Below are 115,343 nucleotides of genomic sequence, written 5' to 3'. Positions count from 1 at the left end.
TCAGCAATAAAATTACTTTTCAAGCCAATTAAACGATTACTTGGTAAAGCTGTAAAACTTTGGGAATTGGCTACAGAAAGATTGGAGACATCAGCAACTTGTACATCTACTCTATAAGTCATGGGATACGGTAAATCTTTAGCAACATTTACCATTTGGCTACTTTTACCATTAGCATCTAACTGAGAATTACTTTGCAATACATCACTAGATATAGTGGGGGCTTCTTCCGGCCAAAACCATTGGCGACCAAAAGTAAATTCTTCCCAACCTTTAGGGATAAAATTAGCTTGTTGACGAGTGATAAAATATTTCGCCTCTCCACCTTCTACAGGCGCACCGAATAAATAGTTACTTGAAGCGTTAATATCAACATCATCGCCAATGTAAGCAAATTCCTTATCTAATTTGACTTCCACTTTAAAATTAGGGGGTTTGAACTCAGCCACCCGAAATTCTCCAGAAATTTCCAGATTATTCTTACCTTTAGCTTGAATTGTGTAGTAGCCTAAGCTTTGAGTTTTATTGATGGGCATTTCTAAGGAAAACGTCCCAAACTCATTTGTAGTTTGTGTCCCTAAACTGGTCTTTTGTCCATCAGGATTTACCAACGTTATTTGGTAGTCAGCATTTTTATCTTGTTGGATTGCACCATTTTGTAAGTAATCAGCAAAACCAGTAAACCAAGCTTTTTCTCCTGGTTGATACAACTGTCTGTCTGAAAAAATTACTCCCCTTGATTCTGGTTTATTCCCTTGCCAACCTGCATCAATACCATATCCATAAACACCGCTATATTCTTCCGTCCTAGTAAATGCCCAATCTTCATTTTCGCGGGCAATTACTAATAATTCTGGTGATTTAATAGAATTTTGGCTACCAGCAGTACATTGCTGTAATTCTGCACGATTAATTCTAAAGTTTCCATTCTCATCAGTTTTACCTGTCGCACAAGGTACAGGTTCAGGACGGGATTTTGCTTGTAATTTTGATTGGTAAATTTCTATAACAGCCGCTTTTACTGGCGCACCATCGGTTAAATGATTCACCCGAATTAATCCCGATTCAGGAAACCATTGACTAAATACGCCCAAATTAGTCAATTCCACCAAACCATAAGTCGTAGGTTCTCGCCACAACTCATTACCATTTTCCTGATATTTATTAGTGCGGGCTTGGACTCCATAAGCTAACATTCCCGTCTTAGCGTTGATTTTTTCTCGCAGAGGAACAGTTATATCAATTGATTGATTTTTCTTACCTGATACCTGGAAGCTTTGCCATTCAGCAGGTTTTGGTAATAAATCATTACCATAGTTAAAATAAACTAAATCTGTTGCTTTAACTACTCGATAAGCAGCCTGATATTTAGATTCTGGTAAATTTACAGTACTAATATTTAACCTTAAATCTTTACCTGCGGGAAAAATATTTAAGTCTGAGGGAACCCAGATATCCCCGGCTAAATCTCCAGTATCATATTTAAGTGAGACAGGTTCACCTAAAGTTTGTCCAAACTTATCTTTGAGATTTTCGCCGATAGTAATTGTATAAGTCTTGGCAGGTTCTAAAGCATAAGGATTAATCCCAATAATTCTATCCTCATCATTAACTTGCAACAGCCTAGAAATATCTTTTGGTGCTGGGTTAATTTGAATATTAGCTTTAGCTGAATCGGCTACTAAGATATTATTAAATTCTAGCTGCGGACTACCTTTAATAAATCTTCCATAGGTTCCCCCAGCATCCGGCTGCCCATAAAAATTAATTTGCTGAAAAGCCAAAGGTGAATAAGTAGATAACTTGCTAGCAAATTCTTTTTCTGTAGCTAGATTGCCATAAGCAGGACGTATTCCCGGCGAAAATACTAAACGGTAACTGGTGGCTTTTTCCAGATTTTTTTGCGGTCTAATATTATAAGTCCAATTACGTGCTGAAGGGTCAAATTTCTTGAGAGGTTCTTCATTATTTAGGGGTTTTTCTTCCTTATTTAAAGTTACTTGGAAGCGCAAACCCTCCTTTTTACCTTCTGGGATTAGCTGTAAATGTTCTTGTACAGAAGCTAAATCTAGTTCTACGTTGGATGTAAATTGTAACTTTGGTTGTAAATCAATGGGTTCAGCCTCAGCTTTTTCCATTGGATTCACACCAGGTAAATTCGTTAAATCGATAGATGGAGTATTAAAAGTCCAGGATATATCTTTGTTTAAACGATGATTTTTTAAATCTGCTAAACCTGCTTTAAGAGTAACTTGTAATCTCGTAGCTATTGGCAATGCTTTATCCGCTTGAAAACCTACCATACGTGGTGTCAAAAAGCGAAATTCTCCCGGTAATGGTGGCCAAAGGGCAAATTTTTGTAATAACTGCTGTTGTTCTGGACTATCCAAATTTTCAACTGGTATTAAAGCCTCTTTAAAACGAATTCGGATTTGGTTTAGAGGTTGGGCTTGTCCGATGGGACTAATTTGTTCAATCCAGTCCGGTAATTTTGGCGGTGTGAGTTGGGAAACTGCTGGTAATGGTTCCCTACCTGAGTTGATACCAAAAAAATTACATCCACCTATTCCTAACACCAACGTTAGAACAAGAAAACACCGTATACAGACTCTAATAATCATATTTTGATAAATTTAATATTAAAAATTACAGCAACTAGTCTCATCCCATCTCTCTTAAACTCCGCGCCCCTCCGCGCCAACCTCCGCACTCCTCTGTCTTGAAAAGTTTCCTACGCCGGAAAACCCGGCTTCGAGGAACTTTTCGCTGCGTTTAAAAATCAAAATTTATCTACATAGATAACTAATCAAAACCAGTAATTCCAAAAAACAACTACAATTCTTAACTATGAATTATTTTGCAATTGATTATTAAGGAATTGACATATTCACTGTTGTAGATATCATCGCCACGGCAAAATTAAAGTAAATTTTCTTGGACAGGGTACTCCCTGATGCAATTCATATCTCTATCGCTTACCAGAATGCGGCATACTACTAAGGTGATCATAGCTGTGCTGCTAATATGCTTATTAATCCGATTATTACCTTACTTTGCGCCAGTTCGTGCTGTAGATATTGCCCAAAATCAACTAGCAATGCAATTTAGCGATCGCAATGGGCTACCATTAGGAACAATACTCACCCGTGACCAAGAGCATACATCAGTAGCACCCCTAAATCAGATTTCCCCTCAGTTTATCCAAGCTATTTTAGCCGCCGAAGATGGTAGCTTTTATCATCATGGGGCTTTGGATTTACAAGCAATTGTCCGCGCCATCAAAGAAGCCATCCACGCCAAAAAAATTGTTTCCGGCGCTTCCACAATTACTATGCAGTTAGCGCGGATGTTAGAACCAGTCCCCCGCAACTTGTCAGGGAAAATGCAGGAGATTTGGCTAGCTTGGCGGTTAGCAGCTGGGATGAGTAAGGATGAAATCCTCTCTGCATACATCAATCGCCTGCCAATGGGAGGGAATATATATGGTGTAGAAGCAGCAGCCCGTACCTATTTTTCCATACCAGCCAGTGAGTTAAATCTTGCCCAGGCTAGTTTGTTAGCCGCCATTCCCAATAACCCCACCTACTTTAACCCTTACGAACATTGGGAACGACTGAAGCAACGACAAAAATACGTCCTCAATCGGATGGTACAGGAAGGGTATGTGAGCAAAGACATAGCATATCGCACATCCTCAGAAAAAGTTGTGTTTCAGTCCAACAAGCGAGGAATTATCGCCGCACCACATTTTTTATTTTGGTTAGCCAATCAAATTCCCCCCAGTCCTGCTGACACAAATCAATCAGTTATCCACACAACTATCAATCGTCCTCTACAGCAATTCGTCGAAGCACAAGTACAGCAGGTAATTTCTACTCTCGCCGCCAATAACGTTCATGACGCAGCCGCACTAGTAATAGACAACCACACCGGGGAAGTTTTAGCTTATGTCGGTTCACCGGATTACTTTAATCAAGCCCAACTGGGACGCAACGACGGAGTGCAGTCCCTACGCCAACCAGGTTCTACCCTGAAACCCTTTGTCTATGAATTAGCCTTAGAAAAGCGGTTAATTCGCCCAAATACTATTTTGGCAGATGTCCCTACCCATTACGCCATCCCCGGCGCACAACTCTACAGCCCAACGGATTATACGGAAAACTTCCTTGGGCCAGTGCGGGTACGCATCGCCTTAGCCAATTCCCTCAATGTACCAGCTGTACGCGTCTTGGAAAAAGTGGGTGTATCAACTTTCCTAGAACGGCTGCATCAACTGGGATTTGTCCACCTGAAGCAAACCCCAGAATACTATGGTTTAGGTTTAACCCTTGGTAGTGGTGAAGTCAGCCTCTGGGAACTAGCCCAAGCCTACCTAACGATAGCAAGACAAGGACAACCCACCCCCCTCATCACCACCCTTCCCCAAAACCCAACTCCTCAAACTCAACCCCCCAACCCCACCATCTGGCAATTAATCACCAACATCCTCAGCGACAACCATGCTCGTGCCACAGCCTTCGGTGTAGATTCAGTATTAAACTTACCCTTCCCTGTGGCTGTGAAAACCGGCACTTCTTCCAACTTCCGTGACACTTGGACAGTCGGCTTTACCACCGATTACACCGTCGCTACCTGGGTAGGTAACTTCAACGGTGAACCCATGCGCCAAGTTTCCGGCGTAACAGGTGCAGCCCCCTTGTGGAATCGGATTATGTTACATCTGCACGAACATCAAGAACCAGCCAGTTTCCCTACTCCAGCAGGTTTATTGCAACTACCAATCTGTGCAGTTTCCGGGTTACGTCCCACAGCAGATTGTACTTCCGTGGTGCAAGAATATTTTTATCCCGAAGATAAAATTAGCTACGAAAGGGACACTCAGTTTACTTTACCACCAGAATATAACGAGTGGTTAGCCAAGCAACAGCGATCGCAGTTTACCACCAGCAGCCTAAGAATTTTATCTCCTCATGACGGCGATTTATTCTTACTGTATCCAGGTGAAGAAGCACAACAAAAATTAGAATTTAAGTTAGTAGGAAATAAGTCTACACCTATAGAGTGGTGGCTCAATGGTGAAAAGTTGAATACCCAATCAGCTAATTCCTTATTTTGGTCGTTGCGTCCTGGTAACTGGACTTTGGAGGCGAGAAGCGGTGAAATGAGCGATAAGGTAAAATTTCAGGTGAAACGGGCAAGTATTAAGCCGACACGTAGGGGTTTTTCAATTGGTAATTCTTAGGGGTTTCCCGATAAAAAAATATCCAAAATGTAATACCAATTTGAAAAAATAACCCACTTGTAGAGACGCGATTCATCGCGTCTTCACCCAACGATGTGTTGTAATCATTAATGGAATTGGTATAGGAGGTATGTCAGTATAAATAATTTCTGAATATAGTCTGGTTTCATCGCAATTACCGCACCCTACCAAACTACCCCAATCGAGATAGCCTAAAACCTAAAAAATTTCCCCTGACGATACCAGTTACGTAATTGTGCTGGTGCTACACCAAGTAAATAAGCGATAATCACGACTTGATTAATCAGCGTCGTTTTAAAAACTCCTCTCTGTAACCATCTCCGAGCAGAAGTTGCCACAGATACAGGTATAAGCGTAATTTTACCAACACTTTTTAAACGTCGTATGAGTTCAAAGTCTTCCATTATAGGTAACTCAGGAAAACCACCAACTTCCTCAAATATAGACTTTGTAAGAAAAATTGCCTGATCACCGTAGGGCATTTGCAAAAAACGCGATCGCCAGTATACCCCTTTTTCTACCCAGCGCAAGCCCGCCAAGTCTGCATCTATCCGCAAAGCAAACGCACCAGCAACCACCCCAGGCTGTTGTAATGCTGCGCGAATCATTTCATCAAAACCAACAGGTAAACGCGTATCTGCATGGAGAAACAACAAAATTTCCCCAGCAGCCAGCGCCGCACCAGTGTTCATTTGTATTGCCCGGCCAGGGGATGAGGAGATAACTTTTACACCAAAAGATTGAGCGATCGCCACTGTATCATCTTGTGAGCCACCATCGACAACAATGACTTCTATATTCACACTAGGTTGAGTAGTGGCAATAGTTTGTTGAATATTATCCGCTTCATTCAATGTTGGGATAATAATAGAAACTTTAATATTTTTCAAATTTCACCCCATGATTACCTTTACTAAATTCTCTATTCAGAACTATTCATGTCACATTAATAACTCAAATAAATAATATTAAATCTTTTATACCTGATATCAGGTGATGAATTATTTTAACCCAGATTAGCAATAGTCATAAGTCGATTTTTGTATATATTTAGTTATAAAAAACAGCCTTAAAAAGATAAGATGTTACATTAACTAATTCTCCCCTAGAAATGTCATACCAACTTTATATGAGGTTGCACATAATATAAAAATATAAAATCCATTGATTTATCCGCGTACCCTGCGGGAAGACTTCGTCAATATCTGCGTGCATCTGCGTTCAATTATCCTCGACATATCATTCTATGCAGCTTCATATTAATTTGGTATAAGCTATTTTAGCTAAGCAATTTTTTCATCTCTACTATGGCAACTATTAACGACAACTACCTCAAACTGAAAGCAGGCTACTTATTTCCCGAAATTGCGCGACGGGTAAACGCCTTTGCCGAAGCCAATCCTGATGCTAAGGTCATCCGCTTAGGTATTGGTGATGTCACCGAACCATTGCCAGAAGCTTGCCGAGCTGCCATGATTCAAGCAGTGGAAGAAATGGGCGATCGCTCCTCTTTTAAAGGTTACGGCCCAGAACAAGGTTATGCTTGGTTACGGGAGAAAATTGCCGCCCAAGATTTTCAAGCGCGGGGTGCAGATGTAGACGCTTCCGAAATCTTCATTTCCGACGGCTCTAAGTGCGACACAGGCAACATTCTCGATATTTTCGGTGATAATAACATCATTGCTGTTACCGACCCAGTTTATCCCGTATATGTAGACACCAATGTCATGGCAGGACATACTGGCGTGGCTAACGATAAAGGCGAATTTGAGGGTTTAGTTTATTTACCTGTCACCGCAGAAAATAACTTCACCGCAGAAATTCCTTCCCAGAAAGTAGACTTAATTTATCTCTGCTTTCCCAATAACCCCACAGGCGCAACCGCTACCAAAGAACATCTCCAAGCATGGGTAGACTATGCCAAAGCTCATAACTCGATTATTTTCTTTGATGCTGCCTACGAATCCTATATTACAGACCCATCCCTACCCCATTCTATCTACGAAATTGAAGGAGCTAGAGAAGTAGCGATCGAATTTCGTTCTTTCTCCAAAAATGCAGGCTTTACAGGTACTCGTTGCGCCTTAACCGTCGTACCCAAAACCTTGAAAGCCAAAGCCGCCGATGGTTCCGACGTGGAACTGTGGAAACTGTGGAACCGTCGCCAGTCCACCAAATTCAATGGTGTATCTTACATTGTGCAACGGGGAGCCGAAGCTGTCTACTCAGAAGCCGGACAAGCGCAAGTGAAAGCACTGGTTAGCTTCTACTTAGATAATGCCAAAATTATCCGCGAAAAACTGACAGCCGCCGGCTTATCAGTATACGGTGGTGTAAATGCACCTTACGTTTGGGTAAAAACTCCTAATGGTCTTTCCAGTTGGGATTTCTTCGATAAGCTATTGCAAACCGTCAACGTAGTCGGAACCCCCGGTTCTGGTTTTGGTGCAGCAGGTGAAGGCTACTTCCGCATTTCCGCATTTAACAGTAGGGAGAATGTGGAGGAGGCAATGCAGCGAATCACTGAGAAGTTTAAACTCTAAGAAATAGAGCTGGGTAATTCCCAGCCAGCTATTGAAATTTTAAAATTAAGGATTGCCACATTCTTTTTTTAAATTAGTACTATCTTTATCTAGTTAAAGTCATGAAAATGCCCTAAGGTTGACTTTTGGCAAGAGACGCACAGGTTAATGACATTTGCACACCTGTAGGAGATTTAGCGGCAAAAAGCTCAATTTTGCCTTGGGCGTTACGTCGCCAAGAGGTAGCTTGGACAAGTGTTGCGGGAGTTTCTGGTGCTTGTGCTTGTTGTTTGGTGTGGAATGCAGAGATATCACGGATATCAGACCAAGTGCGATCGCTCTTAATTTCCTGTGTGGGATTTTGTGGTATTCCACCCCGTCCTGTAGCGACAAAACTACTACCAGTATTAGCATTACAACCACTAGCAATTTGTTTTGACGGATCTATAGTATTTTTTGGCAATTCTACTAAAGCAGTGTTGGGATCAACACCAAAGTGATAGATATTGACTGTTCCGTTTAAACCAAATTGCGAACTAGCAGTGATGTCACTTTCTGTAGTGAGTTCGTTACGGTATTTCAACCCAAAAATACTTTGAGAAGTAATGTTAATGTTCCCTCCGTTACCTTGAACGGCATTGGCGACAATATCACTGTTTTCTAAAGCGAGAATCACAGCAGAGTTAATGGTCATATTCCCCCCATTACCAATGCCGTCTGCATTAGTCATAATTGAACTACCATGACGCAATAGCAGGTCATTGGAATTAATCAAAACATTACCGCCTTCACCTTGAACTGTAGCGGCTGTAATGCTACCACCATTATCTAGTCGGATGGAATCTGCATTAATTTCCAGTTGTCCAGCATCTCCGATGCCTTGATGATCAACCCCTACAATTGCTTGATTTGTGACTTGTAAACGTTGGGCGTTGAGGGTAAGCTTACCTATATTACCTGTAATCACATCCGGTAATCCAAATAATTGTCGAATTGGTGGTGCAAGTAATTCTGCCCTCACGCCAATGCGGCTAGGAAGACCAGAAATACTACCCACTCCACTAACCTCAACTGTCTCTGAAGCATTAATCACTAAATCACCAGCATTTCCTTGATTGACGGTAGAGACAACTATACCTCCACCATCTCGTACTCTCAATTGGGCAGTATTAATAGTTAATAAACCTGAATTTCCTTCGTCGAATGTTCCTACTACGATGACACTGTCAGCCAAGTTTTTTGCGTTTTCTCCTGCCACTTCGATAAAATCAGAAGCATTAATGGAAATGTTACCTCCTGCACCATCTGACCAAGGTGAATTACCAATAACAGCACCATCTAAAACTTGCAATTTGTTGGTAGCTACTTGAATATCGCCACTTTTTCCAGAACCTCTGGTGATAGTATTCAATGAACTGGCAAATCCGCTAACTGGTGATATTCCCGTTATTTGAATTAAATCCTGAGTTTCTACAAAAATATTACTTCCTGTACCTTCAGCAAAGTTAATGCCATGAAGAGATCCGCCATCTTGAAGGAATACTTGGGAAGCCGAAGCAATGATATTACCTCCACTACCATCACTGAAATTATCAGCACGCAATAAACTTTGAGGAAATCCTATAGTGCCAGTTCCTCGTAGTGTTAAAGATCCACTCGCATCAATGTTAATATTCCCTGAATTGCCATTTCCTTCATTAACCAATAGGGCAGCAGAAGCATCATTTAAACTAATATTTTGACCTACGAATTGAATAGAACCCGCAGGAGTACCGCTAGCATCTGCTAGTGATTGACGGGACAACTGAATATCGCCAAATTGCTGAATATTGCTATAGTCAAAATTCCAACTCTGAGAGGCAGTGTTTAAATTAACTATTCCGTTACTAGCACTACCAAGTTCAATATGTCCTGATGGTGCATTTAAAACTCCTCCATCTAAGGTGATTTTTCCCCCGATTAATGCCAAATTACCATTATTAACATTTAATCCCACAGGATTGTTGCTGCGATTTGGAGAAGAAACCAAAGGGTGAATCGGAAATGCCAACTGATGCCCTGTGTTCTGGACGGTAATTTGACCAGGGTTACTTCCCATTTGCAAACCCACAGGTACACTCATTGTTAATAACGCTTTAGCGGCAGGATTTACAGCACTAAATTCTGTCCCATCCTCAAACTTAATACTATTAGCCGTAGTTGCGACAAATGAACCACCAATATTTAAGCTGGCATTTTTTCCAAAAATAATGCCCGCAGGGTTGAGTAAGAATAAATTGGCTTTACCATTGGCATTGATAGAACCATCAATCTTGGAAATATTACCACCAGTCACCCGGCTAAAAATATTTTCTATACTAAGATCATTGCCGAAAAATGCAGAATCGCCCGTGGGAATAGAGAATTGGCTAAAGCTATGAAATAAATTATTATCGACACGAGTGCCGTTGGTGATGGTGTAAGCATTACTTCCGTTCATGGAAGTAGTGGGAGTAACAGAAGTATTGAAGGTATTATCTTGAATTACTTGGGCGTGAACACTATTGTTGTCAACAGCAGATAAGCAGATTACACTCAGCACACCAAGTCCAACAAAAGTTAATTTCATTAATCCATTTCTTGTTTTTATTACGTATCTATATTTCCCAATTCAGTAAATTTCGTAACAGTCATTAATTTTGAGGTGCAGCAGCACAGGTTAAGGCTGGTGACATCTGCGAAGAAGATTTAGCGGCAACCAGCTCGATTTTGCCTTGGGCGTTACGATGCCAGGAAGTAGCTTGGACAAGTTTTTCCGGGGATTGTGGTATTTGGGCTTGTGCTAGTTCTTTGGTGTGGAATGCAGAGATATCACGAATATCAGACCAAGTGCGATCGCTCCTCATTTGTTGTGTAGGATTTTGTGGTATTCCACCCCGTCCCGTAGCCACAAAACTACTACTATTAGTATTAGAACAACCCGTGGCAACTTGCTGTGATGGGTCTGAGAGATTGGTTGGTAAATCTATTAAACCAGAATTGGGATCAACACCAACATTATTAATTTGGACTGTACCACTAACACTGAATTGGGAACTAGCGGTAATGTCATTACTCAGAATTTCTCTAGGATTGAGAAGATTACGGTACTCCAAACCAATAATTCCCTGAGTTGTGATTTGAATATTGCCACCCTTTCCTTGTACGGCATTGGCAATGATGTCACTATTTTCTAGACCAACAACATTCGGAGAGTTAATACTTATATTGCCACCATTGCCATTACTACCTGCTTCGGCATTGATAAAGCTACCATGACGCATCAATAATACATCCCGTAGTTGAAGATTGATGTTGCCTCCCTCTCCAGCTTTTGTGGATGCTAGAATACTTGCATGATTGTCAAGTTTAAGGGTGTTGGCATTAATTTGCAGCGTACCAGCCGTACCCAAACCAGAATTTTCCACAAAAACTGTCGCCCTATCAGTAACATTCAAAACTGGAGTGTTTATGGTGGTGTTACCTGAATTAGCACGAGAAGTTCGGGCAAATGCACCAAAAGGACGAACAGCAGTGCCGATATAGCTGGGATTGTCTGCATCCTTAACCCCACTTACATCAATCGATTCCGAAGCATTAATAGTGAGTACACCAGCATTACCTAAAATTATGCTAGAAGCAGACACTCTGCCGCCAGCTTGCACGGATAATTTACGAGTATCGAGTGCCAAATTTCCCGCGTTACCTGAGCCAAAGGTGGCAGTCGAAATTAAGCTAAAATAAAAACCAGTCGGAGAGCCTGTGTTATCTACTTCTATCGTATCTGCTTTTACTGTTACATCACCCCCATTACCTCCAGCATAGGGTCTGGCTGCTATATTTCCCCCAGCTAAAACAGATAGCTTTTGAGTAGAGACAGAAATATTGCCGCCTTTCCCACCTGCATAGGAAGCAGCTAATATTTGACTAACTGCTCGAAAAGCTGAAGGATCACCATAAGCAAAACCATTAACCCGCGTTTCATCGGTATTGACGATAATATTGCCACCTGGTGCGTTGCTGAAAGTCCGATTATAAATATACCCACCCTGATCAATGTTCAATCGTGGAGTGTTAATGATAATATTCCCAGCCTTACCAGAGGATGTGCTTTCATTCACTAAACTGCTGGAACTTTGAAAATCAGGAGATTTACCAATAAGTTCTAAAGACTCTGAAGCATCAACAGCAATATCACCAGCTGTCTTTTGGCTGCGATTTTGTACTAATATCAACGAACCATCGCGGATACTGACTTGTTTTCCCTGAATATGGATGGCTCCTCCACTTTCCCCATTGAAATCCCGTGTTGATGCTAAAGCTCGTTGAGTGATTTGAAGATTGCCAAAACTCGGAACTTGGGAATACTGGAAGGTAAATCCTTGCGGAGTAGAATTGAGAATGACGTTGCCACTGGTGATACCACCTAATTCTATTAGTCCTCCCGGTGCAGAAAGCAGTCCACCATCCAAGGCAATATTGCTGCCTAATAACCCTAGTGTTTTTCCTGGTTGTAGTTGTAATCCTCTGGTATTGAGATTTAGTCCAGAAACTTGTATTGAGTCACTTAATTGGGCATTATGTCCTGTACCCTGAACTGTAATCCCTCCTGAATTACTACCAAATTGCAGTCCAGTGGGTACATTCATGGTTAACAAGGGTGATGTATCAGTGTCTGTGCTACTAAATCTCTTCCCATCAGCAAATGTGATAGTCTCAGCCGTTGTCCCGACAAATGATCCACCAATACTCAAGCTGGCATTAGAACCAAAAATTATCCCGGCTGGGTTGAGTAAGAATAAGTTGGCGTTACCATTAGCACTGATGGAACCATCAATATTGGAAATATTACCGCCAGTCACACGACTAAAAATATTTTGAATATCTATAGCATTGTCAAATGATGCAGAATCACCTTTAAGAATAGAGAATTGGCTGAAGCTATGAAATAAATTATTGCCGACGCGAGTACCATCAGTGATGATGTAAGGATTACTACCACTCACAGAAGTTTTGAGGGTGTTATCGGGAATTACTTGTGCGTAAACGCGATTGTTATCAACAGCAGATAGGCAGAATATACCGAGAAAGCCAAACCCAACCAAGGTTAATTTCATGGAACGATACTATTATGTTATATTCCGTATTTATTGTTCCCTTGGTGGTGTCTTTTGTAACGGTTGTGTTGGTGCAATTAATTCTGGGGTATAGCCATGCAGGTTAATGCTGTTTGTCCCTGAGTTAGGGATTGATTCGCAATTAATTCAATTTTGCCTTGGTTGTTACGATGCCAGGAATTTGCTTGGACGGGGATTCGTGGCTGTGTGGGTGTTTGTACTTGTATCTGCGGTCTGTTCTGGAATGCAGATATATCGCGGGTATCAGACCAAGTGCGATCGCTCCTCACTTCTTGGCTGGGATTTTGGGGTATTCCACCCTTGCCTGTAGCGACAAAACTACTGCCTTGATTATTAGAACAGCCTGTAGCTATTTTCTGGGATGGATCGGTAACATTCTCTGGTAATTCGACTAAACCAGAATTGGGGTCAACTCCAAAATTATTAATATCTACTGTGCCACTAATGCCAAATTCGGAACTAGCTGTAAGATCACTTTCCGGGGTGAGTTGGTCACGGTATTGTAAGCCAAATAAACCCTGAGTTTGAATATCAATATTACCACCAGCTCCTTTCATGGCATTGGCAGTAATATCGCTGTTTTCTAAACCAATAATAATCGGTGCATTAATGCTGATATTACCACCTGTGGCTGTACCTGTAGCATTGGTACTAATTTTACTGCCATAACGCATCAGCAGAACATCCGTATTGAGAGTAATATTACCGCGATCACCTGCGGAAACTTCTGAAAGCAGATTACCTGCTTGTTCCAGTTTGATTTGGTTGGCATTCACCAGCAAATTACCTGCATTACCGCCACCTGTGTTACTGACGGAAATTTGCCCCTGATCAAGAACATTGAGTTGATCTGCCACTAGATTAACTGAACCAGCATCAGAGGTTGTAGTAGAAGCCGCCGTAATGGTACTTGGGAGAATGCGACCATCACTTAAGGGTTGAGAAATACCCTCTACAGTAATATTGTTGACTTGCAAGTTGACATTACCCGCCGCACCCATGCCATCGGTGGAGGAGGTAATTTGTCCACCATTGAAGACACGCAAACTCTGTGCTATCAAGCTAATATTGCCCCCCTTGCCAGTGGAATTCTCCCCTATCGCTACGGTAATACCGCCAGGAGCTTGAGTATAAACATCCAGCACAGGATCGCTGACTTCTATATCGGAGGCTCGAATCCTGATATTCCCAGCTTTACCTCTACCTGCGATCGCCGCATTCTGATTCCCTGCAATCTGACTGGAGATAGTCCCACCGTTAGCAAGAGTAAGTTTTCCGGCATTAATCGTAATATTACCCCCTTGACCATCCACCAAGTTGAGAATTGAACTAACGATCCCACTGTTAAAATCGCTGACAGTTGTCCCGCGAATCTCCAGACTCTCAGTTGCCTTAACGGAGATATTTCCAGCCTTACCCGTTGTCGGTGTGGGCGAGAAGGAATTGCCCAGCAAATCGGTGCTAATGCGCCCCCCATCCAGCAGGCGTATGCGTTCAGCCTCTACCGTAATCGTACCACTGTCATTCTGTTGTCCCCCGGCAACTAGGGTGGTAATTGCCCCTGAGACATAAGCACCTGTAAACTGATTGGGAAATGGTGCATAACCAGTGATTTCTACATCTGTGGCACGAACCGTAATGTTGCCCGTTCTGGCATTGTTGATCGGCATAAAGGTAAAAAAGTTAACACCATAGTTGAGGGAGTTAATCCATGCGCTATTAGCAAGGCGTAATCGTGGAGTATCAACGGTAATATCTCCGGCAGTTGCGCCACTGCCAGCCACACTGGTTAACAAGCCCGGAGGAATATAATTAGTAGGATTAGAGATACCTAGTAAATCCACAAATTCTGTGGTTTTGACAGTAATACCCTGTCCTTGCCCATTCGCCCCAGTGGACGATTCTATTTGTGAACCATCTTGTAAGGTTAACCCACGCCCCCGGATGTTGATTGCACCCCCAATCGCCCCACTCGTATTGATATAGGAGGACTGTTGCAGGGTAATGTTGCCCCAGGTTGGTGATGGGGATAGACTCGCTAATTGCCAGTTCCCAGAGGTGGGTATATTCACCGTGCCATTTTTCATCGCCCACAATTCCACACGACCATCGGGTGCAAAGATGCTGGCACTATTGATATCGACTTGTCCCCCAATCAGTGCCAGGGTTCGATTTGGTGCCATCGATAATGTCGGTATCCGAAAGAAGAAGTCGTTGGCGGGTGTACCTTGGACTGTAATTGCCCCCGAATTACTTCCCATTTGCAAACCCACTGGTACACTCATCGTCAATAATGGTGTACCCGTGTGATTTGCTGCACTAAATTCAATTCCATCAGCAAATTTAATGCTATTTGCAGTCGTTGCTACAAAGGAACCACCAATATTTAATCTGGCATTTTGCCCAAATATAATCCCAGCCGGGTTGAGTAAGAATAAGTTGGCGTTACCATTAGCACTGATGGAACCATCAATATTGGAAATATTACCGCCAGTCACACGACTAAAAATATTTTCTACACTAAGATCATTGCCGAATGATGCAGAATCACCTTTAAGAATAGAGAATTGGCTGAAGCTATGAAATAAATTATTGCCGACGCGAGTACCATCATTGATGATGTAAGGATGACTACCACTCACAGAAGTTTTGAGGGTGTTATCGGGAATTACTTGTGCGTAAACGCGATTGTTATCAACAGCAGATAGGCAGAATATACCGAGAAAGCCAAACCCAACCAAGGTTAATTTCATGGAACGATACTATTATGTTATATTCCGTATTTATTGTTCCCTTGGTGGTGTCTTTTGTAACGGTTGTGTTGGTGCAATTAATTCTGGGGTATAGCCATGCAGGTTAATGCTGTTTGTCCCTGAGTTAGGGATTGATTCGCAATTAATTCAATTTTGCCTTGGTTGTTACGATGCCAGGAATTTGCTTGGACGGGGATTCGTGGCTGTGTGGGTGTTTGTGCTTGCATCTGCGGTCTGTTCTGGAATGCAGATATATCGCGGGTATCAGACCAAGTGCGATCGCTCCTCATTTCTTGGCTAGGATTTTGGGGTATTCCACCCCGCCCTGTGGCGACAAAACTACCACTACTATTGGCAGAACAACCACTAGCTATTTGCTGGGATGGATCGATAATATTTGCTGGTAGTGCAACTAAACCAGAATTGGGATCAACACCAACGTTATTAATTTTTACTGTGCCATTAATGTTAAATTCAGAACTGGCTGTGATATCGTTGGTCTGCTCAACTCTTGGGGTGAGAGTATTGCGGAATGCTAGACCAATAATACCTTGAGTCCTGATATCAATATTACCACCTCTTCCTTTTACTGCATTAGCAATAATGTCACTGTTTTCTAGCCCAGCGATAACAGGAGCATTAATGCTAATATTGCCACCATTACCCGTATTCCCGGATGTCGCACTAATCAGGCTATTGTGACGTAGTAACAGCAGATCACTGACTTGTGAGGTAATATTACCGCCCTCACCCGACAACGTTTGAGCTTGAATGCTACCTTGACGATCTAAAAATATCGTATTGGCAGTAATGTTTATATGGCCCCCATCGCCTGCACCCTGATTAGTCACACTAACTGCGCCGCCATTGCTTAACGTCAAGGTAGGGGTGATTACATTCACAGTTCCACCATTCGCCGACAAAATATTAGGCAACCTGAATAACTGTTTGATTAATGCTGGCGGGATCAGGACGGCTGAGTTGATACTGCTATTATTAGCCTGACTGCGCCCGTCAATCAGAATCGATTCAGTCGCGTTAATGTTTAAATTTCCAGCTTTACCAATCAAAAAGGATGTGGTTGCAACTACTCCCCCATCGAGTAGTTGTAATCGTTTCGTATCTAACGTCAAGGTTTGGGCATCACCTGTGCCATAGGTGATTGCACTAATATTGCTATAGAGTCCTGCCGGATTGTCTCCCGTGACAGTAGTATTCTGACTGCGAATGGTGACTTGCCCTGTAGAACCAGTCCCAAATGCTACTGAGGAGATGGCTGCTCCCTGAGAAACTAGTAGACTATTAGTGTTAATGGAGAGATTGCCTGCTGACTTGGGAGTTCGGGAAGAGATGGTCAGGGACGTTACTCCTGTAGGATTGATGGGAGAAAAACCAGATAACTCAACTGTCTGTGCATCAATCTGAATCCCACCACTGGCAGCAAATCCAAAAGCATTGTTGTTGACTCCTGCTCCTTGTGAGAGGGTTAAGTGGGGGGTGATGATATAAATGGGTGAACCTGTGCCAGTATTCAAACCTTCAGAGCGGATGCCACTGCGAATTTGAGCATTGGCTGTTGTACCTATAATATCGATGCCGTCCGAGGCTTGTAAAATAATTTCACCTCCGGCGACATTTCCCAGATTTTTGGAAAATATAATTGAACCATCACTGATTTGAATGTGCCTTCCCTGTAATTGTACTGAACCAGCATTTAATGCCCCTGCACTTAATAATGCTCCTACAGTCAGCAAGGATTTTTGGGTAAGTTGGATATCTGCAAAGCCTTGCCCGCCCTCATAACTTAACTGATAACCCTGAGAAATGGGGTTCAAACTGACCATTCCCACTCCGCTTAAACTTCCCAATTCGACACGTCCTTCTGGCGCGTTCAAGGTTGCCCCAGTGAGATTTAAGTCGCCCCCTACCAGTGCCAAGGTCTTTCCTGGCTTTACCCTTAGTTCTGAGGTACTGGGACTTTGAGTGATGGGGGCAACGGTACTGACAGATGTTAGGGCATAACCTGTACCTTGAACTGTGATGGGGTTTGGATTACTTCCCATTTGCAAGCCAATTGGAACACTCATCGTCAGTAATGGTGTCACACTGGAATTATTGGCACTAAACTCTGTCCCATCAGCAAACTTAATACTATTTGCCGTTGTTCCTACAAACGACCCGCCAATATTCAAGGAGGCATTTGGAGCAAACACAATCCCTGCCGGATTCATTAAAAACAAACTTACTGGATTATTACTCTTAACAGTTTCAATCAGTCCATCAATATTAGAAACATTACCACCCGTAACTCGGCTAAATATATTTGTAATATTTGGTGTATTAGTTAAGTCAAAAGTTGCTGAAGAGTCTTTGGGTACAGAGAAATTACTAAAGCTGTGAAATAAATTATTTCCTCTGGCAGTACCGTTAATAATCTGAAAATTATTACCGCTTGGGTTGACAGTAGTGTTTGTGGTATCATCAGAAGTGACTTGAGCAGTGGCTGGTAAAGACATTCCAGCAGTTAAGAACACGCAAGCTAGACCCAAGCACACAGAAGTTAATTTCATCACCCCTTCTCCATTTCAACTTTATGCTTAGGTTTCCCACAATATTGTTTTGACTAAACAGTGCAATTAGCTTTGAGCCACCGCCGCACAGGTTAATGCTGGTTGCACCTGAGTAGGAGATTTATCTGCAACTAATTCGATTTTTCCTTGAGCATTATGTCGCCAACCAGTGGCTTGGACAAGAACCGGAGATTTGGGGATTTGTACTGTCACTGCGTCAGTATTGCGGTATGCAGAGATATCACGGATATCTGACCAAGTGCGATCGCTCCTCACCTCCTGTGAGGGATTCTGTGGTATTCCACCACGTCCTGTGGCGATAAAACTACTACTACTCGTATCAGCACAGCCTGTAGCAATTTGTTGGGATGGATCAGTCACATTTTCTGGTAATTCTAATAAACCAGAATTGGGATCTACACCGATAGTATGAACCTGTACTGTACCGTTTACCCCAAATTGGGAACTGGCCGTGATGTCATTTTCTGGGGTGAGTTGGTCACGATATTCTAAGCCGAAAATACCTTGAGTAGTAATTTCAATATTTCCACCCTTGCCATTGACGGCATTGGCAATAATATCACTGTTTTCTAACCCAACAATGATGGGTGAATTAATGTTGATATTGCCGCTATTGCCTGTACCACCTGCTTCGGCATTGATCAGGCTGCCGCGACGCAGGAGCAAGTGATCGCGCAGTTCGAGTTTGATATTACCACCTTCGCCGACTTTTGTGGATGTGGAAAGACTACCGCCATTTTCAAGATGTAAGATATTGGCATTAATTGCTAAAGTCCCAGCATCACCTAAAATCTGATTTTGGGCAAACACTTTGGCTTGATTGCTAATGGTTAATTTGGGAGTGTTGATAGTGACACTACCGGCATCGGCGGTAGAGTTGCTATTATTCAAAAGACCAGTAGTTGTGAACACGGTGTATGCACGAGCGATCGCTCCAATATAGCTGGGATTTTCTGGATCTTTCAGCCCATTGACATCGATTGACTCCGAGGCGTTGATTGTCAGATTACCAGCGTTGCCAAAACTCACAGTCGAAACTGAAACTAAACCCCCATCTTGAATAGACAATTTGCGGGTATCAAGTTGAAGATTGCCGGCATTCCCTGCACCAAAAGTATTCGCTGATAGCAAACTAATCAATAAAGAGCCTGGGAGGGTATTCAAACTTGATACCTCAACAGTATCAGCACTGATTTTGGCATTGCCACCATTGCCACTAGACAAGCTTCTAGTACCAACATTACCACCACCGAAAATTGTCAGGCGATCGGTAGAGAGTAATAAATCTCCACCTTGACCCCTACCATAAGTTGCAGTCATCAGTATGCCAAATATGGGAGCAATAAAAGGATTCCCCGGTTGAATACCACCCACTGATACTTCACTAGCTTTGACTACAACATCACCACTGGGTGCTGAACTATAAGTACGATTCAGAACGATCGCACCCCTATCAATGTGGAGTTTTGGGGTAGTAATGACAATATTCCCGGCTGAACCTGCTTGTAGAGTCTCATTGACGATGCCACTGGAAGTTCTAAAGTCTGGGGACATCCCCATCACTTGCAGCGATTCTGTGGCATTGATGGTAATATCACCCGCAGCCTGGCTACCTAAATTTTGTACTACTAGTAAAGCACCATTTTCAAGGTTGATCTGTTTTCCCTGGACTTGAATTGCTCCTGGAGTAGTTCCACGCACAGAGGCTACAGCACGTTGGCTCATATAAATATCACCAAAGCTATAGTTTTCGTCAGGATAATTCAGGGTTAAGGCTTGAGGAGTTAAATTGACGTCGATATCCCCTTGAGTCATGCTTCCTAACTCAATGCGTCCTCCTGGTGCAGCCAGAAAGCTACCATTGAGGTCAAGATTTCCACCCACCAAAGCTAGTGTTTTTCCAGATCGCACCTGTAACCCGTTGGTACTGGTTAATCCCGAAATAGGAGATGTGCCATTTAATATCTGATTGTTCCCTGTTCCCTCAACAGAAATTGTTCCCGAATTACCACCAAACTGTAACCCAATTGGTACACGCATAGTCAACAGAGGAGTTGCATTGGTGTTGATTCCACTAAATTCTGTCCCATCAGCAAATTTAATACTATCGGCTGTCGTTGCGACAAAAGACCCACCAATATTTAACCTGGCATTAGAGCCAAAAATAATTCCATTGGGATTGAGTAAAAATAAATTGGCACTACCATTGGCTTGAATTGAACCATTAATATAGGAAACACTGCCACCAGTCACACGACTAAAAATATTTTGGACATCTGAAGCATTGTCGAAGAAGGCAGAACCATTGTTAGGAATTGAGAATTGCTGGAAACTGTGAAACAGATTATTTCCGACACGGTTGCCATTAGTGATCGTGAAATGTTCTGAACCTGGAGAGACATTTGTCCCAAGAGAACTATCGGGAATAACTTGGGCGTTAACACAACTGCTGCCAACAAAGCTTATGACAATTCCGCCGATGACACCAAAGACCGTAAAAGTTACTTTCATCAACCTATTTCCATTTTCTACCCTGTAAGTAGTATTCCCAAATTATGATTTGGCTATAATCCTTTTGGGTCTATAACTAACCCTTGAAAATGTCTGCACAGGTTAAGGCTGTTTGTACCTGAGACGGGGATTGATTGGCAACTAATTCAATTTTGCCTTGAGCATTACGATGCCAGGAAGTAGCTTGGATGGGAACTTGTTGCTGTGTGGGTGTTTGTGCTTGTATTTGTGGTGTGTTTTGGAATGCAGATATACTGCGGATATCAGACCAAGTGCGATCGCTCCTTAGTTGTTGTGTAGGATTTTGTGGTACACCACCCCGTCCTGTAGCGACGAAACTACTACCACTGTTATCTGCACATCCACTAGCAATTTTTTGGGATGAATCGGTAAAATTTGTTGGTAATGCCACTAAACCCGAATTCGGATCTACACCGACGTTATCGACTTGCACTGTACCATTCACCCCAAACTCTGAACTGGCTGTAATATCATTTTCTGGCGTTAGTTGCGAACGGTACTCTAAACCAATAATTCCCTGAGTAGTGATGTTAATATTGCCACCTTTACCGCGAACAGCATTAGCTGTGATGTCGCTGTTTTCTAAGCCGACAATGGTGGGTGAATTAATGTTGATATTGCCGCCATTACCCGTACTGCCTGCTGTGGTTGTAATTTTACTGCGATCGCGCATTAACAGCAAACTTCCCACTTTTAAGTCTATATCTCCACCATTACCAGATTCGGTCTGTGCTTGAATCAACGCCTGATTTTTTAATTGGATAATATCTGCAATAACGTTAAGGTTGCCGGCATTACCAGTACCTTCACTCGTTACAGTCACAGTAGCACCATCCGTCAGTATCAGATTTGGTGTCGTAATACTAAGACTACCAGCGTTTGCCGTCAGCATATCTGGAAAGCCGAATGATCGACGCAACTGTGCATTAAGACGCGTTGCGGAAGAATTAATTGCACTGTTGTTATTATCGTTACGTCCACTAATTGTGATTGCTTCACTTGCATTGATACTTACATTTCCCCCGTTACCAGCAAACAGTGTAGATGAACCAATTCTTCCCCCATCGAAAATTTGTAATTTGCCAGTATCCAGTATCAAATCTTTGTTATCTCCGAACGCGAATGTAGCTAAAGTAATCGCACTGTCAAATCCTGAAGGGCTGTTGCCAATAACTGTAGTGTTTTGATTGCGAATTGAAACTTTACCACTACTTCCACTGCCAAAGGTAACCGAAGAAAGGGAAGCTCCACCGGATATTAGTAAATTATCACTATTAGCGAATACATCACCAGCACTACCAGAAGCAAAACTCAAAGTACCAATGTTAGTAACTCCATTCGGGTTTACTTGCGAAAAACCTGATATTTCAATTGTTGTCGCATCAATTTCAATATTGCCACTAGGAGCAGTTCCCAAAGTTATATTATTTAAACCACCTCCTTCTTGGAGAGTAAGTTTTCGAGTAAAAATACCAATATTTCCACCTGCTCCAATTCCATAAGTTTCGCTACGAACTCCACTCGACACATTTCCATCACTACTTCTGCCAATTAAATCAATTGCTGTTGATGCTTGAAGGCTAATTTCTCCACCAGGAAGATAGCCATAATTTTGTGCAAGTATCAATGAACCGTCTGTTAAACGGATATTTCTTGCTTGTAGACGAACAGAGCCTGAATTTACACCACTTACATTTATGAGTGACTTTTTGGCTAATTGAATATCACCAAAAATTTGTCCATCCTCATAACCCAAAGTATAACCTTGTGCATTTGGGATTAAATTAACTTGCCCAGTGCCGTTTGTACTACCCAGTTCTACCCGTCCTTCTGGAGCAGTCAATATAAACCCATCTATTTGTAAATTACCACCTACCAATGCTAGGGTTTTCCCTGGGTTCACCTGTAGTTCTGTCGAGTTGGGTGTTGGGACTATAACAGAACCGCTATTTGCATATCCTCTTCCTTGAGTTTTGATAGAAGCAGAATTACTGCCCATTTGCAAGCCTACTGGTGCGCTCATTGTCAGCAAAGGTTGATCCGCACCTTGCACAGCACTAAATTCTGTCCCATCGGCAAACTTGATACTATTAGCAGTTGTGGTTATAAAGGAACCACCAATATTTAAGCTGGCATTTTGCCCAAAAATAACCCCTGCGGGGTTGAGTAAGAATAAGTTGGCACTACCTTTGGCACTGATGTCACCATCAATGTTGGAAATATTACCACCAGTCACCCGACTAAAAATATTTTGGATATCAGTAGTATTGTCAAATGAAGCAGAACCGCCACTGAGTACAGAGAATTGGCTGAAACTATGAAATAAATTATTCCCAACACGAGTGCCATTGTTGATGGTGTAACTATTACTTCCACTCATGGAAGTAGTCGAAGTAACAGAAGTATTGAGGGTATTATCGGGAGTTACTTGTGCGTGAACACTATAGTTGTAAACAGCAGATAACCAGATTACACTTAGCACACCAAACCCGACAAAAGTTAATTTCATGAATCCAGTTTTTGTTTCTTCTTCTCCAAGTTTATTTTTCCCATTTTGGTAAGTTTTGTAACATTAATTAATTTCCAACTACAGCAGCACAGGTTAGGGCTGGTGGCATCTGCGGAGGTGATTTAGCCACCACTAATTCAATTTTACCTTGAGGGTTACGTTGCCAGGACGTTGCTTGGACAAGTGTTTCTGGAGGTTGCGGGATTTGAGCTTGGACTGTCTGTGTTTTCTGGTATGCAGAGATGTCGCGGGTGTCTGACCAGGAGCGATCGCTCCTGATTTCTTGTGTCGGGTTTTGCGGTATTCCACCCCTTCCTATGGCGATAAAACTACTGCCTTGATTATTAGAACAACCTGTAGTTATTTTCTGGGATGGATCGGTAACATTTGCTGGTAATTCGACTAAACCTGAGTTTGGGTCAACTCCCACAGTGTTGACTTGGACTGTGCCACTTAATCCAAATTGGGAACTGGCTGTAATGTCACTTTCCGGGGTGATTTGGTCACGGAATTTTATTCCAAACATACCTTGAGTGGTAATTTGAATATTGCCTCCCTGACCTGTAATGGCATTAGCAATAATGTCGCTATTTTCTAGTGCCGTGATAATGGGTGCATTGATGTTGATGTTACCTCCATTTCCTGAGCCACCAGCTGTGGAGGTAATTAGGCTATTTTGCCGCAATAGCAATAGGTCTGTTGCAGATAATTGAATATTCCCACCATTCCCAAATTTTGTCTGTGCTTGAATAAAACTTTGATTTTTTAATTGGATGGTATTAGTAGCGATGCTCATATTACCACCATTGCCGCTACCTTGATTTGTGACACCGACAGTTCCACCGTTGGTTAATATTAGCTTAGGTGTGGTGATGCTGACAGAGCCGGGATTTGCTGTTAGTATGTCCGGCAGACCAAATCTTTGTCGTAAAAAAGGATCGGGTCGCAAAGTGGAGGCGTTAATACTACTGTTAATGGTTCGACCTTGACCACTAATAGTGATAGATTCGCTGGCGTTGATGCTTAAGTCTCCGCCACTACCTACAAAAAATGCTGTGGTGGCGACTGCTCCCCCATCCAGAATTTGTAAGTTCTTCGTATCTAGGGTCAGGGTTTGAGCGTTTCCAGTTGCAAATGTCGTTGAGCTAATGTTGCTGTACAGTTCAGAGGGACTTTCTCCGATGACGGTGGTATTAGTATTGCGAATTGTGACTTTACCACTTGAACCGTTGCCAAAGGTAGCCGAAGACAGCGAAGCACCATCTGATATGAGTAGACTGTCGCCGTTGAAGAAAAGATCACCTGCGTTCCCATTGCCCAGTGTGGAGGTATTAATTGTGGTAACTTCCGCAGAATTTGTAGCTGAAAAGCCAGAGATGTAAGTTGCCGTTGCTTCAATGTTAATATTGCCACTAGATGCAGATCCTATAGTTGAGTTAGTCAAACCTGCTCCGCGATTAACGGTAAGATTAGAAGTAATAATACTGATGTTGCTGCTACTTCCTATACCTAAGGCTTCACTGCGTACCCCACTCCGGATTTCACCATCAGATGTTCTGCCTATTAATTTAATAGATTCTGTAGCCTGGAGGCGAATTTCACCACCAGGGCGAGCGCCGAAATTTTGTGACAGGATTAAAGAACCGTCGGTGAATCGCAGTTGCCTACCTCGAATCTGCACGGAACCAGCATTTACACCGCTTATATCTAATAGCGATCGCTCGGCTAGTTGAATATTGCCAAAGTGTTGTATATGACTATATCCCAAGGTGTAGCCCTGGGCGCTGGGTATGAGGTTGACTAATCCCGGACTACTCACACTACCTAATTCTAGTCTTCCCGTCTCTGCGATTAAGGTTGCCCCATTGAGGTTGATGTCACCGCCGACTAGGGCTATGGTTTTTCCCGATGGTACTTGTAGTTTTGTGGGATGAGGAGTCCGAATTAGGGGAGCGAGAGTCAGTCCACTGGTATTTGTTAAAGTGTGTCCTGTACCTTGAAGGTTAATTGGTGCAGGATTGTTTCCTAGTTGTAGACCAACGGGAACATTGATGCTCAACAATAGAGTAGGTTGAGGATTGATGCTACTAAACTCAATACCATCGGCAAATTCGATACTGTTGGCAGTTGTACTGATGAATGATCCGCCAATATTTAACTGAGCATTTGCTCCGAAAATGATTCCCTTGGGGTTGAGCAAAAATAGATTAGCGCTACCATTAGCTTGTATTAAACCGTCAATTAGGGAAACACTGGCTCCTGTGACACGACTAAAAATATTTTGAACATCTGAGGCGTTATTAAAGAAAGCAGTGCCTTTGTTGGGAACTGAGAATTGACTGAAACTATGAAATAAGTTATCTCCTACTCGATTACCGTCGGTGATGGTGAAGAAATCGCCGCTTTGAGAGACTCTGGTATTCACACTACCATCGGGAATTACCTGCCCACTGACAGGATCACAGCACGGTAGCATAGTCGTTAACAGCACTATTCCCAAGCCAATAGAGGTCGCTTTCATCACCAAGCCTTTCATTGATACCTGCTATTGAGGATGCCCAAAATAGTGTGCTATTAAATCATTGGTTGTATCAGCGCCGCCATTAAAATGGCGTATAGTGTATTGAAAAGTACAGCCCATTTTCTTGGAGCGATCGCTTTTCACCATCTACGGATGTTAAAGGAATACCCCAGTCTAGCCTAGCTGAGAAACTATCCCCTTGTTTCCATAGCAGCCCTAACCCGGTACCCACAAAGGTACTTGGTGATGGGTTATTGCCTTGGGTATTCCAGCCTGTACCTACGTCCATAAAAGGTGTTAGTTGTAGCACGCCTCCCCATTTGGCAGCACGGACAATCGGTAATCTCAATTCCCCAGACAACAATAAACCATTATCTGTAAGTAATGTATCTTGGCGATAACCTCGGACACTCAACTGACCACCAAGACCAAATTGTTCCAAGGGTACTAAGGAAGTTGAGGCTAGTTGGATATCGCCTCTAGCTAAAAATAGGGTGTCTGGGGCTAACTGCTTTACCCACTGCGCCTGTCCCCGCCAAGCAAAAAAGCGACTATCGGGTTCATCCTGATTTACATTAGCATCGAACCAATTTACGCCCAAGCTAAATTGCGATCGCGCTGCAAAAACTTGCTCATTGCTGCGTTGGGTATACTCCTGAGTAAAGCGCAAGGCAGAAATCTTCGTTCTTCCTTCTGCATCTGCACCAGGTGATAAAGGAAACCCACCAATATTATCCAGCCCTAACTCGGTTTGGCTTTCTTGGCGCGAGAAAGATAGCCCCACTGCTAATTCCTGGGTAGGCTTTTGGATTAGTGGTTGTCGATAACCGAATTCATAAGAGGTCGTGTTTGATTGAATATCTAGGACACTGAATGGGTCTTCAATTACACGGTTCCACCCCTGATTAATACCGAAGGATACAGTACCATTATGGGCATTAATTGGTAACTGGTAATTTAAATTAATGCTATTACTGCCGTCTGTATTGCTATATCCTACGCTGAGAGTGTCGCCTAAACCGAGCAAATTTGCCTCTTGCAGATTTACCCCCCGGCGAAAACTACCCACACTAGGCGATCGCCCATTATCTAATGTTGCTGTCAGCGAGAAGGTATCGGCTTCTTGTACCTCAACTTGCAAGATGTTAGTTCCAGGCGCTACACCCATTTGTAACTCGGCTGACAAATTTTGAATACGGGGATCGAGACGCAGAAGTTGTAGCTTTTCTATTAAGCGCGGTACGTTGAGGGGTTTACTAGCACCTAGTTGGATGCGATCGCGAATGTATTGACTACGCAGTCGCCGATTACCAACAATCTTAATTTCCTGCAAACTGCCTTCTACTATCTGAATAGTAATAACTCCAGCTTCTACTGTTTGCGGTGTAATTAAAGCCCCTGTCGTTACATAGCCGTTATCAGTGTAGAGTTTGGTGATAGCATCTCTAACTTGCAACAGTTCTGCAAATGATACTTCTCGTCCTACAAAAGGATCTGTAATAGAGGCAAATTTTTCTGGTGGGAAAACTTTACTACCAACAACTTCAATCCGATCAACTCGAAATTTGGCATTAGTATCATTTTGTACTGGATCTTGCTGCTCTGGTAGCTCCGTCGGAGTAGGCAATTGCTCTTGATCTGATGGTTTTTGTAATACTTCCGACGGTAAAGTCCTAGTAGGAATATCTTCTAAACGATCCTTTGGTAATGAGCTAGGGTCAGGAGTTTGGGCGATCGCCTGATTATAGTCCCACAATACTGCTGCTATCACAAAAGCATATTTTATAAGTTTGAGTTTAATTAGGGAATTTTCTGTATATTGAACTAATAATTTTGAATTTACAGTCATGTATTTAAATCCCCGATACTTCGGTTTAACGGGTATGTTTAATTACATATGATGTCTATATTTTTTACAGTGAACATCAGCATAAATACCGTTTTTCCTATTTAGCCAATGGCAAAAGTGTGATTAGGGAAAACTAGAAAATAAATTATCGGAAATTGATAGTTCGGTGAGGTGCGTCAGTATGAATAATTTCTGAGTATATTTAAGTTTTATTGCGCCGACACACCCTATATTTTGGATATTTTTTTATCTGGAATTCCCTTACTTTCACCCCTCACCAATGCCCACTTCTCCTGATACAATCATGAAAAACTGAGTTTTATGGGTTAAAGCTGTGTTAGCAGCCTTGCTTTATGGTCAAGAAGATTTACGCTTAGAACAAGTTGCTGATCCATCTCCAGAGGTTGGGGAAGTGGTAATTAAAGTGGGAGCAGCAACAACTTGTGGCACAGATTTAAAAGTCTGGCGGCGTGGTGGTCATGCCAAGATGTTGAAACCGCCTACTTTATTTGGTCATGAAGCAGCCGGGGAAATTGTGGCAGTGGGTGCGGGTGTGACGGGTTGGCAAATAGGCGATCGCGTAGTTGCCAATAATTCTGCGCCTTGCATGAAATGTTTCTTTTGTCAACGTCAAGAATATTCCCTATGTCCCAACTTGACTTGGAATAATGGCACATTTGCCGAATACTTAAAAATCCCCGCACCCATAGTACAGCATAATTTATTGCAGGTTCCTGATGAGTTGCCGTTACCATTAGCCGCCATGACTGAACCCTTGGCTTGCGTCCTGCATGGGGTAGCTCGTTCTCAGATTAAACCTCAAGATAAAGTTGTTGTCTTGGGAGATGGGGCAATTGGGTTAATGTTTGTGGCTACTTTAGCTGATACCGTTGAGGTATTGTTGTGGGGTGGTAACGACCAACGGCTAGAAATTGGTCAAAAATTAGGTGCAGCTAAGACCTTTAATTATCATCAAAATCCAGATATTCCTGGTATGGTGAAAGACCTTACCCAAGGCTGGGGTGCGGATGTAGTCATTGAAGCGACTGGTGTACCCAAGGTTTGGGAAACTGCGATCGCCTGCGCTCGTCCTGGTGCGATCGTCAACTTATTTGGTGGTTGTCCACGAGATACAACAATTACAGTGAATACAGAACAACTGCACTACAGTGAACTGACTCTCAAAGGCGTTTTTCACAACACCCCTGAATATGTCCGCGCAGCACTGGCTCTCATAGCTAGCCGTAAAATCCCTTTTGAATTATTAATTAGTGAACAGCGTCCTTTAAAAGATTTAGAGCAAGTATTTGATGATATGAAAGCGCGGAAGGTAATTAAGGTAGCGATGGTTTCTAGTTAGAAAATATAACTACGGACTCAGTGCCAATAATTCATTAGTATTTAATTGGATGAGGAAATATCTAATGATTGTTGAGCATCAGGATATTGCTGCTCAAAGCCGCTAACTTCTGACAATGTATAAAGTGGTCTTTGTTTAACCTCTTCATAAATTCGCCCGATATATTCACCTAAAATACCAATACTCACCAGTTGTACTGCTCCCAAAAAGAAGATAGCGATGAGAATAATGGTGATTCCAGTTAGGGGAGAATGGGGTGTAAAAATCCGCCAGTATAAAACTAACAGACACATTAATAATGAGGCTATTGCTGCAAATAGTCCTAAATAAGTTGAAAGCCTTAATGGCACCTTAGAAAAGGCAACTATGCCATTAATTGCTAATGCGAAAGATTTACGAAATGTATATTTAACATCGCCAGCAAAACGCGGATCTCGTTCAAATCTGACTGCTGTTTGGTTAAAACCTACCCAGGAACGCAAGCCGCGAATGTAACGATTTCGCTCTGGCATAGCATTGAGTACATCAACAACTTGCCTATCTAATAAACAAAAGTCTCCGGTATCTGTAGGAATATCAACATCCGCCAGTTGTTTGAGAATCCGATAAAAAGCGTAGGCGGTGAAGCGTTTAAACCAGCCTTCTTGACGGCGTTTGATTCTTTGGGCGTAAATTATATGATATCCTTGCCGCCATAATTCCACCATTTCCGCGATCAATTCTGGTGGATCTTGTAAATCGGCATCGAGAATCACAACTACTTGTCCACGGGCAAAATTTAAACCTGCGGTGACGGCGATTTGATGACCAAAATTTCTGGCGAGACTTAAGTAAACAACACGCGGATCTTTTTGATGTAATTCTCGCATCATTCTCAGAGAGCGATCGCGGCTGCCATCATTAACTAAACACAACTCGACTGAACCATCCATCTGATCCATTACTTGGGAAATGCGGCGATACATTTCTGTGATGGTTTCTTCTTCGTTGTAAATCGGGACGATAAAAGAATATTTAGGCGGCATAGTTGAGATGTGTTATGGTTTTTTACGAGTGGGAAAAGAGCGACGACGACGATACCAAGTGGAACCACCAACTAGCATTCCAATCAATGCCAAAGCACCAACTAATGGTAGAACCTCACCAGTACGGATGGCTTTTAAGCCGGAACTCCCCAAGAGGACAAACGGTAAGATTCCGGGTACTGTTCCCAAGGCTGTACCAATTAGGTAATCCTTGAAGCTGATTGATGTCAAACCGGCAGCAAAATTGACTAATCCATAGGGCAGAATTGGCATCAACCGGATAGCAAACATATAAAAAACGGCTCCCTGTCTAACTTCGGCATCGATAGCTTGCCAACGTCCAGCTAGTCGTTGAGCCACAATTTCCCGTCCTACTGTCCGCGCAAAAATAAAGGCAGCGATCGCCGCAATAATTGCCCCTACACTTGTCCAGAATGTCCCCATCCAAGGGCCGAAAATCGCTCCACCAGTTAAATTCAATGCTGTTGATGGCAAAATTAAAATAGTGGCAACCACATATACAGCTACATAAGTAACAGGGGCCCAAATTCCCGCAGATTTTAACCAACCTTGAATTAACTCTGGATTAATTCCCCCCAGTAGATATCCTGTAACTCCTGTGGCGATGAGACACACGGCCATCAATAAGGCAAAACTGGTTTTAGCATTTAGCATTAATTGAGACTCCTAGTTGTTCAACCTGACATCTGATGAGCGCAGTCCCGTTCATCGATATACTTTTGACTAAGGCAGGCGATCGCCTCCACTCAGAATTTGTAGATGTAAGATCACCACCTTTGCAAAAGGTGGGTAAACTAATTGGGCTGAGTAGTATTGCTGTAGCCAGATATATTAGGACATCAAGCTAAGATAAAACCCTGACAATAAAAAGCTTTCAAGTCTGTCAACAGTCAACAATCAACAGTCAACAGCTATATTGCTGAGATATTAACTCATAGATAGTTCAGACATCTGCTTTTGTCGATTAGGTAGGTGATTGAAATAATCTTCCTGCAAAACGGGAAAACTATGGTTATTCCCTCACGGGTAAATTTCTATATGAGTCCCGAATAGGAAAATGCTCAAAAAATTTCGGCTGAACTTTTTGATTTTGCCCTTTTCTCTAGTCTCCTGGTTATGTGTAGGAATATTGACTAGCCCCCAGGCTGACGCGTTACCAGGACAAAGTACGGAAGAAGTAGGTACTTGGATTCAAGCCCATCCCACTCTCCGTCCCAGGGCTGGAGAAAAATTATTTGTCCAGAAAAGTGATACAGCAGCCCAGCGATTCACTTTTCAAGCATCCGTATTACCTCCTGGTAAAGTAGGATTTACCAAAGACCGGAGTCTGATTCGTAGTGAACGCATTGCCATGTACGATGCTATTAACGGCATGAGCTTGCAGCGTTTACAAGAATCCTTGCGGGTGATTTATGGGTTGGATATTTATCAAGACTTTAAACGCGCCCAAGTACTGTATGAATATCCCAACGAAAGCGCCATTAACTCAGCGCGATTGGCGAAAACCCCCATCAGGGAAGCTTTGAAGGGAGAATTACGGATGGGCGATCGCTATGCTTATTGGCTAGAAGTTGCCCAACCTAGAAACGGCAAGGCTTTTACCGGGCAAATGACTGTTTTACTCAAGAATGACTTGGACAAGTTAGAAGCAGAACTGCGAAATCGTTAGTTGGGATATGGCGATTATCTTTATATCCCCGACTTTCTAGAAGAGTCGGGGATATCTCTATTGAAAATTTCCAGGGGGTGGGTTTTGCCAAACACCAGAGAAAATACTTTCGGTAGCTAAAGCAATTCGTAACAAATCTTCCTTAAGTAGTGGTGGCCAATCTACACCAGCTCTACGTCCTGCCACAAATAGCTGTTGAGCCTTAACAGTTAACTGATAAAGTGCAAAAACTAATTCCCTGTCCAGACTAGGGGAATCTTTCAGCGCCTCAAATACTACTTTCAATGCTAATAAAATTGAGGTAATTTGACCAGGCACTGGCGGTTTTCCATGTCTCATTCGCATCAACAAGGCATCAGGGTTTTCCTCACTTGCTATTGTCTGTCCTACTAGGAGTTTGTGAGCTATCTCGTAATTCATCTATCCAGCCTAGTGTAGATGTTTACACAATTAGATACTTAATGTTATGCGAAATTTATCACTATCTAAAGTGTAAGTCTAGGATAAATATATCCTTATCCGTTAGGAGTTATCGGTCAATAGTCAACAGTTCAATATTTTTGACTATGACTAATTTGCCTAACTACAGTCAAGGCCGAATAGCTTACACCTGCTGTTCCTTCTCCTGGGTGGGTAGAGTCACCAACTAACCAGAGATGGTCAATGGGGGTACGATTCGCAAAACCAAAGGGGCCAAATGTGGGGATTCTTTGACCAATACCGCCGACTATACCGCGATCGCGTCCGGTGTAATGGGCAAAGGTGCGCGGTGTGGCAGCTTCTTGATAAATAATTGTCTCTGGTTTGAGATAAAAGTACTGGGCTAATTTGGCGATCGCATCTTCGGTAAATTTCTGTTTCAAACCTGGGTAATCGTCCGTACTCCACCACTGTTCGGGGTCTACGAAAGATGAGGCAATAATTGTAGCTTGTCCTTCTGGCGCGCGACCATCACCAGCATGACTGACAGACACAAACAAAGAATTATTTTCCCCAATGGGGCCATTAGCATCATATAAAAATTGCAAGTGTGGGGGACACTCGGTTGGGATAGCGCTAGCATCTACACCTAAATACACGACAAATGCCCCTGATGCTTGGGGGAGTTTATTGACACGCTGTTTATAGCCTGATGGAGCCTTGTCACCTAAGAGTTGCACTAAGTTCTGCACAGTCACGTTAGCAACTACGTGGTCTGCTGCTTCTGTCCAAACTTCCCCTGTTTTTTGGTTTTTAATAACAACAGCAGAGGCTTTACCGTTTTCTACCTTGATTTGTTCAACGGTATGACGCATCAATAATTTACCGCCGTCTCTTTCTAAAGCTTCGACTAGGCGATCGCTCAATACCTGCATACTACCTTCTAGGTGAAACAATCCCTGTGGTAGTTGGGACACACTCAACGCCGTTGCTGCATAAAGTAAAGCTGTCTCTTCAGCGTTGACTTGAGAATATAGCTTGAGTTGCAAATCTAAAAACGTTCTTAGTCGGTGGTCTTTTCCCAACCCACACAACCTTAAAGCATCACCCACGGTAAATAATGTAAAGGGTACAGTAACGAAGGTACTAGGTCTTATTGCTTGGGTTAACTGCCACAAATCCCACAAATTACGGGGCGGTAAAACTGGGTCGCGTCCTTGAAATTCCCAACTGGCATTAAATAAAGTAGCCATGAGTTGCCAAAATGGTTCACTCCCAGGAAATTGTTTTTGGCGTTCTTCTTGCCACTTTTGGGGGTCGCGCCAGACATTGATGGGTGTATTTTCCCCAGGTAAATAAACTGCACAAGCGGGGTCGCAAGGCGTTGCATCTGGTAAATCTATTTCCAGTTCGGAAAAGATGCGGTGATGGATTCCCCCCGGTTCTAAGCCTGCAACCTGAGTTGCACCCACATCAAAGGTGAATCCTTGGCGTTTAAATGTAGAAGCACAACCCCCAGGAACGAGGGCTTGGTCTAAGATGAGAACGCTGTAGCCACGATGGGCTAATAATGCAGCAGCCGTCAGTCCGCCAATTCCCGCACCAATCACAACTACACGGGGTTGATCTTGCTTAACAATATTAGACATTTACTTTACAAAAATTAATATTTCTACTCATAATTTTACCGCTCTCTGGGTGTCAATGGTCAGTTGTTAGTTGTGCGTTGTTTTTCTATGAGACGAAGAAAATGCCCATGCCCTAATCTCGTGGCGGATAATATGAAGTAACAGATTAGTTAACTCCCCACTACCCATGACCTCAACCCTGCGGAAACTGCCCCGACTTAATGCCCCAAAGCTACATACACTACCCAATGGTTTGACCATCATCGTGGAGCAAATGCCAGTTGAAGCCGTGAATCTCAGCTTGTGGATTGATGTTGGCTCATCTGTAGAATCTGATGCCATTAACGGTATGGCTCATTTCTTAGAACACATGATTTTTAAAGGAACTGAGCGCCTTGCCAGTGGCGAATTTGAACGTCACATAGAAGAGCGAGGTGCTGTTACCAACGCCGCTACCAGTCAAGACTACACTCATTACTACATCAACACGGCTCCTCAAGATTTTGCCAAATTAGCACCATTACAAATAGATGTAGTCTTAAATGCCAGTATCCCTGACGAAGCCTTTGAACGTGAGCGCTTTGTGGTTTTGGAAGAAATCAAACGTTCCGAAGACAATCCCCGCCGCCGTACATTCCGCCGGGCAATGGAAACAGCATTTGCACAGTTACCCTACCGTCGTCCAGTATTGGGGCCAGAGTCGGTAATTTCCCAACTCACACCCCAACAGATGCGAGACTTTCACGCTAGTTGGTATCAACCCCAGTCAATTACGGCTGTAGCTGTAGGTAATTTACCGGAAGAACAGTTAATTGAAACTATTGTCGAAGGATTTAACCAACTCAAGAAAACTCCCCCATCCCCAATCCCTCATCTCCAGCCCCTAGTCCCTACTCCTGAACCTGCATTTACAGAAATTGTGCGTCGGGAATTTGTAGATGAAAGTCTTCAGCAAGCAAGATTGATCATGGTTTGGCGAGTTCCTGGGTTGAACCAACTAGAACAGACTTATGGCTTAGATGTTTTGGCGGGTATTTTGGCACATGGAAGAACATCCAGACTAGTCCAAGACTTGCGGGAAGAAAGAGGACTCGTGACTTCGATTTCTGTCAGCAATATGAGTAATCGCTTGCAAGGGACGTTTTATATTTCCGCTAAATGTGCAGTAGAAGATTTACCAGCCGTAGAGGAAGCGATCGCCCAACATATCCGTAAACTACAAACAGAGTTAGTTACAGAAAAAGAAATCGCCCGTGTCCGTAAGCGTGTAGCCAACAGATTTATTTTTGGTAACGAAACACCAAGCGATCGCGCTGGATTATATGGATTCTATCAATCACTGGTAGGAGATTTAGAACCAGCCTTTAACTACCCAGCCCACATTCAAACCCAAGAAGCACCAGATTTACTCTTGGCTGCTAACCAATATCTTTGCCCAGAAGCTTATGGTGTAGTCGTCATGAAACCAGCGTAGTTAGGGGTGTAGGGGTTTAAGGGTGTAGGGGTGTAAGGGTTTAAGGGAAACAACTAATAGTTTAATTAAATCAAGATACCTCATAAATACTATTATTCTCCTAACCCCCATACCCCTATACTCACCACCCACACACCCCCTACACCCCTACACCCCTATACCCCCATACCCCTAATTCACAATGTGGACAGAAATAGATACGCAAATTAGCCGGGTAACTGGCGAAAAGTTTCAGAGTCAGCAGAGGCGATCGGTTAGTGGTGGATGTATTAACCAAGGCTATGCTGTATCTGATGGTACATTGATGTATTTTGTCAAACTCAACCAAGCATCTCAAGTTGCCATGTTTGAGGCGGAAGCGCTGGGTTTAGAGCAAATGTTGGCGACAAATAGCATCCGTGTCCCAAAACCAATTTGTTGGGGAATTGCGGGTAACTCTGGCTATATTGTTTTGGAATGGCTAGAAATGGGAAGCGGTAACACCAATTCCTGGGAAGAAATGGGGCGCAATTTGGCGAAAATGCACAAAGCCACTAGCCAGAAAGGGTATGGCTGGGATATGAATAACACCATTGGTTCCACACACCAAATCAACACTTGGACGGAAGATTGGACGGAATTTTATGGCAAACATCGTCTTGGTTATCAATTTCAGTTAGCTAGGCGACGGGGTGGGAATTTTCCCAAACAAGATGAGTTACTAGGTGCGCTTCCAGAACTATTGGCAGATCATGAAGTGCAACCGGCTTTAGTTCACGGTGATTTATGGGGTGGGAATGCTGGGTGTACGGTGTCTGGGGAACCAGTGATATTTGATCCAGCCACTTATTTTGGGGATAGAGAAGTTGATATCGCCATGACAGAACTTTTTGGCGGTTTCCCCGCAGCTTTTTACAAAGGTTACAACCAAGAGTTTCCCTTGGATGCTGGTTATGAACGACGGAAAACACTCTATAACCTGTATCACATCCTCAATCACTTCAATTTATTCGGCGGTGGTTATGCTTCCCAAGCCAACCGAATGATTGAACAAATTTTGCGTTGAATGGGCGATCGCATCAATTACGATATAGTTGGTTTTGTTGGTGATAGGTAATAGCTAATAGGTACTTGGTTTTTACTGTTGCCAATCACCCATTACCAAGCCTCTGGAATTGTAATAGCTAAATGCTAGACCGACCTCCTACGCAACTATCAAAACCTCGCAGGCGCTTACCTAATCAGCGTTGGCAAATTCACCTACAAAAAACTGAATTAGCCCAAAAACTAGCAGATGCGGCAAATCTTTCGCCTATTGTTTGTCAATTGCTGATTAATCGGGGTATTGAAACACCAGCACAAGCAAAAGCATTTTTAGAACCTGAATCCTTAAATTTACCTTCGCCATTAGCAGAATTTCCAGACTTGGCGATGAGTGTGGAATTATTACAACAGGCGATCGCTTCCCAAAGTAAAATAGCCATCTGCGGTGATTATGATGCAGATGGAATGACTAGCACCGCTTTACTTTTGCGTAGTCTCCGCAGTTTAGGCGCTCAAGTAGATTATGCTATTCCCAGCCGGATGCACGAAGGTTATGGTATCAATAAGCGGATTGTAGAAGAATTTCATAGTGAAGGTGTCAAGTTAATCCTCACTGTTGATAATGGGATTTCTGCATTTGAACCAATCGCTAGAGCCAAAGAACTGGGTTTAAATGTAATTATCACCGACCATCACGACATTCCCCAAAAACTACCCCCAGCCGATGCAATCCTCAACCCCAAACTTATCGCGGAATCTTCACCATATCGCGGTGTGGCTGGTGTTGGTGTTGCCTATATTTTGGCAGTATCCTTGGCACAAAAGCTAGACAAAACCAAAGGCTTAATTCAGCCGATGTTAGCATTATTCACCTTGGGAACGATCGCCGATTTAGCTCCCTTAAGTGGTGTCAACCGTCGCTGGGTAAAGCGCGGGTTAAAGCTATTACCTAAATCCCAATTACCAGGAATTAAAGCATTAATTCAAGTTGCGGGAGTACAAGCCACAGGTGGGGGTGTAGGGGTGCAGGGGTATAAGGGTGTAGGGAAAGACAAACTAATAATCCAATCCCCAATCCCCAGTCCCCAATCCCCAATCCCCAGTCCCCAGTCCCCAATCCCCAATCCCCAATCCCCAGTCCCCAATCCCCAGTCCCTCAAACCAGAGGATATCGGTTTTCGTTTGGGGCCGCGTATCAATGCGGTGGGTAGGATTGGCGACCCTTTGACGGTAATTGAATTACTGACAACAGATGATGAGGGTCTCGCGTTGGAACGGGCGATGCAGTGCGAACAGGCTAATACTAGCCGTCAGCAAATGTGCGAAGAAATTGAACAACAAGCGATCGCCCACGTAGAAGATTTGTATGCAACGTCTCTACCGCAAGACCGGGTATTAGTTGTCATCCAACCCAATTGGCATCATGGTGTAATTGGTATTGTCGCCTCCCGCTTAGTAGAACGTTACGGTGTTCCCGTCTTTATTGGTACTTATGAAAATGAAGAACTAATTCGCGGTTCAGCTAGGAGTATCCCGGAATTTAACGTATTTGAGGCTTTAGAATATTGTCACGACTTGCTGGGTAAATATGGTGGTCACAAAGCCGCCGGCGGGTTTTCTTTCCCCGCTACTAATTTACCGAAGTTGCGATCGCGTCTGCGTGAATTTGCCAATCAATGTTTGCAACTCCAACACCTCAAGCCTCTACTACAAATTGATGTTGAGGCTAACTTTAATCAAATCCATCAAGAACTGTATCAACAGTTAAATAATCTCCACCCTTGCGGTATCGATAACCCTGATCCGGTTTTCTGGACAGCCAATGTTCAAGTTGTAGAACAGCAAATAGTCGGCAAAGGCCATATCAAAGTCACACTCAGCCAAGCTATAAACGGTCAACAATATCAATTTAAGGCGATCGCTTGGCGTTGGCGTGATTATTACCCTTTACCACCAAGGTTAGACATAGCTTACAAATTGCGCGAAAATAACTTCAATGGCAATACTAGCCTGGAGTTGGAATTATTAGGTGTAAGACTGGCGCAAAAACAACTTGAAGCGCAGTCCCACCAGTTACAACTTTTTTATCAAGCTTCTCCCAAACCTTTAAGAACCGCCTTCAAGTACAATCAACGTCAATACACTTGTGGGGTTTATCAAAATAATTCTCTTCCTGAATTGAGAATTAAAAACTCAGATGGCAAAGTTCTAGTGATGCAGCCAGGAAATACAATTGGATTACTAGGAACTAGTCGTGAAGATGCCCTAGAAATTGACTTAACTTTGCCCCAATATGATTCTATTGTTCAAGCTGCTATCCAAGCCTTGTCAATGCTGAGTGCTGAGTGCTGAGTGCTGAGTAATAAATTAATTTCACCATCACCCAGCGCTCATTACTCTTATAGATTGCCGTTGCGGAATGCCAGCACAAAAATCACAGCAGGCCCAGCAATGATGATTAGTGCAACAGAGGTTAGCTGGAAAATAACTTCCCAATTGATGTTGGCTAAAGCGTCAAACATTTGTCTCTATTCCTCCCAATTGTCTTAGAATTACTCAGTTGCAGTTACAAAACCCGTATTAAATCATATCCGGCGATCGCCTGTAATATTTAATTTACTTAACAAAAGTATAGGAAAAAACACAAAATGGCAAACTGGCAATGCGTCAAACAATGTGGAGCCTGTTGTAATCTTGACCCAGCAGAACGCCCAGAAATAGAAGACTATCTCACACCAGATGAACTAGAACTTTACTTCAGTATGGTAGGCGAAGGCGGATGGTGCGTTAACTTTGACCATACCACAAGAGAATGTCGCATCTATTCAACGCGTCCCCGGTTCTGCCGTGTAGAGCCAGATATATTTCAAGATATGTATGGTATTGAGTCAGAAGAACTAAATGATTTTGCTATAGAGTGCTGTCGCCAACAAATTGAAGGGGTGTACGGTGACAGAAGTTTAGAAATGCTGCGTTTTGATAAAGCTGTGGGGATTTAAAGTTATATGAAGCTAGTTTTAATCTGAGACATCATTTTAAAGCTGCTTCCCACCAGATGCGGAGAGGATGAGTTTTAGCGGGTAGGTAGCGACCTTGCAGCCGAATTTTGTTGAGTACATTACGCAGTTCAGAGGAATCAAGCCTGGCTATTTCTGCCCAATGCTTGATGATTTCTGGGGTGGATAAAATCTGAATATTTGCAGCTTCCTTTTGTATGAATGCGATCGCCCATTATCGATGAACTGCGATCACACAATTAGCCGATTCACCATCATCACCAATAATAGCCGCATAAGTTAACCGAATCACTCATTTGAAAAACTTTTATATTTCTCCTATTTCTCGCAGGTAAACAGGTCTGGGTATAACTTGCTTAACCAGTGCTGCGTCAGCAGTCCAAAACTCAGCAGATGTCATCTCGGCACAAGCCAGAAATGCTGCATCATAAAGAGTTAATAACCCGTATTGCTCGGCAATTTCCCAACTTCTGAGGCGAATTGCTTCTTCTTCAATGTAATCAATCGGCAGTTCGCAGAAATCTTCAAAAAAGCCTAGTGCTTCCTCTGCGGTGATAACGCCCATGCGCGTTTTTTTCCGTAGCACAGACCCAACTTCTGCCCAAGCAAAAGCAGGTGCTACTAAACGTATATTTAAGCTCAGTGCTTCTGTTACTAGGGTTACAGCTTGAGATTGATAAACTTCTGGGACAAGGTAAGGAATCCAAACGCTAGTATCTAGGCACAAAACTCTAGTCACGTCTTCCCTCACCTTCTCTGAGACTGCGAATCATCTCTGTAGAACTTGGTTGTGTACCAGTTTTAGCTTTGATGGTTGCGCTACGGGCAAGAATCCGTTGATGTGCAGCCCATCCTCTTCTACGCCTGACTTCAAATTCCAATGCTTCAACAACTAAATCATTCAAAGATTCGTTGCTTCCTTTCAGTTTTCTGGCTTTGGTCAGTAGTTCAACAGGAAAACGGATGGTTAAAGCTTCACGTTTCATACAATTTATTGCAACCAAATAATGATACCACTTATTGTAACTATTCCATCTCACGAAAAAGCTGTATTTTTTTCGGTACGGTTGCAATTTATTACAACGATCTGAGAAAATGAGAAGAATATGAAAAACATCTAGTAATAAATCTACTGCCTGTGAAACTCGACTCTGCACCTGTCACCCTTGCTGGCGTAAATCCGACTATCAGCCAGCCAGAAATACAAGAAAGCACTCAGTCCCATCTGGCTACTGCAATTATTGAGCCAGTTGAGGATAGTCCTAAAAAACAGGAACCAGCTTTGGCTGTATTTGCTACAACCTTTGTGACTATTTTTCTGGCAGAAATTGGCGACAAAACCCAGTTATCAACTCTATTGATGAGTGCAGAGTCTCATTCACCTTGGGTAGTATTTCTCGGTTCGGGAGCAGCATTAATTACCACAAGTTTGTTAGGTGTACTTTTGGGTAGTTGGGTTTCTAAACGCTTCAGCCCCAAAACCTTGGATAAATCAGCCGGAATTATGCTGCTATTTATCTCCCTCACTTTGTTTTGGGATATCTTTCACGGATAATTATCAATACCTCTAAATATTATGGATTGGCATCTTTTAGGACTAAGTTTTATTACAGTTTTGTTGTCAGAATTAGGTGACAAAAGCCAGTTAGCAGCGATCGCTCTTTCTGGTCGTGGTCAGTCTGTCAAGGCTGTATTTTTCGGTACTGCTGGCGCACTCCTATTAACTAGTTTATTGGGAGCGTTAGCAGGTGGCGCAGTGTCAGAATTATTACCTACGCGAATACTAAAAGCGATCGCGGCTGTAGGATTCGCCATTCTTGCTGCTCGGCTGTTGTTTTTTAATAATGAAGAAATATCAGATTCTGAACAGACATCATAGTTTTTACAATCAAGGATTTTGGTAACTGGTAATTGGTAATTGGACTATGGAGTCTGTTTGCGACGTTAAATTGGTAATTGTAAAACTAATACATCTTCCCCTGATGCAATGAATGTTTCACCTAGTGGTAAAACAGCTATAGCGTTAGTTTGAGATAGATTCATCAAATTACCAGAACTATGGCTGCCGCCAGCTTTGTGAAACTCGTATAATCCATCAATTAGATGCAGACTTCCCCAAATATAACTTTCCCGCTTACCATCTGAGCGTAACTCATCATGCGATCGCACTTTTACAAAAACTGGTTCCCAACCTTGAGCTAATCCTGCTAATTTTTGAATTACTGGTTGCACAAATCGCCAAAATGTTACCAAAACAGCCGCCGGGTTCCCTGGTAAACCGAAGTAAATGGGGGCTTGGGGTGTGGGGAAGGTAGCGACGGTGAGGGGTTTGCCTGGGCGCATTTCTACAGAATGGATGTGAATTTTAGCGCCTAAGGAAGCTAGAATTTTCTCAACGTAGTCATAATCACCTACGGAAACGCCGCCGGAGGAAATGACGATATCGGCGTTAGCTATGGCTTTGGTGATGGTTTCTTTAAGGGCTATTGGGTTGTCTTTGACAATGCCTAATAATATGGGTTCTGCGCCACTTTGCTCGACTAAAGCTGCTAGGGCATACTGATTAGAATCGACAATTTGTCCTGGTTGTAAAGGCTGGTCAGGGGTGACTAATTCATCCCCAGTGGAAAAAATTGCTACACGAGGACGGCGGTAAACTTTTACCTGTGGGCATTGAGAAGCGGCTAATATGGCAATTTCGGCTGCATTTAATTTAATATTGGCTGGTAATAATTGTGTCCCGGCTTGATAATAAGCTGCTTTCAGTCTGACAAATTCCCCTGGTTTTGGTGTTGTGAGGATAAGCACGCGGTTATTCTCTGGGCGTGTCTTCTCTTGCATGACTACAGTATCCCCACCACTGGGCATAACTGCGCCAGTAAAGATTCGGGCGGCTTGTCCTGGTTGTAGGGTAAATTTGGGCTGATAGCCTGCGGGAATTTCTGCAACAATTTCTAAGCTAACTGGCTGTTCGGCGTGGGAGTTTTGTACATCTGCATAACGTACCGCGTAGCCATCCATCGCTGAATTGTCCCAATGTGGGAAATCTAGGGGGCTATTTATAGGTGTTGCCAAAATGCGCCCATTTGCTGCCCATAAATCGACAATTTCTGTGTCTTGTTGACTATCTAGGGTTGGTACTAGATTAAAAATAATATCTGCTGCATCCCTGACTGATGGCATGGGGGTTTGGGGGTGTAAGGGGATAGGGGTGTAGGGGTTTGAGGGTGTAGGGGTGTGGGGGTTTTTCTTAACTTATACCAATTTAATTAATGATTGCAACATATCATGGGGTGGAGACGCGATAAATCGCGTCTCTACAAATGGTTCATTAATTTTGAATTTTGAATTGATTTATGCTACTTGAAAACTAAAATTGAGACTTGCCCAGTAAATATTAAGTAGGGTGTGTTACGGCTATGAAAGGATTTGGGACTCAGAGACAAGAAAATTTAGCCGTAACGCACCATCCGGCGGTGCGTTAGGCGCGAGGATAGTTATTTTGTGACCAATCATCAGGGAAATGAGCGCCTAACACACCCTACAACAATCTTATTTTTGCTTTATAAATAACCTCTTACGCTACTTGAAAACTAAAGTTGAGACTTGCCCAGTTATTTATATCTAATACATAAGAATCTGTAGCTGTGGTGGTTGTTTCTGTTTTGACTGCACTGCTGTTATGTAAATCTTTTAGTAGCGCTTGTCCCACTTCTAAAGGATTGATTAATGTAGCTATCGGTTGTTGGTCGGCTGTGGAATATTTGGCATTATCTAAGATTTCTAGGGTGGCGTTAAAGGGTGCTGTGCTAAAAATCAGTTGGTGTTCGCATTCGTAAGCGGGGCCGGAAGTTACCCAGCCTGATGTAGGTGTTGTTTGTGGTAGAGTTACGGTTTCGTGTGGGGCAATAACTACTTGTTGGAGTTGGGGTTGATTTTCTGAATTGTTGGGTTCTTGGGGGGTTTGCCAAGGATAAAATGCGATCGCACTACGATTGTTCTTTAATCCCAATAGCATAAAATATATGGGGCGATCGCCTAAGTTTTGGATGCGGTATTGTATCCGGCTACCAATAGGGATGATGGGAATTGGTAGTGGGGGGTTGGGAGTGGGGAGTGATTTTTTTGTAACTGTTTCAGTAGAGATTGTCCTTGTGGTTTCTCTTTGCAGTATTGCCTGTGGCGATATGCTATTAACAACCTCTAAATTTACCTTGACGGGTAATCGGGAAGATCCTTGATTTTCTGTCAGTCGCCATAATTTAGCTGCCAGAAGAGTGGATAATTTTGATGATAATCGCTGGGCTGCTACTTTCACAGCTTCCCCAACTCCCCCATCTGTATTGGGAATTAGTTCACCATCCAAAGTAAACAGACCGTAGCGGCTGGGGGTTTGTGGCAGTTTCCCAAACAAATAATCGGCTGGTTGTTCTCCTGCAACTACAGTGGAAATATGACCAACACTAGCAAAGGCGCTGGTAGCATCTACTCGCTCAATTCTTTCTAGTTTAGTATCTAAGGCTAATATCAAATTAAGATTGCGGGGCAATACGCGTACAGTTTCTTGAATAAGTTGCCCTACTTGTAGGGGAAGCGTTTCTGCAAGTTTAGAGACTTGGGCTTTAGCCGTTAATCCCATAAGCGATCGCAATATTAACTGTTCTCCGGTTGCTAGAGTAAATTTAGAATTAGCACCGTAATTTTCTAAAACTTGTGCAGGTAATCCACCTAGCCATACTTGCACTGTCTTTCCATCTTCTTCTATGGACGAAATCACTCCCTCTGCACCAGCATGGCTATCTAATAGTAAATTTTCAACAGTTACCACTCCCAGTTGATTTTTCTTCTTAGTTAATAACTTTGGTTGCTGTTTACTTCCCAATTGGTGGATAGAACTTGCCGCATGGGAGAGACTGACTCTAATTGTTGTTGCTGGTGTTGACTGCCAAAGTTGTCGCGTTAGAGCATAAGTGAATAAACCTGCATTAAACCCAGACATTAATATTTCCCTAGCCGACTGCTGGGGGTCTGATGTAGCGGATAGGATAACAGCCGGGCTAAATTCAGGGGTTGGGGTTTTGATTTGTTGGCGAAAATCGATTTCTGCTGCTGTTAACCGCGTTCCAGGTGACTCTTGACGGGCGCGGATTTTTAAACCTGCTGGCTGGGTAACACTGGGAACAGTATAGCTAGTATCCAGCACTGCCATGACATGATCTGTAGGGAGCGATCGCAACAATAATAATAATGTATCTTCTAATAAATAATTAGCTATCTGAGAATCCTGTGCTTCTTGATTTTCATCAGTTGTCACTAAAGCATTTTGTAGCGTATCCGATTCTACTGGTAACTGAGTACCGTAGCCGCTAAAGTGAAAAACCACCACATCCCCCGGTTTAGCTTGCTTGACCAGGTGATCTAAAAAAGCTGCTTCAATAAATTCTCTACTTGCTTGTTCCTCAGTTAACGTCAAAATATCAGTAGCTTGAAAGCCAAACCGATGCACTAAAAGTTCTTTTTGTAGTTCCACATCAGTCAGACAACCACTAAGTGAAGAACTTTTCCGATATTGATTGATACCAATTAATAATGCTAACTTTCGCGGTGTAGGTTGTGCTAAGGCTTGATAATAGTGATTATTCATCGTTAACCACTCAGTTTCAGCCACACCCAACACCGCCAGTATTGAGCCAATCCGTTGTACAAAAGTCCGACGTTTCATAAAAACCATCAGTCCTCAGCTCGTCAGCTAACAGCTTATAGGGCTGAGGACTGGAGTGTAAACATAATTTGCCTAACGCGGTGTGCAACTTTCTCTCAAACCTAACCCCCAACCCCTTGCCTCGCAGGGAAGGGAAGTAAGATTCAAAGCCTCTCTCCGCTTCGGGGAGGTTTGGAGAGGGGTTTCAAAAATAAATCGCACATCGCGTTACCTAGAATCATTTTGGGGCAGGGGCAGGGCGAGAAATCCCCAATTCCCAGTCCCCAATCTCTACGCCAACACCTGAACTCGCATAGCCCGCGCCAATTCGGCTGCTACTTCAGGACGAGAAAATTCTGGTGGTGGTAATTCACCGCGACGCAGCATTTCTCTAACTTTAGTTCCCGATAGGTGAACTCGTTCTTCTGGTCTGCTGGGGCTGGTTTTGGTGGTCGCCATTTGTTTGGTGCGGGTGCAGTAGAAGGCGTGTTCAAACTTCATGGGTACAATGCCTAACTCACCAGGCTCAAACTCATCGAAGATATATTGAGCATCATAGGTTCCGTAGTAGTCACCGACTCCCGCGTGATCTCGCCCAACAATAAAGTGGGTGCAGCCGTAGTTTTTGCGGACTAAAGCATGGAAAATTGCTTCGCGGGGGCCAGCGTAACGCATGGCGGCGGGATTAATTGCCAATATCACCCTATCTTCGGGGTAGTAGTGTTCTAGCAAAATTTCATAACAGCGCATCCGCACATCAGCTGCAATATCATCTTCTTTGGTTGCGCCTACGAGGGGATGTAAAAATAAACCGTCCACGGTTTCTAAGGCACACTTTTGAATATATTCATGGGCGCGGTGAATGGGATTACGGGTTTGAAAGCCAACTATGGTTTTCCAACCCTTGTCTCTAAACATTTGCCGTGAAGCAATTGGGTCAATTTGATAATCAGGGAATAGAGGATGAGAACTGCGTTCCAGTAACCAAATGTCACCTGCCAGATTCACAGCGCCTTGGTTATAAAGCACTTGCACCCCTGGGTGTTTGGCATCATCTGTGCGGTAGACGTTGATGGCTTCACGAGTTTTATCGTAGCGATATTTTTGCGTGAGTTGCAAAACCCCAATGTAGTCACCTGTGGGATTATCCAGACGAACTAAGCCACCTTCCTGTAAAGAGGAAGCTACTTCTTCGCTGACCGATAGTGTAATTGGTATCGACCATACAAGACCGTTAGCCAAGCGCATTTCCGAAACCACGCGATCGTAGTCTTCTTGGTTCATAAAACCAGTTAGTGGGCTAAAACCACCAATCGCAATCATTTCTAAATCGGAAACTGCCCGTTCGTCAAGTTGTACGCGGGGCAGAAACTCAGCTTTGGAAATAAACTCTTCTCTTTGTGCTGGTGTGGCTACGCGATTAACCAACTGTCCACCGTGCGCGGCAATAGCCTCTGGATGCTGACTCAACTTCAATCCCCTCTTAGCGATAACTACAATTGTTGCAAACTATGTACTAACTTATCAAAATGCTGGTACAGAGAAAAAAAAGTTTGTCTCCTTGGGAAACGAATGCGTGTTTTTCAACTTGAATTGTAGTTTAAGTTTCGTTCCTGAAAGCAATCCACACAAAATCAGGTTTTTAACTCTAACTGAACCGTATTGTGCTGTGATTAGGAATTTTCTTATGTATTTTTCAGGAGTCTTCCTGTTTTATTCATGGAAGAAAGTTTGTTACACCTAGAAATCTACTGTGTATTATTTTGTTAAAACAGTAAGTTGTACATAATTCATCTACTAGAAATAATTATTAAATCAGCATTATTCTACCTTAATTTTTTCGTGACTTATATTTACTCATTCCTGAGATTCATTCTGGATAACCGAGAATAAAAGTTTGCATTAATTACAAATGAACTAACTATTGCTTTTCAACTATTGTGTTAATCAAGCAACGAGTTGAGGAAACAAAACAGGTAATCAACTCAGAGCTTCCAGTCAATTTAAATTATTAACTACGAGGTTGTCAGTTATGTCTCACGAATTGTTTATTAACTTATCCGATGAACAGCAAGCAGTTGTTAAAGGTGGAGAGGATACTGATTTTCAAATCGACTTCACCTTTTATGAAGCCAAGCAAAACGTGTTGAATGGTACTACAAGTTCTGGCCCTAACGGTAGCACTGCTGCTTCTAATGGTAGCTCCACTAAGGTTAAGACTGCTGGTCTAGCTTTCTTAGCTTTGGGTGCAGATGACGTTCTAGATTTGCACTAATCCAGCAATTAAGTTGATTCACAACATCAACTAATACGTGAGTTTGATCTAATTTGTACATCCAAGAAGGAATTAGCAGTTGTTATGTGCTTAATTCCTTCTGGAACTCACGTTACTAGCAAGCAAACTAAGTCCATTAAAACTACGAGGTTGTCAGTTATGTCTCACGAATTGTTTATTAACTTATCCGACGAACAGCAAGCATTTGTAGCTGGCGGTGTTGATTTTCAACTTGATGCTACCTTTTATAAAGCGCAGCAAAATATATTAAACGGTAATACAAGTTCTGGTCCTGGTGGAAGCACTGCTGCTTCTAATGGTAGCTCCACCGATGTGAAGACTGCGGGTATAGCCTTCCTGGGTTTGGGTGCAGACGAGGTTTTAAGCATTGCTTAATCCAGTGATTACGTTGATTCACAACATCAACTAATCAACTAATACGTGAGTTGGATGAAATTTGTATAGCCAAGAAGGAATTAGCAGTTGTTATGTGCTTAATTCCTTCTGGAACTCACGTTACGAATAAGCAAACTAATTCCATTAAAACTACGAGGTTGTCAGTTATGTCTCACGAATTGTTTATTAACTTATCCGACGAACAGCAAGCATTTGTAGCTGGTGGTGTTGATTTTCAACTTGATGCTACCTTTTATAAAGCACAGCAAAATATATTAAATGGTAATACAAGTTCTGGCCCTGGCGGAAGCACTGCTGCTTCTAATGGTAGCTCTACCGAGGTTGAGACTGCTGGTATAGCCTTCCTAGCTTTAGGTGCAGACGAAGTTTTAAGCATTGCTTAATCCAGTGATTACGTTGAGCTACTACATCAACTAATCAATTAACAAGTGAGTTTGATGGCATCTGCATAGTCATGAAGGAATTAGTTGATCTTATTTTTCTAATTCCTTCTACCACTCACTTTACGAATAACTAAGTCCATCAAAAATACAAGGTTATCAGCGATGTCTTGTCAATTATTTATCAATTTATCTGATAAACAACAAGCAGTTGTTACTGGTGGTACTGATTTTCAACTCGATGCTACTTTCTACGAGACTTATCGCAATTCACTAAATGGTGCTACAACTTCCGGCCCTAACGGTAGCACTGCTTTCTCTAACGGTAGCTCCATGAGAATTAAGACTGCTGGACTGGCTTTATTAGCTCTAGATGCTGACAAAATTTGGTCATGGCCAGAAAAATAATCCAGTTATAAGTTGAAACATAAGCTGTAGGGTCGCAAATTTGCGCGACTCTATGACAAACAAACAGCAAATTTATGAGCAGGTAAATACAACTATGTCTCAAAATATCAACTTCAAAAAATCTCAGTATCTTCAAGATTTATCCGAACAAGAACAAGAAAGTGTATGTGGTGGTTATTTATTTCCCAACTCTAACATTTTTATGCAAATAACCAATCTTTTAACTACTGCCAAAAGTCAAATGAGTGCTACAGAGGGTGATCAAACAATTACATCATACCAAGAAACTATATATCACTACACACAAATAACTCTAGTTATCGCATCTTATAAAGATGATGCTGAAAGCTCATTTGGTAATTATTTTGAGGTGATGTAAATTCTATCGGTTTATCTCAATTTCTCTACAAGGTATTTATAGCAGTACAAGCAAAGGGCATTCTAAAAAGTTATGTGCTTGTAGTTGCTTTTGCACAAATTTGCATTTCTTGCTACTGCATATATACAAATATTGAATACATATAAAACAATCAATACTTGAAGAAATTGACAAACTAATCTCAATCCATTCAATAGAAATGCTTAGTTTGTCAATCTGATAGATTTGTTCACTCCGTAATTACTGGAACATCATCTGATGTTCCAGTTTTTCTAATACAACACTCCCTCAGGACAAAATCAGGCAGATTGGTAATATTGAAGCTAGTGAAACTTAGATTGAAATGAAGACATCAAAAGCTTAACAGTTACCTTTGATTCAGGTAAAAAAGACTATTCCTCTCGCACCTGGGTAAGGGTTTCTAATTCGTAAGTTAACAAAGTTTCTGCTTTAGCTTGTCTGATTGCGTTTTTATTTTCATGTTCCAAAACAATTCGTCCATGAAGGCGAGATAGTAAAGCCTTCCATTGAACATCACCCAAACTTTCCACCAAAGCGATTTCTAATCTCTCGGTCACATCTAAACCCTCTTGTGTCAGTAGATTATTGGTTATAGACGATAACAAAGGTTCAACATAATCAACAGCAACATTAATAATGTTGATCATCAACATAGTTTTTCCGCTATCAGGATGAGTCGATACAGTTTTAATCACCTGTTTCAATTCTGAACGGATCAACTCTTCTGGTTGTGACCAATCAGGGAAAATAATTAGGTTTATATCTCCTAAAGGTAGGCGATGACTTACACTATCTGCAATATAGTTACTAAAAAGTTCTTGGAATAGAGTTCCTATTTTAGCTGAGTAAGAACGACTATCTAGAAAACTAGCTTTACTCTGCATTGCAGTTTTGATTTGGGAACTCTTTTGTTGACGTAACTCAGTATTATTTCCCAAAGTAACGGCTAGTTGAATATAATCTGCTTCATTATCTGTAATTAAATCAAATATTTCTAGCTGTCTTAAAAGTGATGCTGCTTTGCGAGAGCGAGAAGGTTCGGCTTCCATTATTACCGTTGGTAAAGCAACTTCTAACGGATCTATTAGTGAAGTCATACCAGAATAAGGATAGGAGTCTAAATAGATATCACTCAGTTTCAAACGTTCTTTAACATCAGCACGGTTGGGTGCTGGTTCAAGAATTAGTAACCTATCTTCACTAAGACCGTATTTAGCAAAAGTATTGACTATGCGCTTACGGAATGCAATGCAAGGATAGGAAGATGACCAGTTAGGATTAAACGGATAAAGTAGCAGTACAGAATTAGGTACGCTAGCAATTATTTTTGCCCAAGTTACTTCTTGCTCTGGAATTATTTTGTAGTAATTAGCTCCAGAAGCATAAACTATTGTACTTCTGTCAATACCAAAACTTTCCCTAGTAATATTTTCTGTAGCAACTATTTGTTCTTCTGTTGCAAAATCAAAACATTGGGGAGGGCAATCTAATGTAATTAATTTTTCTCTATAATGCTGTTGGGCATTCTCTTGAGTTTCAGAAAGCTGGCTCGAAATATAATAATCTATATGACGCATACCTGTTGTTACAGGCGAATTAGCATCAACTATTTGTATCCGAGCTAGTCTATGCAGAGAAAGCAAAGTAATTTGATTGGTAACTGCGGTAATATTTGTTGCAATGAATAAGATATCAAGGTCTAACTCTCTGATAGTTTGCACTTGGCAAACTAAATCTTCTGGAAGTTTAATAATAGCGTCTGCATGACCAACGCAATGTCTTTCTAAACGATGGTTGTTCGTATGTTCAGTAATAAGTATTACTTCAAACAAATCTCTACTTAAATATTTATATAGTGATAAAGTAGCAAACGTTTCTGTGTGTGGGAGAAAATGGCTAGCAATAATACCCAGTCTAATTTTTGTTCTTTCTGGAGATCTCGCTGAAAAACTATATTCGGTAGAATGACCATTTTGTTGTAAGTATAACTCTATGACATCTGCACGTTTGGTATAGATATCTCTTAAGTTTTCCTTATTAAAATACAAAGGAGTAAAATTTGCTATATTTGCAAAATACGCAGCAATAGATTGCCAAGATTTAGACAAAATATTATTAAGAATGTTTGTGTGGAGATAATTAATCCAATGCTCTATATATTGATAGTATTTATCTATCTCGCCTATCTCCTGAAAATAAAGAGGAGATTTCAAAGTAAATTGAAGAAAATCAGAAAGTAGCCAGCAGGGAATTTGATTTAGCTCATATGATAGGGGTAACTGGTGAGGACAACAGTAGAGCATTGCTGCTAAAAGATATTGAATAGTATTGAATTCATCAAATTCTTTAGCAAGTTTTTCTAAGATTCTGTTAACAAAAATCTGTTCATTCTCCGTTAATGGTTCATGTTTAACTCCATTATTTAATATTGATTTATGAACCTCAGTATATTTTGATAAATATAAATTTTCAAGCTGACTGTTTTGTGTATTTAGTAATGATTCTGATATTTGTCTTCTCAATAGGCATAATTCATCCGTGTCAGATTGAGAAAATATATCTTTCTTATATTTTTCCCTAGAGTTAGATGGAAGGTTATTTAGTTGAAATCTTTCAACAAATTCATCAACTTTAAATTGTCCTATTAATAAATCTGTTTTAGTTGATTCATCAATAATTCGTTGCAAATTTGCTACTGCCCTTTTACTTTCGTTTTCCAGAATAATTCTTGCGTTGATATGAGGCACTAATGCTTTCAATTGAATATCAGCCAAATCACCTAATAAAGAAATTTTTAATCTCTCATTAATATCCAAATCTTCTTCCATTAGCAGATTTCTAACCACACTAGATATCAAGATGGCAGCATCCTCAATATTAATATCAGTTGTGTCGATAATTAGTGTGAGCTTTTGAGTAGTAGGGTATGTTGCCAGTGTTTTTACTATTTTTTCTAAATCTGCTCTGATTAACTCCTCTGACTGTGACCAATCTGGGAAAGCAATTAAATTAATCTCATTGAGGTTGAAATGTAGAATAGACGCATCAATGAGAGCGGAACTTACTGTCTTGGCCATTGTTGACCAAGAAAACTTTTTGGCTTGTGCTAAACCCGCAGCAATCAAGGTTTTACGAATATGGGGTTTTTGCACTTCGCAAAGTGCATCTGCTAGTCCTTCTACGTCATCATGATTTACATATATTGCTGCGTTGCCAGCTACTTCTGGAATTGAGGAATTAGGACAAGTGATTACAGGACACGCACAAGCCATTGCCTCTATTAAAGGCATTCCAAAACCTTCATATATAGAAGGATAAACCAGAGCAACAGCCCCAGAGTAAGCAATGGCTAACTCTTCATCGTCGAGTTGCAGTGTATGAACAATACTACCCAATGTATAAGTTCTAAGCTTAGATGTTAATATATTGGCATTAGCTGTCAAAATAATATCAAATCCATAACTGTTAGCAAGTTGTGAAAATGATTGGAGGAATAAAGGAAGATTCTTATAGGGGGCGCTAACACCAACTAATAAAAAATAAGGTTTAGTAATACCATATTTAGTTTTAAAAATGTTAATTTCCTCAGATTCAGCAGGTAGAAAGTTAGTATTAACACCACAATGGGCAACAGTAACAGCTTCTACTGTTATATGTTTAAAATAGTTTGTCAGGTCATGTGCCGTATTATGGGAAATTGCTATATATGCAGATGCTTGTTGAATAGCTCGATGCTTTTCTTTCCACATGGGATTCCTTAAATCCCATCCTAGTACTTCTGGAATCATGTCATAAGCCATGAAGACAGAAGGTGTTGTGATAGGAGTTGTATAGTAAGAAGAGATAAATAAATCAGCATCTTCTTCATCACATATTTGCTGTAGCATCTCCCGATCAGCATCAGTATTGTTGTAATCATAAAGTGCTACGTTTAAATACTTAATGCCAGAAATTTTAGGAGTGCTTCCACCACGATCTAGTACGATAATATGTTCAGAAAATCCATTTCTTGCCCACTCTTCCAATAGAGATTTCCAGACACGGGCAATCCCAGTTCGATAGAGTTGAAAAAATACACCGTCAATGATAATGATCGGCGATGGTTTGCTAATTTTATCAATTTGTTTTTGTACTTCTTCAGGCTGCAAGAATTGCCAACTGTTATTGTCTTTTTGGGCAATTGGGACAACTCCGCATCTATATGCAATATTAACTTGAGTGTCATCTTTTACCCAAGGAAAATATTCCCTTAATAAAATTGGAAATTTATGATTATTTTGTAAACAGATCCATTGGTCAACAGCATTTTTATAACCATAATATTTTTCTTTAAAGCTTAACTGTTCCTGTGTTACATAAGCAAAATGCTGAAAGACTAAGCCATGTGCTTCTGTTTCTTGATGTAAAAAAGGATTTGTAGATGCAACATTGTTATATTGACCATCAGCTAAAGGTTCTACCAAAATAGGAGGCTCATGTGATGCCCAAATATATCCTGGTTTAAATCGCCAAGTTCTTAACCACTCTTGTTGAGGATTCTGTGCATAACAGTTACGAGTGCTAATAATAAGTTTCTCACCTACAAAGTACCAACACCAATAGAAAGCAGATGTTTTACTAGGGTTACTAATGAACATTTCTCTAGCAGTGCAAATCTGTGCTAAAGTCCATATTTCATCTACATCCACCTGCCAAAGTAAACATTCTTCTCTAATATTTGGGAGTGGTGCATTTACCATTTCTTGCTTCCCGTCCCAAAAAACACCTTCTGGCTTGCGGTAAATTGTGATGTTATCTGGATAAATTTTTGCCAATTTATCTATATATTCTGTAGTATCATCACAACTACGCCCATTTTTATGGATTTCATCACTGACATATCCACCCAGTTGTACACTCCAACTGGTGTCATGTTTTAAGTCGGCTACACCCTCAACAATATGCCAATGCCATTTAAAAGGTAGCTGTTTAAAAATATCAATGTGATAACGGATGAATGGTTCTCCGTTGATGACAATAGTGAAAAAGTGGATAGGTAATGCAGGAAAAGCAATATAGTTTTCATAAAAAGAACTTGAATTTATTACTTTTTCCCCAAAATCTCCGTCTAAAGTGATACGATGACATTCATAACCATTGCTTGTCAAAATATCAAACGTGGACTTAGCATTACGGTTTAACCCTTCCAGCATTTTCTGTGATATCTCAAACTGGATAAACCCAATTTTTTTTAGTTTTAATAGTTCAACAGTACCTTGCAATACATCACTTTCCGCACCTTCGACATCAATTTTTAAATAATCAATTTTGTCAATATTATTATATTTGCAAAATGAATCTATAGTTATAGCTTCTACCAGTTCAGTGTTCACAATAGGAACATATTTTTCGGAACATTGTGGATCTAACATTTGTGGTACACCAATGCTATTCCAAGCCGAAAATTCATCTGGAAATTCATTAAACTCTATTTGAGTATTATGTGAGAAAATTGCTTTTTGAAAGGGAGAAACATTACTAAAATTTAAGTTTAATAATCTTGCTTGAAGTTTATTAAATGTATTCGGTGTAGGTTCAAATGAATATACTCGCCCAGAAGAACCTACCAACTTACTAAACAATACTGAATAATCACCAATATTAGCTCCTACATCAAAAGCTATCATTCCTGGTTTAACAAGTCTGCTAACTAGTTTTTGTTCAGCCATTTCATGAACAAAAAAATATGTTTCTATATTTTCAATTCTCCTAAAAATTGAGTAACCATTCCTAACTAAGTTATTATTAATAACTAATTCATAATTTTTATCTGTCAATAGTTTTTGATGATTCTTATAATTTTTAAATGTTGTGACATCATCTAATAAAATATACTTTGCACCATAGACTTCTTCTAATTCAGCAGTACCCGTGAATTCTGAACCATCAATTAATACTACATCGAAATAATCAATATTGTTTTCTTGCTTAATCTTTCTAATTCCATTTTTAGAGTATCCAGACTCTTTGACATATTCAATATCTTGATGAAGCCAATTAAGAACACGTTCTAATGGGTACAACTTGAGATTATTATCAGTGTTATGATAAAAATCTATAATTTCCTGTTCATCAGGAAAACTTTCGACAGAAACAGATGATATATTATAAACCTTCACAAAATCTTCATTTTTATACCTATTTTTTAGCCTATTAAACCTAGCTTTTGACACCTCCATACAAAACAAGATTGGTTTGTTAGGATTCTGCCGCATTCCTGTGACAAACGCCTCAGTACTTCCTTCTCCTGAAGATGAACCAATTTCTAAAACTGTTTTAATGTTTTCATTCCTAGCAATATTCTGAATATCTCTATAAAATTCATCATTTTTGATTTCGGGAGGAATTAAATTATTCAGGTCGGAATTAGTAGTTTTATTAGTCATGATTTTTAGTACTGTATGATTATTTAAACTTGTTGACTTAGCTTATTATTATTATTGTTTATACTCTAAAATCACCTCGTAATTTCGTCTGACAATATGCAGTTTTACTAGCTTCTCTAGTGGTGTTTGATTATTAGTTTCATGCTGTAAAACTAATTCATAATCCTTGGCTTGTTCTTGCAACTAGTTCTTGTAACTAAGATTCAGCAGATACAGTTTTAGTTATTAGTGGAGAATTTTGGAGACTCTATTGAATAACTGGAACAACAGCAAAATTGATGAACTAATGAAACTAATAAATGAAACTATCGTTAAGATTCTTTTTTCTGGCATCTGTTTTTGACGACTAATTATATAGTTTTACCTGAAAATTTTTATGCTTAAAAATTAAGCTGACTGTGAAAATACGTTAAGTCTTTACTTACATCCTGCCAGAAAATCGATGTACTACTATTGACAAAAGTCAGGTAAATAAAGATAACTATTTACTTAAATCAATAGTTTTGAGGAAGTAGCAGACTTAATAAATTAGTCTGGTTTAAATGCTCTTGAAGATGCAGTAAAGATAAGACAACTAAGCCTGTAATTACTTTACTTTTCATACTCTACCAAAGGCAAGATTGTTTTTGTGGCCAGTTTGGCTGATTTTTAATTTTCTTCAATATCAATACTCCAGAAAAAATTAGGTAGCATATCATCACCCTACTTCAGATAATGTATTACTAATCGAATAGAATATCTCAGCATTTTTCCGACTTTGAGTAACACAAATTTTTGTAGTGAAGAGACGAAAAATATACATTTTAGTACGGAAAAATAAGATTTTTAAGCCTCTCTCTGTGTCGGGAGAGTTACCCTGCGGGAAGTAAGCTATGGAGAGAGGCTATTCCGAATCTATTGAACTCAAGTTAAGTTTATGGTTCTTCCAGATACCTCAGCCACATCTGTTCGTAAGCGTTCTCCATATCGTGGGTAAATTGCTTACCATTCCATAGAGGTGATGTTTTCCTTGACTGTTTTAGCTTCCAAACAATTTGCTGTCTTAAAACCTCGTCCTTACCCAAACGCACACCCCAATCTACATACTCTTCATCAGTCCAAGCTATCCCTTCTGTGATTCCAGCATTCATCATCATGGTGTAGCTGTTGCGCGCAGCAAATTGCTCACCTACTCGTGTCACTATAGGAATACACATCCACAAAGTTTCTAGGGTCGTTGTGGCTCCATTGTAAGGATAGGTATCTAACACTACATCAACAATTTCTAAATTAGCTCGGTGAATTGGTTCTGTAGAATCGATGGGAAGAAATCTCAGTTTTGAAAATTCTACGCCTTCTTCTTCTGCCAATTGCTCAAAGAATTTTTTAATACCTTCTTCTTCAGATACTCCTTTAATCAAAAAGTAGCTATTTGGAACTTCTTTGATGATTTTTAATTGCAGTCTTGTTGTGTGGGGATGTCGCTTAAAACCTCGCTGACCAGAAAAATAGACTACTGCATCACTAGGAATATCTAACTGCTCACGACGTATTGTAGGTACACTCACCTCAAAACCATCCACGGCTATATAAGTTTGAGGTAAACGCCAAATTTTTTCTTGGTAGTATTCTTGTGCATATTCTGGTAAAACATAGGGGTCAGCAATAAAATAATCTACTGCTGGACTTCCTGAAGCATCCCAACCTAACCAAGTGACTTGAATGGGTGCAGGTTTCCGTCCTACCACTTCACAGATAGCATCTATAGTAATACTATCTAAATCAACTAAAATATCAATCTCATCTTGATATATTTGTTCTGCTATTTCAAAAGCATTATTTGACTTATAAAATTTATCTACGTGCTTGACGTACCATTCATGTAATGGATCAAATTTGGTATTAGTATTAATAAAATAGGCAGTTGTATTGAATTTATCTTGATTTCGATATTCAAACAACCAGCGTGCCAGCCAACCAACAGAATGTATTCTCAGACAAGAAGATAGATATCCTATATTTATTTTCTTGTTAGATTTTTTGTACTTTCTTCGCTGTAAATTACCCTGCCTATATTTCTCTATTTGCTCTTGAGCATAATTATTTATGTTTATTTGACAAAGTTGTAATAATTGATTTTGAATCCTTCTGTTTTCTCTAGCATTATCTTCAAGATATGGCATAAAAAAACTAGAATAACTTATTGTTGTTACTATTCTTGAATCAAGGTTTGTGGGATTTTCTTTTATAAGATCTTCTATTAATGATTTTTGTCTCTGATGTATGGAGTATGATTCTTCCCAATTCCCGCCAGAGCTGATTAATCCACCAAGAATTAAGCGGCTAGCAAAAACTTTACTGACTAATTTCTGAACTAAAGAATAAAATAATTTACCAGCTTCTACACCCTTTTTATATTGACCAGCGTGTTGATAAAAATGAGACAAAGATGCTAAAATTTCTAGGTTATTAGGACTTAATTTTAAACAGAGTTCACATAAATTTGCTGCTACCATAGGTAATCGTTGAGAGTAAGAAATTTCCATCACAGATGACAGGACAATAATCAGCAAAACTGAGGGATTATTTTGGCAATGTGGTAAGCAGACTTCTACTAAATCCAATGTTGATGGGTGTGCAGGTGCATAATCTAAAATACTCTTGAGAGTCTTCACTAACAATTCTAAGTTGACTTCTACCTTTGGTTCAGACTTCAGGATTTCAATTACACCCAAATTATGTAAATTTTCGCCTTGATAGGTTTCTAGCTTAATTTCAATCTGTACCAAATTTAATAAGTTGTGAATGTCGTGGGGGTAAAGTTCTCTCAGAATTAAGCGAATTTTTTTAGCTACGGAATATTCTTCTAAAGCTTCTCGACGTTCGGCTTCTGTTTGTAGAGTTTTGAACAATTCCGCTTTAAAAGCCTCAAATTGCTCTGATGTTTCTTCTTTAACTGCTAGGAGCCAAGTTTCTCTAGCTTCTGCATCTTGCCCTAGTAATAGTAACATCAAACCCAAGTAGCAATAATGTACTTTAATCTCAGGTTCTGCGGCAATAGCTTCTTCATAGATATTAGCAGCCTGAATGTAATTTCCTGACAGGAAGAATTTCTCAGCACGCTGATGCCATTGAGTTGTAACAGTTAAATCGAGCATAAAATTTATTAAAAACTGTGAGAATAAGAATATAGCTGTTCACAATTGATTGAAATACACTATGGGAAGATATAAAAAGCAATTTTTACGTATATTCAGCATGAAATATTACACTGACGACTTCTTTGAGTATTGATGAATGTAGACGTAATTAAAAAAAGCTCTCAAGGATAAATAGGAAGATTTTTGAGTATCAAATTACTCTATTTTAAAAACACAAAACTAAATATTTATACTTATAGTATTTATGATTACAGGAACCCGATTTGATTTCTGAAAAATTCTCACTATCTGTAGGGTGGGCAATGCCCACCGGCTCATGATTTTGGTGGGCATTGCCCACCCTACGTATATTTCAAAAATCAAGTATGAGTCCTAGAGAATATCTAAGTACCTCTAAGGTGGGCATTGTCCACCACATAAAATGCTTGGCTTAATAGATAAACTTTATATTTAATTCAATTATATGAAATTTAGTATAATTAACGCGTGGCTTATGTCTGTATTTTTAGGAACCTTAATCTATATAATCAGGTAATTTTATTAGATAAAACTGGCAAATATGTTTACACAAATCATGAATGAATTAGCTATTTATTACCAGCTATTGTATTAATCAAGCGAGGATTTGAAAAGCCAATTGGAGGCAATCAATCTTCGACATTAATTAAATTACGGAGATTTTAATCATGTCTAACCAATTTTTTACAGAAGTATCCCTTGAGCAACAAGAAATTGTAGTTGGTGCAAGCAGAGGAGTTCAGGCTTATCCCATCAAAACATGTCATCCATATCAACCTTCTCCAGTTAAAGGTGGAGAAAGAAAAAAGGGATATCCTGAAGCTCCCAAAGATTTAGCAAAAGGTAAAAAACCTAGTGAATCTGAAGAGTCTGTTATATTCAATTTCTACTTTCATGACCTAAATGTTGAGAAAGTATATTTTGATTTTTAGAACGGAGTGAACTGAATCAAATTTCATGGGTTCTGGAATGTAGCCTAATGTCTAGATTTTACATAACTGATTGTTACGCCAAAAATCAAGTCAGGTAAAATCACTTCTGGAATGCTCCATTGAGCCACACATACGATTCAGTGAATTGAAAGTTAAAAGTATAGGGACTGGAACATCTTTGGATGTTTCAGTTTTTTTATTTAAGTATAACGACTTGAAAAAAACAACTATGTTAAATATAGGACTTACGCAAGTTTGATAATCAAACTAACTGTAGGGTGCGTCAGCCCCAATAATTTCGTACACATTACAGTATTTTTCACATCTGACGCACACTACTGGCGTGTCAGTTGCGTAAGTCCTGAAATAATGTAAGAACAATAGAATTGAGTTCGTAGTAAGGACTTTAGTCCTTTTTCGAGAACTAAAGTTCTCACTACAAATTTTTAATTATCTACCCCGTTCTACTTAATCTCTGGCGTAAACTAAAAAAATGAAAACATATATAGAAATCGGATTGGATTATTGAAAAAATCCAAGTATCAGTAGGGTGGGCAATGCTTAGCGTGTAAAGGTTTTGGTGGGCATTGCCCATCCTACGTGTTATTCAAAAATCAAATGCTAGCACTATACCGATTCTTTATCATTCGTGAGAAACAAGACCCCTGACTTCTCAAAGAAGTTGGGGATTTAAGTCTTTCGCTTCTTATAAATCAGTCCGGATGACTGTAGATAAATTGGATATTTAATTCACTCATGTTTAGAGAAATTAATGCTTTATTTGTGTCTGTATTTTTCGGAAATATCTCTGGCTTAATTATGATATTAATTACAGCAAAATTAGTAATAAAGTTTGCAGAAAGTGAAAGTGACTCAGCTATTAACTCCGAGCTATTGTTTAAAGCAAGCAACGAGTTGAACAACTTGAAAGAGACAATCAACTACTAGCTTGAAGTAATTCAAAACAATTGTTTTTACGGAGTGACAATTATGCAAGTTATCAACAATAATTTGTTTGCCCAAGTTTCATCTGAAACATCTGCTACTGTTAGTGGTGGAAGTTATGGAGAGTACGGTTATTATCCAAAGGGAGCAACCCTTTCTTATAACTATGATAATTACCTTCTTGCTCTTGGCGTTTTTTACCAGAACGCACCAGATGTAGCAAAAACATTAAACGTGTTTAGCGGCACATCACTCATTGGTACTACAATTACTCACACTAACGGAATAACTCCTGAAGAATCACTAATAGCTTCAAAGCTGGGTTTTAGCTCCGGCGGCTGGTGGTAATAGCATTAAGGGATTTGCCTGAAAATTATCAGAGATATTGCTGAGATTTTAGGCTTTTCTAATAATGATTTAGAGGTAACTAACTCAACATTAAAATTCTTAAATACTGGAGCATTGTTATGTTCCAGTATTTATCCTAAAAACAATAGACCTCTTGCATAAATTGAAATTATTCCCAAAGCATGAAAAAAGACAGTCCACTTTTTACAGAAATCTCTTTAGAAGAAGCTGCTGTTGTGAGTGGAGGCTATATTCCAGTTACTTTTGATCTTAATATTTATTACTACATTTTGGGGGCAGCCTATGTATATGGGGTTTCTGGTGTTACTAATGAAGAAGTTCAATTTGCTTGGGAATCAGCATTCATATTTGATTACCGTTATGCACTTTTCCGGCGAACTAGAAGAGTGGATTCTTCAAGTTATTCCTAAAAGATTATTTGAAAAGTTTGAAAGTATAATAAGAACCCCTCTCCAAACCTCTCCCCGAAACGGAGAGAGGCTTTTAAAACCCATAAAATTCCTTACAAGAGAACGGGGAATTGGGGGGTTAGCTTCTTAAGATTGTGATGTTAGTAATAATACTTTCTCAACAACCTCTAAGATAGGCAGTTATATATTTAACTTGCATAACTAGGGCGGGCAATATGAGTCAGAAAATCTGAGTATGCAAATTAGACGTGTTTTAGGTTATTACAGAATTTAAATATAGGATTCATACTTGCTTCTTGAAATAAATGTAGGGTAAGTAATTCCCACTCTGCTACAGATAATATCAAATGTTTATGGCTTACTACTTTAGTTGAAAGAAAGCTGTCTTATGAAATACGCTCACGTTCAACAACATAGTCAAGAAGATTGTGGTGCGGCTTGTCTAGCATCGATAGCCAAACATTATGGACGCACTTTTACTCTCAACCGCATCCGTGAAGCTGTAGGGACAGGACAATTTGGTACAACTTTATTGGGTTTAAAACGAGGTGCAGAAACACTAGGTTTTAATGCACGTTCTGTTAAAACTTCACCGGAACTTTTAAACCAAATTAATGAAGCGCGTTTACCAGCAATTATTCACTGGAAGGGGAATCACTGGGTTGTTTTCTATGGTAAAAAAGGCAAAAAATGTGTAATTTCTGATCCAGCCGTCGGCATTCGTTATCTATCTGAAAAAGATTTAGTCGAAGGCTGGACAGATTGGTTGATGCTGTTAGTAGAACCAAATCCAGAACTATTTTGGAAACTGGAAGATGACAAAGTTAGTGGCTTTTGGCGTTTCTTTAAGCGTGTTTGGCATTTTCGCAGTCTTATCGCCCAAGTTATTCCCCTTAATTTACTATTAGGAATTTTATCTTTAGCCTCTCCGTTTCTCTTACAAATTCTGACTGATGATATTTTAATTCGGGGTGATACAAGACTACTGACTACTATGGCGATAGGTGTATTCGTCATGAATTTGATTTCTGGTAGTCTGGCTTGGGTTCAATCTAATTTGATCGCTCATTTTGCCCAACGATTACAATTAGGATTAGTCTTAGAATTTTGTCGGCAAATTCTCCAATTGCCACTATCATACTATGAAGCTCGACGCAGTGGTGAAATTATTAGTCGCCTTCGAGATATTAACCAAATTAACCAGTTAGTAGCTCAAGTAGTTATCAGTCTACCTAGTCGATTTTTTATTGCTGTTATTTCTTTCTGTATCATGGTCTTTTACAGCTGGAAGCTAACTGTGGTAGCCATGATTGTGTCTGTGTTTATGACTATATCTACGATTGTATTTTTGCCAACTTTACAGCAGAAAACTCGTGAGCTTTTAATTAAAGATGCGGAAGCACAAGGTGTTTTAGTAGAAACTTTTAAAGGCGCTCTCACAGTCAAAACTACCACAGCTAGTCCACATTTTTTAGATGAACTACAAAGTCGCTTTGGTCATCTTGCTAATGTAACTTTACGTACAATTCAAATCGGCATCATTAATGGTACATTTTCAGGTTTGGTTTCTGGTATTGGTTCGATAGCATTACTCTGGGTTGGTGGTAATTTAGTAATTGATCCGGCAGAAAATTTGAGTATTGGGAAGCTACTAGCTTTTAACTCAATGAACGGAAATTTTCTAGGATTAATCGGTACTGTGATAGGTTTTGTTGACGAATTTACTACTGCAAAAACTGCTGTGCAACGCCTCACAGAAATCATAGATACCACACCTGAAAATGAAGGTGATGGGAAAAAGCCTTTTACTACAATCTCTGGTGATGCTGACATTATTTGCACAAATGTCAATTTTCACTATACCGGAAGAGTTGACTTACTAGAAGACTTTACCTTGACAATCCCTGGTGGTAAAGTCACTGCTATTATCGGCAAATCAGGGTGCGGTAAAAGTACTGTCGCTAAATTAATTACTAGTTTATATACTCTGCAATCTGGCAATATTCGGATTGGACTATATAACCTACAAGATATTGCACTTGATTGTCTACGTCAGCAAGTAGTTTTAGTTCCTCAAGATGCTCATTTTTGGAGTCGTTCCATTATCGAAAACTTTCGCTTAGGAACGCCATTTGTCACATTTGAGCAAATTGTTAGAGCTTGTCAAGTTGCTGGGGCTGATGAATTTATTAGTAGATTTCCTGATAAATATCAAACGATTTTAGGAGAATTTGGCGCAAATATTTCTGGTGGACAACGCCAACGCTTAGCGATAGCTAGAGCCATTGTTACAGATCCACCAATACTTATTTTAGATGAATCTACTGGCGGACTTGATCCAGTAAGTGAAGCCCAAGTTTTAGACGAATTATTACACCATCGTCAAGGCAAAACCACAATTTTGATTAGTCACCGTCCAAAAGTAATTAATCGGGCTAATTGGATTGTTTTACTAGATCAAGGACGATTAAAACTTCAAGGTTCCATAGAAGATTTACGGACTAAAGCAGGAGAGCATTTAGATTTCTTAATTCCTTGAATTTTAAGAAAACTGGGGACTAGGAGACACGAGAAAGAGTGCAATTTGAGTAACTTAGTTTTCCCTGTCCCCTATTAATTTTTTCCTATTTAAATACTGATAATTATTTGGTGAAGTATGCTGTATATTCAAAATAAGAAACTTATCCCGCCCCTGCAAGATGATGATGCTTTACCACCAGTTGGTATTTGGACATCTTTGCTGGGGTTATTTCTTGTAGTGTCTGTTAGTTCAGCGATCGCCTTATCCTCGTGGATTAAATATAATGTTGTCATCAAAGCTGCGGCTACTGTTCGTCCTATAGGCGAAACTCGCTTGGTACAGCCGGAAATTGAGGGGACGATTCAGAATCTCTTCGTAACAGAAAATCAAGTTGTCAAACGGGGTGATGCGATCGCTACTCTCAATACTGAGCAGTTACAAATCAAACAAAGTCAACTACAAGGTAATATCCAACAAATTAAATTACAACTTGTGCAAGTTGATGCTCAAATCAGTACTTTCAATAGTCAGATACTCGCGGAAACCAAGGTAATCGAGCGTACAGTGGCTTCTGCTCAAGCAGATTTGGCTCGTAATCAACGAGAATATCAAGAACGTCAAATCACTACACAAAGTGAATATATCGCCTCTGAAGCTAGTTTGCAAAAAGCGATCGCAGATTTACGTAAATCTCAAGCTGATTTGGATTTTGCTAACGCAGATCGCGATCGCTATCAGCAATTAGCTGATATTGGTGCGATTGGTAGGCGAGAATATGAACAGAAAAAACTTGTGGTAGAACAAGCTAAATCAGCCTTGGAAGCGGGAAAACGCTCTGTGGAAATCGCCCAAGCCAAAATGCAATCAGCAAAGGCTGGGGTTAATCCTAGCATGGCAACGGTGGCGATCGCACAAGAACGTATTGCTCAAGAAATCGCTAGGGGTGAGGCTACTATCGCTACGTTACAGAAAGAACAGCAAGCTTTAGTTCAGCGACGTTTAGAAATGCTGTCCCAACTCAACCAATCCCAAAAAGAATTACAACAAGTAGAAAAGCAATTGCAAAGTAGCGTCATTCGCGCTACCAGTGACGGGATTATCCTGAAGTTAAATCTGCGGAACCCTGGTCAAGTGGTACGTACTAGTGAGGCGATCGCGGAAATTGCACCACAAAATGCGCCACTAGTAATTAAAGCAATGATTCCCACCGCAGACATTAAAAAAGTGGAAGTGGGGAAGAAAGTTCAATTGCGTGTTAACGCTTGTCCATACCCCGATTATGGTGTTCTCCATGCTGTGGTGAGTGCTGTTTCTCCAGATGCGATCGCACCTCAAAATAACAATCCAGGGGGAGCATTATCGGCTGCTGCAACTCCTTATTTTGAAGCTACTATCCAACCAGAAAAAATCTCATTTGGGAATGGCGATCGTCAGTGTCATATCCAGTCAGGTATGCAGGCAGAGGCTCATATTATTTCTCAGGAGGAGACAGCACTACGATTTATCCTCAGAAAAGCAAGACTTATCACTGATTTGTAAGTTAATCCAGATATAAGTTCCTCATTTTAGTAACTATACGTCCTTGAGTTCAGGGGCTAGAGACTAGGGGTTATACCCAACTTAAAACTAAGATCCCCGACTTCTCAAAGAAGTCGGGGATCTTAAGCTGTCGATATCTATATAATTCAGACATTTTACCTTTTCTCAGAGGAATACTATCAATTTTTGGATAGAAACTTGGAAATTTTAGACAGATTACTTGTCATAAATCTATCGTGAATTCGTTAATAGTATTAACCTATGATAACAAAATAGTTAATAGATAGATTTTGTGTCTCTGAAAACAAGCACACAAATTATAATCATCACCATCTGAGTTATGACCATAATCCCGTTCTTGACATCCTATTACAGAGTTCAAAAAGCCCTACAATGGTGGTCTTATAGACAATCATCTAGATTCATTATTGAGGCTGAAAATATCCGGGATAGTCTATTACAGGAAACTTTTACTATGCGACGTAACTTAGATTTATTATCTATGAATCCTTGGGAATTATCAAGTGAGAAAATAAAACAATATTTAGATAAAGTTGATCATCTGCATCATTCCTTAGTAGACATAAGCGATCGCTTGTTTCCTGAATCACTACAAGATAGCTTTCCTCTGGCAATTGAGGGATTATTAAAGTCTTGGCTAGTCGCCAATCCCCACCTATATTTTCATATAGATATGCCAGTTTATTGGCGACATGAGCCAGCCGAATCTGGTTTAATTATTTTAAATTCTCTAGAAGAGTTATTAACAATTACAATCTCCGATATATTGAAGCCTAATTCCATTTATATAAGTCTAAAACAAAAGCAGGAATTAGGACAATTATCTGTCAAAATAAATTATTCTGAAGTAGGTGCTATTCTTTTTCACTCTAGTTTATCCACCTTAGATTATCTATGTCAAAGCTGTCAATTTTTGACCTCAGTCAAATGCTTTTATCATACCCAAAGTTATAGAGTTTATTGGTACTTCTATTGGTAGATATTACCATGAATTTAACGACATTAATCCATTTAAATTGATTTCGCATCAGATAGATGTGCCTATTGTTTATCACATAAAATATTTTTCCAGCAGACATTAGAAACAATCACTAGTCAATTATTTATTCAGCACAGGATGAATTATGCAACAGACCACATCTGAAAAAGCATTAAGGAAGTTTCTAGTAATTGATGATCATGAATCAGTTTTAAGTGGGACAGTAGAAGTATTAAAAAGACATTATCCTGAAGGCGATTTTGTCTTAGCGATTAATGCGGAAAGTGCCTTTAATCAACTAACAATTTGTCCACCAGACCTGATAGTCATGGATCTTTCTATCCCTGAAAAATTAGGAATTAAAGCCCGCCCAGATACAGGTGTGCGACTGCTGAGAACACTGATGAAAAATTATCCTAATCTCAACATCATTGTACAGAGCGCTCATATTAGAACACTAGTGAGAATCCGACCAGATATTGATACTCATAAAGGAGGTTTCACCGTTGCTGATAAAAGTCTATCTACGCAAGAAATGTTGACTAGAGTAGATTGGGCATTACAAGGATTAACTCATACAAAAGATATTAAGGGAATCCACACCGGACTAGAAATAAAACCAGAGTGGTTGAGAGTTTTAACCTTGGCTTTTGAGGAAGGATTACAAGATAAAGCTATTGCCGAACAAATGTGTATTTCAGAGCGCATGGTACGGCATTATTGGAGTAAATTACAAGATGCTTTGGGTGTTTATCCTGATGAAGGAAAAAATATCCGCATTCAAACCGAAAAGCGGGCTAGAGAAGAAGGGTTGATTGATTAAAGATGAACATTACATGACTATGAGTAATTAATAGTGGTTAGTTTATCTATCCCTAATTAATTGAACCTGACCAATTACTCATACCTAAAGACTAGGAGAATAGCATGATGCAACCTGGACTTTGGAGCGGAATTAAAGCAGAAATTGCCATTTGGCGTGTAGGTATATTACCAGGATTAGCAGTCATTGGACTAGTCACTTTTACAAGACTTTTTGGTTCCCTAGAGTCCTTAGAATTGATGGCTTTGGATAGTTTTCTCAGTTGGCGCTCAGAAGAACCTATAGATGCACGAATTTTGTTAGTAGAAATTAATCAAGGTGATAATTATTCTCTAACATCAACTATATCAGATAGTGGTTTTGTAGGGCTGCTGGAGAAGTTACAAGTTTATCAGCCTAAAGTTATCGGTCTAAATATTGATCGGAATTCACTCATCAATTCTCAAGAGGATAACCTGGTCAAGCTTTTTCAAAAGTACAGAAATTTAATTGCTACTGAAAACATTTTACCCGTCCAGATTCATTCGCATCTAGATTTGCCTCCTGAACAGATTGCTTTTGCAGACCAAATTCTAGATAGTGACGGTAAGGCGAGACGTAGTCTATTGGCAATTAATACATCTAATGGCTACAAATTATCTTTGGCTATGCGATTAGCAAGAATTTATTTAGCCCAGGAAAATATTAGTTTAGAAAGTAGTCAGTTGGGAAAAAAGAAACTACCCCGCTTTTTACCAAACTCTGGAGGATATATCCGTGCTGATGCCAGTGGCTTTCAAATACTGCTAAATTTCCGTAGTGGCAACCGAAGATTTAGAACTTTATCTGGGGAGGACATTAAAAATGGTAAATTTAACCCTGAATGGATACGCGATCGCATAGTCATTATCGGTATTACAAATACTCACAATCAGGACTTTATCCCCACTTCAGCGATTACATCAATTAAATCAGCTCCCAAGCAAGTTAACGCATTGGAAATCCAAGCACACGCCATCAGTCAAATTATTAGTGCTGTGCTTGATGGTAGACCACTAATTAATACTTGGAATGATGGATGGGAATATGCTTGGATTTTTGTCTGGGGTTTTTTAGGAATAGTGATTGCTAGGTTCACTAAATCCCCACTAGTAAATTTTTTGGTTGTGGGAATAACTATCACTAGTTTACTAGTAATTAGTTACCTACTATTAATTTGGGGGTGGTGGGTTCCAGTCATACCTACCATTCTAGTTCTGACTATAAATGGTATGGAACTGATAGCATTATATCAATACGACCAAGCTTTACGCTTAGGTATGAAAACCCGTCAAGACGTAATAGAAAGTACCTTTGAAACCATCCATAATGGACCACTACAAAGTTTAGCCCAAGTTTTAAAATTGATACGCTGCGAAAATACCAATACTCAGGAATTGCTCCCAAAGATTGAAAAAGAACTAGAGAAATTAAATCATGAGCTACGAGGAATTTACGAATTTTTGCAGCAAGAATATCCCAGCCAAGATATCAAACTGTATTTAGGTAATAATTTAGTCCTCAGTTTGCAAGATCCACTACACGAAGTCCTCTATCAAGTTTACAGTTACACCTTAGATCGAGAGTTTCCTTGCTTTAAAACTATTAAAGTTGCCATACGTAGCTTTGAGCCAATAGATGAACAAAGTTTAAGTATGGAACAAAAAAGAGGGATTTGTAGATTTTTAGAAGAAGCTTTATGTAATGTAGGTAAACACGCTACCGGAGTCACTAAACTCCAAGTCACTTGCTCATTAATAGCAGGTTGGTACACGTTGAAAATTATAGATAATGGCTTAGGCGTAAGTTCATCCAAAAAAGGACGAGGAACCCAACAGTTTATCAATTTAGCACGACAACTAAGGGGAAAATTCCAGCGATCGCCACAAATTCCCCAAGGAACCATCTGCGAATTATCTTGGCCAGTCAATAAGTTTTGGAGATAGTAATCCCCAAATTCCCGGCAATTTGCCCAGCAACCATGCCACTATAGAAAACATAGCTTTAAACATAGCAAGAAGAAGGCTAGAAAACGCTGTGCAGATTACATTTTTAGGTACAAGTTCTGGTGTACCCACAAGAGCGCGCAATGTTTCCAGCGTTGCGCTAAGACTACCCCAACGGGCAGAGTTGTGGTTATTCGACTGTGGCGAAGGTACTCAACACCAAATTTTGCGGAGTGACTTAAAAGTCAGCCAATTGTCCCGAATATTTATTACCCATCTGCATGGTGATCACATTTTTGGTTTAATGGGTCTTCTTGCTAGTTGTGGCTTGGCGGGTAATGTTCAAAGAGTTGATATTTATGGCCCATCGGGTTTAAACGAGTATATCCAATCCGCTTCTCGTTATTCTCATACACATTTCTCCTATCCCATTAAAATCCACACTGTCCGCCCTGGTGTCATCTATGAAGATGATGAATTTACCGTGACTTGTGGACTATTACATCATCGCATCACCGCTTTTGGCTATCGCGTAGCCGAAAAAGACCGAGCCGGACGCTTTGATATAGAAAAAGCCAAAGAATTGCAAATCCCACCTGGGAGAGTTTATGGTCAACTCAAGCGTGGCGAAACCGTTACCCTTGAAGATGGGCGTGTCATTAACGGTTCTGAATTATGCGGCCCCACAGAAATTGGGCGGAAAATGGCCTACTGCACAGACACAATATATTGTGATGGTGCTGTTGAATTAGCTCAAGATGCAGACGTGTTAATTCACGAAGCCACCTTTGCCCATCAAGACTCAGAAATGGCTTTTCAGCGATTACACTCAACAACCACAATGGCAGCGCAAACGGCCTTAGCTGCTGGAGTGCGTCGATTACTGATGACTCACTTCAGTCCTCGCTATGCACCCGGTAACACCATAGAGTTAAAAGATTTGCTACAAGAAGCCCGTGCCATCTTTCCTCGTACCGATATGGCCTATGATTTTATGACTTATGAAGTACCCAGACGACGAGAACCAGTTTTAAGTTCAGTCTCCTCAAGTTCGGTGTAGGGTTTTATAGGTAAACCCCAACGGCCTTAGGAGTTAATCTGGTGGGGTGCGTTACGACTAAAGTCCATAACGCACCGGAAATCTCGGATGCTGCGTTGTGCTACGCGACAACAAACCCTACCGACGAGAAAATGCGATGACCTTCGGTCGGTCAGAGATCATCACCTCAATTAGATTCTGATGATTCTGCTGGCTGTTCCGTGACTGTAGGTGTTTGTGTTGTTGTAGAACGTGGACGACGTTTGAAGTAATCACCCAAGTTGACTTTCTTCCGTTGAGTCACTGGTTTTTCTTGTGATTCAGCTGGCAATGTAGGTGTTACCTCTGGCTGTGGTTCTGGGGTAACTGTCGGTGATGGTATGGGTGTTACCTCTGGCTGTGGTTCTGGGGTAACTGTCGGTGATGCTGTGGGTGTTACCTTTGGTTGTGGTTCTGGGGTAACTGTCGGTGATGGTATGGGTGTTACCTCTGATTGTGGTTCTGGGGTAACTGTTGGTGATGGTATGGGTGTTACCTCTGGTTGTGGTACAGGCGACTCAATTACCTTTGGTAATGTCGGAGTCAGACTAGGCGACGGTTGAGGACGAGGACGGCTAAAAAATCCACCATTTTTAGGTTTTTCTGGTTCAGGAGTTTCTGTTTGTGGTGGTTCAGTAGCTTCAGGAGTAGGGACTGTTTCCGTAACTTCCGGTAATGCTGATTTTTCTGGTTCTGGGCTAGGAGTTGTCACAGGTGTTGGTTCTGCAAGCGATGGTTTAGCCTCATAAGTCAAGTCTACAATGCCACGTACTTCCTGAGCTTTTAATTCTCCCCTAACAATTCTGGACAAAGAATCTTTACCATTGGGTTGGTAGTCAAAAAGTCTGACTGTAGTATTAAAGGCATTCTTGACTGGATTCCCTTGATTGTCGAGGAATTCCAGCTTCACCCAGTTTTTTCCAGGTTTAAAACCTTTGAGGTAAACTGCTTGCCACCGATCAAATACAAAGCTTTCACCATTTATAGTGCAGCGAATACGCCAATCACTGAATTGATCATTGGGTTGCTCTTTCGCAACTAGATGTAAAGGGGCGTTAGTCAGGTAAAAATCTAACAAGATTGGTTCTGCCCCATAACTGCCTTGAGGACTACTGTAAGTTAACAAAGGTAGGCTGGAGTCTGGATTATTGTCGTCGCTTTTCGTAAAAACATGAAATGTCGTCTGGGCGTAAGCACCTTCATTTTTAAAACTTTCATGCCAAGGACGGGCAGCAAAGACGCGCAGAGTATGAGTACCTGGAGATAAGTCAGACAGCACCAAAGGCTGACTTATGTCATAAACGGGTATATAAGGTTGATTATCTACAATTACGTGTAGATAAGGGCCTAAATCCCATTGTGGATGCTTAAAAATTGGTAGATCCTTAACTTGGAACTTCACCGAGACAGTATTGTCACTAATCACTTCCTCCGGTTGAGGGTTAACTATTGTCACCTGTGGTTGATAAATTTCTAAATTAGGACGTAATTCTTGAATCACATCTGGTGGTGAGACTTCGGAAAATTGCTGAGAAATCTGCTGAGGTTTGTCTTTTGCACTAATGGATACTTGTTGACTAACAGCTTTCTCACCACAACTAGTCACACCTAAGACTAGTACTAGTGTGATCAGCCACCTCAAAATAGTCGAACTTCCCAGAAGAACTTTCCTTAAAGGCCTGTTATGCCAAGAGTTCATACCTTATACCTAGTTATAGTCTTGAACAACTGCAATCATTGTGGCTGAATTGAGCGATCGCCTACTATCACCTACAAGCTGAAATCTTCATCACATACCATGAGTTTTTAGTAAAAATTAAAAATCAGGATTTTTTTTACAATTTGTTGTAAACATCAAAAACTAGGTGAAAATAAATATACCCAAAGCAAACTCAGCAAATTTGTTGCCGTTTTGGTATCAGAAGACATAAGTTTTACGAATTGTTATCCTTTGTAAATTAAATAAAGAAAGTATTGACTTTTTGCTAAATACTTTGCAGTGAAAAGGCAGATTAGACAAATATTCTGGCTATTTTGAATTATTGTTAAAATGTGTCCATCAAAGTACAAGTAAAGACTTTATAATTCAACAGAAACAAATTTCCACATAGCGCTTTCATCGCTGCTCCAGCCACACTCTGGAGAAAGCGACTAAGTATCACTTTGTGGTTTCATGATTCCTCATTCCTTATCACCAGAGGAGGTCGAATGACAATTAGTCCTCCGGAGCGAGAGGAAAAGAAAGCAAGAGTAATCGTCGATAAAGATCCGGTTCCTACCTCATTTGAAAAATGGGCGCAGCCAGGACACTTCGATAGAACTCTCGCTAGAGGTCCAAAAACCACCACATGGATTTGGAACCTCCACGCTCTCGCCCACGATTTTGATACACATACAAGCGATTTAGAAGACATCTCCCGCAAAATATTTGCGGCGCACTTCGGCCACCTGGCAGTTGTGACAATTTGGTTGAGCGGGATGATTTTCCACGGCGCGAAGTTTTCTAACTACGAAGCCTGGTTAAGTGACCCGTTGAACGTGAGACCCAGTGCTCAAGTCGTTTGGCCCATTGTGGGACAAGACATATTGAATGGTGATGTCGGTGGTGGATTCCACGGTATTCAGATCACCTCAGGCTTGTTCCAAGTATGGCGTGGCTGGGGTATCACCAACTCCTTCCAGCTTTACTGCACAGCTATTGGCGGCTTGGTATTAGCGGGCTTGTTCCTATTTGCTGGCTGGTTCCACTATCACAAACGCGCTCCCAAACTGGAATGGTTCCAGAATGTGGAGTCGATGTTGAACCACCACCTACAAGTCTTGCTAGGCTGCGGTTCCTTAGGATGGGCTGGACACTTAATTCACGTCTCCGCACCAATCAACAAGCTTTTGGATGCAGGGGTTGCAGTTAAAGATATCCCCTTGCCTCACGAGTTCATCCTCAACAAGAGCGTTTTGATTGACCTGTTCCCCGGCTTTGCTGCTGGTTTAACACCTTTCTTCACCTTGAATTGGGGTCAGTACGCTGACTTCTTAACCTTCAAGGGCGGTTTAAACCCTGTAACCGGTGGTCTGTGGCTGACTGATATTTCCCATCACCACTTGGCGATCGCTGTATTGTTCATCATTGCAGGACACCAATACCGCACTAACTGGGGTATCGGTCACAGCATCAAAGAAATTCTAGAGAACCATAAAGGCCCCTTCACAGGTGAAGGCCACAAAGGTCTCTACGAAAACCTGACCACATCTTGGCACGCTCAATTGGCAACAAACCTTGCCTTTTTGGGTTCCTTGACCATCATCATCGCGCACCATATGTACGCGATGCCTCCCTACCCATACTTAGCAACTGACTACGCAACACAGTTGTGTATCTTCACCCACCACATCTGGATCGGCGGATTCCTCATCGTCGGTGGCGCTGCTCACGCAGCAATATTTATGGTGCGGGACTACGATCCTGTCGTTAACCAAAACAACGTATTGGATCGGGTGATTCGTCACAGAGATGCAATTATTTCCCACCTGAACTGGGTTTGTATCTTCCTTGGCTTCCACAGCTTTGGTTTATACATCCACAACGACACAATGCGTGCCTTGGGTCGTCCCCAAGATATGTTCTCCGACACAGCAATTCAGTTGCAGCCGGTATTTGCTCAGTGGGTACAAAACCTGCATACCCTAGCTCCTGGTGGCACTGCACCAAACGCTTTAGAACCTGTTAGCTACGCCTTTGGCGGTGGTGTACTGGCTGTAGGTGGCAAGGTCGCAATGATGCCTATCGCATTAGGTACAGCCGACTTCTTGATTCACCACATCCACGCCTTCACCATTCACGTAACAGTTCTGATTCTGTTGAAAGGTGTATTGTTCGCCCGCAGCTCTCGTCTGATTCCAGACAAAGCGAACTTGGGCTTCCGCTTCCCTTGCGATGGTCCCGGTCGTGGTGGTACTTGTCAAGTATCCGGTTGGGATCACGTATTCCTCGGATTATTCTGGATGTACAACTCCCTATCAATTGTAATTTTCCACTTCAGCTGGAAAATGCAGTCTGATGTCTGGGGAACAGTAGACGCAGCAGGTAATGTGTCTCACATCACTGGTGGTAACTTTGCCCAAAGTGCCATCACAATCAACGGCTGGTTGCGTGATTTCTTGTGGGCGCAAGCTTCCCAAGTAATCAACTCCTACGGAAGTGCGTTGTCCGCTTATGGACTAATGTTCTTGGGCGCTCACTTTGTATGGGCATTCAGCTTAATGTTCCTGTTCAGTGGTCGTGGCTACTGGCAAGAATTAATTGAGTCCATTGTTTGGGCGCATAATAAACTGAAGGTAGCTCCTGCAATCCAACCCCGCGCTCTGAGCATTACTCAAGGTCGTGCCGTTGGTGTAGCTCACTACCTCCTGGGAGGAATTGCTACAACCTGGGCATTCTTCCACGCACACATACTTTCGGTAGGCTAGCAATTAGTTATAAAGAGTACTGAGTATTGAGTGCTGAGTACTGGGTAATAACAGGACTTAGGACTCAAAACTCAGAACTCTGGAATCTGAAACCTGATGGCTAAAGGTCAGAGGAAATATCAATGGCAACAAAATTTCCAAAATTTAGCCAGGATCTAGCACAGGACCCAACTACCCGTCGCATTTGGTATGCGATGGCTATGGGCAACGACTTTGAAAGCCACGATGGCATGACCGAAGAAAATCTTTACCAAAAGATTTTCGCTACTCACTTCGGTCACCTGGCAATCATTTTCTTATGGGCTTCTAGCCTCCTGTTCCATGTAGCCTGGCAAGGTAACTTTGAACAGTGGATTAAAGATCCTCTACACGTCCGCCCAATTGCTCACGCGATTTGGGACCCCCACTTCGGTAAACCAGCTATTGAAGCTTTTACCCAAGCTGGTGCTAACGGCCCAGTAAACATTGCTTACTCTGGTGTATATCATTGGTGGTACACCATCGGTATGCGGACAAACACCGAACTATATACAGGTTCAGTCTTCCTGTTGTTGTTTGCGTCCTTGTTCTTGTTTGCTGGTTGGTTGCATTTACAACCCAAGTTCCGTCCTAGCCTAGCTTGGTTTAAGAGTGCTGAATCTCGTCTGAACCACCACTTAGCAGGTTTGTTCGGCGTTAGCTCTCTAGCTTGGGCCGGTCACTTGATTCACGTTGCTATCCCCGAATCTCGCGGACAGCACGTAGGTTGGGATAACTTCTTAACCACAGCGCCCCACCCAGCAGGCTTACAACCCTTCTTCACAGGCAACTGGGGTGTTTACGCTCAAAACCCTGATACAGCAGGTCACATTTTCAGTACCTCTCAAGGTTCTGGTACAGCGATTCTGACATTTTTGGGTGGCTTCCATCCTCAAACAGAATCCCTGTGGTTGACAGATATAGCTCATCACCACTTGGCGATCGCTGTATTATTCATTGTTGCTGGTCATATGTACCGTACCAACTTCGGTATTGGTCACAGCATCAAAGAAATGATGAATGCCAAAACTTTCTTTGGCAAACCTGTTGAAGGTCCCTTCAATATGCCTCACCAAGGCATTTATGATACCTACAACAACTCTCTGCACTTCCAATTAGGTTGGCACCTAGCTTGCTTGGGTGTTGTTACCTCTTGGGTGGCGCAGCATATGTACTCCCTGCCTTCCTACGCATTTATTGCTAAGGACTACACCACACAGGCAGCTTTGTACACACACCATCAATACATCGCTATCTTCTTGATGGTTGGTGCGTTTGCTCACGGTGCTATCTTCTTAGTCCGTGACTACGATCCTGAACAAAACAAAGGTAACGTGCTTGAGCGTGTGCTACAGCACAAAGAAGCGATTATCTCCCACCTAAGCTGGGTATCGCTATTCTTAGGCTTCCACACCTTAGGCTTATACGTCCACAACGACGTAGTAGTTGCTTTCGGAACACCTGAAAAGCAAATCTTGATTGAGCCAGTATTTGCTCAGTTCATTCAAGCTGCTCACGGTAAGGTACTCTACGGCTTAGATACATTGCTGTCTAACCCCGATAGCGTTGCCTACACAGCCTATCCTAACTACGCCAACGTTTGGCTACCAGGCTGGTTAGATGCCATTAACTCTGGTACTAACTCCCTGTTCTTAACAATTGGCCCTGGCGACTTCTTGGTACACCATGCGATCGCCTTAGGTCTGCACACCACCACCCTCATCTTAGTCAAAGGTGCTTTGGATGCTCGTGGTTCCAAGCTGATGCCCGATAAAAAGGACTTCGGCTATGCCTTCCCTTGCGACGGTCCAGGCCGTGGCGGTACTTGCGACATCTCCGCTTGGGACGCTTTCTACCTATCTTTGTTCTGGGCGTTAAATACAGTAGGTTGGGTAACATTCTACTGGCACTGGAAACATTTAGGTATTTGGCAAGGTAACGTTGCTCAGTTCAACGAAAATTCCACCTACCTCATGGGCTGGTTCCGTGACTACCTCTGGGCTAACTCTGCTCAGTTGATCAACGGTTACAACCCCTACGGCGTGAACAACCTGTCTGTCTGGGCTTGGATGTTCCTCTTCGGACACCTAGTTTGGGCTACTGGCTTCATGTTCCTCATCTCCTGGAGAGGTTACTGGCAAGAGTTGATCGAAACCCTAGTTTGGGCGCACGAACGTACTCCTATCGCTAACCTAATTCGCTGGAAAGACAAACCCGTTGCTCTCTCCATTGTTCAAGCCCGTGTAGTTGGTCTAGCTCACTTCACCGTCGGCTATGTCCTCACCTACGCAGCTTTCCTCATCGCCTCCACTGCTGGTAAGTTCGGTTGATCTAGCTTCTAGTTTTGTAGGTAAGTAATAAGAAATCCCCCACTGTACAGTGGGGGATTTTTTGTTGACTCATAATTAAGTTGGACTAAAAATATACAATATTTGATTGAATGTATTTAAATATTGAGGAAAAACTATTAAATGTCAAAATTATCTGATTCACAATTGTTAGAGAAATTACATAGAACGTGGGTTCAATCATTAATTAATGATTACTGGAATGATTATGCAGCGATTATTGTTGATGCTCAATTAGTTTTTGATACTGGCTGGAGTGATTATGCAAATGATTTTTGTACTTTAGGTCTTTTAGTATATTTACCATTGCATCTCTATTCGATAGTTATAAGGGACGAAAATATTCAAGAAGTTCTTAAATATCATTTTGCAATTATTGCTCAGGGTCATATTTGGTATGATATGAGTGATTTCCCCATACACTACAGAGTTAAATTACTAGATGTTGAGGAAAATTGGCACAAGACTATTAAATTCTTGATTGCTAAATCTAAGGATCTAAATCAAGGATTGGTTACAGAAAAAGCCTTTGCACGAAAAGGTAAAGAACCTATTGTTTACAATGAAATAAAGTTTGCGTCACAGTCCGAGATTAGAATTGCCCAAGAGTTGGAACTCAAAGGTGTTTTGTTCTTTCCTCTACCTCTAGCTGTTAGGTATGAAACAGGTAATATTTATGAAGATCATAGAGAAGTAGATTTCTTAGTATGCCTAGATGGAACATTTGGAATTTTAGAGATTTCCTTCCATGAAGGTAGGTATGAAAAAGATAAGGAAAAGGATGCTTGGTTTAAAAAATCAGGGATTCTCTGTATTGAACATTACCCGGCTGAAAAATGTTACAACCAACCAAAGTACGTTGTGGAAGAGTTTTTGAGCTTTCTTTCTAAACATAAAAGGTAATTGAACAATTATTCTAAGGTATGAGCAATTATAATTGCTACTAAATTACACGCATGAACACTAAACTTGTTGATTCTCTATTTCAAGTAATATTGTCACTCTCTGAAGAAGAACGCTCCCTTTTGGAAGAAAAGCTATTTTTTAATTCTTCCTATCCATCTACACCAGAGATTATGCAAGTTGCACAGAAAAGTAAAGCATTTGAATTTTTACATAATGAACCAAATTTATATACTCTAGAAGATGGAGAACCCGTGTAATGTCTCTACAAAAAGGAGATATAGTCTTGGTTCCATTCCCATTTACAGATTTGACTGGAACAAAATTGCGCCCTGGCTTAATTTTATGGGTTGATAATTCAGGTAATGATATAACTTTATGTTTTATCTCTTCTCAAGATGTCACTAATTTAACATCAGGAGAATTTGTTTTAGACCCATCAGATGCAGAGTTTGCCGGAACTGGATTAAAACTTATTTCTAAAGTTAGAGTAACCAGACTAGTTACGCTTGAACGTAGATTAATTACTAGAAGAATCGGTAAATTAGGAGTAAATCAAATCCAGCAGTTGAATTTACTTATGATTCAAGCGTTTCAATTGATGGAATAGCAATCAAAGAGCTTTATTTTCATGTTGTCGTAGTATTTCCGTAACATTCGATTTAGGAATTGGGCATATTGAAAATTTTGGTGATGACTTTTGCTCAGATGTAGCCCATTGCTCATATCACTGGTTACAGTAGATTCAACAAAATAACCATAGATGTAATATGCAGCTACCTATACCCCCGCACTTTAACTCAGCAAAAGTTGGCGAAGTTTGGCGAGTACCTTACCAAGAACGTGCAGCAGAAGCGGAAGCATGGGCAAAACAACACAACATCCAACCAGCAGCTTTTGATAAAACTCGTATTTGTTTATTGCTAATAGATGTGCAGAATACCTTTTGCATCCCAGAATTTGAATTATTTGTGGGTGGTAAATCTGGGACTGGTGCTGTAGATGATAATCGGAGAATATGTGAATTTATCTATCAAAACTTGGGTGTAATTACAAAAATTATTCCTACCTTAGATACCCATACTGCCATGCAGATTTTTCATCCCATATTTTGGGTGAATGAGTCAGGCGAACATCCTACACCAGCAGCCACTAGTATTACTCTTACAGATATTGAAAAAGGGATTTGGAAAGTTAACCCAGATGTGGCGAACAGTATTACTCATGGGGATTATGAATTATTAGAAAAACACGCTTATCATTACGTAAAACAACTAAGTCAAGATGGGAAATATCCTTTGACTGTTTGGCCTTACCATTCTATGTTGGGTGGTATTGGTCATGCGTTAGTTTCTGCTGTGGAAGAAGCAATATTTTTTCATGGTATAGCTCGTCAAAGCCAAACACAGTTTGAGATTAAAGGTGACAATCCTTTAACAGAAAATTATTCTGTGTTACGTCCAGAAGTATTAATTGGTTTTGATAAAAATCCCCTAGCTGATAAAAATCAAAAATTAATTAAGCAGCTTTTAGAATTTGATGCTGTGATTATTGCTGGACAAGCAAAAAGTCATTGTGTTGCTTGGACAATTGATGATTTATTAATAGAAATTCAACAAGTAGATACAGCCCTTGCTAAAAAAGTTTATTTACTAGAAGATGCTTCTTCTCCTGTTGTAGTTCCTGGTGTTGTAGATTATACAGAACAAGCAGATGCCGCATTTGCTAAGTTCCAAGCAGGAGGGATGCAAATTGTTAAATCTACTGAACCTATTGATAAGTGGTTACAGCAAGCTACTTAAACTAACCAAAAGGTCACCCGATAGTCCGTGATTATGGTTTCAAATAATCTTTAGGATTTTCTGCCACCCAACCTAGAGATGAACTAGCACGCACTTCAAAATGAAGATGGGGTTGTTTGGCTGTAGGTTGTCCTGTAGTGCCGACAGTGCCGAGTAACTGCCCTTGATTAACTTTTTGACCAACCTTAACATTTATGCTGTCAAGATGGGCGTAGCGGCTTTGGAGTCCCCCATTGTGGTTGATGATGACCAAATTGCCGTAAGTACCCTGCTCCTTAGCAAAGACTACCGTACCTGGTGCGATCGCCTCAACAGGAGTCCCGACTGGTGCTAATAAATCCACCCCACTATGGAAAAATACTTCACCCGTATTGGGGTTAATCTGCCAGCCGTAAGGTAAGCCTACCTCCACAGTCTGAGAAAAAGGATAGCCAGCTAACTGAGCAGAAGCTCTAGCTGTGGAAGGTCTAGGAGACTGGGTAAAAGAGCCATTAGGCGACCAATTCACCCCTGGAACAAACACAATTCTGGGATTTGCTTGACAGCCATTAATCTCAAATAAAGTATCAGGACGAACTTTATATCTCGTCGCTACCTGCCGCCAAGTTTGACCCTGAGGCACTTCTACAACCACCCCGTTGTAAGGAGGAATTTGTAACTCGCTACCCACAGCCGGAGAAGAACCATCATGGAGAGATGGATTCATGCCAATCAGCGTTTCTGGGCTGAGATTATAGCGTTGGGCTATGGTTACCAACGTATCGCCACGAACTACTTTATGGCGCTTGAAGCGAGATAAAGCGGGAATTGGGCAACCCTCCACAGCAGCGTTAACCCTGCTCGCATTTGGGAGTATAGTAGTCAGTCCAATAGTGCTGACTAAACCACAGAGTAAAAGCAGACGGTAAAAAACAGTCATGTTTACAAATTATGAGCGCCTTAACTTTAAATTTTAGTTTGGGGATTGGGGATTGGGGACTGGGGATTGAGGGAAGAATTACCCATTACCAATTACCCATTACCAATTACCCAATCCCTAAAAAAGCAACTCTATGTTAAATTTATCTGTCCAGTTAGGGGTTGCTTGACTACACTTAGAAATTAGCAACTGCATTGCTGTCCTTGAGCGTAGTCATTATGAATTTATCCCTAAAGCAACTGGCCGTTTATCTGTCTCTACTAGTAGTTGGTGGTAGTGCAGGTTTGTTAGGCAGTCGCTATCTCCTCCCACAAAATCGCTCGTTCCAACAACTCAAAAATGTCACAGTCGGTTTGCCTTCGGAATCTGTAGCGTCTAATCCTGTCATAGGTTCTGCGGCAAATAATGGGGGGGATAATGTCAATTTTATTGCTAGTGCTGTGCAGAAAGTTGGCCCGGCTGTAGTGCGAATTAATGCCACCCGTAAAGTTGCCAATCCTATCTCTGATGTTTTAAAGAATCCTCTATTACGTCGATTTTTCGGTGAAGATGAACAGCCAATTCCGCAAGAACGAATTGAGCGGGGTACAGGTTCGGGGTTTATTTTGAGCGAAGATGGGCAACTACTAACTAATGCTCATGTCGTAGCTGATACAGACACCGTACAAGTAACTCTTAAGGATGGTCGGACTTTTGAGGGGAAGGTACTGGGAGTTGACCAGATTACAGATGTAGCTGTTGTCAAAATCCCTGGAAAAAACTTGCCGACAGTGAACTTGGGGAATTCGCAAAACCTCATTCCAGGACAATGGGCGATCGCTATTGGCAATCCTCTTGGTTTAGATAATACTGTCACTATCGGCATTATCAGCGCCACCGACCGCACTAGCGCCCAAGTGGGAGTTCCCGATAAACGAGTCAGCTTTATTCAAACCGATGCAGCAATCAACCCTGGTAATTCTGGCGGGCCTTTATTAAACGCCCAAGGGGAAGTAATTGGAGTTAACACTGCTATTCGTGCAGATGCTCAAGGTCTTGGCTTTGCCATTCCTATAGAAACAGCCGCCCGTGTCGCTAATGAGCTTTTTACTAAGGGGAGTGTACAACATCCGTTTTTAGGGATTGAAATGACGGACTTGTCCCCTAGCAAAAAACAGCAAATCAATATTGAAAACAAGTTAAATATTCGACAAGACACTGGGGTGGTAATTAAAGGTGTCTTGGATGATTCTCCAGCCCAAAAAGCAGGCTTACTCCCTGGTGATGTGATTCAAAAAATTAACGGTAAAACAGTGAAAACATCAGCCCAGGTACAAAAATTGGTGGAATCCAGCACAGTTGGAGATATTCTAACCGTCGAAGTTAACCGTAGTGGTGAAATTCTCACCTTAAAGGTTCAGTCGGGAGTTTATCCCAACAGATAGCTAGTGGTCAGTGGTCAGATGTCAGTTGTGATTGCTTTTGCAGCTGACTACTAGCTACTAAAAAATGACACTTAGCCATTAGACAAATGATCTAACTGCATCCTTTGTTCCATTTGGCGTAAGAAGTATCCAGTCATCATTGCCGATGCTAATAAACCCGCTAGATTTTCTTTGTCTGTGGTAATTTGGACATTGAAATTTTCTGCGGGAAGCATTCCCACTAACCCTTGGACGTTTTGGGAAATAATTTGTTTAATTTCCGGGCTGACGGATTGAGCTACACGGGCTAGAACTTCGGGAGACTGATGTTGTAGATACTTTAGTAACTGATTTGGGTGTTCCCCAAAATGGTCAGAAAGAATTTGGTTGGTGTGTTCTTCGGAGTTGTCGTTTAAGAAGTCAGGATCAAACACCATTGGCAATTTTTTTTAGCTTAGTTGCTAATTCTACTCTAAACCATAGTACAAGAGTAGTGCTTTAGATCAGTTGTCAGAGACGCGATTAATCGTGTCTGTACAATTGTGTGTTGTCGTTCTTCTTTAACTTCCCCTGCCTCCCCTGCCCTCTGCTCCCTACTCCCCTGCTCCCACAGCTAAGTCTAGTTCCAACTGCTGTTCTTTCTGGTCATTGTCAAAGGGTTGGGGAAGTTGCTCTATTTGGAAATATTGATGGAATTTTGGTGTGACTTGGAGCGAATAGGAACGGGATTCATTATCTCGGCGCTTACGCACAAAACCGAGTTCAACTAGTTCTGGTACGTGTTGATATACACCGGAACCACGTAGCTCAATCAAGTCACTTTGCAGGATGGGACTATTGAGGGCGATCGCCGCTAAAGTCCGCAATGCACCTAGTCCCAATTCTACAGGAATCATTGTCTGCACTAAGTCTTGGAAGTCTGGACGCAGTTGTAAACTATAACCATCTGTAGTTTCTACGACTTCCAAGGCGCTATCTCGGTGGGCGTAGCTGTCCATTAATTCAATGATGCCTTCCTCCACGGTGGCGCGATCGCACGCGGCATACTCGGCAATCTCACTGATCGATAAGGGTTTACCCTTTAAATAGAGAATCGCTTCTATCTTAGTTGCTGTGGCTGTATTCATTTAATGAAGAGTCATTAGTCATTAGTCAATGGTCAATGGTCATTAGTGTATGACAGTTGACCTTTGCCTAGTTTTACTCTAGCGGTTAATTATGCTTCATAATAAATGTGTGGGATTATACATATTTTTTTATTTTCAGTCAAGGTGCTTACCCAAGTTAGTCGAAGCAGCAAAACACAAGCCTTTTAGCAGACCAAATTAGGAATTGTCTCGACTGTTGAGGATAAATTCAGCGATCGCTAAATCTTGGGGAGTAGTTACTTTCAAATTTGTTTCCTCACCTTCCACAATTTGCACTTCGATACCGCACTTTTCAAATAAAGCAGCATCGTCAGTCACTTCCCAACCTTGACGAACACCTTCAGCGTGGCACTGTTTCAACAACTCAACGTTAAAGCCTTGGGGGGTTTGTGCTGCCCAAAGATTGCGTCTGTCTGGTGTACTTTGAATTATGCCATCTTCATCCACAACTTTAATTGTGTCTTTTACCGGGACAGCCGCAATCAAGCCAGAACAATGACGAATTGCTTGAGCGCAGGAGTTGAGTAAATCAGGGGTCGCCAGACATCTAGCACCATCATGAATTAAAACTTGCTCTGCGGCTGTTGGTAGTGCCTGTAAGCCGTTGTAAACCGATTCTTGCCTAGTGGAACCTCCCAAGATAAATTCCACTGGTTTAGTCAGCTGCAAGTTAGCAAGAATAGATTTAAAATCTGGCCAGTCAGTGGGTTGGGAAATAATGCCAATCCAACTAATTTCACTGGCTGCTTGTGCAGCTAAAAGAGTCCAAGCAATAATAGGTTGCGATCGCACTTCTAGCAGCAGCTTATTGCGGTCACATCCCATTCTTTTGCCAACACCGGCGGCGGGAATTAGTAAATACACTGTCTTTTAATGCCAAACTAGGGAATGAATACAGGGAAACTTGGCTACCTCCAATTCAAAATTATGAATTGAAAATGACTTAGTTTTGAATTTTGTTGGCGCAGCCTTGCCGTAGGCTATTTTGAATTGGAGCGACGCAACTTGACATTTTTTGGGGAAGGTTCAAGCCCCAACGCCACTTGACGGCAGTTGCCTCAAGTCGGGAAACCCGCCCACGGCACTGCCTCCTTTATGTCGGGGAACCCGTCCATCGCAGTGGCTCCCCCTTGTGGGTGGCTGTCTTTAATTTTGAATTTTGAATTGGAGCGAAGCGACTTGACTTTCCCGTATTCACCTAAAATAAGGAGCGATAAGCGTCAATAAATATTATGCGAGTAGTAGCCCTTGTACCTGGCGGAATTGGCGATCAAATTCTGTTCTTTCCGACTCTAGACGACCTGAAGCGCTATTACCCAAACGCTCAGTTAGATGTTGTAGTGGAACCCCGGTCAAAGGCTGCCTACCGGGTGAGCAAGTCAGTAAACGATATACTGACCTTCGATTACAAAGACCGTAACAGCCTAGCAGATTGGGGAAATCTCGTAGGCACAATTCGCGATCGTGAGTATGATGTAGCGATCGCTGTTGGACAAAGCTGGTTAGTGGGTTTATTCCTCTGGTTGACAGGAATCCCTACACGTATTGGCTACCAAGGTAAAGGCACATCATTTCTGACCAAAACTGTACCGTTCAAACCATCCCAATACGCGGCGGCGGTTTACCACGACTTGCTGCAACCCTTCGGTATCACAACCCCTACTCCAGAGTTAGCGGTTAATGTACCGAAACCAGATATTGACTGGGCAAATAGCGAACAAAAACGCCTTGGGGTTAGTGAAACAGGTTACGTTTTGATTTATGGTGGCTCTAGCTGGGCATCTCAGCCTCAAGCTTTGGATTCAATTTACCCCGTGGAAAACTGGCAGGAAATCATTCAAGACTTTCGACAAAAGCAGCCAGATTTGCCTATTGTAGTCATACAAGGCCCAGATGATGAGCAATTTGTGCGATCGCTCCGAGATTATTCTTTAGATATCAAGGTGACTTCCCCTGATAACGTCGGTAAACTAACGGCGATGATTGCTGGAGCTAACTTAATGCTGACTACCGATAGTGCGCCACTGCACTTAAGTGTGGCAGTACAAACCTATACTATTGCTCTATTTGGTTCCACAGATCCCGTCAAGTTATTACCTAGCAGCGACAAACTTCTGGGCATTAAATCTCCCACAGGTAGGGTGGCAGATATTTTACCCAAAGCTGTATTAGAAAAAGTTTGGGGAGGTTGATAGGAAGAGGTAGGGAGGCAGAGGGCAGGGGAGGTAGAGGGAGAAATGCCCAATCCCCAGTCCCCAGTCCCCAATCCCCAACTAAAACATCTCAAAAAAAGCATCTTCTAATTCGTAACCCAGCATTTGCGCCATAGACTTAAGACGCGATTGCGAGGGTATTTGTTGTTGTTTTAACCAATCACTTAAAACAAAAATCTTGTGCATCAAAAAGATTTCTAAAGCTTCGGGATTATACTGAATTCCTTCTTTGGCGCTGAACTGGTGCGGTACGAGCATAGCGGTGTAACGCCCCAGTTCACCAGTTTTCCAATCTAGTAAAAACGGCAACCAGGGATACTTAGCATCCAGACGCACAAACCACAGCCTTAATTCGGGAATTTCTGACAATTCGCGGGGATCGCCAGGCTCTAGAGTGTATTCGATAGCAAAACTTAACTGCTGTTCGTGGGAAGCAATATTTCCCTCTTGCAGCAGTTGGTTGATTACCTGATGTGCAGGTGATAAATCGAGAGTATTAACAGTGTCTGTATTGAGGGCGATCGTAATTGTCATGGACTCATCAGCTACTTTTTTAAGCTCAGTAGTATGCTTGAGAATCCACAGTACCAGCTTTCTGGTGTCGGCGCTATATTTTTTGACTGCGGAGCCAGTAAAGCCTGAAAATTGAGAAGTATTAAGTGTTGAGTTGAGTCCTGGGCAAGATGTTCTGCTTCCTGCTTCCTAGCAGAACTGTGTAACATCTTCACCACATTCGTCTGCTAAGTACATCAAGGCTTTAAAGCGAATTTCTATTAGCTGTTCGTAAAAAGGATTGAGTTTACATAGAGGCGGGATGTGAACTAGGGTGCGATCGCCCCATTTAAGTTCTCGTTCAAATGGACAACCGGCAGGAATAATTGTACACAGCAATCGTGCTAATCGGTGATTTTCGATTTTTAAAGATTCCAGCCATTGACGGATTGGTTGTAGTAGCAGATTTACAACAAAGACGAAGCTGAATGTAATACTAGACATCATGTTGTGAGTAAATGAATTTGTTGGGGAGTTAAAAGGATTTTTTCTAGCAAGAGACGGTCAGTTTTGACAGTATCTTTCATAATTGTTGCTTTGGCATTTTCAGTCAGTAATATTTTGCCATCAGCAGTAAAACTAAATTCTCCACCAGGCATAAAACCCTTTTGGACAAGTTTTTTTAAAGCAAATCTAGTTACTGATTCTAGTAATTGCTTATAAGGTTTCCAATCAGCCAAATGATCTAACACCCAGTGGAATGTTTCTGAATGAGATATTGATAATTCTAATATCGCTGCTGTGAGACATGATTCTATATAGTCCGGAGCTAAATGCTGTTCTAATTCAGTTACCCAAGTTTCAATTAGTTTCTTATCCTGAAACCTTAAGATATAAGTTGCTCTATCTAGATGAAATTGAAATAATTCTAAGTCTTTCATTTTTTTAGATAGTAATAAAAACGATTAGTTAAATTATTTTGTCAGTGGTGAATAATTGTTTGTATTTAATGTTAAAAAAGAATGTGACAAATGAACCATTTGTAGAGACGCGATGAATCGTGTCTTCACCACAGGACGTGTTGCAATCATCAACTGAATTGGTATAAGTAATAGGTATTTATTTCTTACCCTGTTAGTAAAATTACCGTTAAACTGTTACCTTCCTAGTTGCTTCTAACTTTAAACATGAAAAATGCAGAACTTGTGGAGATACGTCTAAAGTTAGATATTTTTTTTAATTTACCAATTTAAAGCTGCGGCAACTTGAGCAGGCAATTTCATTACCTTGAAGGGCTTGGTAATAATAGCTTGTACTCCTAGTTCGGCAAATCCTCTCTGTTCGGCGGTTTGGGTCTTTGCTGTCAGCAAAATTACAGGAATCGACTGAGTGACTGGATTAGCTTGTAGGGCTTGAAAAGTGGCAATTCCGTCTATGTCGGGCATCATCACATCTAGAAGAATTACGTCGGGTTGTTCAGCCGCCGCTTTAGCTACTCCCTCACTACCAGAAGCAGCCGTTGAAACTTGCCAACCGCCCACAGCTTTAAAAGCGAGTTCAGCTACTGCTCGGATATCATATTCATCATCAATGATGAGAATGCGTTTCGTAGCCATCTGATTCAAGACTCATAATTCAGCACTGTCTTTAGCCTAATTGCAAATTATTCTGTTGAGTAAAGTAATGACACGCTGCTCAAATTCTTGGGGGTTAATGCGTCCTTTAGTGAGAAATAATGTTTCCCCTAATTTTAATCTTTGGCGATCGCTCTCATCTAAATCGCGGGCTGTGTAAACTACTAAAGGTACATGATACAAATGTTGATGCTGCCGCAACCAGTCCACCACGGCAAAACCATCCCATTCGGGTAATCCCAAATCTAGTACCAACAAGTCGGGAATGATATTTTGACTAATTTGAATGGCTTCCCGTCCTTTTTGGGCATAGAAGGTAGAAATGCCGTGACGATTGAACATAGCAATCAATACTTGTGCTAAATCTGGGTCATCTTCCACAACTAGTACTTTGATGGCTTGTTGCTTGGTGGTAGCTTTTTCTAAAGCTCGGCATAACAACTTCACATCGGGAGGTTTGATAATCCAATCACTAACATCGTGGGAAAGTTCTTTATTATGGTCAGGTGTGACACCACTAAGAATAATTACGGGAACGTTTTGAGTTTCTGGCTGCTGTTTGAGCAGTGCTAATGTTTCCCAACCATCCATATCTGGCATCATGAGATTGAGAATAATTGCATCAGGTTGGTTGAGTTTCGCCTTTTCTACCGCTTCTTTTCCTGATGCCACGGTCATGACTTGATAACCTTGCTTTTCGAGGATGACTTGCATAACAGCTCGCACGGAAAAATCATCATCGCAATGGAGTATCAGAGGAGAGGTTGAGTCTGGGGGGTGCTGGGGTGTGGTGTGGGGGAGATGTAGAAACTCTTCTTCTTGATTCTGTTCTTCTGGAAAAATTGGCAAGGTAAAAAAGAAGGTGCTACCCTCGCCCAAGGTGCTTTCAGCCCAGATTTGCCCCCCATGATGCTGTAAAATGCTGCGACAGATAGCCAAGCCTAAACCTGTGCCACCTTTTTGACGGGAGTCGGAGGCATCAACTTGTCCAAAACGTTCAAAGATAGATTCCAATTTATCAGCCGGAATACCCCGACCTTGGTCTTTGACTTCAAACAGGATCACGGGGGTAGGGAATTTTTCTAGCTCACTTTTTTCGGGAATTTTAGCAGTCACCCAAACTGTAGCCCCAACAGGGGAGAATTTAATGGCATTGCTGATGAGGTTGGTAAATACTTGGATGATGCGATCGGGATCTGCCCAAAGGTGAGCCGATAAAGGTGACATTGATAATTGTATTCCCCCTTGCTCTGCTAATTCCTCCATCACTTCTACTGATTGGGTCATTAAGTCGGCAGCATTGCAAGCTTGGGGAGTAATTTGGATTTTTCCCGACTCAATGCGTTCAATATCTAGGATGTCATTGATCAGACGCACCAATCTATCAGTATTATTAGCGGCAATGTTGAGCATCCGTTGGGCATCTTCAGAACCTGCCGGGACAACTTTGCTAGCTAATAAGTCTAAAGCGCCAGAAATGGAAGTTAAGGGGGTGCGTAATTCGTGACTGACGACAGAGACAAATTCATCTTTGAGGCGTTCGACTTCACGGCGATCGCTAATATCCTTCATAAAGCAATAATGACCGATACATTCCTGCTGTTGGTTGTAGGCTTTCACCATGACTACTTGTTTATAAAAAGCTGAACCATCTTTACGCATGGCTCTAGCTTCCATTTCTACCTTGCCGTTTTTCAGCATTTGGCGATAGGCAGCCATCATTTTTTCTTGGTCATCTGGATGAACAGTTAATGTCCACTCCATACCAATCATCTCTTCTGGTGTGTAGCCAGTGATCTGGGCGTAGGCTGGATTTACTTTGATGTAATGTCCCTGAGTATCTAACTGAGAGATACCTTCCACCGCACTTTCCAAGGCTTGGCTGAGGTGAAGCAGTTCTTCTTCGGCTCGTTTGCGATCGTTAATGTCCGTCATTGTGCCGATGTATCCTGTCACCTCTCCATTACTTCCTCTTTCGGGGATTGCTTGGGAGATTACCCAGTTAATGACGTTATTGGGATGGCGAAAACGATACTCTGCTTTAAACGGTAAATTTTGCTTTATGGCTTGATTCCATTCCCTCACAATACGCAGGCGATCGTCTGGATGCAAGGATTGTACCCAGCCTTCACCAAGTACATCTTCGAGGGGTGAACCAATTAAATTGCAAGCTCTTTCATTAGCAAAAATGCACCGCCCAGAAGCATCATTACGAAAAATGCCTACTGGCGCGGTTTGTGCCAGGGTGGCGTAACGATATTCGCTTTCTCGTAGAGCTGCTTCTGCCGCCTTACGCGCAGTAATATCACTACCAATACCCAGAAAACCGGTAATATTTTCCTCTGCATCATACAAAGGCGTAACAGATAGCAGCGCTGGGAAACGCGAACCATCTTTACGAATGTAAGTCCATTCCCGTTCTTCCACCTGTCCCAGTCGTGCTTTAGCCACAAAAACCTCAAATCCAGGTTCAATGGTTACCCCTAACTCTTGAGATAGTTCTTGTGCCACTTTCACGACTTCATTTTTATCGTGGACAATCTCTGGGGTTGTTTTACCAATCACTTCTTCGGCGGTATATCCCAGCCATCGTTGTGCAGCCGCATTAAATGTCAGAATTATGCCGTCTGGTGTGGTGGAAATAATTGTGTAATTGGCACTGTTTAAAATTGCCTGTTGCAATTTTTGATTTGTTGCTTCTAACTGTACGTTGCTAGGAAATTTCCCAGCTTTTGCCATTAGTTTCACACATACCAAGGCTATGTACACAAAAATAATGGCTGTAATCGTTATAAAAAATGTATATAATAATTCGGACATATAGGAATAGTATTTGAGTTCTGAAATATACGTAGGGGAGCCACTGCGTTGGTGAAGCAGTACGGTCTTGGGGTTTCCCCAAGTGGAGTAACTGCTGAAAGGGTTTCCCGGCAGTCACGCAAGTGGCATTGGGCATTGTCCACCGGCTCATGGTTTTGGTGAGCAATGCCCACCCTACAGATACTCTCTGCCTAATTCAACTACTCAACACTCGATCTCTTCCAGTCGCCTTGACTTGGTTAAGAACTATGTCAGCTGCTTGATATAGGGCTTCAAGTTTGTCGCCATCTTGGGGATATTCCACCACTGCGGCGCTAAAGGTGGCGTGGAATGATTGATTGCTAGTAGTAATAAATTCAATTTGCCGGAAAGTTTTCAGTAACTCCCCTAACCGCCTTACCCCTTCACCTTTGGTTATTCCTACCATTCCTAAGATAAACTCCGTCCCTCCCCAGCGCCCGACTACATCTTGACTATGGAAAATTTGCCTTAACAGTTCGCCCAGTTGAGATAAGATGCGATCGCCTACTTCATGACCATAGTTATAATTAATCTGCTTCAGTCCATCCAGTTCTACAACAGCAAAACTCATGGTCTGCTGGTGAGTATGACACCACTGAAGATAATGGTTTAATTCCTGGGTGGATTTACGGCGATTAGCTACCAATGTCAGCGTATCTATTTCTGCTAAATTCCGTAACCAGCGATTGTGTTCTAGGCGGTTAAGTATCCGCCCTATGAGTTCGGGTTCGACAATGGGTTTACTAATATAATCGTCAGCACCTGCGATAAAAATTTGCTGTCTAGTTAGGGTATCGTGACGATTGGTAAGAAAGAGAATTGGTAAACCAGCCCATTGGGGTTCTTGTCTGGCAATTTGGCATAATTCTATACCACTAGTACCAGGCATTTCCATCTTTAAAATCAGCAGTTCTGGTTCAGCCAGTGCCATCGCTTCCAAAAATCCCTGGGAATGGGCGAGGGTATAGACTTTGATTCCCCAAGCACTGAGTAAAGTCTGGAGTGCGGTTAATATTTGCGGATCATCGTCTACAATCATCACTCTGGCTTGTGTTAATTGCCCAGGGGCGATCGCCTCTGAACCCTGACTCCTGTTCTCCCTGACTAATTCCTGGTCTTTGTCAATCACTAGCACCAGGGGGCGATCGTCCGCTTTTGCTTCAACTACTGATAGTTCTGTTTTATACCCAGATTTTAAATTTTCTAATTCTTGGTGCAATGCCTCAACCACTTGCCCCAAGTGCTTCTTACCAGAGGCTTTCAGTTTTTTGCCATTATCTAACAAAGATTCTATTTCTTGTGCTATCTGGGAACCTTCATCAGAGCCGAACATTCCCAAAGAACCAGCTAATTTGTGAGCTTCTACCTTAGCCTTTGACAGTATTTCCTCACTGACTTTGTTTTGTAGCAGTTTATGAGATGCTTGTTCAATTACAGCTACTCGCTGCTCTATTTTCTCTACTACATCTTTCCAGACTTGCCTTACCTCATTCTCGACCGGATTGGCGATCGCATCGGCAACTTTTTCAATATTTAACTCTTCTTCTCTTCCTGACTGCACAGGTTTGAGCCGATACCCAATCCCATAAACCGTATCAATAGGATCTTCAGCTACTCCGGCTGCTTTTAGCTTTTGCCTCAATCCTTTGATATGGGATCTGACTGTATCTTCTGTGGGTGGTTCTTCAAATGACCACAATTGGTCTATTAAAGCGCTACAACTAAAAATGCGGTGACTGTTGCGGAGAAACAGTTCTAGCAAACCGTATTCTTTGGGAGTTAAATGTAAGAGTTTTCCATCACAGGCGACTTCACAAGTACTCGGATCAAGCCGGAGGTTATTCCACTCCAGCAGAGGCGGTAAAGCTGAACCACCCCGACGTAATAAAGCCCGAATTCTAGCTAATAACTCTTGAAAATCAAAAGGTTTTGCCACATAGTCATCTGCTCCAGCATCCAAGCCAGCAACCTTTGTAATGCTTGTATCTTGAGAAGTTAACAAAAGAACAGGTGTTTGATTACCACTAGCCCGTAACTGCCGACAGAAACTCATTCCATCGAGCTTAGGCAAGATTAAATCTAACAGAATCAAGTCATAAGTATATAACTCCGCAAAATTCCAGCCTTCTTCTCCATCTTTGGCGAAATCAACAGTATAGTGCTGACTTGTTAGCGACTTAACAAGTAATTCGCCAATCAGTTCGTCATCTTCTACTAGTAAAATTCTCATAGCGGTAAATCACCGCAATCACAACTTATTATTAACTGCAAAAAATAAATAATTGGATGCAAAATCTGTTTAAAAATTACACTCTAAGGCTAACTTATATCAAAGCAGCAATTTTGCTTATCTTCGTAAATGTAAACATTTAATTTATGATTACCATGTTCCTAAGAGGTTGTTGGAAAAATATTATTTTAAACATCAAAATCTTAAGAACCTAACCCCCTAGCCTGCCTTCCCTGCATTCGCGCTAGCGTTGCGTAGGAAAGACAGGGAATGGGGTTTTCAAAGCTTCTCTCCGTTTCGGGGAGAGTTAGTCTACGAGAAGCGCTCCGCGCTATGAAGAGAAGTCTTTAGTATCCTTCATGACTTTTCAAACATTCTTTAAGTATATTTTAGTTGTGATGAATAAGCTATTTACACCTCCATAGCCTTATCCAAACACGTTATCTTTCGTCTTCATGGCTAAATCTCAAATAATACGGAACATTTTTGTTGCTAAAAATATAACCTTTTTATTATTAATTAGTCTCAACAACTTAATTAATAATAAAAAGGCTGCTAGACAACGGTTACTCGCTTAATTTTCCTGGTTTTGTTCCTGCAAATCTTCATTTACCGGAGTTTCGCCTGTTAAGTAAAGATGAGTTGCAGTTTCATCACCTAGAGGAAAGAAAGATTTCTCTAACTCCAGTCGCTGTTCAACATTACGCAAGAAATACCCATCTACCATTGCAGCACCTAAAAGCTGACTCAACTCTTCGCGGCTGGCAGTAATATTTGTGTTAAATTGCTCATGAGGTAAATTACCCAAAGTCGCCACAACAGCACGCTGAATCAATTGCAGGACTTCTCTTGAACCAGGTCTAGATAACTGGGTAACAGTTTGAGGACTCATTGATTGTACATATTCCCACAGCCCATTATTGTTTAGTGCTTCACTAGCTAAATTATCTGGATTACGATGGGAATTTTCATTCATGGTCACTATCTCAAATGTTGCTCAACTATCAACTAATTTAGCAATTTAGTTCTTACCTCCTAGTTCGCATAACCGAACTTTTAAAGACAGGTTATCCTCCTATATAAAAAGTCAATAATCAGAGATGAGTAAGATATTCTCTCCCAACTCCTGTTTCTTCACCTAATCTCTGGCTATAACGATATCGTTAGATTTAATCACAGCATAAGCTTCTGTACCCTCAGTTAGTTCTAGCTCCTCGGCTGACATCCTCGTGATAATCGAGGTTAGCTCAACTCGATGAACGATTTCTAATGTCACTTCGCTGTTAACAGAACCAACGACAATTTTTTTGATGACTCCTTTGAGAATATTACGGGAACTAACCTTAAAAGGTCTTTTGATACTAATAACTTCCAACTCGGATATTTCATTCGCCTCTGGTTCTATTTTAAGTGCCTGTTTGGTTGGTATTGATTTAGCTGTCGGAGCAGGCTGATTGAGTCCGCGCACAAGTTCCCGCAAAATCTCAGTTTTGGTGCGCTGAGACTGCTGACAAAACTCTTCGAGAATCTTGCGCTCCTCTTCCGATGTTTGAAAAGTGATCCATCCTTGTTCTTTTCTTGGCATAATGTTACCAATTAGGTTGGTACATATCGAAATTATCTAAGTACGATCCTACCAAGCCTCTATCCCTTGAAGCCGAGTCTATCTAAACACGATTTTCTATGAAACGAAGAGACATTCTCACCTTTGTTGGTACAATACTTGCTGGCTGGGTTTTGGCAGTCGGTTTACCATTGTTTACACCTGCTCCCGTAGTAGCGCAATCAAACGTTAATTTGCTTGTGTCTGCGGCTGCAAGTTTGAAAGACGCATTGGAAGAAATTAAGCCCCTGTATCAACAGAGTAAAGCAAATGTCAACATTAGCTATAATTTTGGCGCATCTGGCGCTTTGCAGCAGCAAATTGAAAACGGTGCGCCAGCAGATATTTTTATTTCAGCAGCTAAAAGACAAGTAGATACTTTAGAGCAGAAAAGCCTCCTCGTCCCAGGTACACGAGGCACTTTAGCAAAAAATCGCCTGGTCTTAGTTGTGCCGAAGAATACCACTGGTGTTACCAGCTTCTTTAATTTAAAAGATGCCCAAATTAAACGAATTGCTATTGGTGAACCTAGAAGTGTGCCTGCTGGACAATATGCGGAGCAGGTTTTGGATAAGTTAAAACTGTTGCCCGGTGTCAAGTCGAAATTAGTCTACGCTAATAATGTGCGTCAAGTTTTAGCATCTGTAGAAAGTGGCAATGCTGATGCAGGTTTGGTTTACGCCACTGATGCCAAAATTTCTGACAAAGTGAAAGTTGTAGTTGCTGCTGATGAAAAATACCACTCTCCCATTATTTATCCCTTAGCTGTAGTGAAAAGTAGCAAAAATGTTAATGCAGCAAAGGATTTCGCCCAATACTTGACTACTAGTAGCCAAGTGAAAGCTGTATTAAGGAAATATGGGTTTATTTTGCCTTAAAGGTCATTAGTCAGTTGTCATTTGTCAGTTGCTTCTCTCTTCTCTTACTGGCATCTTTGCCACTAACTACTGACCACTGACCACTAACAAAACTCCATCTCTTTATGGGTGGGGTTTTTATGTGGCACAACTTCATAGAATTCCTAGACTGGCGACAAACAAGAAAATCAAGAGTTGGAATAGGGAGAATAGCTATATTTTCTTCTATTTATACAATTTATTTAAGTATTTAAACTGTAGTGTATTTTTAATAATTTTCGTTAAATGTCTTATCTGTCCTTGCATCTAGATTTTAATGCTGAGAAAATATTTATTTGTGAGTGCATTATAAATCACTCTCGAAAATTTTATCAGGAAGAGCATATATGAAATTTAAGTCAGCATCTGTAGGTATCGGCTTAAGCGTTCTCAGCAATTTGTTTTATCTCAGTGCTTTATCAACTCCTTTAGTTAATTCACAACGAGTCTTGGCTCAAGAAGCGGCTGCTTCCTGTCTTCTCCCACCAGAGATTGCTGTCACTTTCCTAGATTCTAAATGTGAAGCAGTCAAACTAGAACGTCCGCAAAAATTTTATCGCTACTATAGTAGTAGTACTAATAAATTTGGTAGGTATTTAACCACTAATCGATATAAAACAAACGTAGAAGTTATCAGGAATTTAGCGCTGAATCAAGAATGGGGCAATCAGGCAACTACAATTCTTAAAGTCACTGTGCCTGCTGGGACAACGGTATATCAAGGCATTGTTGCCCCCCAAACTCCCGCTCAGTGCTACCCAGGGGGAGGTCAGCAGACTTTTATTCAAGATACCAGAGATCCTAATATCAAGTGGAATGACGTAGGAAATCTCAAGATAGAAGCATTTAGTTGCCCATAAAATTTATGGAAATAAAAACCGAAAAGTTTCTCCATCTGATAGACCAAGCATTGAAGATTGCAGAACAGATGCGTACTGAACTAGCGGATTCAGAGCGTTTGAATAATGTGATTAGCGTTCTGCAATCTGTGAGAAATCAGGCATTAGCCGGGCAGCTTGAACCATCAGCAGGAACCTCAACTCTGGGGTTGGCTCGTGAAGTGGCTGATTGGGTTGAACCTTTAGATTCGCCGTTATTAAAGGCTGTAGGCGCAGTTGAGGCGTTTTACCAAAACAACCTCTAAGTAGTCGTCATGAAATGTGTAAGCTACTCTTGCTTGAACTTGCACATTTCATGATGGCTGGGGACTGGGGACTGGGTGAAAAGTCTTGTTGTGTCTAGGTTATATCATCTATTGATGTCCTAACACTACTGGCGACATCTATAACAAAACATACAATTAATTTTTCCGTACTAAAGTTAATCCGTCGCCGATGGGAATTAAACTTAAGGTGATGCGCTGGTCTTGTAATAGCTTGTGGTTGAAGGCGCGGATTTTTTTGGTGCGATTATCTTGAATTGCTGGATCGGCAACTTTGCCAGACCAGAGAACATTATCGATCGCTATCACACCTCCTGAACGAATTAATTGCAGCGATCGCTCATAATAATTGTCATAGTTGCTCTTATCTGCGTCAATAAAGGCAAAATCAAAGGTTTCGGCTTCACCTGCTACTAGTAACTTATCTAATGTTTCCAACGCTGGGGCGAGATGAAAGTCTATTTTATGAGTTACTCCGGCTTGCTGCCAATAACGTTGGGCGATCGCGGTAAACTCTTCACTAACATCGCAGGCTACCAGTTTTCCGTCCGGAGGTAGAGCTAGTGCCACAATCAAGGAACTATAGCCTGTAAATACCCCCACCTCTAAAGTTTTTTTTGCACCCAGCAATTGCACCAACAACGCCATAAATTGTCCCTGTTCTGGGGCAATTTGCATTCTTCCCATAGGTTGCAGGGCTGTTTCTTGTCGTAGTTTAGTAAGTATTTCCGGTTCCCGCAAAGAAATAGATAGTAAATAATCATATAAATTTTGTGTGATTCCCAGAGTACGAGTCGTCATAAGATTAATTTGTAATTTGTCAGAACCTATGGCTTGCATCTACGTAATGATTAATTATTCACTATCTTCTACTCCCTTAAATAGTGACTTTTTTCTCTCTCTAGGTTGAGAAAATCTGAGTTTTGTTTCCACCTCAAGACCGATAAATATTAAGTATATAGTAGTTAATTTTAAGGCAGATGAATAGGATAAATCCTTCATCGAAAGAGAGTTGTGTACTTGTTTTCCGTGGTCAGATTAATTATTTCAGGTGTGAGGAGAAATCATGTCAGTCACGTACATTGGCTAACAATTAGTACGTTTGGCTAACATCCGGGGTGAAAATGCGTAAGCTTGCTATTTGCAAGTGGGAGCAAAAGCACAATTAAACCTTGGGTTGATCTATCGATCCAAGGTTTAATTGTGTGGATGAAAATTTAATTTGTTGATCGAGAAGTTGTAGGTCTATTACCAGGAGAAATATATGGCAGAAAAGCAAACATTACAACCACCGCAGCAGCAAAAAACACCAGGTACAGAATCAAAAATGCAACCAAAACCTCAAGCTGATGATGCTCGGTATCAGGGTAGCGGTAAATTAAAAGATAAAGTTGCCTTGATTACTGGTGGGGATAGTGGGATTGGTCGGGCTGTGGCGATCGCCTATGCTAAAGAGGGTGCAGATGTAGCCTTTGTTTACTTGAGTGAACATGGCGATGCGGAAGAAACCAAAAATTTGGTAGAAGAACAAGGACGGCGTGCTGTATCTATCGCCGGGGATATAACTGATGAAGCTTTTTGTCAGCGTGCAATTCAACAAACAGTAGATGAGTTTGGTAAACTGGATATTCTCATCAATAATGCGGCGGAACAACATCCCCAAGAAAACATTGAAGATATTACTAAAGAGCAGTTAGAACGGACATTCAGCACTAATATTTTTTCAATGTTTTACTTGACAAAAGCAGCAATTAAGCATCTGAAACAAGGCAGTGCCATTATCAATACTACTTCAGTTACAGCTTATAAAGGTAGTTCACATTTACTTGATTATTCTGCAACAAAAGGGGCAATTGTTGCCTTTACTCGTTCCTTATCACAAAATCTCATTAGTAAAGGTATCCGGGTTAATGCTGTGGCACCTGGGCCAATTTGGACACCTTTAATTCCCTCGACATTCCCCACAGAAAAAGTAGAAACCTTTGGTAAACAAGTACCGATGCAACGAGCAGGACAACCGGAAGAAGTTGCACCTAGTTATGTGTTTTTAGCTTCTGATGATTCGTCTTATATGTCTGGTCAAGTTTTACATCCTAATGGTGGGGAAGTAGTTAATGGCTAAATAGTCTCAATTTATGATTGAGAATTCAGCATAAATTATCTCTTATCTATTCTGGATTCTCACTCTTGAATGTTAATATATGTCTGCCAACGGAGAGATGATTACATCTTCAGCAGTTGCTATATCTAGTAAGGAACATTCAAAGAAAAAAGATAGCTTATGTCATCCCTAAAACCATTGCACGGCACAGAATTAGTAGATTGTGCTAGGGCAAATGCCAAGCAGGGAATTGAAACTGCTGCTTACCAATGTGGCTATGGTGATGATCTCAATAGATTTGCACGAGAACTGAGAAAAGCGTGTGAGGAAATGAATCTGCAAGTTAAAGAATTGAATGAGTTGATTACCGACCAGGATATGATTCTTAACTTGGGAACTGGAGAAATTATTGCACCGGATACAGCTTCGGAATTGTAAATATCAATAATTCACAATTGTAAAATCACTCTTGCCAAATTGAAGTAAATTAGAACTCCAAGTACGTCAACGGCTGTAGTAATAAAAGGTGCTGACATTAAGGCTGGATCTAAACGTAGGTAGCGAAACAAAAATGGCAGTGCTGAACCAGATATAGAAGCCAAAACAGAGATAGCGATTAAACTAGCACCAACAGCGATCGCCACTTCTAATCGACCTTGGAGAAAGTAAGCCCATACAGTGGCGATACTACCTAACATACCTCCTAGCAATGCACCAGCGATCGCTTCTCGTCCAATTACCTGCAATGTACCGAGTGAGCGAATTTCGTCTGTATTCATCCCGCGAATCACGACTGTGGAAGACTGAGCGCCTACGTTACCACCAGTACCAGTCAACAAAGGGATAAAGGCGGTGAGGGTGACTACTTTTGTCAAGATATCTTCTTGGGACTTAATAATTGTGCCGGTGACGGTATTGGTGATTAAGAGAACAAATAACCATAAAACCCGCTTGCGAGCTACTTCCCATAAATCCATTTGAAAGTAATTGTCGCCACTGGACTGCACACCACCACCTAAAGCGTAGATATCTTTGGTGGTTTCCTCTTCCAGAATATCGATTACATCATCAACAGTGACAATCCCGACTAAAAGCTGTTGTCTATCTACCACCGGCACAGCCAGGAAATCATACCTTTGAATTAACTTAGCTACTTCTTCCTGGTGAGTATCTGTATTGACAAAAATTACATCACGGGTCATCACTTCGCCAATAGTCTGTTCTGGCTGGGATGTCACCAACTCCCGCAGGGAGACAATGCCGGTTAAGCGCCTGGCTTGATCCGTGACGTAAAGATAGTAGATCATCTCACTAGCATTAGCGAGGCTGCGAATCCGTTCTAGAGCTTGCCCTATGGTCATATTTTCTTTCAGCCCAATGAACTCTAGAGTCATGATGCGCCCGGCTGTATCAGCTTCATAACCCAACATTAGGGCTGTGGCTTGGCGTTCTGTTGGGCTAAGTTGTTCCAGCAGATGATTGACAACCTTGGCAGGCAATTCATCAAATAATCTGGCTCGGTCATCCGACGACATTTGATCAACGATATCGCGGACTTCCTGACTTTTTAGTTCTTCAATTAATCTTTCTTGAACACTGTAATCAAGATATTCATAAACTTCAATGGCTTCATCTTTAGAAAGCAAGCGAAAAGCTAAAGCGTGCATCGTTTCGGGCAAACCTTCAATCGCTTCGGCTATGTCCGCAGGTTGTACAGGTACAAGAATTGCTTTTGCTCCCTGTAAATCTCCTGCTTCTAATAGCATTCGCATCTGCGTCCGCACTAAATCACGCAATTCCCTACGTGACACATCCTGAAGGGTAGAGTTTAAATTGTTCGTCTCTGTCACTTTCCACTTTCCTCGACCAGTCTGAACAAGGTTGCTGCCCCTAGTCTAAGGGATTGTGGAAGGTGTAAGGTTAAACTTACCGTGATTTTTTCTGCTTTGATGTGTTGTCAGTTTTTTCTTAAGAAAGTTTGGTTAAAAATCCCAACAGTTTTTTTGTTCTTGGTGTGAGGAGGGTACGGCGATAGGTATCTGCGGCTTTTTTGATAGCTTCAGCTTGGGTAGGATAGGGGTGAATCACGTTACTGAGTTTGTTTAAACCTATTTTATTGACTATCGCTGTTGTGATTTCCGAAATCATCTCGCCGGCGTGAGTTGCCACAATAGTTGCACCGACAATTTCATCAGAACCTTTTTTGTGGTGAATTTTCAGAAAGCCATCTTCTTGAGCATCGGCGATCGCTCGATCTACACTACTAAAAGGAATTTTAATTGTCTCTACGTCTTGATTTTCGTACACTCCCACATGGGCAATTTCTGGGTCAGTGTAAGTTACCCAAGGCATAACTAAGCTACTTAGTTTCGACCTGCCTAAACCAAAGGGTGAAAACAGGGTATTTTTAATGACAATTCTTGCGGCTGCATCGGCGGCGTGGGTAAACTTCCAATCCATGCAGATATCACCAGCAGCATAAATCTTGGGGTTAGTTGTTTGTAGATAATCATTTACTTCCACACCCCGATGCTTGTCGTATTTTACCCCGACGGCTTCTAAATTCAACCCTTCCACATTAGGCGATCGCCCTGCACCCACTAATATTTCATCTACCGTCACCGAATCACGATGACCGTTAGTAGAAAAATACAACCGCTTACCCTCGGTTACCGTCACTACTTCTTCTACCTTGGCATTTAAAACTAAGCGAATCCCTTCTTTAATTAAAGTCTGTTGGACAACTTGCGCCGCGTCATTATCTTCCTTGTTGAGGAGGTGGGAACCACTATGAATCAACACTACCTCACTCCCCAAACGCCGGAAGGCTTGGGCTAATTCGCAACCAATGGGGCCACCACCAATTACAGCTAACTTTTCTGGTCGTTGAATTAAGGAAAAAACCGTCTCATTAGTGAGATATCCAGCTTGTTCAATGCCGATAATTGCTGGTTTTGTCGCCCTAGCACCAGTAGCAATCACCGCTTTTTTAAATTTCAGGGTTTTACCAGCTACCTCTACGATGTTGTTGCTAGCAAATTTACCGCTACCCAAAAACACATCAACTCCCAAGGATGCAAAACGTTCCGCCGAGTCATGATGGCTAATGTCTGACCGTACTCGTCGCATCCGTGCCATAACTGCGGGAAAATCAATATCAATCTGGCTGGGAATATTAATCCCCAAATTTTTCCCGTTCCAGATTTCCCCCACCACCCGCGAAGACCGAATAATAGTTTTAGAAGGGACGCAACCCACATTTAAGCAATCTCCACCCATGAGATGCTTTTCAATTAGCGCCACCTTTAAACCCAAACCCAGACCAGCCGCACCCGCCGCCACCACTAAGCCAGCAGTTCCCGCACCAATCACTACCAAGTCATAACTATCAGCAGGTTGGGGATTTACCCAATTGGGCGGATGTACATAAGCCACCAATTTCTGGTTATATTCATCTACTGGGCGGACGATGACTCTATCTAGTTCTGAATTGGACATTGGGTGTAACCTCTCAGCAATCCAAATTACTCTATTGTAAGCAAGCTACAATAGAGTAATTCAAAATCAGGAAATTCAGAACAGGCAATGTTAGTATTGAGTGCAGGCGAGAATATTTAGCTACGTTATGGATAGGGTGACTATACCCGATATTCTCACATTGGCATAAGCTTCAGAATAATTACTTTCATAAGAAATTTCTCATCTTTTATTCATTAAGCTTTCATAGATTACTAGTTAAACTGGCATTAATTTACAGTTAAAAAACTCAGTAGCAATTCACCTGTGTACAGAAACAAGCCAATTCCCAGAAATATTTTAGGATATTTTTCCCAATCAACTTGATTGGGAAATAAATAATCGTCAGCAATACTTCTCACTTGTTGACCTAGTGCCTAAAGGTCTGCACTTAATTGCTGATCTATATATAAAGATAGTTGATTTTACTCAACATTATCAATGTAATTTGTTTCTATAAATTATGGGAAATTGCAAGATAAAAACTGGATTATATATTGTGTTAAAAATTAGTCAGGAGTACAAATGAACAACTTGTTACCCCACTCCAGAAAAATCACCAGAAAATCGGCTAGAATCAAATCTTATGAGCCTCGTAAATGCCGTATAGCGTTGTATTCCCACGACACAATGGGACTAGGACACAAACGCCGTAATTTATTGATTGCTCAAACTTTAGGATTTTCACCACTACAAACTGATATTTTAATGATTAGTGGCATTCAAGATGCCAGCAGCTCACCAACACCGCCAGGTGTAGATTGTTTGACCCTCCCGGCTCTGCACAAAAACATTGATGGGGAATATCAAGCACGAAAGTTGGATCTATCATTGCAGGAAATTATTACACTGCGATCGCAAGTTATCCTCGCCACCGTCAAAACCTTTAAACCGGATATCTTCATTGTGGATAATGTCCCACGGGGCGCAGTCAGAGAACTAGATCCCACTTTAAAATATTTGCGTAGAGAAGGTAACACACGCTGCATTCTGGGTTTGCGCGATATCTTAGATGAACCCGCTTCCGTGAGTCGAGATTGGAAACGAGCAGCCAATGAAGAAGCGATTCAAACCTATTATGATCAAGTTTGGGTGTATGGCGATCGCAACATCTATGACCTAGCCAAAGAATATCACCTCCAGCCAAAAACCGCCGCCAAATTCCGCTACACAGGCTATCTTGACCAACGTAACCGCCTCAAATATCTGAATTCAGATATAGTTCAATCATTTAAATCCCTCAATCTACCATCTGAACGCTTAGTATTGTGTTTAGTAGGTGGTGGACAAGACGGCGCGCAGTTAGCAGAAACCTTTGCCCATGCTGAACTACCACCAGGGATGAATGGTATCATTTTGACAGGCCCCTTCATGCCACGAGAAGTCAGGCAAAAACTCCACAACTATGCAGCGCAACGTGATAATTTGCGCGTGTTGGAATATTTAGCCGAACCGACAATGTTACTCCATCAAGCCGAACGGGTAATTGCAATGGGTGGTTACAATACCACTTGTGAATTGTTGTCCTTTGGTAAGCGATCGCTTATTCTACCCCGTGTCAAACCCCGAAAAGAACAATTAATTCGGGCTGAACGATTAAAAAAACTAGGTTTAATTGATTTCCTACACCCAGATAAATTAACATCGGCGGCGTTAACCAACTGGTTAAATCTTGACATTCAACCACCACCAGTCCGTAAATTCGTCGATCTCAAAGGACTCACCCACATTCCCCAATTCGTCCATGAAATCCTCATGTCTACTCATCAAGCACCCCCACAAGCAAAAGCTTCTTAAATAGTCATTGGTCAATAGTCAATAGTCAATAGTCAGTAGTCAATAGTCAACAAATATAGCTATTGCCAGTAGTGTTAAGACATCAATAGATGATACAACCTAGACACAACAAGACTTTTCACCCAGTCCCCAGTCCCTAGTCCCCAGCTATATGTCCATGTCCGTCGCTTATATTCTCAAACGTTATCCCCGCTATTCTGAAACTTTTGTCGTTAATGAAATTTTGGCTCATGAAGCGGCTGGCTTAGATATAAAAATTTTCGCTTTAAGACCACCATCAGACACACACTTTCAAAATATTATTTCTCAAGTGCGTGCGCCTGTAACTTATATTCGTAAGCCAATTCAAGGTAGGGTGAGTGATTCACTCAATAGTCTTGCACCTACAGCCGCTAGCTATTTTTGGGCGGAATTGCAAGAAGCAAGTCAGGTTATCCCTGATTTTTGGTCAAAATTGGCTTTTGCTCAAGGGGAAAAAGCCAGCACTGTCTATCAAGCTGCATGGTTAGCACGAGAAGTCAAGCTCAAAGGTATCACCCATTTACACGCTCATTTCGGCACTGTAGCAACTAGTGTAGCTCGTCTAGCATCTCACTTTACGGGCATTCCCTATACTTTCACAGCTCACGCTAAAGATATCTTTCATGAAAGCGTAGAATTTGCGGATATGGAACGGAAGTTAAAAGATGCGGCTAGTGTGGTAACTGTCAGTGACTATAATGTCAAATATCTGCAACAAACATATAACTTAGCTGCAAACCAAGTCCAACGCATCTATAACGGGTTAGATTTACAAAAATTACAATACTCTTCTCCGGCGGAACGTCCACCATTAATTATCTCAGTCGGTCGCTTAATTGAGAAAAAAGGGCTATCTGTTTTAATAGACGCTTGTGGGATTCTCCAGCAGAAAAATTATGCGTTTCAGTGTCAAATTGTGGGTACTGGTTCTTTAGAATCGACTTTGCATCAGCAGATTCAGGATTTAGGATTGCAATCTTGTGTGCAAATTATCGGCCCTCGTCCTCAAAATGAGGTGTTTCAATTAGTACAACAAGCTGCTGTGTTTGCTGCGCCTTATGTGATTGGCAAAGATGGTAATCGGGATGGATTACCTACGGTTTTACTAGAAACTATGGCTCTGGGAACTCCCTGTGTAAGTACGGTTGTGACGGGTATTCCTGAATTGGTGCGGGATGGGGAGACTGGGTTGATTGTCCCGCAATATGATGCAGAGGAATTAGCGATCGCACTGAGTTGTCTTCTGAAAGATCCGGCTTTGCGGGTGAAGTTGTCTACTCAGGCTAGGAGTTTGATTGAGTCTGAGTTTAATATTTGTCGGAATACGGAAGTTTTGAGGGAGTTATTTCTCACGCAGAGGAGGACACTTGCGTGGGCGGGTCTCCCGACTTGAGCAAAGTGTCCGTCGCGCAGAGGCGCAGAGGAGTATCAGAGGGTTTATACCAATTAAGAAAAGAATGCTATCGATACACATCCTCAAACCCTTGTGATATCAGGCTGTTTGAATTTTGAATTTTGTTGGCGAAGCCTTCCCGTAGGGTATTTTGAATTTTGAATTGGTTTTAGGAGGAGTGAGGGTGAGAGTTGCTTATATTTGTGCTGATGGGGGGATTCCTGTTTTTGGGCAGAAGGGTTGCTCAATTCATGTGCAGGAGGTGATCCGGGCTTTGAAAGGGCAAGGTGGACAAGTTACATTGTTTGCTAATCGGTTCGGGGGAGAGTTACCGGCGGATTTGGCTGATGTGGTAGTACATCAACTTCCACCTATTCCCAAGTTAGAACGGGCGGTGCGTGAGCAGGTTGCTTTGGAAATGAATCCTGATTTACGTTTAAGTTTGCAGAAGTTTGGCTCGTTTGATTTGATTTATGAGCGTTATTCTCTGTGGAGTTATGGCGCGATGGAATATGCCCAAGAGAGGGGAATTCCGGGTTTGTTGGAGGTGAATTCACCTCTGATTTTAGAACAGGCACAGCATCGAGGTTTGATTGATCGTGATGGTGCGGAAGCTGTGGCACGTCGGGTGTTTTCAGCCGCGACAGCATTGATTGCGGTTTCCGATGGGGTGAAAAGTTACTTGTTGGATTATGTGGATGGTAGCAAGGTTCATGTCATCCCTAATGGTGTTAATCCTCGTCGTTTTTCTCAACGGCGTTCTGGAAGTCAATCAGATAGTTTTACAGTAGGTTTTGTCGGTACTTTGAAACCTTGGCACGGATTACCCATCCTGACTGAAGCTTTTAGTTTACTACATCAACGTGTTCCCCATGCCAAACTTTTAATTGTTGGGGATGGCCCGGAAAGAGAGAATCTGGAAGCTGAATTAGCTACACGGGGATTAGATGCTCATACTCAATTTACTGGTGCGGTGAATCCTGATGAAATTCCTCAGTTATTAGCGGGGATGGATGTGGCTGTCGCACCCTACGCCGCACAAGCTGATTTTTACTTCTCGCCGTTGAAAGTGTATGAATATATGGCGGCTGGTTTACCTGTAGTGGTTAGTCAAATTGGACAATTGACAGATTTAATTGATCCTGGGGTGAATGGTATGCTTTGCACCCCTGGTGATGCGATCGCCCTAGCTGACACATTAGAACAATTATGGCGATCGCCTAATCTACGTCACAGTTTAGGACAGGCGGCGCGGGAAACTGTAATAGCTCATCATACTTGGGATGCGATCGTGAAACGCTCCGTAGGAATCGCTCGAAAAATTCTGCATATGGCATCTTCGTTACCTGTGGAGGTGAAACGATAAATGCTAAAACCCAAAAAATCAGCTGTTCCCGGTTTGTGGGAAGTACTGGTTTATTTCTGGCCTGATATTCGTCCCCAGTATGGACTACTTTTAGTTTCGGCGATCGCTTTAATTGCAGATGTGGGACTGCGGGTGTTAGAACCTTGGCCTCTGAAGTTTGTCTTTGATTACGTTCTCCTGCGGGGCGACAGGGTTAATACTCTTCCCCTCATAGCTAATCTAGAACCAATCACATTACTGACATTCTCAGCCGTTGCAGTCCTGATTATTACAGGGTTACGCGCTTTTGCTGCCTATGGAAGTACCGTAGGATTAGCTATAGTCGGTAGCCGAGTCATGGCGAAGGTGCGGAATCGTCTATATTGTCATCTACAAGATTTATCTTTGGCTTATCACACCAAAGCCCGTAGTGGTGATTTAATTATCCGTGTCAGTAGTGATGCTAGCCGTCTCCAAGAGATTATGATTACGGCAGCTTTACCCCTAATAGTTAGTATTCTCTCTCTATTTGGCATGATTGGGGTGATGTTCTGGATGAATCGTAGCCTCACCCTGCTGTCATTAATCACATTACCGTTCTTTTGGTTAGTTACAAACCGACTCAGCCAGCGCATCAAAGATTCCTCCTTAAAGCAACGTCAACAAGAAGGGGCTGTGGCGGCGACGGCGGCTGAGTCTATCGCGGCGATTAAGTTAGTCAAAGCCCTCTCCCTACAGGATGCTTTCGCACGGGTGTTTGCTCAACAAAATCAAAGTAGTCTCAAAGAAAGTGTCAAAACTCAACGGCTGGCGGCTCATTTGGAACGTACTGTAGATGCGGTAATTGCAATGGGAACAGCGATCGTTTTATGGTATGGCTCTTGGTTGGCGTTGCGAGATGCTTTAACCCCTGGGGATGTGCTGGTATTCATTACCTACCTCAAGAATGCCTTTAAGCCAGTGCAGAACTTCGCTAAATATACTGGACGACTGGCTAAAGCTGCGGCTTCTGGGGAACGGATTTTGGATGTACTAAATCAGAAACCAGATATCCATGATTTACCGGATGCAGTCCCAGCCTCGATTTTCCGGGGTGCGGTATGTTTTGATCGCGTCCATTTTGCCTATGACTCAGGACGAGTGCTACTAGAAGATATCAATTTAAACATTCAATCGGGACAGCAAGTAGCGATTGTCGGGACTTCTGGTGGTGGTAAATCAACGTTAGTCAGTCTTTTATTACGGCTTTATGAGCCTACATCCGGGCGGGTGATGATTGATGGGCGAGATATTCGGGAATATACATTGGCATCATTCCGTTCCCAAATTAGTGTAGTTTTGCAAGATAGTCTGTTGTTTGCTGCCAGTGTTAAGGAAAATATTGCCTACGGGATTGCTGGGGTGTCTGATGCAGAAATTGAAGAGGCGGCGCGTTTAGCTCACGCTCATGATTTTATCCAAGCTTTACCGCAAGGATATGACACCCTCGTGGGGGAAAGAGGCGCAACTCTTTCGGGGGGACAAAGACAACGGATTGCGATCGCTCGTGCTGCTATTCGTCAAGCTCCTATCTTGATTTTAGATGAGCCTACTACGGGGTTAGATAAGGAGAGTGAGAAGGCTGTAATTGATGCGTTGCAGAGGTTGTCACGGAATAGAACGACTTTTTTGATTACTCATGATCTGGATTTTGCTACTCGCGCAGATATCATTATTTATCTGGAACATGGGCGGATTGTGGAACAAGGTTCTCATGTGGAGTTGCTGCACAAAAATGGGCGTTATGCGGCTTTGTATGAGGTGCAGGCTTCTTTGAGGGTTTAGAGAGGGAAGATAAGAGAGTTTTTTAACGCAGAGGGGCGCTGAGGTATGCGCTGAGGTACGCTGAGTATGGATTTTAGTGATGAGAAGATGCCTTTTTTGGCGGATGCGGTGGATCGGGTACGGGTGGAGGAGTGTTTTGAGGGGTGTTTGGACATAGGTAAGAATTGTCATGTGCAGAATGTCCGGGTGATTCGTCATAAGTTGGGGCGGCGTTGTTTGATTGAATATGAGCTAATTGATGATGCTGGGGAAATTATTACTTTAATTGGCAAGGTGAGGGCTAAGGGAACGGATTTTCGTAGTTATGAGTTACAAAAATCTCTCTGGAAATCGGGATTTGCTGATGATAGTGCTGATGGGATTTCTGTACCTGAACCTGTGGGGATAATTCCTGAATGGCAAATGTGGTTACAGCGTCGGGTTGAAGGGGTGACTGCTACTCAAATCCTCTCACAAACTAACGGTATTTTCCCCGCAAAACTAATTGCTGAAGCTGCTTATAAATTGCATCAGGCTAATATTATTCCTCTTCGTTCTCATAGGATGTCGGATGAATTAAGAATTCTCCATGAACGGATTCCATTAGTGATGGAACAATATCCACAATGGCAAAGACGTTTGGAACGCATATTGTTAGCCAGTGATGATTTAGGCGCAAACACACCAGAACTAAAACTCTGTGGTATCCATCGTGATTTTTATCCTGATCAAGTGATTATTAATAATTCTCGTTTGTATCTCCTTGATCTAGATTTATACTGTGCAGGTAATCCGGCAGTTGATATCGGTAATTTCATCGCTCATCTGCAAGAATATAGCTTACGTACTGTTGGTAATTCCCAAGCATTACAAGAGTATGAAAATATTTTCAAGACAAGATTTCTTCAGCTTATAGGTGATGAATTTTCCCCCGCAATTCAAGCCTATACTACCCTAACTTTAGTCCGACATATTCACATCAGCACCCTATTTCCCGAACGTCGTCCTTTTACCGAAACACTATTAAATCTCTGCGAACAACGACTCAACATAACTCATAATTCGTAGTTATACAGCCTTTCCCAACCTGCCGAGATACTGACTACACCACTCATAAAACTTGACAATCTCCCTTCGGGTTCACCAGTCGCCTACGGAGGGAGACCCTCCTGCAACGCTGGTTCACCGCGCCCCTCTGCGTTTCCCAGCCTGCGGCAAGCCGCAAAAGCGTCTACCGCGCCCCTCTGCGTTTAATTTTCAGGAAATAGAATTAATGTTTTCAATCTTTTATCAGAAAACACACCTGATTAGTTTAATCATTTTATTTATTTTGAGTAGTACAGCTAAAGTTCGTGCAACAAATATTCCAGTAGAACAAAAAATTATATCAGTTTCTCAACTAGCAGATATTACCCCTGATAGTTGGGCATTTCAGGCACTACAAGCATTAACTGAGCAATATGATTGTATTAGTCAGGAGACTACTGACAATCAAACCATGACTAGATATGAATTTGCCACTAAATTAAATGCTTGTATTCTCAAGATAAATAATAGTAACTTTGACAAAATTAATCGAGAAACATTAACTACAATTCAAAAACTACAAACAGAATTTTCTGCGGAATTAGCAACTTTTAGCAACCGCATCGATTTATTAGAAAACAAGGTGGCTGTATTAGAAACACAACAGTTTTCGCCCCAAGTTGAGTTAGAGGGAGAAGTTATTTTTGCGGTGACTGGAGTCGCTGGCGGGAAAAAAGCTAACAGTAGAACTAAGCCAATCAATGATAATTTAGTGTTGAGCGATCGCCTCCGTCTCAGCTTAGAAGCAAGTTTTAATGGTAAAGACAAGTTACAAGTCCGTTTACAGGGACGCAACACACCAGAATTAGCAGATTTTACCGACACTAAAATGGCTAATTTAGGCTTTGATGGTGACGATGATAATGAAGTAGAAGTAGATCAGCTAGATTACAAATTTCGACTAGGTAAGCAAACCCGCGTCACCTTATACGCGCTGGGAGGAGGATTAGGTGATTTTGTTCCTAGTGTTAATCCTCTGTTTGGCGGTAGTGGAGACGGTTCAATTTCCACATTTGGGCGAGAAAATCCAATTAGAAGACAAGGTGGCGGTGCAGGTATTGGTATTTCTCATAATTTCGCCAAATCTCTCAATTTTTCATTGGGATACGTCACCAACGATGCAGCTAATCCAGAAAAGGGAATTTTTGCTAGTCCTTATGGGGCGATCGCTCAAGTCACCCTGGAACCCACCAAAAACACGGCACTTAGTCTTACCTATATCCACTCTTACAATAATATCAACACCGGCACTGGCAGCGAGTTAACCAACAACCCCTTTAATAATCAAGCAGATGCAATTACAGCTAATTCCTTTGGTGCAGAAGCTGCTTGGCAAATTAACCCAACCATTACCCTGGGTGGACGAGTTGGTTTGATTCATGCAACAGCAGATGATTTACCCACAAACCCAAATGCTACTATTTCCACATGGGCATTACTACTAACTTTCAACGATATTGGCAAAGAAAATAGCTTTGCTGGCTTTGTGGTAGGTCAACCGCCTAAAATAACTCATAATAGTTTTGGTAATGGCTTTGAAGATCAGGATACATCTTTACATTTAGAAGCCTTTTACCATCTACAAATCACAGATAATCTGGCAATAACTCCAGGTTTATTTCTCATCACAAATCCAGAGCATAATAATAGTAATGATAAAATTTATGTTGGTACTGTACGAACAACATTTACTTTCTAATACCGTTTCTTGATGTAGCTTGCCTGGCGTAGCCATAGATGCACTTTATTCTGTACGGTAGAGACATTGCATACAAAGTCTCTACATCATTTATTTGGTGCAACTTCATAGATAATTGATATCACTCACAAGTTCTAACTGATTACTCACCACTCCCATTAATCCTCATATAAATCAGTTTGCAGGTTCCCCTGACTATCAAGATATAATTCTTCCTCAAGTTCTCCGTCAGTAATATCTACTTCATAAAAAATCCCTTTAGGTGTGATTTCAACTTCATATTTTGTGATGATATATCCAGGACGTTCTTGCTTGATACGTTTTAGTACAATAGGAGGGAAATCTTTTTCTGTCACATAGTACTCTGTTTCTAGCCATTCCCCGGTCTCTGAAAACTCCGCTTCGTATTGGATATTATTTTGAGTAAAAACTGCCTCATAACCGTATTCATGTCTTTGCCAGGTGTGAGGAATATTGGGATATTTAGCTTGGAAAGCTGCTTGAACACTTGGGGGAACTGTGATACTTTGTTCCTTTTTTGCGGGATGATAGCTAGACAATAAAAATACTATTAGATATGCACCACTAAACACAAATAAGAATAATGTAATTGGTATGTTTTTCACCTATTTACATAATTAATTTTGGATAAATGTTGCTTCTTGGGGTGATTCCAAAGGTATGATAATCGTGAATACAGACCCTGCCCCTAGTTCACTTTGTAAGGTAACTTGTCCTTTGTGGGCTTCTGCAATGGCTTGGACAATAGATAAACCTAGCCCAGCACCTTCAGAAAGACGGCGACTGTTGGTCGCACGAGCAAAACGCTGAAAAATTCTGTATTGGTCAGCTGATGCAATACCTGCACCTGTGTCACGTACCCAAAAGCTGACTTTATCTCTGTAAATCATTGACCCCAGAGCAATTGTATCAGTGTTGTTTGTATGTTGAGTGGCATTTTGTGCCAAATTCATCACAGCCTGAGTCAGACGTTGACGATCGCCTACTATTTTACCTCTAGCCACAGCTTCCAGTTTCCAGATGCGATCGCCAAGACCTTTGACTTTAGCAAATAATTCTTCGGTAAAAGTGCAAACATCAAATGTTTCTAGTAGTAAAAAATCTGGACGCTCTGCTTTTGCTAGTAACATCAAATCATTGACGAAACGGTTCATTCGTTCCAACTCATCTATGACTATAGTTAGAGTTTCTTGTATTTCTTTTGGGTCATTGCCCATCAGTTCTAAATGACCACGAATAATGGTAATAGGTGTTCGCAGTTCATGTCCAGCATCATTAATAAAGTTGCGTTGACTGATAAACGCATTTTGTAACCTATCCATCATGTCATTAAACGTAGTGCCTAATTCTGCTAACTCTCCGTTACCATCTATAGTGATGCGTTGATTTAAATCAGTTTCACTAATTTTACGAGCTGTTTGAGTTAGTAAGCGCAAAGGTGCCAAAATTTTTCCTGAAGCAAGCCAAGCCAAAACTAAAGCAAATATTAAAACAAATGCACTCACTCGAACAATCACTGCTAAAGTTTCCAAAACTTCTCCACGTTCTCCAGCAGTGGTGTGGGCAATGACTATGACTCCCATGATTTCGCCCTGAATTTCCACAGGTTGAGCTAGATAAACGATGCTTTCAACTTCACTATTAGGTATTACAACTTCTTCTTGCTTTGTCTGTGTTAATTTCGCCCAATCTCGAATGAGTTTTGCATCCCTATCCATTTCTTTTGGTCTAGCTCTAGGACTTGATTTATAAAATTTTTCGTCCATCAGAGCAATCAAAAACGTATCGTCTTGTGGGAGTTGATTACCTAAGAAAGCATCAAAAAACTCTCTTAGTTCTTGCTTTGTAGTTGGTGGCTTTAGTAGACGGTTATCATTTTGTTTAAGTTTATCAATAGCTTCAATACTTTCTTCATCTAATTGATGCTTAGGAGTATTACTTGTACCAAGTAGTTGCTCAAATATTTCTATCTTTTCTATTGCCTCTTCATTTACACGTTGATTAACTCGTGCATATAAAGCCTGACGAATTGTCGGAATAAAAACCAGAAAAATAAAAAATAAAATTATCGCATACCAGGACAAAATCCTTGTACGTGTAGACCAGAAGAAGCCTCGACGGTGCTTGAGAAATGTTCCAGCTATGCTATTCTGCTGGTTCTTCACTGATTTATGAGTGTCAGGATAAAATAGTATAACTTGAGATTTCTCTTTCTTAGCTTGTTGCCCCATATAACTATAAATTTATACGTATAATACTGCTAAAGTTTTGAATTTCGGATCTAACATCCAAAATCCAAAACCTTGCATTCAAAATTCCGGTCATATAGGGAACACAAGCGCCTTACGACAGTATTTATCTTCTGTAGGCAAAGAAGAAAGGCTGCAATCGAAACCTATGTCTATTAGTTTCTAACTCTCGGATGAAAGAACTGTGAGGTTTTGATGAGAATATTCTTATGTTCGCAGACGATAACCCATGCCTCGGACAGTTTCAATTAAGTCATTACCTAATTTTTTGCGTAAATAACCAACGTAAACATCAACAATATTCGAGCCTGGGTCATAGTCGTAACCCCATACCCTATCTAATAATTGCTCACGACTCAAAACTTGCCCAGGATGGCGAAAGAAGGTTTCTGCAAGCGTAAATTCCCTGGCTGGCAGTTCTATGGTGTCTTGACCGATTTTAACTTTGCGCGATCGCAAATCTAAAACTATATGTCCCGACTTAATTACCATCTCTTCCATCACCTGGCTACCACCACTCTGACGTAACCTAGCTTTTACCCGTACTAACAATTCTTCAAATCGAAACGGCTTGGTTAAATAGTCATCTGCTCCTGCTTCAAACCCTGCAACTTTATCTTGAATGTCATCACGAGCAGTCAAAATAATCACTGGGACATTTTCTCCTTGTCCCCGTAATTCTTCTAATACATCCAAGCCATCTTTACCAGGAAGCCCTAAATCCAAAATCATCAAATCAAAACCGCTACTTAATGCCATGTTAGTCGCCGAGTAGGCATCAGTAGCCACAGCCGTTGTAAAACCTTGAGAACGCAGTCCCTTCTCAATAAAAGCCGCTATGCGGGGTTCATCTTCAGCTATGAGAATCCGATTCATCCGATGCAACCTCTTTCAGTATTTCTAAGGATAGAGACAACTGTAAAAGTAAAGTCTGTTCCCAGAATACCTTTTCTTCATGATTTATACTTAAAAGGGGATGCTTAATTTGTTTAAGGCGATCGCCTGTCGTTATCCTCGCAGGTACTTACTCTGTTGGGCTTGCTCCTTCTCTAAATAGGATGTCGTTATGGTTCTGGTAGCAATGTTATCGGGAGAAGTTATCCAGATCAAAATTTGAGGGGAGGAGTGATCTCCTAATTCATGATTTACTACCTGATAGTCTTGCCAACTATCAGGTAGCTTAAGCACTTCTGGGCGTAATGATAGTTAACATAGGATTGTCATTCTTTACTTGCCATGCCGGCGAGGAAAGGCATAACTAGGAAAAGATTTTTCCTAGTCTCCTGCTTCTAATTTACTCCGCGCAGCTTGCGAGTATTTTCTACTAAACTTTGAGCAAATTGATCGAATCTTTGGGAGAGTTTTTCATCAAGTAACTTTCCTTCAGGACTAAAAGCACTGTAGGCTTGTCCAATGGCAATTTGTTCTGGAATTACCCAACCATGTACCCAACGAACAATCAGCCTGAGGTCGTTTAAGGCGTTGCTGTTTGATTGACCACCCAAAACGCTAATCAGTCCTGTAACTTTACCAGACAGTTCATCAAAGCTCAGTAAATCAAGGGCATTTTTGATTACACCACTAACGCTGCCATGATATTCAGGTGTAGCTAAAATCAGTCCATCAGCATTACTAACGGTGTCACGCAAGCGCTGAACATCCGGATAATCTGAGTAGTCTTTACCACCATTGCAAAATGGTAATTGCCACTCCCGCAAATCGATAATTTCTACTTCCGCACCTAAAGCTTCTAGGCGTTGCGCTGCTACCCGCAAAGCTAACTGAGTGTAAGAGTTTGGTCTTAAACTACCAGCAATACCTACAATTTTTACCATAATGCACCTAACGTTAAGAATTTGTAAAAATACGAAGTCATTACGAATTTGTATATAATCTTAACGATTTATTTTCCCGTAGTCAAATTACCGCTAGACTACAGAAAATCGAGCTTTCGGTAGATATAAAGAATAGAACAGGAAATAAATCCGCAACATTCCTGATATTTTTTACCTGTTCTTTATCACCTGTTGCTTATTATCTGCCCTCCTGCCTCTTCTGAGAGTTAGACTAGATTAGATAAAGTGATGTCCAGTTATGGCAATTTTTGCTAGAAGAATAGGCTTAAATCAGCACTCAGCCTATGGCAGCAGACAAA

The 115,343-nt window shown here is 41.3% G+C and carries 87 protein-coding genes (1 of these 87 only partly in view); 44 read left to right on the top strand and 43 right to left on the bottom strand.

What is annotated here, in order from left to right:
- A protein-coding gene (locus tag ACM5QX_RS00965; protein WP_414752000.1) for an alpha-2-macroglobulin family protein crosses the window boundary here: on the bottom strand, nucleotides 1-2,621 show its beginning. 3,100 nt of this gene lie to the left of the window's left edge; the window shows 2,621 of its 5,721 coding nt (coding positions 1-2,621); it begins with the start codon at nucleotides 2,619-2,621; its stop codon lies off the left edge, out of view.
- 332 nt (nucleotides 2,622-2,953) lie between these two features.
- On the opposite strand from ACM5QX_RS00965, the gene pbpC reads away from it, so the two are divergent.
- Nucleotides 2,954-5,242, top strand: a complete 2,289-nt coding sequence (gene pbpC, locus ACM5QX_RS00960; protein ID WP_414751999.1) for a penicillin-binding protein 1C — start codon at nucleotides 2,954-2,956, stop codon at nucleotides 5,240-5,242.
- A gap of 212 nt (nucleotides 5,243-5,454) precedes the next feature.
- Here pbpC and ACM5QX_RS00955 read toward each other — a convergent pair whose 3' ends face one another.
- Nucleotides 5,455-6,153 carry a TIGR04283 family arsenosugar biosynthesis glycosyltransferase gene (locus tag ACM5QX_RS00955; protein WP_414751998.1) on the bottom strand — a complete coding sequence of 233 codons (699 nt, stop codon included), beginning with the start codon at nucleotides 6,151-6,153 and terminating at the stop codon, nucleotides 5,455-5,457.
- 417 nt (nucleotides 6,154-6,570) lie between these two features.
- Here ACM5QX_RS00955 and ACM5QX_RS00950 point away from each other — a divergent pair, with 417 nt between their 5' ends.
- Nucleotides 6,571-7,806 (top strand): LL-diaminopimelate aminotransferase, encoded by a 1,236-nt coding sequence (locus tag ACM5QX_RS00950; RefSeq protein WP_414751997.1) that lies wholly within the window; start codon nucleotides 6,571-6,573, stop codon nucleotides 7,804-7,806.
- 112 nt (nucleotides 7,807-7,918) lie between these two features.
- Here ACM5QX_RS00950 and ACM5QX_RS00945 read toward each other — a convergent pair whose 3' ends face one another.
- From ACM5QX_RS00945 to ACM5QX_RS00910, 8 genes are all read right to left on the bottom strand, one after another.
- Nucleotides 7,919-10,393: a filamentous hemagglutinin N-terminal domain-containing protein gene (locus ACM5QX_RS00945; RefSeq protein ID WP_414751996.1), complete on the bottom strand. Its 2,475-nt coding sequence runs from the start codon at nucleotides 10,391-10,393 to the stop codon at nucleotides 7,919-7,921.
- Nucleotides 10,394-10,457: 64 nt separating this feature from the next.
- The gene (locus ACM5QX_RS00940; protein WP_414751995.1) at nucleotides 10,458-12,920 is read right to left on the bottom strand and encodes a filamentous hemagglutinin N-terminal domain-containing protein; all 2,463 of its coding nucleotides are present in this window, start codon (nucleotides 12,918-12,920) and stop codon (nucleotides 10,458-10,460) included.
- 77 nt (nucleotides 12,921-12,997) lie between these two features.
- Nucleotides 12,998-15,694, bottom strand: a complete 2,697-nt coding sequence (locus tag ACM5QX_RS00935) for a filamentous hemagglutinin N-terminal domain-containing protein (RefSeq protein WP_414751994.1) — start codon at nucleotides 15,692-15,694, stop codon at nucleotides 12,998-13,000.
- A 77-nt stretch (nucleotides 15,695-15,771) separates the two neighbouring features.
- Complete coding sequence (locus ACM5QX_RS00930) at nucleotides 15,772-18,264, bottom strand: filamentous hemagglutinin N-terminal domain-containing protein (RefSeq protein ID WP_414751993.1); 2,493 nt, start codon at nucleotides 18,262-18,264, stop codon at nucleotides 15,772-15,774.
- Nucleotides 18,265-18,330: 66 nt separating this feature from the next.
- The gene (locus tag ACM5QX_RS00925) at nucleotides 18,331-20,796 is read right to left on the bottom strand and encodes a filamentous hemagglutinin N-terminal domain-containing protein (protein ID WP_414751992.1); all 2,466 of its coding nucleotides are present in this window, start codon (nucleotides 20,794-20,796) and stop codon (nucleotides 18,331-18,333) included.
- 76 nt (nucleotides 20,797-20,872) lie between these two features.
- Nucleotides 20,873-23,326: a filamentous hemagglutinin N-terminal domain-containing protein gene (locus tag ACM5QX_RS00920; protein ID WP_414751991.1), complete on the bottom strand. Its 2,454-nt coding sequence runs from the start codon at nucleotides 23,324-23,326 to the stop codon at nucleotides 20,873-20,875.
- Between the two features lie 67 nt (nucleotides 23,327-23,393).
- Nucleotides 23,394-25,847, bottom strand: coding sequence for a filamentous hemagglutinin N-terminal domain-containing protein (locus ACM5QX_RS00915; protein WP_414751990.1), 2,454 nt, complete (start codon nucleotides 25,845-25,847; stop codon nucleotides 23,394-23,396).
- An 82-nt stretch (nucleotides 25,848-25,929) separates the two neighbouring features.
- Entirely contained in the window at nucleotides 25,930-27,696 is a 1,767-nt protein-coding gene (locus tag ACM5QX_RS00910; RefSeq protein WP_414751989.1) for a ShlB/FhaC/HecB family hemolysin secretion/activation protein, read from the bottom strand.
- Nucleotides 27,697-28,030: 334 nt separating this feature from the next.
- On the opposite strand from ACM5QX_RS00910, the gene ACM5QX_RS00905 reads away from it, so the two are divergent.
- Complete coding sequence (locus tag ACM5QX_RS00905) at nucleotides 28,031-29,056, top strand: zinc-dependent alcohol dehydrogenase (RefSeq protein ID WP_414751988.1); 1,026 nt, start codon at nucleotides 28,031-28,033, stop codon at nucleotides 29,054-29,056.
- A 41-nt stretch (nucleotides 29,057-29,097) separates the two neighbouring features.
- Here ACM5QX_RS00905 and ACM5QX_RS00900 read toward each other — a convergent pair whose 3' ends face one another.
- Together ACM5QX_RS00900 and ACM5QX_RS00895 are read right to left on the bottom strand one after the other, a co-directional pair.
- The gene (locus tag ACM5QX_RS00900; RefSeq protein WP_414751987.1) at nucleotides 29,098-30,081 is read right to left on the bottom strand and encodes a glycosyltransferase family 2 protein; all 984 of its coding nucleotides are present in this window, start codon (nucleotides 30,079-30,081) and stop codon (nucleotides 29,098-29,100) included.
- A 12-nt stretch (nucleotides 30,082-30,093) separates the two neighbouring features.
- Nucleotides 30,094-30,756 (bottom strand): TVP38/TMEM64 family protein, encoded by a 663-nt coding sequence (locus tag ACM5QX_RS00895; protein ID WP_414751986.1) that lies wholly within the window; start codon nucleotides 30,754-30,756, stop codon nucleotides 30,094-30,096.
- 35 nt (nucleotides 30,757-30,791) lie between these two features.
- On the opposite strand from ACM5QX_RS00895, the gene ACM5QX_RS00890 reads away from it, so the two are divergent.
- Nucleotides 30,792-30,950: a hypothetical protein gene (locus tag ACM5QX_RS00890; RefSeq protein ID WP_414751985.1), complete on the top strand. Its 159-nt coding sequence runs from the start codon at nucleotides 30,792-30,794 to the stop codon at nucleotides 30,948-30,950.
- A gap of 209 nt (nucleotides 30,951-31,159) precedes the next feature.
- Nucleotides 31,160-31,771, top strand: coding sequence for a hypothetical protein (locus ACM5QX_RS00885; RefSeq protein ID WP_414751984.1), 612 nt, complete (start codon nucleotides 31,160-31,162; stop codon nucleotides 31,769-31,771).
- Between the two features lie 57 nt (nucleotides 31,772-31,828).
- Here the strand turns inward: ACM5QX_RS00885 and ACM5QX_RS00880 are convergent, their stop codons facing one another.
- Complete coding sequence (locus ACM5QX_RS00880) at nucleotides 31,829-32,191, bottom strand: Dethiobiotin synthetase (RefSeq protein WP_414751983.1); 363 nt, start codon at nucleotides 32,189-32,191, stop codon at nucleotides 31,829-31,831.
- Between the two features lie 131 nt (nucleotides 32,192-32,322).
- Nucleotides 32,323-33,840 (bottom strand): C-3',4' desaturase CrtD, encoded by a 1,518-nt coding sequence (crtD, locus tag ACM5QX_RS00875; protein ID WP_414751982.1) that lies wholly within the window; start codon nucleotides 33,838-33,840, stop codon nucleotides 32,323-32,325.
- A 166-nt stretch (nucleotides 33,841-34,006) separates the two neighbouring features.
- On the opposite strand from crtD, the gene ACM5QX_RS00870 reads away from it, so the two are divergent.
- The 3 genes from ACM5QX_RS00870 (at nucleotide 34,007) to ACM5QX_RS00860 (ending at nucleotide 38,668) form a co-directional block, all read left to right on the top strand.
- The gene (locus tag ACM5QX_RS00870; protein WP_414751981.1) at nucleotides 34,007-35,293 is read left to right on the top strand and encodes a M16 family metallopeptidase; all 1,287 of its coding nucleotides are present in this window, start codon (nucleotides 34,007-34,009) and stop codon (nucleotides 35,291-35,293) included.
- Nucleotides 35,294-35,474: 181 nt separating this feature from the next.
- Nucleotides 35,475-36,338, top strand: coding sequence for a fructosamine kinase family protein (locus ACM5QX_RS00865; RefSeq protein ID WP_414751980.1), 864 nt, complete (start codon nucleotides 35,475-35,477; stop codon nucleotides 36,336-36,338).
- A gap of 122 nt (nucleotides 36,339-36,460) precedes the next feature.
- Nucleotides 36,461-38,668, top strand: coding sequence for a single-stranded-DNA-specific exonuclease RecJ (locus tag ACM5QX_RS00860; protein WP_414751979.1), 2,208 nt, complete (start codon nucleotides 36,461-36,463; stop codon nucleotides 38,666-38,668).
- A gap of 47 nt (nucleotides 38,669-38,715) precedes the next feature.
- On the opposite strand, the gene psb30 is transcribed toward ACM5QX_RS00860, so the two are convergent.
- Nucleotides 38,716-38,838: a photosystem II reaction center protein Ycf12/Psb30 gene (gene psb30, locus ACM5QX_RS00855; RefSeq protein ID WP_010999254.1), complete on the bottom strand. Its 123-nt coding sequence runs from the start codon at nucleotides 38,836-38,838 to the stop codon at nucleotides 38,716-38,718.
- Between the two features lie 126 nt (nucleotides 38,839-38,964).
- Between psb30 and ACM5QX_RS00850 the strand changes: the two genes are divergently transcribed.
- On the top strand, nucleotides 38,965-39,315 hold the full coding sequence (locus tag ACM5QX_RS00850; protein WP_414751978.1) for a YkgJ family cysteine cluster protein: 351 nt from the start codon (nucleotides 38,965-38,967) through the stop codon (nucleotides 39,313-39,315).
- A gap of 325 nt (nucleotides 39,316-39,640) precedes the next feature.
- Here the strand turns inward: ACM5QX_RS00850 and ACM5QX_RS00845 are convergent, their stop codons facing one another.
- Nucleotides 39,641-40,072: a type II toxin-antitoxin system VapC family toxin gene (locus tag ACM5QX_RS00845; RefSeq protein ID WP_414751977.1), complete on the bottom strand. Its 432-nt coding sequence runs from the start codon at nucleotides 40,070-40,072 to the stop codon at nucleotides 39,641-39,643.
- Nucleotides 40,065-40,319: a YlcI/YnfO family protein gene (locus ACM5QX_RS00840; protein ID WP_414751976.1), complete on the bottom strand. Its 255-nt coding sequence runs from the start codon at nucleotides 40,317-40,319 to the stop codon at nucleotides 40,065-40,067. Before ACM5QX_RS00840 ends, ACM5QX_RS00845 begins: the two co-directional genes overlap by 8 nt.
- A 152-nt stretch (nucleotides 40,320-40,471) precedes the next feature.
- On the opposite strand from ACM5QX_RS00840, the gene ACM5QX_RS00835 reads away from it, so the two are divergent.
- Together ACM5QX_RS00835 and ACM5QX_RS00830 are read left to right on the top strand one after the other, a co-directional pair.
- Complete coding sequence (locus tag ACM5QX_RS00835; protein ID WP_414751975.1) at nucleotides 40,472-40,888, top strand: TMEM165/GDT1 family protein; 417 nt, start codon at nucleotides 40,472-40,474, stop codon at nucleotides 40,886-40,888.
- Nucleotides 40,889-40,909: 21 nt separating this feature from the next.
- Entirely contained in the window at nucleotides 40,910-41,212 is a 303-nt protein-coding gene (locus tag ACM5QX_RS00830) for a TMEM165/GDT1 family protein (RefSeq protein WP_414751974.1), read from the top strand.
- Nucleotides 41,213-41,277: 65 nt separating this feature from the next.
- Here ACM5QX_RS00830 and glp read toward each other — a convergent pair whose 3' ends face one another.
- From glp to sat, 3 genes are all read right to left on the bottom strand, one after another.
- Nucleotides 41,278-42,516, bottom strand: coding sequence for a gephyrin-like molybdotransferase Glp (gene glp, locus ACM5QX_RS00825; protein ID WP_414751973.1), 1,239 nt, complete (start codon nucleotides 42,514-42,516; stop codon nucleotides 41,278-41,280).
- A 394-nt stretch (nucleotides 42,517-42,910) separates the two neighbouring features.
- Entirely contained in the window at nucleotides 42,911-45,055 is a 2,145-nt protein-coding gene (locus ACM5QX_RS00820; protein ID WP_414752245.1) for a caspase family protein, read from the bottom strand.
- A gap of 270 nt (nucleotides 45,056-45,325) precedes the next feature.
- On the bottom strand, nucleotides 45,326-46,504 hold the full coding sequence (sat, locus tag ACM5QX_RS00815) for a sulfate adenylyltransferase (RefSeq protein ID WP_414751972.1): 1,179 nt from the start codon (nucleotides 46,502-46,504) through the stop codon (nucleotides 45,326-45,328).
- Between the two features lie 562 nt (nucleotides 46,505-47,066).
- Between sat and ACM5QX_RS00810 the strand changes: the two genes are divergently transcribed.
- The 5 genes from ACM5QX_RS00810 (at nucleotide 47,067) to ACM5QX_RS00790 (ending at nucleotide 48,893) form a co-directional block, all read left to right on the top strand.
- Nucleotides 47,067-47,309 (top strand): CTB family bacteriocin, encoded by a 243-nt coding sequence (locus tag ACM5QX_RS00810; RefSeq protein WP_414751971.1) that lies wholly within the window; start codon nucleotides 47,067-47,069, stop codon nucleotides 47,307-47,309.
- 159 nt (nucleotides 47,310-47,468) lie between these two features.
- Nucleotides 47,469-47,705, top strand: coding sequence for a CTB family bacteriocin (locus ACM5QX_RS00805; protein ID WP_414751970.1), 237 nt, complete (start codon nucleotides 47,469-47,471; stop codon nucleotides 47,703-47,705).
- Between the two features lie 167 nt (nucleotides 47,706-47,872).
- A complete protein-coding gene (locus tag ACM5QX_RS00800) occupies nucleotides 47,873-48,109 on the top strand; it encodes a CTB family bacteriocin (protein WP_414751969.1) in 237 nt (78 codons plus the stop codon).
- 162 nt (nucleotides 48,110-48,271) lie between these two features.
- Complete coding sequence (locus tag ACM5QX_RS00795) at nucleotides 48,272-48,514, top strand: CTB family bacteriocin (RefSeq protein ID WP_414751968.1); 243 nt, start codon at nucleotides 48,272-48,274, stop codon at nucleotides 48,512-48,514.
- 52 nt (nucleotides 48,515-48,566) lie between these two features.
- A complete protein-coding gene (locus ACM5QX_RS00790; protein WP_414751967.1) occupies nucleotides 48,567-48,893 on the top strand; it encodes a hypothetical protein in 327 nt (108 codons plus the stop codon).
- A gap of 392 nt (nucleotides 48,894-49,285) precedes the next feature.
- On the opposite strand, the gene ACM5QX_RS00785 is transcribed toward ACM5QX_RS00790, so the two are convergent.
- The 3 genes from ACM5QX_RS00785 to ACM5QX_RS00775 all read right to left on the bottom strand — a co-directional run bounded on the left by ACM5QX_RS00785 (nucleotide 49,286) and on the right by ACM5QX_RS00775 (nucleotide 58,476).
- Nucleotides 49,286-55,339, bottom strand: a complete 6,054-nt coding sequence (locus ACM5QX_RS00785) for an FkbM family methyltransferase (protein ID WP_414751966.1) — start codon at nucleotides 55,337-55,339, stop codon at nucleotides 49,286-49,288.
- Nucleotides 55,340-55,390: 51 nt separating this feature from the next.
- Nucleotides 55,391-55,522 carry a hypothetical protein gene (locus tag ACM5QX_RS00780; RefSeq protein ID WP_414751965.1) on the bottom strand — a complete coding sequence of 44 codons (132 nt, stop codon included), beginning with the start codon at nucleotides 55,520-55,522 and terminating at the stop codon, nucleotides 55,391-55,393.
- A gap of 731 nt (nucleotides 55,523-56,253) precedes the next feature.
- Entirely contained in the window at nucleotides 56,254-58,476 is a 2,223-nt protein-coding gene (locus tag ACM5QX_RS00775) for an O-linked N-acetylglucosamine transferase, SPINDLY family protein (protein WP_414751964.1), read from the bottom strand.
- 689 nt (nucleotides 58,477-59,165) lie between these two features.
- Here ACM5QX_RS00775 and ACM5QX_RS00770 point away from each other — a divergent pair.
- The 9 genes from ACM5QX_RS00770 to ACM5QX_RS00730 all read left to right on the top strand — a co-directional run bounded on the left by ACM5QX_RS00770 (nucleotide 59,166) and on the right by ACM5QX_RS00730 (nucleotide 70,060).
- Nucleotides 59,166-59,429, top strand: a complete 264-nt coding sequence (locus tag ACM5QX_RS00770; RefSeq protein WP_414751963.1) for a hypothetical protein — start codon at nucleotides 59,166-59,168, stop codon at nucleotides 59,427-59,429.
- Nucleotides 59,430-60,419: 990 nt separating this feature from the next.
- Nucleotides 60,420-60,722, top strand: a complete 303-nt coding sequence (locus ACM5QX_RS00765) for a hypothetical protein (protein WP_414751962.1) — start codon at nucleotides 60,420-60,422, stop codon at nucleotides 60,720-60,722.
- A 182-nt stretch (nucleotides 60,723-60,904) separates the two neighbouring features.
- Nucleotides 60,905-61,153 carry a hypothetical protein gene (locus ACM5QX_RS00760; protein WP_414751961.1) on the top strand — a complete coding sequence of 83 codons (249 nt, stop codon included), beginning with the start codon at nucleotides 60,905-60,907 and terminating at the stop codon, nucleotides 61,151-61,153.
- Nucleotides 61,154-61,541: 388 nt separating this feature from the next.
- Nucleotides 61,542-63,692, top strand: a complete 2,151-nt coding sequence (locus ACM5QX_RS00755) for a peptidase domain-containing ABC transporter (RefSeq protein ID WP_414751960.1) — start codon at nucleotides 61,542-61,544, stop codon at nucleotides 63,690-63,692.
- Between the two features lie 117 nt (nucleotides 63,693-63,809).
- On the top strand, nucleotides 63,810-65,213 hold the full coding sequence (locus tag ACM5QX_RS00750; RefSeq protein ID WP_414751959.1) for an HlyD family efflux transporter periplasmic adaptor subunit: 1,404 nt from the start codon (nucleotides 63,810-63,812) through the stop codon (nucleotides 65,211-65,213).
- A gap of 340 nt (nucleotides 65,214-65,553) precedes the next feature.
- The gene (locus tag ACM5QX_RS00745; protein WP_414751958.1) at nucleotides 65,554-66,213 is read left to right on the top strand and encodes a hypothetical protein; all 660 of its coding nucleotides are present in this window, start codon (nucleotides 65,554-65,556) and stop codon (nucleotides 66,211-66,213) included.
- A 145-nt stretch (nucleotides 66,214-66,358) separates the two neighbouring features.
- Nucleotides 66,359-67,036, top strand: coding sequence for a response regulator transcription factor (locus ACM5QX_RS00740; protein ID WP_011319184.1), 678 nt, complete (start codon nucleotides 66,359-66,361; stop codon nucleotides 67,034-67,036).
- A 104-nt stretch (nucleotides 67,037-67,140) separates the two neighbouring features.
- The gene (locus ACM5QX_RS00735) at nucleotides 67,141-69,000 is read left to right on the top strand and encodes a CHASE2 domain-containing protein (protein WP_414751957.1); all 1,860 of its coding nucleotides are present in this window, start codon (nucleotides 67,141-67,143) and stop codon (nucleotides 68,998-69,000) included.
- A 91-nt stretch (nucleotides 69,001-69,091) separates the two neighbouring features.
- Nucleotides 69,092-70,060 carry a ribonuclease Z gene (locus ACM5QX_RS00730; protein WP_414752244.1) on the top strand — a complete coding sequence of 323 codons (969 nt, stop codon included), beginning with the start codon at nucleotides 69,092-69,094 and terminating at the stop codon, nucleotides 70,058-70,060.
- 166 nt (nucleotides 70,061-70,226) lie between these two features.
- Here the strand turns inward: ACM5QX_RS00730 and ACM5QX_RS00725 are convergent, their stop codons facing one another.
- Nucleotides 70,227-71,777, bottom strand: a complete 1,551-nt coding sequence (locus tag ACM5QX_RS00725; RefSeq protein WP_414751956.1) for a hypothetical protein — start codon at nucleotides 71,775-71,777, stop codon at nucleotides 70,227-70,229.
- Between the two features lie 509 nt (nucleotides 71,778-72,286).
- Between ACM5QX_RS00725 and psaA the strand changes: the two genes are divergently transcribed.
- From psaA to ACM5QX_RS00695, 6 genes are all read left to right on the top strand, one after another.
- A complete protein-coding gene (psaA, locus tag ACM5QX_RS00720; RefSeq protein ID WP_011319188.1) occupies nucleotides 72,287-74,545 on the top strand; it encodes a photosystem I core protein PsaA in 2,259 nt (752 codons plus the stop codon).
- A 122-nt stretch (nucleotides 74,546-74,667) separates the two neighbouring features.
- Entirely contained in the window at nucleotides 74,668-76,893 is a 2,226-nt protein-coding gene (gene psaB, locus ACM5QX_RS00715; RefSeq protein WP_414751955.1) for a photosystem I core protein PsaB, read from the top strand.
- Nucleotides 76,894-77,034: 141 nt separating this feature from the next.
- A complete protein-coding gene (locus ACM5QX_RS00710; protein ID WP_414751954.1) occupies nucleotides 77,035-77,814 on the top strand; it encodes a hypothetical protein in 780 nt (259 codons plus the stop codon).
- Between the two features lie 53 nt (nucleotides 77,815-77,867).
- A complete protein-coding gene (locus ACM5QX_RS00705; RefSeq protein WP_414751953.1) occupies nucleotides 77,868-78,074 on the top strand; it encodes a hypothetical protein in 207 nt (68 codons plus the stop codon).
- The gene (locus ACM5QX_RS00700) at nucleotides 78,074-78,424 is read left to right on the top strand and encodes a type II toxin-antitoxin system PemK/MazF family toxin (RefSeq protein WP_011319191.1); all 351 of its coding nucleotides are present in this window, start codon (nucleotides 78,074-78,076) and stop codon (nucleotides 78,422-78,424) included. The genes ACM5QX_RS00705 and ACM5QX_RS00700 overlap by 1 nt, the downstream gene beginning before the upstream one ends.
- A gap of 160 nt (nucleotides 78,425-78,584) precedes the next feature.
- Complete coding sequence (locus ACM5QX_RS00695) at nucleotides 78,585-79,616, top strand: isochorismatase (protein ID WP_414751952.1); 1,032 nt, start codon at nucleotides 78,585-78,587, stop codon at nucleotides 79,614-79,616.
- Nucleotides 79,617-79,647: 31 nt separating this feature from the next.
- Here ACM5QX_RS00695 and ACM5QX_RS00690 read toward each other — a convergent pair whose 3' ends face one another.
- Nucleotides 79,648-80,535, bottom strand: coding sequence for a LysM peptidoglycan-binding domain-containing M23 family metallopeptidase (locus ACM5QX_RS00690; RefSeq protein WP_414751951.1), 888 nt, complete (start codon nucleotides 80,533-80,535; stop codon nucleotides 79,648-79,650).
- Between the two features lie 218 nt (nucleotides 80,536-80,753).
- Here ACM5QX_RS00690 and ACM5QX_RS00685 point away from each other — a divergent pair, with 218 nt between their 5' ends.
- Nucleotides 80,754-81,959: an HhoA/HhoB/HtrA family serine endopeptidase gene (locus ACM5QX_RS00685; protein WP_414751950.1), complete on the top strand. Its 1,206-nt coding sequence runs from the start codon at nucleotides 80,754-80,756 to the stop codon at nucleotides 81,957-81,959.
- A gap of 71 nt (nucleotides 81,960-82,030) precedes the next feature.
- Here the strand turns inward: ACM5QX_RS00685 and ACM5QX_RS00680 are convergent, their stop codons facing one another.
- The 3 genes from ACM5QX_RS00680 to ispD all read right to left on the bottom strand — a co-directional run bounded on the left by ACM5QX_RS00680 (nucleotide 82,031) and on the right by ispD (nucleotide 83,950).
- Complete coding sequence (locus ACM5QX_RS00680; RefSeq protein WP_010999289.1) at nucleotides 82,031-82,375, bottom strand: DUF760 domain-containing protein; 345 nt, start codon at nucleotides 82,373-82,375, stop codon at nucleotides 82,031-82,033.
- A 156-nt stretch (nucleotides 82,376-82,531) separates the two neighbouring features.
- On the bottom strand, nucleotides 82,532-83,065 hold the full coding sequence (gene scpB / locus ACM5QX_RS00675; protein WP_414751949.1) for an SMC-Scp complex subunit ScpB: 534 nt from the start codon (nucleotides 83,063-83,065) through the stop codon (nucleotides 82,532-82,534).
- 198 nt (nucleotides 83,066-83,263) lie between these two features.
- Complete coding sequence (gene ispD, locus ACM5QX_RS00670) at nucleotides 83,264-83,950, bottom strand: 2-C-methyl-D-erythritol 4-phosphate cytidylyltransferase (RefSeq protein WP_414751948.1); 687 nt, start codon at nucleotides 83,948-83,950, stop codon at nucleotides 83,264-83,266.
- 368 nt (nucleotides 83,951-84,318) lie between these two features.
- Between ispD and ACM5QX_RS00665 the strand changes: the two genes are divergently transcribed.
- On the top strand, nucleotides 84,319-85,278 hold the full coding sequence (locus ACM5QX_RS00665) for a glycosyltransferase family 9 protein (RefSeq protein WP_414751947.1): 960 nt from the start codon (nucleotides 84,319-84,321) through the stop codon (nucleotides 85,276-85,278).
- A gap of 81 nt (nucleotides 85,279-85,359) precedes the next feature.
- Here ACM5QX_RS00665 and ACM5QX_RS00660 read toward each other — a convergent pair whose 3' ends face one another.
- The 8 genes from ACM5QX_RS00660 to ACM5QX_RS00625 all read right to left on the bottom strand — a co-directional run bounded on the left by ACM5QX_RS00660 (nucleotide 85,360) and on the right by ACM5QX_RS00625 (nucleotide 94,081).
- Nucleotides 85,360-85,833, bottom strand: coding sequence for a CRR6 family NdhI maturation factor (locus tag ACM5QX_RS00660; RefSeq protein WP_011319198.1), 474 nt, complete (start codon nucleotides 85,831-85,833; stop codon nucleotides 85,360-85,362).
- Nucleotides 85,834-86,001: 168 nt separating this feature from the next.
- Nucleotides 86,002-86,298, bottom strand: coding sequence for a Mo-dependent nitrogenase C-terminal domain-containing protein (locus ACM5QX_RS00655; RefSeq protein WP_414751946.1), 297 nt, complete (start codon nucleotides 86,296-86,298; stop codon nucleotides 86,002-86,004).
- A complete protein-coding gene (locus ACM5QX_RS00650) occupies nucleotides 86,295-86,732 on the bottom strand; it encodes a hypothetical protein (protein WP_414751945.1) in 438 nt (145 codons plus the stop codon). The genes ACM5QX_RS00655 and ACM5QX_RS00650 overlap by 4 nt, the downstream gene beginning before the upstream one ends.
- Nucleotides 86,733-87,032: 300 nt before the next feature.
- Nucleotides 87,033-87,407, bottom strand: a complete 375-nt coding sequence (locus ACM5QX_RS00645) for a response regulator (RefSeq protein WP_011319201.1) — start codon at nucleotides 87,405-87,407, stop codon at nucleotides 87,033-87,035.
- A 36-nt stretch (nucleotides 87,408-87,443) separates the two neighbouring features.
- Nucleotides 87,444-90,245: a PAS domain S-box protein gene (locus ACM5QX_RS00640; protein WP_414751944.1), complete on the bottom strand. Its 2,802-nt coding sequence runs from the start codon at nucleotides 90,243-90,245 to the stop codon at nucleotides 87,444-87,446.
- A 196-nt stretch (nucleotides 90,246-90,441) separates the two neighbouring features.
- The gene (locus ACM5QX_RS00635) at nucleotides 90,442-92,496 is read right to left on the bottom strand and encodes a response regulator (RefSeq protein WP_414751943.1); all 2,055 of its coding nucleotides are present in this window, start codon (nucleotides 92,494-92,496) and stop codon (nucleotides 90,442-90,444) included.
- Nucleotides 92,497-93,070: 574 nt separating this feature from the next.
- Nucleotides 93,071-93,472, bottom strand: coding sequence for a DUF760 domain-containing protein (locus tag ACM5QX_RS00630; protein ID WP_414751942.1), 402 nt, complete (start codon nucleotides 93,470-93,472; stop codon nucleotides 93,071-93,073).
- 162 nt (nucleotides 93,473-93,634) lie between these two features.
- Nucleotides 93,635-94,081, bottom strand: coding sequence for a TOBE domain-containing protein (locus ACM5QX_RS00625; RefSeq protein WP_011319205.1), 447 nt, complete (start codon nucleotides 94,079-94,081; stop codon nucleotides 93,635-93,637).
- 98 nt (nucleotides 94,082-94,179) lie between these two features.
- Here ACM5QX_RS00625 and modA point away from each other — a divergent pair, with 98 nt between their 5' ends.
- From modA to ACM5QX_RS00610, 3 genes are all read left to right on the top strand, one after another.
- Entirely contained in the window at nucleotides 94,180-94,977 is a 798-nt protein-coding gene (gene modA, locus ACM5QX_RS00620; protein WP_414751941.1) for a molybdate ABC transporter substrate-binding protein, read from the top strand.
- 365 nt (nucleotides 94,978-95,342) lie between these two features.
- On the top strand, nucleotides 95,343-95,855 hold the full coding sequence (locus tag ACM5QX_RS00615; RefSeq protein ID WP_414751940.1) for a hypothetical protein: 513 nt from the start codon (nucleotides 95,343-95,345) through the stop codon (nucleotides 95,853-95,855).
- A 5-nt stretch (nucleotides 95,856-95,860) separates the two neighbouring features.
- Nucleotides 95,861-96,139, top strand: a complete 279-nt coding sequence (locus ACM5QX_RS00610; RefSeq protein ID WP_414751939.1) for a hypothetical protein — start codon at nucleotides 95,861-95,863, stop codon at nucleotides 96,137-96,139.
- Between the two features lie 156 nt (nucleotides 96,140-96,295).
- Here the strand turns inward: ACM5QX_RS00610 and ACM5QX_RS00605 are convergent, their stop codons facing one another.
- The gene (locus tag ACM5QX_RS00605; RefSeq protein ID WP_414751938.1) at nucleotides 96,296-96,958 is read right to left on the bottom strand and encodes a class I SAM-dependent methyltransferase; all 663 of its coding nucleotides are present in this window, start codon (nucleotides 96,956-96,958) and stop codon (nucleotides 96,296-96,298) included.
- Between the two features lie 463 nt (nucleotides 96,959-97,421).
- On the opposite strand from ACM5QX_RS00605, the gene ACM5QX_RS00600 reads away from it, so the two are divergent.
- The gene (locus ACM5QX_RS00600; protein ID WP_414751937.1) at nucleotides 97,422-98,279 is read left to right on the top strand and encodes an SDR family oxidoreductase; all 858 of its coding nucleotides are present in this window, start codon (nucleotides 97,422-97,424) and stop codon (nucleotides 98,277-98,279) included.
- 159 nt (nucleotides 98,280-98,438) lie between these two features.
- A complete protein-coding gene (locus ACM5QX_RS00595) occupies nucleotides 98,439-98,696 on the top strand; it encodes a hypothetical protein (RefSeq protein WP_011319211.1) in 258 nt (85 codons plus the stop codon).
- 11 nt (nucleotides 98,697-98,707) lie between these two features.
- Here ACM5QX_RS00595 and mgtE read toward each other — a convergent pair whose 3' ends face one another.
- Both mgtE and ACM5QX_RS00585 read right to left on the bottom strand, forming a co-directional pair.
- Nucleotides 98,708-100,108, bottom strand: coding sequence for a magnesium transporter (mgtE, locus tag ACM5QX_RS00590; protein WP_011319212.1), 1,401 nt, complete (start codon nucleotides 100,106-100,108; stop codon nucleotides 98,708-98,710).
- A gap of 118 nt (nucleotides 100,109-100,226) precedes the next feature.
- Nucleotides 100,227-101,756 (bottom strand): mercuric reductase, encoded by a 1,530-nt coding sequence (locus ACM5QX_RS00585; protein WP_414751936.1) that lies wholly within the window; start codon nucleotides 101,754-101,756, stop codon nucleotides 100,227-100,229.
- 543 nt (nucleotides 101,757-102,299) lie between these two features.
- On the opposite strand from ACM5QX_RS00585, the gene ACM5QX_RS00580 reads away from it, so the two are divergent.
- From ACM5QX_RS00580 to ACM5QX_RS00555, 6 genes are all read left to right on the top strand, one after another.
- The gene (locus ACM5QX_RS00580) at nucleotides 102,300-103,571 is read left to right on the top strand and encodes a glycosyltransferase family protein (RefSeq protein ID WP_414751935.1); all 1,272 of its coding nucleotides are present in this window, start codon (nucleotides 102,300-102,302) and stop codon (nucleotides 103,569-103,571) included.
- Nucleotides 103,572-103,722: 151 nt separating this feature from the next.
- On the top strand, nucleotides 103,723-104,985 hold the full coding sequence (locus ACM5QX_RS00575; protein ID WP_414751934.1) for a glycosyltransferase: 1,263 nt from the start codon (nucleotides 103,723-103,725) through the stop codon (nucleotides 104,983-104,985).
- A gap of 184 nt (nucleotides 104,986-105,169) precedes the next feature.
- A complete protein-coding gene (locus ACM5QX_RS00570; protein ID WP_414751933.1) occupies nucleotides 105,170-106,351 on the top strand; it encodes a glycosyltransferase family 4 protein in 1,182 nt (393 codons plus the stop codon).
- Nucleotides 106,352-108,154: an ABC transporter ATP-binding protein gene (locus ACM5QX_RS00565; protein WP_414751932.1), complete on the top strand. Its 1,803-nt coding sequence runs from the start codon at nucleotides 106,352-106,354 to the stop codon at nucleotides 108,152-108,154. It abuts the gene before it with no gap.
- 66 nt (nucleotides 108,155-108,220) lie between these two features.
- On the top strand, nucleotides 108,221-109,201 hold the full coding sequence (locus tag ACM5QX_RS00560; RefSeq protein ID WP_414751931.1) for a phosphotransferase: 981 nt from the start codon (nucleotides 108,221-108,223) through the stop codon (nucleotides 109,199-109,201).
- Between the two features lie 52 nt (nucleotides 109,202-109,253).
- Complete coding sequence (locus ACM5QX_RS00555; protein ID WP_414751930.1) at nucleotides 109,254-110,918, top strand: iron uptake porin; 1,665 nt, start codon at nucleotides 109,254-109,256, stop codon at nucleotides 110,916-110,918.
- 158 nt (nucleotides 110,919-111,076) lie between these two features.
- Here ACM5QX_RS00555 and ACM5QX_RS00550 read toward each other — a convergent pair whose 3' ends face one another.
- The 4 genes from ACM5QX_RS00550 to ACM5QX_RS00535 all read right to left on the bottom strand — a co-directional run bounded on the left by ACM5QX_RS00550 (nucleotide 111,077) and on the right by ACM5QX_RS00535 (nucleotide 115,023).
- Nucleotides 111,077-111,544 carry a PepSY-like domain-containing protein gene (locus ACM5QX_RS00550; protein ID WP_011319220.1) on the bottom strand — a complete coding sequence of 156 codons (468 nt, stop codon included), beginning with the start codon at nucleotides 111,542-111,544 and terminating at the stop codon, nucleotides 111,077-111,079.
- 12 nt (nucleotides 111,545-111,556) lie between these two features.
- Nucleotides 111,557-113,170 (bottom strand): ATP-binding protein, encoded by a 1,614-nt coding sequence (locus ACM5QX_RS00545; RefSeq protein ID WP_414751929.1) that lies wholly within the window; start codon nucleotides 113,168-113,170, stop codon nucleotides 111,557-111,559.
- 225 nt (nucleotides 113,171-113,395) lie between these two features.
- Nucleotides 113,396-114,064 carry a response regulator transcription factor gene (locus ACM5QX_RS00540; RefSeq protein ID WP_011319222.1) on the bottom strand — a complete coding sequence of 223 codons (669 nt, stop codon included), beginning with the start codon at nucleotides 114,062-114,064 and terminating at the stop codon, nucleotides 113,396-113,398.
- A gap of 413 nt (nucleotides 114,065-114,477) precedes the next feature.
- Complete coding sequence (locus tag ACM5QX_RS00535) at nucleotides 114,478-115,023, bottom strand: NADPH-dependent FMN reductase (RefSeq protein WP_414751928.1); 546 nt, start codon at nucleotides 115,021-115,023, stop codon at nucleotides 114,478-114,480.
- Nucleotides 115,024-115,343: the final 320 nt, after the last annotated feature.

The organism is Anabaena sp. CCY 9910, assembly GCF_963920875.1.
GTDB classification, from domain to species: domain Bacteria; phylum Cyanobacteriota; class Cyanobacteriia; order Cyanobacteriales; family Nostocaceae; genus Trichormus; species Trichormus variabilis.
The sequence above is the reverse complement of the archived record's forward strand: the minus strand, read 5'-3'. Positions and strand labels throughout refer to the sequence as shown.

What these genes read in the sequence shown, in the direction of transcription:
- pbpC (WP_414751999.1), top strand. Translation starts at nt 2,954, where the DNA reads ATGCAATTCATATCTCTATCGCTTACCAGAATGCGGCATACTACTAAG.
- ACM5QX_RS00950 (WP_414751997.1), top strand. Translation starts at nt 6,571, where the DNA reads ATGGCAACTATTAACGACAACTACCTCAAACTGAAAGCAGGCTACTTA.
- ACM5QX_RS00945 (WP_414751996.1), bottom strand. Translation starts at nt 10,393, where the DNA reads ATGAAATTAACTTTTGTTGGACTTGGTGTGCTGAGTGTAATCTGCTTA.
- ACM5QX_RS00940 (WP_414751995.1), bottom strand. Translation starts at nt 12,920, where the DNA reads ATGAAATTAACCTTGGTTGGGTTTGGCTTTCTCGGTATATTCTGCCTA.
- ACM5QX_RS00935 (WP_414751994.1), bottom strand. Translation starts at nt 15,694, where the DNA reads ATGAAATTAACCTTGGTTGGGTTTGGCTTTCTCGGTATATTCTGCCTA.
- ACM5QX_RS00930 (WP_414751993.1), bottom strand. Translation starts at nt 18,264, where the DNA reads ATGAAATTAACTTCTGTGTGCTTGGGTCTAGCTTGCGTGTTCTTAACT.
- ACM5QX_RS00925 (WP_414751992.1), bottom strand. Translation starts at nt 20,796, where the DNA reads ATGAAAGTAACTTTTACGGTCTTTGGTGTCATCGGCGGAATTGTCATA.
- ACM5QX_RS00920 (WP_414751991.1), bottom strand. Translation starts at nt 23,326, where the DNA reads ATGAAATTAACTTTTGTCGGGTTTGGTGTGCTAAGTGTAATCTGGTTA.
- ACM5QX_RS00915 (WP_414751990.1), bottom strand. Translation starts at nt 25,847, where the DNA reads ATGAAAGCGACCTCTATTGGCTTGGGAATAGTGCTGTTAACGACTATG.
- ACM5QX_RS00910 (WP_414751989.1), bottom strand. Translation starts at nt 27,696, where the DNA reads ATGACTGTAAATTCAAAATTATTAGTTCAATATACAGAAAATTCCCTA.
- ACM5QX_RS00900 (WP_414751987.1), bottom strand. Translation starts at nt 30,081, where the DNA reads ATGCCGCCTAAATATTCTTTTATCGTCCCGATTTACAACGAAGAAGAA.
- ACM5QX_RS00895 (WP_414751986.1), bottom strand. Translation starts at nt 30,756, where the DNA reads ATGCTAAATGCTAAAACCAGTTTTGCCTTATTGATGGCCGTGTGTCTC.
- ACM5QX_RS00890 (WP_414751985.1), top strand. Translation starts at nt 30,792, where the DNA reads ATGAGCGCAGTCCCGTTCATCGATATACTTTTGACTAAGGCAGGCGAT.
- ACM5QX_RS00885 (WP_414751984.1), top strand. Translation starts at nt 31,160, where the DNA reads ATGCTCAAAAAATTTCGGCTGAACTTTTTGATTTTGCCCTTTTCTCTA.
- ACM5QX_RS00880 (WP_414751983.1), bottom strand. Translation starts at nt 32,191, where the DNA reads ATGAATTACGAGATAGCTCACAAACTCCTAGTAGGACAGACAATAGCA.
- crtD (WP_414751982.1), bottom strand. Translation starts at nt 33,840, where the DNA reads ATGTCTAATATTGTTAAGCAAGATCAACCCCGTGTAGTTGTGATTGGT.
- ACM5QX_RS00870 (WP_414751981.1), top strand. Translation starts at nt 34,007, where the DNA reads ATGACCTCAACCCTGCGGAAACTGCCCCGACTTAATGCCCCAAAGCTA.
- ACM5QX_RS00865 (WP_414751980.1), top strand. Translation starts at nt 35,475, where the DNA reads ATGTGGACAGAAATAGATACGCAAATTAGCCGGGTAACTGGCGAAAAG.
- ACM5QX_RS00860 (WP_414751979.1), top strand. Translation starts at nt 36,461, where the DNA reads ATGCTAGACCGACCTCCTACGCAACTATCAAAACCTCGCAGGCGCTTA.
- psb30 (WP_010999254.1), bottom strand. Translation starts at nt 38,838, where the DNA reads ATGTTTGACGCTTTAGCCAACATCAATTGGGAAGTTATTTTCCAGCTA.
- ACM5QX_RS00850 (WP_414751978.1), top strand. Translation starts at nt 38,965, where the DNA reads ATGGCAAACTGGCAATGCGTCAAACAATGTGGAGCCTGTTGTAATCTT.
- ACM5QX_RS00840 (WP_414751976.1), bottom strand. Translation starts at nt 40,319, where the DNA reads ATGAAACGTGAAGCTTTAACCATCCGTTTTCCTGTTGAACTACTGACC.
- ACM5QX_RS00830 (WP_414751974.1), top strand. Translation starts at nt 40,910, where the DNA reads ATGGATTGGCATCTTTTAGGACTAAGTTTTATTACAGTTTTGTTGTCA.
- glp (WP_414751973.1), bottom strand. Translation starts at nt 42,516, where the DNA reads ATGCCATCAGTCAGGGATGCAGCAGATATTATTTTTAATCTAGTACCA.
- ACM5QX_RS00820 (WP_414752245.1), bottom strand. Translation starts at nt 45,055, where the DNA reads ATGAAACGTCGGACTTTTGTACAACGGATTGGCTCAATACTGGCGGTG.
- ACM5QX_RS00810 (WP_414751971.1), top strand. Translation starts at nt 47,067, where the DNA reads ATGTCTCACGAATTGTTTATTAACTTATCCGATGAACAGCAAGCAGTT.
- ACM5QX_RS00805 (WP_414751970.1), top strand. Translation starts at nt 47,469, where the DNA reads ATGTCTCACGAATTGTTTATTAACTTATCCGACGAACAGCAAGCATTT.
- ACM5QX_RS00800 (WP_414751969.1), top strand. Translation starts at nt 47,873, where the DNA reads ATGTCTCACGAATTGTTTATTAACTTATCCGACGAACAGCAAGCATTT.
- ACM5QX_RS00795 (WP_414751968.1), top strand. Translation starts at nt 48,272, where the DNA reads ATGTCTTGTCAATTATTTATCAATTTATCTGATAAACAACAAGCAGTT.
- ACM5QX_RS00790 (WP_414751967.1), top strand. Translation starts at nt 48,567, where the DNA reads ATGACAAACAAACAGCAAATTTATGAGCAGGTAAATACAACTATGTCT.
- ACM5QX_RS00785 (WP_414751966.1), bottom strand. Translation starts at nt 55,339, where the DNA reads ATGACTAATAAAACTACTAATTCCGACCTGAATAATTTAATTCCTCCC.
- ACM5QX_RS00775 (WP_414751964.1), bottom strand. Translation starts at nt 58,476, where the DNA reads ATGCTCGATTTAACTGTTACAACTCAATGGCATCAGCGTGCTGAGAAA.
- ACM5QX_RS00770 (WP_414751963.1), top strand. Translation starts at nt 59,166, where the DNA reads ATGTCTAACCAATTTTTTACAGAAGTATCCCTTGAGCAACAAGAAATT.
- ACM5QX_RS00765 (WP_414751962.1), top strand. Translation starts at nt 60,420, where the DNA reads ATGCAAGTTATCAACAATAATTTGTTTGCCCAAGTTTCATCTGAAACA.
- ACM5QX_RS00760 (WP_414751961.1), top strand. Translation starts at nt 60,905, where the DNA reads ATGAAAAAAGACAGTCCACTTTTTACAGAAATCTCTTTAGAAGAAGCT.
- ACM5QX_RS00755 (WP_414751960.1), top strand. Translation starts at nt 61,542, where the DNA reads ATGAAATACGCTCACGTTCAACAACATAGTCAAGAAGATTGTGGTGCG.
- ACM5QX_RS00750 (WP_414751959.1), top strand. Translation starts at nt 63,810, where the DNA reads ATGCTGTATATTCAAAATAAGAAACTTATCCCGCCCCTGCAAGATGAT.
- ACM5QX_RS00745 (WP_414751958.1), top strand. Translation starts at nt 65,554, where the DNA reads ATGACCATAATCCCGTTCTTGACATCCTATTACAGAGTTCAAAAAGCC.
- ACM5QX_RS00740 (WP_011319184.1), top strand. Translation starts at nt 66,359, where the DNA reads ATGCAACAGACCACATCTGAAAAAGCATTAAGGAAGTTTCTAGTAATT.
- ACM5QX_RS00735 (WP_414751957.1), top strand. Translation starts at nt 67,141, where the DNA reads ATGATGCAACCTGGACTTTGGAGCGGAATTAAAGCAGAAATTGCCATT.
- ACM5QX_RS00725 (WP_414751956.1), bottom strand. Translation starts at nt 71,777, where the DNA reads ATGAACTCTTGGCATAACAGGCCTTTAAGGAAAGTTCTTCTGGGAAGT.
- psaA (WP_011319188.1), top strand. Translation starts at nt 72,287, where the DNA reads ATGACAATTAGTCCTCCGGAGCGAGAGGAAAAGAAAGCAAGAGTAATC.
- psaB (WP_414751955.1), top strand. Translation starts at nt 74,668, where the DNA reads ATGGCAACAAAATTTCCAAAATTTAGCCAGGATCTAGCACAGGACCCA.
- ACM5QX_RS00710 (WP_414751954.1), top strand. Translation starts at nt 77,035, where the DNA reads ATGTCAAAATTATCTGATTCACAATTGTTAGAGAAATTACATAGAACG.
- ACM5QX_RS00705 (WP_414751953.1), top strand. Translation starts at nt 77,868, where the DNA reads ATGAACACTAAACTTGTTGATTCTCTATTTCAAGTAATATTGTCACTC.
- ACM5QX_RS00700 (WP_011319191.1), top strand. Translation starts at nt 78,074, where the DNA reads ATGTCTCTACAAAAAGGAGATATAGTCTTGGTTCCATTCCCATTTACA.
- ACM5QX_RS00695 (WP_414751952.1), top strand. Translation starts at nt 78,585, where the DNA reads ATGCAGCTACCTATACCCCCGCACTTTAACTCAGCAAAAGTTGGCGAA.
- ACM5QX_RS00690 (WP_414751951.1), bottom strand. Translation starts at nt 80,535, where the DNA reads ATGACTGTTTTTTACCGTCTGCTTTTACTCTGTGGTTTAGTCAGCACT.
- ACM5QX_RS00685 (WP_414751950.1), top strand. Translation starts at nt 80,754, where the DNA reads ATGAATTTATCCCTAAAGCAACTGGCCGTTTATCTGTCTCTACTAGTA.
- ACM5QX_RS00680 (WP_010999289.1), bottom strand. Translation starts at nt 82,375, where the DNA reads ATGGTGTTTGATCCTGACTTCTTAAACGACAACTCCGAAGAACACACC.
- scpB (WP_414751949.1), bottom strand. Translation starts at nt 83,065, where the DNA reads ATGAATACAGCCACAGCAACTAAGATAGAAGCGATTCTCTATTTAAAG.
- ACM5QX_RS00665 (WP_414751947.1), top strand. Translation starts at nt 84,319, where the DNA reads ATGCGAGTAGTAGCCCTTGTACCTGGCGGAATTGGCGATCAAATTCTG.
- ACM5QX_RS00660 (WP_011319198.1), bottom strand. Translation starts at nt 85,833, where the DNA reads ATGACAATTACGATCGCCCTCAATACAGACACTGTTAATACTCTCGAT.
- ACM5QX_RS00655 (WP_414751946.1), bottom strand. Translation starts at nt 86,298, where the DNA reads ATGATGTCTAGTATTACATTCAGCTTCGTCTTTGTTGTAAATCTGCTA.
- ACM5QX_RS00650 (WP_414751945.1), bottom strand. Translation starts at nt 86,732, where the DNA reads ATGAAAGACTTAGAATTATTTCAATTTCATCTAGATAGAGCAACTTAT.
- ACM5QX_RS00645 (WP_011319201.1), bottom strand. Translation starts at nt 87,407, where the DNA reads ATGGCTACGAAACGCATTCTCATCATTGATGATGAATATGATATCCGA.
- ACM5QX_RS00640 (WP_414751944.1), bottom strand. Translation starts at nt 90,245, where the DNA reads ATGTCCGAATTATTATATACATTTTTTATAACGATTACAGCCATTATT.
- ACM5QX_RS00635 (WP_414751943.1), bottom strand. Translation starts at nt 92,496, where the DNA reads ATGAGAATTTTACTAGTAGAAGATGACGAACTGATTGGCGAATTACTT.
- ACM5QX_RS00630 (WP_414751942.1), bottom strand. Translation starts at nt 93,472, where the DNA reads ATGAATGAAAATTCCCATCGTAATCCAGATAATTTAGCTAGTGAAGCA.
- ACM5QX_RS00625 (WP_011319205.1), bottom strand. Translation starts at nt 94,081, where the DNA reads ATGCCAAGAAAAGAACAAGGATGGATCACTTTTCAAACATCGGAAGAG.
- modA (WP_414751941.1), top strand. Translation starts at nt 94,180, where the DNA reads ATGAAACGAAGAGACATTCTCACCTTTGTTGGTACAATACTTGCTGGC.
- ACM5QX_RS00615 (WP_414751940.1), top strand. Translation starts at nt 95,343, where the DNA reads ATGAAATTTAAGTCAGCATCTGTAGGTATCGGCTTAAGCGTTCTCAGC.
- ACM5QX_RS00610 (WP_414751939.1), top strand. Translation starts at nt 95,861, where the DNA reads ATGGAAATAAAAACCGAAAAGTTTCTCCATCTGATAGACCAAGCATTG.
- ACM5QX_RS00605 (WP_414751938.1), bottom strand. Translation starts at nt 96,958, where the DNA reads ATGACGACTCGTACTCTGGGAATCACACAAAATTTATATGATTATTTA.
- ACM5QX_RS00600 (WP_414751937.1), top strand. Translation starts at nt 97,422, where the DNA reads ATGGCAGAAAAGCAAACATTACAACCACCGCAGCAGCAAAAAACACCA.
- ACM5QX_RS00595 (WP_011319211.1), top strand. Translation starts at nt 98,439, where the DNA reads ATGTCATCCCTAAAACCATTGCACGGCACAGAATTAGTAGATTGTGCT.
- ACM5QX_RS00585 (WP_414751936.1), bottom strand. Translation starts at nt 101,756, where the DNA reads ATGTCCAATTCAGAACTAGATAGAGTCATCGTCCGCCCAGTAGATGAA.
- ACM5QX_RS00580 (WP_414751935.1), top strand. Translation starts at nt 102,300, where the DNA reads ATGAACAACTTGTTACCCCACTCCAGAAAAATCACCAGAAAATCGGCT.
- ACM5QX_RS00575 (WP_414751934.1), top strand. Translation starts at nt 103,723, where the DNA reads ATGTCCATGTCCGTCGCTTATATTCTCAAACGTTATCCCCGCTATTCT.
- ACM5QX_RS00565 (WP_414751932.1), top strand. Translation starts at nt 106,352, where the DNA reads ATGCTAAAACCCAAAAAATCAGCTGTTCCCGGTTTGTGGGAAGTACTG.
- ACM5QX_RS00560 (WP_414751931.1), top strand. Translation starts at nt 108,221, where the DNA reads ATGGATTTTAGTGATGAGAAGATGCCTTTTTTGGCGGATGCGGTGGAT.
- ACM5QX_RS00545 (WP_414751929.1), bottom strand. Translation starts at nt 113,170, where the DNA reads ATGGGGCAACAAGCTAAGAAAGAGAAATCTCAAGTTATACTATTTTAT.
- ACM5QX_RS00540 (WP_011319222.1), bottom strand. Translation starts at nt 114,064, where the DNA reads ATGAATCGGATTCTCATAGCTGAAGATGAACCCCGCATAGCGGCTTTT.
- ACM5QX_RS00535 (WP_414751928.1), bottom strand. Translation starts at nt 115,023, where the DNA reads ATGGTAAAAATTGTAGGTATTGCTGGTAGTTTAAGACCAAACTCTTAC.